Raw genomic sequence first — 113,641 nt, 5'->3', positions numbered from 1 at the left:
CGAGTCTGCCCGACCGCGCGGGGGTTAACGGGCCGAACTCGATCTTCGGCGTGGCGTTTCGGGGCATCGACGCCGTGACGCGCCATGCCTCACGCCCCGACAACCGCTGTCACACACGGTAATTATCCGAAATGCGTTCTTTGTCAGCCTATGTGAATCTGGTCGCGGCCCTGGCCCCTAGATCCCCCACAGGAGGCATCACCATGGCCAAGAAACAGAAGCAGGACCGAAAGCAGCCGCAGTCCGAGCGTGGTCAGCAGCAGGCCCAGCAGTCCTCGATGGAGACGCAGGCCGAGCAGCGCGCCACGCAGGTGACCCCGGGCGACATGGCCCGCAAGGGCCGGCAGAAGCGCTTCGGTCACAACTGACATCTGCATATCGGGTTGTTGAGACCCAGGCACATGAAGAGGGGCGCACCCCGCACGGGGTGCGCCCCTCTCACGCTGTGCCCGGCAGGTCAGCCGACCGGGCGGGACATCGGGTCAGCCCGCCAGGCAGGACGGCCCGAGCAGTACCTTCAGGTCACCGAACAGCGCCGGATCCGGCTTCACCCGGTGCCGGTCGAGGCGCAGCACCGTGGTCTTGGTCGGGCCCTGGAGCTTGATGCGGACCTCGCTCTCGCCCCTGTGGTGGCTGAGGATCTCGCCGAGGCGGCTGACCATCGGCGGGGTGACCCGGGTGGCCGGAATCGTGAGGATCACCGGCGCGTTGGTGCCGGCGTTCGACAGGTCGGGGACCTGGAGCTCCATCGCGACCAGCCGCGGCACGTCCTCACGCTTGTCGAGGCGGCCCTTGACGAACACCACGGCGTCCTCGACGAGTTGGGTCGAGACGAGCTGGTACGTCGCCGGGAAGAACATGCACTCGATGGAACCGGCGAGGTCCTCGACCGTGGCGATCGCCCAGGCGTTGCCCTGCTTGGTCATCTTGCGCTGGAGGCCCGAGATGATGCCGCCGATGGTCACCACGGCACCGTCCGCGTGCTCACCGCCGGTGAGCTGGGCGATGCCCGCGTCGGCCTTGTCGGTCAGCACGTGCTCCAGACCGAAGAGCGGGTGGTCGGAGACGTACAGACCGAGCATTTCCCGCTCCTGGGCGAGCAGATAGGTCTTCTCCCACTCCTCGGTGGTGAACTCGACATCGAGGCCGAACCCGGGCTCGCTGGAGTCCTCCTCGCCCATGCCGCCGAAGAGGTCGAACTGGCCCTCGGCCTCCTTGCGCTTGACCGCGACCACGTTGTCGATCATCGAGTCGAAGTGCGCGGTGAGGCCCTTGCGGGTGTGGCCCAGGGAGTCGAAGGCGCCTGCCTTGATCAGCGATTCCGTGGTGCGCTTGTTGCACGCGACCGCCTCGACCTTGTCAAGGTAGTCGGGGAAGGAGGCGTACTTGCCCTTGGCCTTACGGCTCTTGATGATCGACTCGACCACGTTCGTACCGACGTTGCGTACGGCCTCCAGGCCGAAGAGGATCACGTCGTCGCCCTGGGCGGCGAAGTTGTGCACCGACTCGTTGACGTTCGGCGGGAGCACCCTGATGCCCATGCGGCGGCACTCGTTGAGGTAGACGGCCGACTTGTCCTTGTCGTCCTTGACGGACGTGAGCAGCGCCGCCATGTACTCGGCCGGATAGTTCGCCTTGAGGTAGGCGGTCCAGTAGGTGACCAGGCCGTACGCCGAGGAGTGCGCCTTGTTGAACGCGTATCCGGCGAAGGGGACCAGGACGTCCCACAGGGCCTGGATCGCCTGGTCGCTGAAGCCGTTCTTGCGGGCGCCCTCCTGGAAGATGGTGAAGTTCTTCGCCAGTTCCTCGGGCTTCTTCTTGCCCATCACGCGGCGCAGGATGTCGGCCTCGCCGAGCGAGTAACCGGCGACGATCTGGGCGGCCTTCTGCACCTGCTCCTGGTACACGATGAGGCCGTAGGTCAGACCCAGCGTCTCCTTCAGGGGCTCTTCGAGCTCCGGGTGGATCGGCGTGATCTCCTGGCGGCCGTTCTTGCGCTCGGCGTAGTTCGTGTGCGAGTTCATGCCCATCGGGCCCGGCCGGTACAGGGCCGAAACGGCGGAGATGTCCTCGAAGTTGTCGGGCTGCATCTGGCGGAGCAGCGAGCGCATCGGGCCGCCGTCGAACTGGAACACGCCGAGCGTGTCACCGCGGCAGAGCAGTTCGAAGGTCTTCGGGTCGTCCAGCGGGAGCGAGAGCATCTCCAGGTCGATGCCCTTGTTGGACCGCACCATCTTCACGGCGTCGTCCATGATGGTGAGGTTGCGCAGGCCCAGGAAGTCCATCTTGATCAGGCCGAGGGACTCGCACTGCGGGTAGTCCCACTGCGTGATCGTCACGCCGTCCGTGTGCCGCACCCAGATCGGGGCGTGCTCGATGATCGGCTCGCTGGACATGATCACGCCGGCGGCGTGCACGCCCATCTGCCGGACCAGGCCCTCGACGCCCTTGGCGGTGTCGATGACCTTCTTGACGTCCGGCTCGTTCTCGTACATCCCGCGGATCTCGCCCGCCTCGTTGTAGCGCGGGTGCGAGGGGTTGGTGATGCCGTCGAGGTCGATGCCCTTGCCGAGGACGTCGGCGGGCATGGCCTTGGTGAGGCGGTCGCCCATCGCGTACGGGTAGCCCAGCACGCGCGCGGAGTCCTTGATCGCGTTCTTGGCCTTGATCTTGCCGTAGGTGCCGATCATGGCGACCTTGTCGGCGCCGTACTTCTCGGTCACGTACCTGATGACCTCGACGCGCCTGCGCTCGTCGAAGTCGATGTCGACGTCGGGCATGGAGACGCGCTCGGGGTTGAGGAACCGCTCGAAGATCAGTCCGTGCTCGATCGGGTCGAGGTCGGTGATGCCCATCGCGTAGGCCACGATCGAACCGGCGGCGGAGCCTCGGCCCGGGCCCACCGCGATGCCGTTGTTCTTGGCCCACATGATGAAGTCGGCGACGACGAGGAAGTACCCCGGGAACCCCATCTGGATGATGATGTCCATCTCGTAGTCCGCCTGCTTCTGGCGGTCCTCCGGGATCCCGTTCGGGAAGCGGCGGTGCATGCCGCGCCGCACTTCCTCCTTGAACCAGGTGACGTTGGTGTAGCCCTCTTCCGGGATGTCGAACTTGGGCATGAGGTCGCGCTTCTCGAACATGCCGTCGGTGTCGACCATCTCGGCGACCAGGAGCGTGTTGGCGCAGCCCTGCTGCCAGGCGTCCGAGGAGTCGATGGCGTACATCTCGTCCGTGGACTTCAGGTAGTAGCCCGTGCCGTCGAACCGGAAGCGGTCCGGGTCGGAGAGGTTCTTACCGGTCTGGATGCACAGCAGGGCGTCGTGGGCGGTCGCCTCGTGCGCGTACGTGTAGTGCGAGTCGTTGGTGACCAGCGGCGGGATGCCGAGCTTCTTGCCGATCTCCAGGAGGCCGTCACGGACCCGGTGCTCGATGTCGATGCCGTGGTCCATCAGCTCCAGGAAGTAGCGGTCCTTGCCGAAGATGTCCTGGTAGTCGGCCGCCGCCTTGAGGGCCTCGTCGTACTGGCCGAGGCGCAGGCGGGTCTGGAGCTCACCGGAGGGGCAGCCGGTGGAGGCGACGATGCCCTCGGACCACTGGGAGATCGTCTCCTTGTCCATCCGGGGCCACTTCTGCAGCCAGCCCTCGGCGTACGCGTCCGAGGAGAGCCGGAAGAGGTTGTGCAGGCCCGTCTTGTTGACGGCCCACATCGTCTTGTGGGTGTAACCACCGGAACCGGAGACGTCGTCGCGCTTCTGGTGCGGCTGGCCCCACTGGATCTTGCGCTTGTTGCGCCGGGACTCGGGGGCGACATACGCCTCGATGCCGATGATCGGGGTGACCCCGGCCTTCTTCGCCGTATGGAAGAAGTCGTACGCCCCGTGGAGGTTGCCGTGGTCGGACATGGCGATATGGGTCATGCCCATCTCGTTGCACGCGTTGAACATGTCCTTCAGCCGCGCGGCACCGTCCAGCAGTGAGTACTGGGTGTGGACGTGCAGGTGCGTGAACGGCGGCTTTGACACGGCGTGGCCTCCAGGGAAAACGCTTGGCAACAGGCTGGCGGACAGTTCGGGGGACAGCGTCGAAGTCTATGCCTCGGCACTGACACTCGGCGGGCTGCCCCGCGTACCTTCACAGCGAGGACGCCGGGCACTTTCGTCGGCCCTCACCCGTTCAAGACGACAGAAACGCTGTCGTACACGTTCATGCACCAGGAGGCACCCAGCGATGTCGGTCCCCCAGCTCAACGACGAGCAGCGCGGCGACGAGATCCTCGCCGTCTTCGACACCGCCTTCGGCGAGCTCCTGGCCGCCGACCCGGCCGCGTTCCGCGTGAAGTTCCGGAAGATGGCGGCCTCGGCATTCGCGTTCTACCGCGGCACGGCGTGCCTCTTCTACCACGACCTCGACGCCGAGAGCGCCTCACGAGACGGCGGGAAGACATACCGCGGGCCCTACCTGGACGAGCGCACCTCGCGCGTGTGGATCCACGGCGACCTGCACGCGGAGAACTTCGGCACGTACATGGACGCCAACGGCCGGCTGATCTTCAACGTCAACGACTTCGACGAGGCGTACGTCGGCCCCTTCACCTGGGACCTCAAGCGCTTCGCCGCCTCGATCGCCCTCATCGGCTACGCCAAGGCGCTGGGCGACGAGCAGATCAGCGAGCTGGTGCGGATCTACGCGGACGCGTACCGCGAGCGTGTGCACGCGCTGGCGACCGGCGCCAAGAGCGACGAGGTGCCGCCGTTCACGCTGGACACCGCCCAGGGCTCGCTCCTGGACGCCCTCAGGGACGCCCGCGCGCTGACCCGCTTCGGGCTGCTGGACTCGATGACCGAGATCCGCGACTTCGAGCGCCGCTTCGCCGCGGGCGGCGGCTCCATCGAGCTGGACGCGGCCACCCGCTACAAGGTGCTCGCGGCCTTCGACGGCTACCTGGAGACGCTGCCGGACGCGTCCCTGGCCCGCCCCGACTCGTACCGGGTGAAGGACGTGGTCGGCCGCCGCGGCATCGGCATCGGATCGGCGGGGCTGCCGTCGTACAACATCCTCCTGGAGGGCCACACCGACGCCCTGGAGAACGACGTCGTGATCTACATCAAGCAGGCCCAGACCCCGGCCGTCTCCCGGCACATCACGGACCAGGCGCTGCGCGACTACTTCCAGCACGAGGGCCACCGCACGGTGATCTCCCAGCGCGCCCTCCAGGCGAACGCCGACCCGTGGCTGGGCTGGACCGAGCTGGACGGCGCGGGCCAGCTGGTCGCCGAGGTCTCGCCGTACGCCGTGGACCTGGACTGGAGCGACATAGACGACCCGGAGGAGATCGCGGCGGTCGTCGCCGACCTCGGCCGGGCCACGGCCACGATGCACGCGGCGGCGGACGACACCTCCGGCGAGTCCCTGGTGCCGTTCTCCACCGAGCGGGCCATCGACGCGGCGATCGCGGGGGACTCCGACGGGGGCGCCGGCTTCGCGGAGCTCCTGGTCGACTTCGCGCACGACTACGGCGCACGCGCGCGTGCCGACCACCAGATCTTCGTGGACCTGTTCCGCAACGGCCGCATTCCGGGTCTGTGACGGAACGGCCGCTCACGAGCACTCTTTAAGGGTCTCTTACAGGACCACGTGCCACACTCTTCTCCGCCATGGACATATCCGGGACCCACCTGCGAGCCGTACGCGCGGCGCTGTTCACGTCACTCGTCGTGACGCTCAGCACCGCGTCGCACGTGCTGCTGTCCCGGGCGCCGCTGCCGCTGAACACGGTGGCCCTGCTGACTGCGGCCGTGTTCGTGCTCGCGTACGCCCTGGCCGGCCGCGAGCGGAGCTACGGGCGGATCGCGGTTCTGCTGATCCCGCTGGAACTGGCCGCCGACACGATTCTCACGGCCGGCCAGCACGTCTGCTACGGCCGGGCGGGCGGCCCGGTCACGGGCCCCCTGCGGTCCGTCGGCTTCGACGTACTGTGCGGCGACAACACCGCCCTGGGTACGTCTCTGGCCGGCATGACGGGCACCGACACCCGCCACCTGGCCACCCTCCTCACCACCCAGGCCGACCCGGCGACGCCCTGGCTCCTGCTCGGCGCGCACATCGGTGTCGGCCTCCTCGCCGCCGCCTGGCTGCGACGCGGCGAGCGGGCCCTGGCCCAGCTGCTGCGCGCGGTGGGGGCGACGACGTTCCGCCCCCTGCTGCTGGCGGTCGCCGCGGTGACGGTGCGCCGCACCGCGCCGGTCCGCCGCCTGCCGCGCCCCGCCCGCCGGCCGGCCGGCGCCCGCAGCAGCCTCCTCGTGCACTCCCTGGGACGACGTGGACCACCGTGCTCGCTCGCCCGCGCCTTCGCGTGAACGGCATCTGAGCACCACAGTCCACCCCTACGTATTCCGCACACGATGTGTGCGCGTCCCCATGGAGATCACCAAAATGAGCAAGCGGAACACCCAGGCGGCGAAGACGGCGGCCCGCGAGCGTCTGCGCGCCGAGCGTGAGCGCGAGGCGAAGCGCGCGAAGGTCAAGCGGCAGATCGTCGTCGCCTGCTCGATCGTCGGCGTTCTGGCGGCGGCGGGCGGCATCGGCTACGCCATCGTCCAGGCCAACAAGCCCAGCTACTGGGAGGCGATGAAGGACGACAAGGTCGTCGCACCGGCCAACACCACGGGCACGAACGGCACGACCGTCGTCATCGGCAAGGACAGCGCCAAGAAGACCCTCAAGATCTACGAGGACCCGCGCTGCCCGGTCTGTGCGTCGTTCGAGCAGGCTGTCGGCACGACCGTCGACAAGGACGTCGAGGACGGCAAGTACAAGCTCCAGTACATCGGCGGCACGTTCCTCGACGGCGACGGCTTGAAGGACGGCAAGATCGGTTCCAACGGCGAGGGTTCCAAGAACGCGATGAGCGCCATGGGCGCCGCGCTGAACGTGAGCCCGGAGGCGTTCCTCGCGTACAAGAACGCGCTCTACTCGGCGAAGTACCACCCGGCGGAGTCCGACGACAAGTTCAAGGACGACTCCTACCTGATCGAGGTCGCGGACACCGTCCCCGCCCTGAAGAACAACACCAAGTTCCAGAACGCCGTGAAGAAGGGCACGTACGACGCCTGGGCGCTGGCGATGTCGAAGACCTTCGACACCAACAAGGACGGTGTGACGGGCACCCCCAGCTTCGTCATGGACGGCAAGATCCTGAAGACCTCGGAGGACCGCCAGCCGATGACGGTGGCCGAGTACAACCAGGTGGTCGGCGCGGCACTCAAGGGCTGACCGACCTTCGGCAGAAGAACCGAACCTTCAGTGGAAGAGCGGGCGAACTTTCGGAAGTTCGCCCGCTCTTGTTCATACCGATCAGTAACCTGATCGGCTGTGACCAGTCGATACAGATCATCCGAGCAGCTCAATTCCCTTGCCCCTCGCCGCCGTACGGTCGTCAAGGCCGCGGCGGCGACGGCTGTGCTGGCCGGCCCGCTGGCCGCCGCCCTGCCCGCCGGCGCCGCCGACGCGGTCCCCGCCTTCCTGCACGGCGTCGCCTCCGGTGACCCGCTGCCCGACGGCGTCCTGCTGTGGACCCGGGTGACGCCCACCCCGGAGGCCACCCCCGGCTCCGGGCTCGGCCCGGACACCGAGGTCAGCTGGATCGTCGCCCGGGACAAGGCGCTGACGACCATCGTCGCCAAGGGCTCGACCACCGCGAGGGCCGCCTCCGACCACACCGTCAAGGCGGACATACGGGGCCTGGAGCCGGCCACCGACTACTGGTTCCGCTTCTCTGCGGGCGGCACGGACTCCCCGGTGGCGCGCACCCGCACAGCGCCGGCGGCGAACGCGTCCGTCGCCGGCCTCCGCTTCGGCGTGGCCTCCTGCGCCAACTGGGAGGGCGGCTACTTCTCCGCGTACCGCCACCTCGCGGCCCGCGGCGACCTGGACGCCTGGCTGCATCTTGGCGACTACATCTACGAGTACGGCACCGGCGAGTACGGCACGCGCGGCACCGTCGTACGGCAGACCACGCCCACCCACGAGATCCTCACGCTCGCCGACTACCGCATCCGGCACGGCAAGTACAAGACGGACCCGGATCTGCAGGCGCTGCACGCGAAGGCGCCCGTCATCGCGATCTGGGACGACCACGAGATCGCCAACGACGCCTGGTCGGGCGGCGCCGAGAACCACACCGAGGGCACCGAGGGCGCATGGGCCGCACGCCAGGCCGCCGCCAAGCAGGCCTACTTCGAGTGGATGCCGGTGCGCCCGGCGATCGCCGGCACCACCTACCGCCGACTGCGCTTCGGCAAGCTCGCCGACCTCTCCCTGCTCGATCTGCGCTCCTTCCGCTCGCAGCAGGTCTCCGTCGGCAACGGCGAGGTCGACGACCCGGACCGCACACTCACCGGCCGGGCCCAACTGGACTGGCTGAAGGCGGGGTTGAAGTCCTCCGACACCACCTGGCGGCTGGTCGGCAACTCGGTGATGATCTCGCCGTTCGCGATCGGCTCCCTCACCGCGGACCTGCTGGGGCCGCTCGCCAAGCTGCTGGGCCTGCCGCAGGAGGGGCTCGCCCTCAACCCCGACCAGTGGGACGGCTACACGGACGACCGCCGGGAGCTGCTGGCCCACCTGCGCGCGAACGCGATCCGCAACACCGTCTTCCTGACCGGCGACATCCACATGGCGTGGGCCAACGACGTGCCGGTGGACGCCGGCACCTACCCGCTGTCCGCCTCCGCCGCCACGGAGTTCGTCGTCACCTCGGTCACCTCCGACAACCTCGACGACATCGTCAAGGTCCCCGAGGGCACGGTCTCCCCCATCGCCTCGCCGATCATCAAAGCCGCCAACCGGCACGTCCACTGGGTCGACACCGACCGCCACGGCTACGGCGTCCTGGACATCACGGCCGACCGCGCGCAGATGGACTACTACGTCCTGTCCGACAAGACGAAGCAGAACGCGACCGCGTCGTGGGCCCGTTCGTACCGCACCCGCAGCGGGACGCAGAAGGTGGAGCGGACGTACGACCCCGTCTGACGCGGACGTACGGCCTCGCCGAAAGCCCTCTAGAGGGTCTCGAGGAAGCCGAGTGCCACCCGCCAGGTGGCCTCGGCGGCCTCCTCGTCGTAGTCCGGCAGGTCGGGGTCGGTGTAGAGGTGGCCGGCGCCCGTGTATCTGTACACCTCCACGTCGGCGCCCGCTCTGCCCAGCTGCAGATACCAGGCGCTCAGCCAGTCGTCCGTCTCGAACGGGTCCGGCTCGGCCACATGCAGTTGCACCGGCAGATCGTCCACCGAGGCGTTCGGCGCGATGTCCGACGTGCCGTGCAGAAGCAGCAGGCCGCGGGCCTTGTCGTCGCCCAGCGCGAGGGTCTGCGCGACGGAGGCGCCGAGCGAGAACCCGGCGTAGACCAGCCCGCGATCCGAGTAGGGCGCGGCGGCCAGCACGGCCCGCTTCAGCACCTCGTCCTTGCCGATCCGCTCGTTGAACTCCATGCCCTCCTCGACCGTCTCGAACGTACGCCCCTCGAAGAGGTCCGGCGTCCACACCTCGTGTCCGGCGGCGCGCAGCCGGTCCGCTGCCTGGCGCACCGCGGGCCTGAGGCCATAGGTCGAGTGGAAGAGCATGATGTTCATGAGGCCATGGTGCCAGCCGGGTCCGACAACGCCGTGACCACCGCCTCATGGACGCACATGTTCAGGACCCCCCTAGGGTGGTTACGTTCGGAGGCATGGAGAACATACTCCGCCCGCTGATCGTCATCGGCGGCTCGGTCCTGCTCACCCTGGTCATCGGGTGGGCCACCGACCGTCTGATGCGCAAGGCCGACGAACGGCACACCGAGACACCCCTGTGGGGTCAGCTGCGCCGCGCCCGCGTCCCCTACCAGCTCGTGCTGTGCGCGGCCCTGCTGAGAGGGTCGTACGACGAGGCCGGGCTGCTGCTGGAACAGCGGGTCGCCGTCGGCCGGGTGCTGACGCTGGTGCTGATCGGGGCGGCGGCCTGGCTGGCGATCCGGATCGCGGCGGCGGTCGTGGAGACGACGTACACCCGCTATGCCCGGGTCCACCGCGATCCGGCCCGGGTCCGGCGGGTGCGCACCCAGGTGACGTTGATCATGCGGGTGGTGGCGGCGGTCGTCGGCGTCGTGGCGGTGGCGGCGATGCTGCTGACGTTCCCGGCGTTCCGCGCGGCCGGCGCCTCGCTGCTGGCCTCGGCCGGCATCCTCGGCATCGTGGCCGGTGTCGCCGCCCAGTCCACGCTGAGCAACATGTTCGCCGGGTTCCAGATCGCCTTCGGGGACATGGTGCGCCTGGGGGACACGGTCGTGGTGGACGGCGAGTGGGGCACCGTCGAGGAGATCACCCTGACGTTCCTGACCGTGCGGACCTGGGACGAGCGCCGGATCACGATGCCGGTGTCGTACTTCACCTCGAAGGCCTTCGAGAACTGGTCGCGCGGCGGCGCCCAGATGACCGGCACCGTCTTCCTCCACGTCGACCACTCGGCGCCCATGGAGGCGATGCGCGAGCAACTCCGCGACATCCTGCGCGCGTGCCCGGCGTGGGACGGCCGCGACTACGGCCTGGTCGTCACCGACTCCACACCCAGCACCATGGAGGTGCGGGCCCTGGTCACGGCGAAGGACGCGGACGACCTGTGGACGGTGCGGGTCGCGGTGCGCGAGCAGCTGATCCGCTGGCTGGCCGACGAGCACCCGTACGCGCTGCCGCGCGTGAACGCGACGGACGCGGTCCTGCCACCCGGCTTTCCCGCGCCGGGCGCCGTCCCCGGCCGTATCCCGGGCCGCCGCACCCACCAGCACGACCACCAGCCGACCGCGCGTCCGGAGCGGCCCTGACCGGCTCAGTGGCCGCGCTCGGCACCGCCGTTGACCTGGAGGATCTGCGAGGTGATGTGCCCGGCGACATGGGAGGCCAGCCAGTGCAGGGTCGCGGCGACGTCCCCGGGCGAAGCTGCCCGCCCGGTCGAGGTCTCCGCGACGAGTTGCTCGCGCCGCCCGCCGTCCATCGTGTCGCCGAAGAACTCGGTGTCCTCCACATACCCGGGCGCGACCACGTTCACGGTGATCCCGCGCGGCCCCATCTGCCGGGCCAGATCATGGGCGTACGGATGCAGCGCGGCCTTGGACGCCGCGTACGCCCCGCTGCCTGACCCCCGGAAGGCGGCGATGGAGCTGAGGAACAGCACCCGCCCGCCGGGGTCGGCGAGCCGGTCCTTCAGGGCCTCGGTGAGCAGGGCGGCGGTCAGGGTGTTGAGCCCGAAGTTGAGGGTCCAGTTGTGCAGGACCACGTCGAGGGGCTCGTCGCTGTCCACCTTCGGCTCCAGATAGCCGCTGCCCCCGGCGCTGTGGATCAGTACGTCCACGGTGCCGAACTCCGACGCCACGAACCGCTCCACGCCCCGCACACCGCGCGGCTTGCTCAGATCCGCCGCGTAGGTGAGGGCCCCGGGCACACCGGCCCGCTCCAGCACCTCGGCGCGCCGCCCGACCAGCAGCACCCGATCCCCGTCCGCCGCGAACAGCTGGGCCGCCGCGTGCCCGATTCCCGTACCGCCACCACTGATGACAACGTTGCGAGCCATGATCCGAGCGTACAAAGGGACGCGGGACATGCCGCGTCCGTTCACACGACTGCCATGAAGATCACCGCAGACTGCGCACGTCCAGATGCCGCAGCACCCGGTCCACCACCTCCGGATCGGCCCCCGGCTCGCTGCGCGCCGCCAGCACCTCGTGCCGCGCCGCGCTCAGCAGCTCCCCCTGGATCCGCCGCACCCGCTTCAGCCGCCGCACCCGCTGCTGATGCGCCTCCCGGCGCTCCTCCTCCCCCATGTCCGGGCTGATCCGCACCCCGATCTCGAACGCCCGCCGCAGCATCTGCTCGGACAGCTCCTCCGGCAGGTCCTCGACGGCCTCGATCTCCCTGAGCCTGCGCTTGGCCGCCTTCGCCGCCCGCACCGCCAGCTGTTTCTCGAACTCCTTCTCCCGCTCGCTGTCGGCGCGCACCCCGAGCCGTTTCACCAGCCACGGCAGGGTCAGGCCCTGCAGCACGAGGGTCGCCATGATCACCCCGAACGCGATGAACACGATCTCGTCCCGGTCGGGAAAGGGGGCGCCCGAGTCCGTCTCCAGCGGCACGGCCAGCGCCAGCGCGACCGAGGCGACGCCGCGCATCCCCGACCACCACATCACGACGGTCTCGCGCCAGCTCATCGGGATCTCCTCGTCGTAGTCCCGCTTCGCGTGCAGCCGCTTGGTGAGCCAGGTGGCCGGCAGCAGGTACAGCAGCCGCACGAGGACGACGACGCCGACCACCAGGGCCGCCCAGCCGAGCATCTCGCTCCACCGCCCGGACGCCGTCCGCACCGCGTTGTGCAGTTCCAGCCCGATCAGCCCGAACGCGACGCCGGTGACCAACGTGTCGACGATGTCCCAGAAGGTGTGTCCGGCGAGCCGGGTCATCACGTCGTCGGCGTCGGTGGCGTACTCGGCGAGGAAAAGGGCGGTGACGAGTACGGCGAGCACGCCGGAACCGTGGAGTTCCTCGGCCAGCACGTAGGAGGCGTACGGCACGAGCAGCGTGAGCCCGATCTGCAGGGTCGGGTCCCCCAGCAGGTCCATCAGCTTGTTGGCGCCCCAGCCGAGGGCGAGCCCGACGGCCAGCGCCACCACGGCGGAGAGCACCAGATCGAGTCCGGCGCCCCAGGGGGAGAAGGTGCCGCTCACGGCGGCGGCGATCGCCACGTGGTAGAGCACGATGGCCGTCACGTCGTTGAAGAGCCCCTCGCCCTCCAGGATCGACACCAGCCGTCGCGGCAGCCCGAGCTGGCCTGCGACGGCGGTCGCCGCCACCGGATCGGGCGGCGCGACGAGCGCACCCAGCGCCACGGCGGCGGCGAGCGGCAGCCCCGGCACGATCGCGTGGGCGACCGCGGCCACGCACACCGTCGTGACGAACACCAGCGCCACGGCCAGCAGAAAGATGGGCCGCACATTCGCCGCGAACTGCCGCCAAGAGGTCCGCCGCACCGCGGCATAGAGCAGTGGCGGCAGCAACAGCGGCAGGATCAGATCGGGCGGGATCTCGACGTTCGGCACGAATTCGAGCAACGCGAGCACGACCCCGAGCAGGGTCATCAACACCGGCGCCGGCACCCCGAACCGGTCCCCCAGCGGGACACTCACCAGGGCCCCGAGCAACAGCGCGAAAAGCAGGGCCAGCTGATCCACGGTCAGCGCTCCGGTGAGATCGGCGTCCACAGGGCAGACCTCAAGCCTGCCACGGCGCCTGTCTCACCAGCGCTTACGGGCTCCTCGGCTACAGAGCGCGCCGCATCGCCCGGTGCGGTATCCCCGCGTCCGGGAACTCCAGCCCGTAGACCACGTACCCCAACCGCTCGTAGAACCCCAGCGCATGCGTCTGCGCGTGCAGATCCACGGCCGCGAGCCCACGCGCGCGTGCCGCCTCCTCGATCGCCCGCACCAGGGCCGCCCCGACACCGAGCCCACGCGCCGCCCGCGTCACCGCGAGCCGCCCCAGCGACCCCACCGACGGATCGCCGTCGACCTTCGCCGCGGCCGCCTCGCCGTACAGCAGCCGGCCGGTCCCGAGCGGCACGCCGTCCTCCCGGATCGCCAGCACATGCACGGCGGTGGCGTCGTAGGCGTCGTACTCGATGTCCTCGGCAACCCCCTGCTCCCCGACGAAGACCTCCTTGCGCACCGCGAAGCACGCCTCACGGTCGGCGGGGTCCTCGGCGACGCGGACGGCATACGACGGGACGGCAGACGGCGAGCTCATGCCCAGGTCTCCTCACGGACCTGGTCCAGAGCCTTCTGCAGGTCGGCCGGGTAGTCGCTGGCGAACTCCACCCACTGCCCGTCCCCGGGGTGCTCGAAGCCGAGCCGGACGGCGTGCAGCCACTGGCGGGTCAGGTGGAGCCGCTTGGCGAGGGTCGGGTCGGCGCCGTAGGTGAGGTCGCCGACACAGGGGTGGCGATGGGCCGCCATGTGGACGCGGATCTGGTGGGTACGGCCGGTCTCCAGCTTCACGTCGAGCAGCGAGGCGGCGCGGAAGGCCTCGATGAGGTCGTAGTGCGTGACGGACGGCTTGCCCTCGGCCGTGACCGCCCACTTGTAGTCGTGGTTGGGGTGGCGGCCGATGGGCGCGTCGATGGTGCCGCTGGTCGGGTCGGGGTGGCCCTGGACGAGCGTGTGGTACCGCTTGTCGACCGTGCGCTCCTTGAACTGGCGCTTGAGCGACGTGTACGCGTACTCGGACTTGGCGACGGCCATCAGCCCCGACGTGCCCACGTCGAGCCGGTGCACGATGCCCTGGCGCTCGGCCGCGCCGGAGGTGGAGATCCGGTAGCCGGCCGCGGCAAGCCCGCCGATGACGGTCGGCCCGGTCCAGCCGGGACTGGGGTGTGCGGCGACGCCGACCGGCTTGACGATCACCACCACGTCATCGTCGTCGTGCACGATCTCCATGCCCTCGACCGGCTCGGCGACGATCTGCACCGGCGCGGGCGCCTGTGGCATCTCGACCTCGAGCCAGGCCCCGCCGTGCACCCGCTCGGACTTCCCGACCACCGACCCGTCGACCGTGACCTTCCCCGCGGCGGCGAGCTCCGCCGCCTTCGTACGGGAGAAGCCGAACATGCGGGAGATGGCGGCGTCGACGCGCTCGCCCTCCAGGCCGTCCGGCACGGGCAGGGTACGGATCTCGGGAATCGTGCTCACCCGACGAGTATGCCGGACGGGTGAGTCCCGCCCGTACGGAGCCTGTGGATAACTCCGGGCGGCCCTCAGTCCTTGTGGACGGTCCCGTCCGGGTCCAGCCCCTTGAACGACAGCAGCACGATCAGGATGCCGCCGCACACGATCGCCGAGTCGGCCAGGTTGAACACGGCGAAGTGCTTGGGCGCGATGAAGTCCACGACCGCGCCCTCGAAGACGCCCGGTGAGCGGAAGATCCGGTCGGTGAGGTTGCCGAGCGCACCGCCGAGCAGCATGCCGAGCGCGATCGCCCAGGGCAGGCTGTACAGCTTGCGGGCGAGCCGGGCGATCACCACGATCACGGCCGCCGCGATCACCGTGAAGATGATGGTGAAGGCCTCGCCGAAGCCGAAGGCGGCGCCCGCGTTGCGGATCGCCTCGAACTTCAGCCAGTCACCGATGATCTCGATCGGCGGGTGGTGCTCCAGCTTGGCGACCACGATCATCTTGCTGATCAGGTCGAGGGCGTACGCGAACGCGGCGACCCCGAACAGCACGGCGATCCGGCGCCTGCCCCGGGGCCGCTCGGCCTCAGCGGCCTGCGACGCGTCAGCCTTCGCGTCCGCGTCGGACCGCTCCGACTCGGCTCCCGCCGCCTCTGGGGTATCCGGCGTACCGATGATGCGCTCCGCCTCTGCCACGTGAGTCCCTCAACCTAGGTACCTGACTGAGCACGAGAGTACGGCACATCCAGGGGCACCCGCCTACTGGTCAGTACCGCCGTTCCTGCTTCTGTTTGCACTCGACGCAGAGGGTCGCGCGCGGGAAGGCCTGCATCCGTGCCTTGCCGATCGGGTTGCCGCAGTTCTCGCACAGGCCGTACGTGCCGGCGTCGAGCCGCTCCAGGGCACGCTCGGTCTGTTCGAGCATCTCGCGCGCGTTGGCGGCGAGCGCCAGCTCGTGCTCGCGCGTGATGTTCTTCGCGCCGGTGTCGGCCTGGTCGTCGCCCGCGCCGTCCCCGGAGTCCCGCATCAGGCCGACGAGTGACTGCTCGGACGACGTGAGCTCGTCGCGCAGCCGCATCACCTCGGCCATGAGCTCGGCCCGCGCCTCCTCGACCTCCTCCGGGGTCCAGGGGTCCTCACCGGGGCGCACCGCGAGCTCGCCGGGCTCCACCGCCGCGGCGAGGCGTGCCTTGGGAACGGCGGTCTTCGCCGCCGCGGCCGTGCCAGGAGTCTTCTTCGCAACCACCGTCGTGGCTCCCGTCTGCTCCGCGGCCTGCGCCGCGCCGACCTTCTTGACCCTGCTCTCGGCGACCGCGCGTTTCCCGGCCGCTCCCCGCGCGCCCACGCTCCCCTTGGCCGCCCTCTTGCTGGAGGCGCTCTTCTTGGCTGCGTCCTTCTTGGCTGCGCTCTTCTTGGCGACGCCCTTCTTGGAGGCACTCCTCCCGGAGGTGCCCTTCTCGACAGCGCCCCCTTCCACGACGGCTTCATCCACGACGGCTTCTTCCACGACAGCCCCTTCCACGGCGCCCGCCACCCCACCGGCACCCTGCCCACCGGAGGCCCGCTTACCTGCCGTCTCGCTCCCGGCACCTGCCTTCCCGGCCACCTTCGCGGCCGTCTCCTTTCCGGCCCCCGCCTTCCCGGCCACCTTCTTCGCAGCAGCGTTCTTGGCAGCGGTCACCTTCTTCGCCGCGGCCTTCTCGACGCCACCCTCCTTGGCGCCGCCCTCCTTGGCGGCGATCTTCGACACCGCAGCCTTCTTGCCGACCGCCTCAGGAGCCTCCGCCTTCTTCCCCACCGCTGTCCCGCCGGACTTCGCAGCCCCTTTCGCGGCCGACTTCACCGACTTCACCGACTTCCCGCCCCGCGCACCCGCCCCCGCGGTACCCCCCTGGGCAGCCTTCTTCCCACCCACGTTCTTGGCCGCACCGCCGGCCGCATCCGCATGTGTGGATCTGCTCGACGCCGACTGCTGTACGGCGGTCTTCTTCGCCACCATGCCGCGGCCCCTTCACATATTGTGATCTTGCTCGCGAATCGTGCTGGGACGATAAATCGACTTGAGTCCCGCGGCAACGGGGCACACCGCCAGATTCGCCCGCCTCGCACATGTCGCGCGGCCGACCTGCATGCGTTGTGCCCAGCTCCCCGCCGGGTATGCCGCCGAGCCGAACGTCCCAGATTCCGAACACACGTACCGCGCCATTCGGGTCAGCCCGGCCCGCACCGAGTCCCCACGCCCACGGCCCGGAAATCCGGTCGGCCGCTGTCCGTGCGGCGCCGTACACTGGGCGGAGCGAAAAGCTTGGATGGGGACGAGTAGCGGCGTACGCAGCCCAGAGCGACCCGGGGACGGTGGAAGCCCGGGGGCGAGCGCGACGCGAAGATCACCCCGGAGCCGCCGGAAGAAAGCCTCTCGAAGGCGAGTAGAACCGGCATCGCGACCCCAATGAGGGGGCTCGCCGACGCACACCCCGCGTCGGAGGGCCAAGGAGGGTGGTACCGCGGGAGCGCGCCGAAACCGGCGTACGGAAAGACACGGCTCTCGTCCCTCCGGACGGAAGGCAGCAAGTCCGCCGGAGGAAGCCCGCTGATGACAACGCCGACGTACCGCCAGGTGCCCGCCCAGGTCGACCTGCCCGCCCTCGAGCACGCCGTGCTCGACTTCTGGCGCGAGCAGAAGATCTTCGCCAAGAGCCTGGAGCAGTCCGAGGGTCGCCCCGAGTGGGTGTTCTACGAGGGCCCGCCCACCGCCAACGGCATGCCCGGCGCCCACCACATCGAGGCCCGCGTCTTCAAGGACGTCTTCCCCCGGTTCCGCACCATGCGCGGCTACCACGTGGCCCGCAAGGCCGGCTGGGACTGCCACGGCCTCCCGGTCGAGCTGACCGTGGAGAAGGAGCTCGGCTTCAGCGGCAAGAAGGACATCGAGGCGTTCGGCATCGCCGAGTTCAACGCCAAGTGCCGCGAGTCCGTGCTGCGCCACACCGACGCCTTCGAAGAGCTCACTAACCGCATGGGCTACTGGGTCGACCTCAACGACGCCTACGTCACGATGGAGCCCGAGTACATCGAGTCCGTCTGGTGGTCGCTCAAGGAGATCTTCAACAAGGGCCTGCTCGTCCAGGACCACCGCGTCGCCCCCTGGTGCCCGCGCTGCGGCACCGGCCTGTCCGACCACGAGCTGGCCCAGGGCTACGAGACGGTCGTCGACCCCTCGGTGTACGTCCGTTTCCCGCTCACCTCCGGTCCGCTCGCCGGCGAGGCCGCGCTCCTGGTGTGGACGACCACGCCCTGGACCCTCGTCTCCAACACGGCCGTGGCCGCGCACCCCGAGGTCACCTACGTCGTCGCGACCGACGGCGAGGAGAAGCTCGTCGTCGCCGAGCCGCTGGTCGCGAAGGCCCTCGGGGAAGGCTGGGAGACCACCGGCCAGTCCTTCACCGGCGCCGAGATGGAGCGCTGGACGTATCAACGTCCGTTCGAGCTGGTCGAGTTCCCGGCCGAGGCCCACTACGTCGTCAACGCCGAGTACGTCACGACCGAGGACGGTACGGGTCTGGTCCACCAGTCCCCCGCCTTCGGTGAGGACGACCTCAAGGTCTGCCGCGCGTACGGCCTGCCCGTCGTGAACCCCGTCCGCCCGGACGGCACCTTCGACGAGGACGTCCCCCTGGTCGGCGGCGTCTTCTTCAAGAAGGCGGACGAAAAGCTCACCGAGGACCTCCAGCAGCGCGGCCTGCTCTTCCGGCACATCCCGTACGAGCACAGCTACCCGCACTGCTGGCGCTGCCACACCGCGCTCCTCTACTACGCGCAGCCGTCCTGGTACATCCGCACCACCGCCGTCAAGGACCGTCTCCTCCAGGAGAACGAGAAGACCAACTGGTTCCCGGACACGGTCAAGCACGGCCGGTACGGCGACTGGCTGAACAACAACATCGACTGGGCGCTGTCCCGCAACCGCTACTGGGGCACCCCGCTGCCGATCTGGCGCTGCGAGGACGACCACCTCACCTGCGTCGGCTCCCGCGCGGAGCTCACCGAGCTGACCGGCACCGACCAGTCCGAGCTGGACCCGCACCGCCCGTTCATCGACGACGTCACCTTCGCCTGCCCGAAGGACGGCTGCGGGAAGACGGCCACGCGCGTGCCGGAGGTCATCGACGCCTGGTACGACTCGGGTTCGATGCCGTTCGCGCAGTGGGGCTACCCGTACAAGAACAAGGAACTCTTCGAGAGCCGCTACCCGGCGCAGTTCATCAGCGAGGCCATCGACCAGACCCGGGGCTGGTTCTACACGCTGATGGCCGTCGGCACCCTGGTCTTCGACAAGTCGTCGTACGAGAACGTCGTCTGCCTCGGCCACATCCTCGCCGAGGACGGCCGCAAGATGTCCAAGCACCTGGGCAACATCCTGCAGCCGATCCCGCTGATGGACCAGCACGGCGCGGACGCGGTGCGCTGGTTCATGGCGGCCGGCGGCTCCCCTTGGGCGGCACGCCGCGTGGGTCACGGCACGATCCAGGAGGTCGTCCGCAAGACGCTCCTGACGTACTGGAACACGGTCGCCTTCCAGGCCCTGTACGCCCGCACGTCCAACTGGGCGCCGTCCGCGGCCGACCCGGCCCCGGCCGACCGCCCGGTCGTGGACCGCTGGCTGCTGTCCGAACTGCACGCGCTGGTCGACCAGATGACCCAGTCCCTGGAGGCGTACGACACCCAGCGCGCCGGCAAGCTCCTCTCGGCGTTCGTCGACGACCTGTCCAACTGGTACGTCCGCCGCTCGCGTCGCCGCTTCTGGCAGGGCGACAAGGCGGCGCTGCGCACCCTGCACGAGGTCGTCGAGACGGTCACCAAGCTGATGGCCCCGCTGACCCCGTTCATCACCGAGCGGGTCTGGCAGGACCTGATCGTGCCGGTCACCCCGGGCGCCCCGGAGTCGGTCCACCTCTCCTCCTGGCCGGAGGCGGACCTGTCGGCGATCGACCCCGAGCTGTCGAAGCAGATGGTCCTGGTCCGCCGGCTGGTCGAGCTGGGCCGCGCCACGCGCGCGGAGTCGGGTGTGAAGACCCGCCAGCCGCTGTCCCGTGCCCTCGTGGCGGTCGCGGGCTTCGACACTCTCGACCCCGAGCTGCACACGCAGATCACCGAGGAGCTGAACGTCTCGTCGCTGGCGTCCCTCTCCGAGGTGGGCGGCAGCCTGGTCGACACCACCGCCAAGGCCAACTTCCGCGCCCTGGGCAAGCGGTTCGGCAAGCGCGTCCAGGACGTGGCGAAGGCCGTCGCGAACGCGGACGCCGCCGCCCTGTCACTGGCCCTGCGGGAAGGCACCGCGTCGGTGGAGGTCGACGGCGAGACGGTCACCCTGGCCCCGGACGAGGTGATCATCACGGAGACCCCGCGCGAGGGCTGGTCGGTGGCGTCCGACTCGGGCGCGACGGTCGCCCTGGACCTGGAGATCACCGAGGAGCTGCGCCGCGCGGGCCTGGCCCGTGACGCGATCCGCCTGATCCAGGAGGCCCGCAAGAACAGCGGCCTGGACGTGGCCGACCGTATCGCCCTGTGCTGGACGGCGACGGACCCGGCGACGATCTCGGCCCTGAGCGAGCACGCCGAGTTGATCGCCGACGAGGTTCTGGCAACGGACTTCGCACAGGGCGAGGCGAACGACACATACGGCACCCCGTTCACGGACGAGGGTCTGACCCTGACGTTCCGCCTGCGCAAGCAGTAGCGAGGCTCAGCCGCACGACCGAAGGCCCGGGACCACCAAAGAATCTTGGTGGTCCCGGGCCTTCGGCGTTGCGTGCGTCGGACACCCCGCCCACGCCCGAACAAACACCGCAAGCCCCTGGGCACGCACGGCAAAGGGCGAGGCCCCGGATCGAAATCCGGGGCCTCGCCCTGAACGCTGCCGACGCCTACGGCGTACTACCAACCGTCAGTTGTCGTCCTCGTCGATGAGGAACCCGCGCATCGGAGACGGAGCCTGGCCCATCGGGGACGGACCCTGCGGCCGGACCGGAGCCATGGGCTGGGTCATCGCCGGGGACATCTGCTGCTGACCGCCGTAGGACGGAGCAGCCGGAGACGGGGCGCCGCCCATCGTCTGGTTGCCGCCGTACGACGGGGCGCTCGCGCCGGCCGGTGCCATGGAAGGCGCCGGGGACGGCGGGAGGGACGCCGTGGCCGGGGTGCGCGGCGGGGCGAGCGAGTCGTCCGACTGGGTCTCCAGCTGGCGCAGCTGGGACTCGAGGTAGGACTTCAGCCGCGTGCGGTACTCGCGCTCGAAGCCGCGCAGGTCCTCGACCTTGCGCTCCAGCGTGGCGCGGGCGGACTCCAGGGAGCCCATCGCGACGCGGTGCTTCTCCTGCGCGTCCCGCTCCAGGGCGTCAGCCTTGGCACGGGCGTCCCGCTCGAGACCCTCGGCACGCGAACGCGCCTCGCCGACGATCTTGTTGGCCTCGGAACGGGCCTCCGCGATCGCCTGGTCGGCGGTCTGCTGGGCGAGCGACAGAACGCGCGCGGCGCTGTCGCCACCGGGGCCGCCCTGACCGGGGCCGCCCATGGGGCCACCCATCGGACCGCCCATCGGGCCACCCATTTGCTGCATAGGGGGCTGGCCCATCGGCCCCGGACCCTGGCCCATCGGACCGGGACCCTGAGGGCCACCCTGACCGCCGGGACCGGCGGGCAGCTGCGGGGCACCGCTCGGCAGCTGGGGCGGACCACCCATGGGGCCACCCATCTGCTGCTGCGGCGGGCCCGATATCCCGGCGGGTACGGGAGCGCCGGGACCGCGCATGCCCTGCTGAGGCATGCCGCCCTGCTGAGGCATACCGCCCTGCTGGGGCATACCGCCCTGCTGCATGCCGCCCTGCTGCTGATCCTGCGGCGGCTCCGGCGGCTTGCGCATGTTCTGCTGGTTCTGGGCAGCAGCACGCGTGGCCGCGGCCAGCTTGGCGCGCAGATCCTCGTTCTCGCGGAGCAGGCGCGTCAGTTCGGCTTCGACCTCATCGAGGAAGGCATCGACCTCGTCCTCGTCATAGCCTTCTCGGAGGCGGACGGTCGTGAACTGCTTGTTCCGCACGTCCTCGGGGGTCAACGGCATCTCTTCACCTCAACGTTGTCGTCGGCAGTCGGCAAGACCGTATCTGTCACATCGTTCACATCGCGCTCCGCACGAGAGTGATCAGGATGTAGACGATGATCATCAGTACGAAGAAGGACAGGTCGAGCGCCACGCCCCCGAGACGCAGCGGCGGGATAACCCGCCGCAAAAGCTTCAGCGGTGGATCAGTGACAGTGTAGGTGGCCTCCAGAACGACCACCATCGCCTTGCCGGGTTGCCATGAGCGGGCGAACTGGAAGACGTAGTCCATGACCAACCGGAAGATGAGCACGATGAGGAAGACCATCAGCGCGATGTAGAGAACCTGCAAGACCACGCTCATGACTGGTGCTTCCCTCTCCCCTGTTCCCTGTTCCGTGCGTTTCTTTCCGGTGGTGCGTCTCAGCTCTGGTTGAAGAACCCGCCCTCTGCGATGCGGGCCTTGTCCTCCGCCGTGACATCGACGTTAGCAGGAGACAACAGGAACACCTTCTGGGTCACCCGCTCGATGCTTCCGTGAAGACCAAACACCAAACCCGCCGCAAAGTCGACAAGTCGCTTCGCGTCTGTGTCATCCATCTCAGTCAAGTTCATGATCACCGGGGTGCCTTCACGGAAGTGTTCCCCGATGGTACGGGCCTCGTTGTAGGTCCGCGGGTGAAGTGTGGTGATCCGGTACGGCTCTCGTTCCGACACAACCTTGGGCATGATCACCGGTGCGTTCTTCTCCAGGCTTGCGCGTTCTTGTGTGATGGACGCCACGGGCGCGATGCGCGCCGGACGGCTGGATTCCGCGGGTAGCGAAGTCGACCGGGCCACCGGTTCACGCGGCGCGGGTGGCTGAACGATTCGCACCTCTTCGTCCCTTTGGGACTGATGTGCACTGTGCGACTGGTGTGACGGCTCGTGCCGTCGGTGGTCCCGCTCGGGCTCCGGGTCCAGTTCGGGCTCGAAGTCGTCATCGGGGTCGAACCCCCGGCCGTCGTACCCGTCGTCCTCCACGAGGCCGAGGTAGACCGCCATCTTGCGCATCGCGCCGGCCATGCTCTGAGTCCTCCGCTCTGTGGTGGATCGGCGACTGCCAAGTGCCCGCGATCCACGCGGTCATTACGTTCGCCTTTCGGCGACATTGACCATATTTTCTGCTGTGGTCCGACTTCCTGGCGACGTTACCCGAGCCTGGGGCGGACTCCGAGTACCGCAGTGCCGACGCGCACATGTGTCGCACCGGCCGCCACCGCCTCTTCGAGATCCGCACTCATCCCTGCCGACACCATGTTCGCAGTCGGATGAGCCCGGCGCAGGTCGGTCGACAAATCCATCAACCGCTCGAACGCCGCCTGTTGGCGCCCCGCGTACTCCCCGGTGAGCGGAGCGACGGTCATGAGTCCGTCCAGTCGCAGCCCCGGAGACTTCGCGACGAGATCCGCCAACTCGTCGATTCCGCCCGGCGCCACGCCACCCCGCTCGCCTCTCAGGTTCTCTCCCGCATCCAGCGCCACCTGGATGAGACAGCCCACCTCGCGCTCCTGCCGTACGGCCTCCTTGGACATCGCCGTCACGAGCCTGGAACGATCGACGGACTGCACGAGATCCGCGTAACCGACCACGGATCGCACCTTGTTGGTCTGCAACTGACCGACAAAATGCCACTCAAGGGGCAGATCCGAGCATTCGGCAGCTTTGGGTGCCGCGTCCTGATCGCGGTTCTCGGCGACGTGGCGCACACCGAGTGCCGACAGGATCCGCACATCGCTCGCGGGATAGGTCTTGGTGACCACGATGAGCGTCACCTCCTCGCGCTTACGCCCGGCGGCGGTGCACGCGGCAGCGATGCGCTCCTCCACCTTCGCCAGGTTTGCGGCGAGTTCGCCCTTACGGTCCGTCATGCTCCCTCAGTCCAACCAGACATATCCCGCGAGTCGCCCCGTGGTGCGGTCGCGGCGGTACGAGAAGTGGTCGCCCGACTCCCGGGTGCACACCGGCGACTGCTCCCGGTCGCGCACGCCGAGTCGCGCGAGCTGCGCCTGCACTCCGGCGGCCACGTCCACCGAGGGAGTGCCCCAACTCGTCTCGGTGTGCGCCGTCGGCTCCACGGCTGCCACCTCGGCGCGCATCGCCTCCGGCACCTCGTAGCACCGGCCGCAGACTGCGGGGCCGGTGCGGGCGACGATCCGGGCCGGGTCGGCACCCAGTTCGATCATCGCGCGTAGCGTGGCCGGGACGACCCCGGCTACCATCCCGGGGCGCCCCGCGTGGGCCGCGGCGGCGATCCCGGCGACCGGATCGGCCAGCAGGACCGGCACGCAGTCGGCGGTGAGGACGGCGAGGGCGAGACCCCGCCGGGCCGTGACGATCGCGTCGACATCGGGCACCGGACGATCACGCCCCGGCCCGTAGACCACGGCGACATCCGTCCCGTGCACCTGGTTCATCCACACGACCTCACCCGGATCGAGCCCGAGCGACTTGGCGGCGAGCTCGCGATTCTTCGCTACGGCGTCGACGTCGTCGCCGACCGCCCCGCCGAGGTTGAGCTCCTCATACGGAGCGGCGCTCACCCCGCCCCACCGGTCGGTGAAGGCGAAGTGCGCGCCGCTCACGGTGTCGCGCTGTCCTATCACGTCTGAAGGATCACTTAAGGAAGTCCGGGACGTCCAGTTCCTCCGCCGCGCTGTCGGCGTAGGTCCTCGACGGCGGGACCGGCGGGGCGACCGGAATGTCGGCCACCGGCTCGGGTGCGGGCTCCGGCTCCTCCTTCGGCGTGACGCTGCCGAGCGAGCCGAAGGACGGGCGGCTCTCGGTCTGCCGTACCGGAGTGGGCTCGTCGCGGCGGGCCGAGGACGACGTCGAGCCGAGAACGTTGTCCCGGCGGGCCGGCGGCTGGCCCCCGTCGAAGCCGGCGGCGATCACGGTGACCCGGACCTCGTCGCCCAGGGCGTCGTCGATGACCGCGCCGAAGATGATGTTGGCCTCGGGGTGGGCGGCCTCGCTGACCAGCTGGGCGGCCTCGTTGATCTCGAACAGACCAAGGTCCGAGCCGCCGGAGATGGAGAGCAGCACACCGCGGGCGCCGTCGATGGACGCCTCCAGCAGCGGCGAGGAAATCGCCATCTCGGCCGCGGCCACCGCGCGGTCGTCGCCGCGGGCCGAGCCGATGCCCATGAGGGCCGAACCGGCCTCGGACATGACCGACTTGACGTCGGCGAAGTCGAGGTTGATGAGGCCAGGGGTGGTGATGAGGTCGGTGATGCCCTGGACACCGGAGAGCAGGACCTGGTCGGCGGACTTGAAGGCGTCGAGCACCGAGACCTGGCGGTCCGAGATGGACAGCAGCCGGTCGTTCGGGATGACGATGAGGGTGTCGACCTCTTCGCGGAGCTCGGCGATGCCGTCCTCGGCCTGGTTGGCGCGGCGCCGTCCCTCGAAGGTGAACGGGCGCGTGACCACACCGATGGTGAGGGCACCCAGGGAGCGGGCGATGTTGGCCACGACGGGCGCGCCGCCGGTGCCGGTGCCGCCGCCTTCACCGGCCGTCACGAAGACCATGTCGGCCCCCTTGAGGACCTCTTCGATCTCCTCGCGGTGGTCCTCGGCGGCCTTGCGGCCGACGGCCGGGTTGGCTCCGGCGCCGAGTCCGCGGGTGAGTTCGCGGCCGACGTCGAGCTTGACGTCGGCGTCGCTCATCAACAGAGCTTGCGCGTCAGTGTTGATGGCGATGAACTCGACGCCCTTGAGACCGACCTCGATCATCCGGTTGATGGCATTGACACCACCGCCGCCGACACCGATGACTTTGATGACTGCGAGGTAGTTCTGCGGTGCTGCCACGTCGAAGGCCTCTCGCCTCGAGTTACGGGTCGTCCGGTGCGGAGAAGCCCTGGGCTTTCGCGAACCGGCGACTGATGCCGAATGGGACGGTCCGTAGCGCCGACCCGAACCCTAACCCTGAAGTTTAGGGTTACCAGTGTGTCTGTTCCATGAAGTCTTCTGAACAGGACACTAAGTCGACAAGTGGCGCACGTTCAACGAACACGCCGAACCTCCCGTTTTTCTTTTCACCCTATGTGATCAGCCATGTCGCTGCCCAACCAGGGTGCTGGCCTGCGCAGATGTGCGTCAACTCCCCGCTGACGCAGGGGCGGTGGGAACGCTGACGTCGAAGTACCGCGCGTCCGGCGAGGCTTTCATGAGAGCGGTGAGTGTACGAGCCTTCGCTGCGCCCTTCTCGCCACTCCCCCAGAAGACGGTCCGGCCGTCGCCCAACTCCAGCGAGATGTCGTCGTAGGAACGGACCTTGACTACCTGGGTGGAGCGCGCGACGGCGGCCGGAATGGCGCGGGCGACCCGCACCGCCTCCCGCACCAGACGGTCCTCGCCGAAGCGGCGCAGGCTCGCGGCGGCGGAGCCCGACCGGGACACCGTCAATTCCAGTGCGGGAACACCTTTCGGCGGCTCGGAAACCGTGGCGAAACGGACACCTTCGTCGTCCACTTCGATGAAGTTTCCGCCCTTTTCGACAATCAGAACCGGAGTACGCTCCGCCACTTTCAGGCCGATTCCATGCGGCCAGGCACGAACCACGTCAACTTCGTCAATTCGGGGCAATTTCCGGCGCAGCCGTGCCTCAATCGCACCGCTCTCGACGGAAATCAGCGGCGCCCCGACGGGGACGTCGGCCGCTTCGAGGACCTGTGCGGGCGTCAGGACCCGGGTCCCGGAGACGGATACCCGCTCGACGCGCAGCCATTGGGAGCCGTACAACGCCCAGACCGCGCCCGCGCCGAGGAGCGCGAGCACCACTGTAAGGATGATGATCGTACGAGGGCGCGGGAGCCTCAACCGCCGCCGGGCGAGGGGCGGGTCGGACGACTCCTGCTCACGTTCACCGCGCTCGGCGGTCGTCGGTCCGGCCACGCTCCCTGCCCTCCGTCACACGGTCACTGGCGGCGGTACGAGGCGATCGCCTCGTACACCATGCCGACGAGCAGGTCGTCGGCGTCCCGGCGGCCGAACTCGCTTGCGGCGCGGGACATCTCGTACAGCCGGTGCGGGTCGGCGAGCACGGGCAGGACGTTCTGCTGCACCCACTCGGGCGTCAGTTCCGCGTCGTCGACCAGCAGTCCGCCGCCGGCCTTGACCACCGGCTGGGCGTTGAGCCGCTGTTCGCCGTTGCCGATGGGCAGCGGGACATAGGCGGCCGGGAGTCCGACGGCGGAGAGTTCGGCGACGGTCATCGCGCCCGCGCGGCAGAGCATCAGGTCGGCCGCGGCGTACGCGAGGTCCATACGATCAAGGTAACTTACCGGGATGTAGGGGGGCATTCCCGGCATCTGCTGTACATGCGGCAGTTCGTTCTTCGGGCCGACCGCGTGCAGGATCTGGATACCGGCCTGCTGCAGCCAGGGCGCGACCTGCTGGACGACCTCGTTGAGGCGGCGGGCGCCCTGCGAGCCGCCGGAGACCAGCAGCGTCGGCAGGTTCGGGTCGAGCCCGAACGCGGCGCGGGCCTCGGGGCGGACGGCGGCCCGGTCGAGGGTGGCGATGGTCCGGCGCAGCGGGATGCCGATGTAGCGGGAGTTGCGCAGCTTGCTGTCGGGAGTGGAGACGGCGACCTGGGCGGCGTACCGCGAACCGATCTTGTTGGCGAGGCCCGGGCGGGCGTTGGCCTCGTGGATGATGATCGGCACGCCGAGGCGCTTGGCGGCGAGGTAGCCGGGCAGGGCGACATAGCCGCCGAAGCCGACGACGGCGTCCGCCTTGGTGCGCTCCAGGATCTGCTCGGTCGCCTTGATCGTGCCGCGCAGCCGGCCCGGGACGGTGATCAGTTCGGGCGTGGGCTTACGGGGCAGCGGCACGGCGGGGATGAGCGCGAGCTCGTAGCCCCGCTGCGGAACGAGTTTGGTCTCCAGGCCACGCTCCGTGCCCAGGGCCGTGATGCCCACGGTCGGGTCCTGCCTGCGCAGGGCGTCCGCGAGGGCGAGCGCGGGCTCGATGTGGCCGGCGGTCCCCCCACCGGCGAGTACGACATGCACCGAAATTCACCGCTCTCCGGACGAACGCGCCGCCGAGGCACGCCGTCGCATCGTGTTCCATCTCCGAGGCTCCCGGCCGGAACCGGAACCTCCCGCACGCTTTCTACCAAAGCGGGGTTGCCGCAGGGAAAGCGCTGCCCGCGCAGCGGGCTCGTCGCGTGCGAAGGCGATCAGCAGCCCGATGGCGAACATGGTCGGCAGCAAGGCGGAGCCCCCGTAGGAGAACAGCGGGAGGGGAACACCGGCGATCGGCAGCAGACCGAGCACCGCACCGATGTTGATCACGGCTTGCGCGGTGATCCAGGTGGTCACGCCTCCCGCGGCGTACCTCACGAAGGGGTCCTCCGTGCGTCCGGCCACGCGGATACCCGCATAGCCTAGAGCCGCGAAGAGTGCGAGCACCGACAGCGTCCCCGCCAGGCCCAGTTCCTCACCGGTGACGGCGAAGATGAAGTCGGTGTGGGCTTCGGGGAGTTGGCCCCATTTCTCCACACTCGCCCCCAGGCCGGAACCAAAAATTCCGCCGGAAGCGAGCGCGTAGATGCCGTGCACGGCCTGCCAGCAGTCGACGGTCCCGCTGCGCGGTTCGGTGGCGCCCAGGCACTGCAGACGGGCCATCCGGTTCGCGCTGCTCTTGATCAGCAGCAGGCCGATCAGGCCGGCGACCGACAGCACCCCCACGAACAGCCGGGTCGGCGCGCCCGCCAGCCACAGCAGGCCGAACAGGATCGCCGACAGGATGATCGCGGTGCCCATGTCGCCGCCGAGCATGATCAGTCCGAGCAGCATGAAGGCGACCGGCACGAGCGGCACCAGCATGTGCTTCCACTGCGTGAGCAGCTTCTTGTCCTGCTTGCGGGCGATCAGGTCGGCGCCCCACAGCACCAGCGCGAGCTTGCCGAACTCGCTGGGCTGGATCTGGAACGAGCCGCCGAGGGCGATCCAGTTCTGGTTGCCGTTGACCGCGACTCCTATCCCGGGCACCTGCACCAACGCCATCAGGAAGACGGCGCCGGCGAGGATCGGGTAGGCGAGCGCGCGGTGCAGCTTCACGGGCATCCGGGAGGCGGCGAGCAGCAGCCCGGTGCCGATCGCCGCGGCCAGGAGCTGCTTGCGGAAGAAGTACGACCCCGGCAGCGACATCTGCAGCGCGGTGATCTGGGAGGCCGAGTAGACCATCACCAGACCGAGCACGGTGATCAGCAGACTGCCGCCGAGGATGAGGTAGTACGCGGTCAGCGGCCGGTCCCACGCTCTGTGCACGCGCGTGTACAGCCGTCGTACGGCGTTGTCGGGCGGCGGCGGGGAAGGTGCGGGGCGGCGCCGGACGGCCCGCTGCACGGGAGGCCGTCCCGTACGGCTATCGGGCATCGGCGCCCACCGCCTCGCCGTGCGTGTACGTACTGGCCGGCCACATCCGAGTCACGCGTCCCTCCAAGGGTCCCGAAGCAACCCGCAGTGGCCGAGACCCGGCGTCAGGCGCTCGTGCCGAGTTCGCGAACCGCCTCCGCGAACACGTCACCGCGCTGGTTGTAGTTGGCGAACATGTCCATGGAGGCACAGGCCGGGGCAAGGAGCACGGTGTCGCCGGGCTGTGCGAGCCGCTGCGCCTCCTGGACCGCCGCGAGCATCGCCCCAGTGTCGGTCCGGTCGAGGTCGACGACGGGTACTTCCGGCGCGTGTCGCGCGAGGGCTTCACGGATCAGGCCACGATCGGCGCCGATGAGCACGGCCGCGCGAAGCCGCTGCGCCGACTTGGCGACCAGCTCCTCGAAGACGGCGCCCTTGGCGAGTCCGCCCGCGATCCACACGATGGACTCGTAGGCCGCCAACGAGGCCTCGGCCGCATGGGTGTTGGTCGCCTTGGAGTCGTCGACGTACGCGACCCCGGCCACGTCCGCCACGTGCGCGATGCGGTGGGCGTCCGGGGTGAAGGCCCGCAGCCCGTCCCGTACGGCCCTGGGGGGCACCCCGTAGGCCCGGGCGAGGGCCGCCGCGGCGAGCGCGTTGGCGATGTTGTGCGGTGCCGGCGGGTTGACGTCGGCGACCTCGGCGAGCTCCTGGGCGTTCTTCTGCCGGTCCTCGACGAAGGCGCGGTCGACCAGGATGCCCTCGACGACGCCGAGTTGGGACGGGCCCGGGGTGCCGAGGGTGAAGCCGATGGCCCGGCAGCCCTCCTCGACGTCGGCCGCGCGCACCAGGTCCTCGGTGGCCTTGTCGGCGACGTTGTAGACACAGGCGACGCGGTTGCCCTCGTAGATACGGCCCTTGTCGCGCGCGTACGCCTCCATGGAGCCGTGCCAGTCGAGGTGGTCGGGGGCGAGGTTGAGGACGGCGGCGGAGTGGGCGCGCAGGGAGGGCGCCCAGTGGAGCTGGTAGCTGGACAACTCCACGGCCAGGACGTCGTACTGCTCCTCGCCGAGCACCGCGTCCAGGAGCGAGACGCCGATGTTGCCGACGGCCGCCGTACGCAGACCCGCCGCCTTGAGGATCGCGGCGAGCATCTGGACGGTCGTGGTCTTGCCGTTGGTGCCGGTGACCGCGAGCCAGGGGGCGGCGTCGGGGCCGCGCAGCCGCCAGGCCAGCTCCACGTCGCCCCATACCGGGACGCCCGCTGCGTGAGCCGCCGCGAACAGCGGCTTGTCCGGCTTCCAGCCGGGCGCGGTGACGATGAGTTCGGTGCCTTCGGGCAGGGTGGCTCCGTCGCCGAGGCGGACGGTGATGCCGAGCGCCTCCAGTTCGGCGGCCTGGGCACGCGCGCGCGCGTCGTCGCCGTCGTTGACGACGGTGATCTTCGCGCCGAGGCCGTGCAGCACCTTGGCCGCCGGGATCCCGGAGACACCGAGTCCCGCGACGGTGACGTTCTTCCCCTGCCAGTCGGTCACTTGTCCGCTGCCCATCCCGCGTAGAAGAGGCCCAGTCCGACGATCACACAGATGCCCTGAATGATCCAGAAGCGGACCACGACCAGTACTTCGGACCAGCCTTTGAGTTCGAAGTGGTGATGGAGTGGTGCCATCCGGAAGACGCGCTTGCCGGTGAGGCGGAAGGAGCCGATCTGGATGACGATCGACATGGTGATCAGCACGAACAGGCCGCCGAGAATGGCGAGCAGCAGCTCGGTGCGGGAGCAGATCGCCAGACCCGCGAGCGCGCCACCGAGGGCCAGCGAACCGGTGTCGCCCATGAAGATCTTGGCGGGCGAGGTGTTCCACCACAGGAAGCCGAGGCAGGCGCCCATCAACGCGGAGGAGACGACGGCGAGATCGAGCGGATCTCGCACCTCGTAACAGGCGCCCGGGTTGCTGAGCGTCTGCGCGTTGGCGCAGGACTCCTGGAACTGCCAGACGCCGATGAACGTGTACGCGCCGAAGACGAGCACGGAGGCGCCGGTGGCGAGGCCGTCCAGACCGTCGGTCAGGTTCACGCCGTTGGACATGGCGAGGATCATGAACAGCGCCCAGACCACGAACAGCACCGGGCCGATCGACCAGCCGAAGTCCTGCACGAAGGAGAGCTTCGTGGAGGCCGGGGTGTTGCCGCGGTTGTCCGCGAACTGCAGCGAGAGCACCGCGAAGGCGATACCCCCGAGCAGCTGGCCGGCCATCTTGGCCTTGGCCCGCAGACCCAGCGAACGCCGCTTGACGATCTTGATGTAGTCGTCCAGGAAGCCGACCAGGCCCATGCCGGCCATCAGGCCGATGACCAGGACGCCGGAGAACGTCGGCGGCTTGCCGGTGATCAGCTTGGACAGGAAGTACGCGGCGATCGTCGCCAGGATGAAGGCGATACCGCCCATGGTCGGCGTACCGCGCTTGGCGTGGTGCTCGCGCGGGCCGTCGTCACGGATGTACTGGCCGTAGCCCTTGCGGGCCAGCAGCTTGATCAGCAGCGGGGTGCCGACCAGGGTCAGGAAGAGACCAATGACTCCTGAGAACAGGATCTGATTCATCATCGGGCGGCAACCTCACCCTCGGCGCCGCCCGCGAGCAGCGCCTCGGCGACGCTCTCCAGACCGACCGAACGGGACGCCTTCACGAGTACGACGTCCCCCGGGCGCAACTCGCTGCGCAACAGGTCGACCGCCGCCTGTGCGTCGGACACGTGCACCGACTCCTCACCCCACGAACCCTCGTTATATGCGCCCAGTTGCAGCCAGGACGCTTCCCTGCCCCCGACCGCGACGAGCTTGCCGACATTGAGCCGGACGGCGAGCCGTCCGACCGCGTCGTGCTCGGCGAGCGCCTCGTCCCCGAGCTCGGCCATCTTGCCGAGCACCGCCCACGTACGACCCCCCTTTGCCCGTGAGGCGCCGCCCATGGCAGCCAGGGCGCGCAGGGCGGCCCGCATGGACTCGGGGTTCGCGTTGTAGGCGTCGTTGACGACCGTCACGCCGTCCGGGCGCTCGGTGACCTCCATACGCCAGCGGGAGAGGGAGCCCGCCTCGGAGAGCGCGGTGGCGATCTCGTCTGCGGACATGCCCAGCTCATGGGCGACGGCGGCCGCGGCGAGCGCGTTCGACACGTGGTGCTCACCGTACAGGCGCATGGTCACATCGCTTGCACCGGAGGGTGTGTGGAGAGTGAAAGCAGGCTGTCCGCTGTCCGTGAGTCTCACGTTCTCGGCGCGTACGTCCGCTTCGCCTGACTCTCCGAAAAGGATCACCTTCGCCTTCGTACGGGACGCCATGGCCCGTACGAGGGGATCGTCGGCGTTGAGGACCGCGGCGCCGCCGTCCTCAGCCGACGGGAGGCTTTCCACGAGCTCGCCCTTGGCCTGCGCGATCTGCTCACGGCCGCCGAACTCGCCGATGTGGGCGGTGCCGACGTTGAGCACGAGGCCGATCTTCGGGGGCGTCAGATCGGCGAGGTAGCGGATGTGGCCGATGCCGCGGGCGCCCATCTCCAGGACGAGGAACCTCGTCTCCTCGGTGGCGCTGAGCGCGGTGAGCGGCAGCCCGATCTCGTTGTTGAGCGAACCCGGCGTGAACACGGTGGGCGCCTTGCACTGGAGCACCTGGGCGATCAGGTCCTTGGTGCTGGTCTTGCCCGCCGAGCCGGTCAGGGCGACGAGGGTCGCGCCGAGCCGTCGTACGACATGACGGGCGAGGGCGCCGAGGGCCTTCTGGACGTCGGCCACGACGATGGCGGGTACGCCGACGGGGCGGGACGCCAGGACGGCGACCGCACCCGCTCCGACCACCGCGGCCGCGTAGTCGTGGCCGTCCACACGCTCGCCGACGAAGGCGACGAAGAGGCTGCCGGGCTCCACTTCACGGGAGTCCCGGACGACGGGTCCGGTGACCTGGACGGCCGGATCCGGTATGTCGTGCGTCTGCCCGCCGACGACTTCTGCGATCTCGGCGAGAGAGAGGGCGATCACAAGTTCATCCCTGGGTCTTCTGGATAGCTTCGCGAAGCACCTGGCGGTCGTCGAAGGGACGGACCACTCCGGCGATGTCCTGGCCCTGCTCATGGCCCTTGCCCGCGACCAGCACGGTGTCGCCGGGCTCGGCGCGGGCGACGGCCGCGGCGATCGCGGCGGCCCGGTCCTCGAAGACCTGGACCTCGCCACGCTCGTGTACCGGCACGGACGCCGCGCCCTGGAGCATGGTTGCGAGAATCGCCAGGGGATCCTCCGAGCGGGGGTTGTCGGAGGTCAGTACGGCGGTGTCGGCGAACCGGGCCGCTGCGGCGCCCATCGGCACGCGCTTGGTCTTGTCGCGGTCCCCGCCGCAGCCGAGCACGACGTGCACCCGTCCCTCGGTGACCTTGCGCAGCGCCTTGAGCACCGATTCGACGGCGTCGGTCTTGTGGGCGTAGTCCACGACCGCGAGATACGGCTGCCCGGCGTCCACGCGCTCCAGCCGGCCCGGCACGCCCGGCACGGCGGCGATGCCGTCGGCGGCGGCCTGGGCGTCGAGGCCGGCGGCGGCCAGGGCGGTGATGGCGGCGAGGGTGTTCGCCACGTTGAAGGGGCCCGGCAGCGGGGACTTGGCACTGATGCGCTCGCCCTTGGGGCCGATGACGGTGAACGTGGAGTCCAGTTGCCCGACCTCGACGTCCTCGGCGCGCCAGTCGGCGTCGGGGTGCCCCTCGGCGGAGTAGGTGACGACCGGGACGGTGGCCTCCTTGGCGAGGCGGCGGCCGTACTCGTCGTCGACGTTGACCACGCCGAGTTTGCTGCGTTTCGGCGTGAACAGCTGTGCCTTGGCCCGGAAGTAGTCCTCCATGTCGGAGTGGAACTCCATGTGTTCCGGGCTGAGGTTGGTGTAGGCGGCGATGTCGAAGACACAGCCGTCGACACGGCCGAGGACCAGCGCGTGGCTGGAGACCTCCATGGCGACCGCCTCGACGCCGCGTTCGCGCATGACGGCGAACAGGGCCTGCAGGTCGGTGGCCTCCGGGGTGGTGCGCTCGGACTTGATGCGCTCGTCGCCGACACGCATCTCGACCGTGCCGATGAGGCCGGTGGTCCGGGCGCTCCTGAGGCCGCCCTCGACGAGGTACGCGGTGGTGGTCTTGCCGGAGGTGCCGGTGATGCCGATCTGCAGCAGGTCGTGGCCGGGGTGGCCGTAGATGGTGGCCGCGAGTTCGCCCATCCGGCCGCGCGGATCCTCGACGACCAGGACCGGCAGGCCCGTCGCGGCGGCGCGTTCGGCGCCGGTCGGGTCGGTCAGCACGGCGGCCGCGCCCAGGCCGGCGGCCTGCGTGACGAAGTCGGCGCCGTGCAGGCGGGCGCCCGGGAGGGCGGCGTACAGGTCGCCGGGGCGGACGGCGCGCGAGTCATGGGTGATGCCCGTGACCTCGGCGGCGTCCGTCTGTTCCGGTGCTGGGACACCCAGCTGATCGGCGAGTTCCGCGAGGGGTGTGGCGGAGACCTGCGCCGGCCTGGGCGGTCCCGGATACGTCACGGGATGCCCCTTCTGGGTGGTTTGGGACTGATCAGCGTGTGGCACGGCGGTGAGCGTACCCGGCGCACCCGCCTGGGGGCGAAGTGAGGGGCGGGGGGTGCCCTGGTTTCCGGAGTCGGAAGTGATCGTTGTCACGAGGTGGTTCCTGGCTGCTCGGTGCTGATCGGTGGGTCAGTTGTAGGCGACCGGGAGCTTCGCCGGCTTGGCCCCGGTCGGCGGGACCTGGAGGGTCTTCAGCGCGAACTCCATGACCTTCTTGTAGATGGGCCCGCAGATCTGGCCGCCGAAGTAGTTGCCCGCGGTGGCGTTCTGGATCGCGCAGTAGACGGTGACACGGGGCTTGTCGGCTGGCGCGAAGCCGGCGAACGACGATGTGTAGCCGCGGTACCTGCCGGTGGCCGGATCCACGCGGTTCGCCGTACCCGTCTTGCCCGCGACGCGGTAGCCGGGGATGCGCGCCTTGTTGCCGGTGCCCTCCTTGTCGTCCACGACCGACTCCAGCATCTGGGCGAGGGTCCTCGCCGTCTTGGCGCTGATGACCCTGGTCTTCTTGGGCTTCGCGGCGGCGGTGAACTGCCCGTCGGGTCCGGTGGTGCCACGCACCAGCTTGGGCTCGATACGGACGCCGCCGTTGGCGATCGTCGAGTAGACGGAGGCCGCCTGCATCGCGTTGATGGATACACCCTGGCCGAAAGGAATCGTGTACTGCTGCGAGGTCGACCAGGTGCGCGGGGCGGCGAGGATGCCCGGGGTCTCGCCCGGGTAGCCGAGCCCGGTGTAACGGCCGAAGCCGAACTTGCGCAGGTAGTCATAGAGGATCTGGTTGGACCGCTTCTGCGTCTTGCCCAGCTGGCCGGTGGCCAGGATGGTGCCGATGTTGCTGGACTTGGCGAGCACGCCGTTCAGCGTCAGGTACCAGGTCTCGTGGTCGATGTCGTCCTTGAAGAGCCGGTCGCCGCGGTGCAGCCGGTTGGGCACGACGACATGCGTGCCGGGCGTGGCCACCCCCTCCTCCAGTACGGCGGCCATCGAGATGACCTTCGCGGTGGAGCCGGGCTCGTAGGCGTCCTGGACCGCCGCGTTGCCCAGGTTCGCGGCGCTGGCCTCGGAGAGGTTGTTCGGGTCGAAGCCGGGCGAGTTGGCCATCGCGAGGATCTCGCCGGTTTGGGTGTCCTGGACGATCACATAGCCGCGGTCGGCCTTGGACTTCGCCACCTGCTCGCTGATCGCGTTCTGCGCGGCCCACTGGATGTCGCGGTCGATGGTGAGCTCGACGTCGCTGCCGGGCACGGCGGGCGTCTCGGTGGAGCCGACGGTGGGCACCTGACGGCCGCCGGACTGGGCGTAGCGGATCTCGCCGTCCTTGCCGGACAGCTCCTTGTTCAGCTGCTGCTCGACACCGCCGCCGCCCTTGCCGTCGGCGTTGACCCAGCCCAGTATCCCGGCGGCGAGGTCGCCGTTCGGGTACACGCGCTTGCTGCTGGCGACCGAGAGGACGCCCGCGAGGACGTTGACCGTGCTCTTGTCCTGCTCCGACTTGGTGGCCAGCGCGTTCTTCAGGTCCTTGATCTGCTTCCAGACCTGCGGGGTCTGCCGGCTGGCCAGCAGGGTGTAGCGCAGGTTCTTGTTCTCCGGCCGGAGCTTCCTGACGATCGCGGCCTGGTCCTGGTTGAGGATCGGCGCGAGGAGGGCGGCCGCCTGTTCGGGGCCGTCGTCGATCTTCAGCTGCTCGCGGCTGAACAGGGTGGGGTCGGCCGTGATGTCGTACGCGTCCACGCTGGTCGCCAGTGCCACGCCGTCGCGGTCGGTGATGCCCCCGCGCACGGCGGCCAGGGTGTAGCCGACGTACCGGTTCTTCTCGGCCTTGGCGGCGTACGTGCTCGCGTCGACGCCCTGCACCTGGAGCAGCCGTACGACGAAGGCGAGCAGGACGAGGGTCAGGGCCAGGCTGACCATGCGCAGCCGGGGGCGGGGGCTGCCGAGCCGGATGAGGCGGACGGCCCCGGCGCGGGGCGGTGCCGGGCGGCGGGCCGGGCGGGCGCCGGAGCCCGGGCGCCGCTGGGCGCCGCCGGAACGGGCGGGCTTCGCGGGTCCGGGCACGCGACGGCGCGGCGCTTCCCTGTCGGACACTTCCGTCACCTGCCGGGGGTCGGATACGCGGACAACTGGGGGGACTGGACGAACGGGTTGGTCTGCTGCGTCGGGGGCACGTACTGCGGCGTGGCGGGCGGGGCCTCGGGGGACGCGTACGAGGGCGTGGTGGGGGTGGCCCCGGGGAGAGGCGTCGCGTCGGCCGCCGGGGGCACCGTGGGCTCGCTGACGAGGGGCTCGGGGGCCAGCACGAGAGGCATGTACGCGGAGGTCTGGCCGGCGGGCGCGGGGCTGGGGACGCCCTTCACCGTGCCGTCGGGGTCGAGGAAGGCGGGGTCGCCACCGGGGACCATGCCGAGTTCGTTGGCGCGGCGTTGGAGGGCGTCGGGGGCGGAGTAGGCGTCGATGTCGCGCTGGAGGGACTGCTCCTCGTCGGTGAGGGCCTTCGTCTCCTTCTTCAGGTCGTCGAGCCTGAACGCGCCTTCGCTGAGCGCGGAGTTCAGCACGAGGAGCCCGATGAGGCCGCCGCCGAGGAGGAGGACGACCAGGAGGACGAAGGGGGTGCGGGCGGCCCGCGCGCGCCCTGCGGGAATGAGGCGCGCCAGCCGGGCGGCACGCCCCCTCAGTTCGGGTTTCCTAGTCACTCACCCTCCCCCGAGTCCGGTTCTCCCACTGGTGGGTTTGAATCCTGAACTCACCGGTTTGAATCCTGGACCCGGACGCCCACCCCTGCCTCACCCACATCATTCGATGGACTCCCTGATGCGCTCGGCACCGCGCAGGCGCGCAGGTGCCGCGCGCCGGTTCTCGGCGACCTCTTCCTCGGTGGGAAGTTCGGCACCGCGCGTCAGCAGCTTGAGCCGGGGCTGGTAGCGCTCGGGGACGACGGGCAGCCCGGGCGGGGCGGTGGTGGCGGCGCCGGCCGCGAACACCTGCTTGACCAGCCGGTCCTCCAGCGAGTGGTACGACAGGACGGCGATCCGCCCGCCGACGTCCAGGGCCTGCACGGCGGCCGGGATCGCCCGCTCCAGGACGGAGAGCTCGCCGTTGACCTCGATGCGCAGCGCCTGGAAGGTGCGCTTGGCCGGATTGCCGCCGGTGCGCTTGGCGGCCTGCGGCAGGGCGTCCCGGATCAGCTCGACGAGCCGCGCGCTGTTGCTGAACGGCTCCTTGTCCCGCTCGCGCACGATCGCGCCCACGATCCGCTTGGCCTGCTTCTCCTCGCCGTACGCGCGCAGGATCCGGACCAGCTCACCGGGCGGGTAGGTGTTGAGGACCTCGGCGGCGCTGACGCCGGTCGTCTGGTCCATGCGCATGTCGAGGGGGGCGTCCTGGGCGTACGCGAAGCCGCGGTCGGCCTCGTCGAGCTGCATGGAGGAGACGCCGAGGTCGAACAGGACGCCCTGCACGCGCGCGATGCCGAGCCTTTCCAGGACGTCCGGGAGTTCGTCGTAGACGGCGTGCACGAGGTCGGCGCGCTCGCCGTAGGGCTCGAGCCGCTCGCCGGACAGGCGCAGGGCCTCCTTGTCGCGGTCGAGGGCGACGAGCCGGGCCTCGGGGAACTGCTGCAGGAGCGCCTCGCTGTGGCCGCCGAGGCCGAGCGTGCAGTCGACGACCACCGCTCCGGGCCGCTCAAGGGCGGGGGCCAACAGGTCCAGGCACCGCTGGAGCATCACCGGGACATGTCGACTCTGGCTCAAGGGGCCCTCTCAGATCCGACGGGCGCACACGCACCGCCGGGTCCCCGCCCGCTCGTGAAGGGGAGGCCTGCCGGCGCCGAGAGCGTCAGCCGACCGGGAGCGGGAGGAGGCCGAGCCGTACGTACGCGCCGCGCACGCGGGGAGATCTCCGGAAAATCGCCGGGGTCTCCGGGGAAAACAGTCCAGCAGGGAGAGCCGCCCCTCCCGCTTCGCGTCACTTTAGTCCACCGTGTCGCGCGGTCAATCAACCGGCCTGCGCGTCGCCGATTCGGGTTCGGACGAAGCCGCGAGGTGCGCGAAATCGCTCGTATGGGCGCACTCACGCCACCCCTGTGGGTTAGCTCACAACAAGGCATGATGGCGTTCTTTGTCCCCTCTCACAACGGGACCGTTTCGGCCGTGACCAGTACCGTCATGGGTATGACGACTTCTGCATCGGTTCCCGCTGGTCCGGAGAGTGCGATAGCCCATCGCGGCACGGTCACCGACCGTCTCGTCGAGGCGAACGAGAGCTACGCAGCCGCGTTCACCGACCCCGGCATGGACGCCCGCCCCGTGCTGCACGTCGCCGTCGTCGCCTGCATGGACGCCCGTCTCGACCTGCACGCGGCGCTCGGTCTGGAACTCGGCGACTGCCACACGATCCGCAACGCGGGCGGCGTCGTCACCGATGACGTGATCCGCTCGCTCACCATCAGCCAGCGCAAGCTGGGCACCCGCAGCATCGTCCTGATCCACCACACCGGCTGCGGCCTGGAGGCGATCACCGAGGACTTCCGCACCGACCTGGAGATGGAGGTCGGCCAGCGCCCCGCCTGGGCGGTGGAGGCCTTCCGGGACGTCGACCAGGACGTACGGCAGTCGATGCAACGCGTGCGCACCTCGCCGTTCCTGCTGCACACCAACGACGTGCGGGGCTTCGTCTTCGACGTGAAGACGGGTCTGCTGCGCGAGATCGACCCCGCGTGACCAGCCGCCGCACCTGTCGTTTCGCTGTCAATTCAGGCTAGGGCGTGCCCAAAAGGCCGTAAGACCCGACATATCGCAGGCAGTTGTCCACAGGCGAGTGACACGAATCGGTAACGGCAGCAAGAATGCGGGTGTGGCAACACGCGGAACGTTTCATGCGTGGTGTCCGTGTTCCAGGGGTGGGCCGGTCCGCGTCGTAGAGCGTCGGCCCGGAAAGAACGGGCCGAGGAGGGCCGGGTGACGACCTATGACGATCGAGCGAGCCTCACTGATCTGACCGCCACTGTGGAGCGTGTCCGCAGTTCGGTGGAAGGAGTGATCGAGGGCAAGCCCGAGGTCGTACGGCTTTCGCTGACCGTGCTGCTCGCCGAGGGACATCTTCTGATCGAGGATGTTCCCGGCGTGGGCAAGACGATGCTGGCCAAGGCGCTGGCGCGGTCCATCGACTGTTCGGTACGGCGTATCCAGTTCACGCCGGACCTGCTGCCGTCCGACATCACGGGTGTGTCCATCTGGGACCAGCAGCGCAAGGACTTCGAGTTCAAACCAGGCGCGATCTTCGCCCAGATCGTGATCGGCGACGAGATCAACCGCGCCTCACCGAAGACGCAGTCCGCGCTTCTGGAGTCCATGGAGGAGCGTCAGGTCACGATCGACGGGACGACCTACGAGCTGCCGAGCCCCTTCATGGTGGTGGCCACGCAGAACCCGGTCGAGATGGAGGGCACCTACCCGCTGCCCGAGGCCCAGCGCGACCGCTTCATGGCCCGTGTCTCCGTCGGCTACCCCAGCGTGGAGGCCGAGCTGCAGATGCTGGACGTGCACGGCGGTGTCTCACCGCTGGAGGACCTGCAGCCGGTGGCGCACGCGCACGACATCGTGAAGCTGATCGACGCCGTGCGCGGTGTGCATGTCGCCGAGCCGGTCCGCCGGTACGCGGTGGAGCTGGTCGCCGCCACGCGCACCCACCCCGACCTCAGACTCGGTGCGTCCCCGCGCGCGACGCTGCACCTGCTGCGCGCGGCGAAGGCGTCCGCGGCCCTCAGCGGCCGGGAGTACGCGCTGCCGGACGACGTGCAGGCCCTCGCCGTGGCCGTCCTGGCCCACCGCCTGCTGCCCACCGCGCAGGCCCAGCTGAACCGCCGTACGTCCGAGCAGGTCGTCCAGGAGATCCTGCAGCGCACGCCGGTGCCCGCCGCGCCCCAGCAGCAGAGCGGCTTCGGCGGTCTGGGCCGCGGCACTCCGGGATACGGCCAGCAGCCACCGCGGAGGCTGTGATGACCTCCGGCAGTACCGGCCAGGCCGAGGCGGACCGCGACGAGCAGAGCGGGATCCGAACGGCACTGGCCGGTCTGACCACGCGCGGCCGCTCCTTCCTGGCCGCCGGCATCGCGGCCGCGATCTGCTCCTACGTCCTCGGCCAGAGCGACCTGCTGCGCGTCGGGCTGCTGCTCGCCGTGCTGCCGCTGGTCTGCGCGACCGTGCTGTACCGCACCCGCTACCGGGTCGCGGGCAGCCGCCGGCTCTCCCCCGCGCGCGTGCCCGCGGGCAGCGAGGCCCGCGTCCATCTGCGGATGGACAACGTCTCCCGGCTGCCCACGGGCCTGCTGATGCTCCAGGACCGGGTGCCGTACGTCCTCGGGCCGCGCCCCCGCTTCGTGCTGGACCGGGTGGAGCCGGGCGGCCGCCGTGAGGTGTCCTACCGGGTCCGCTCCGACCTGCGCGGCCGCTATCCGCTGGGCCCGCTCCAGCTGCGCCTGAGCGACCCGTTCGGCATGTGCGAGCTGACCCGGTCCTTCTCGACGTACGACACCCTGACGGTCATCCCGCGCGTGGAACCGCTGCCGCCGGTCCGCTTCAGCGGGGAGGCGAAGGGGTACGGCGACGGTCGGCTGCGCTCGCTCGCGCTGGCCGGCGAGGACGACGTGATTCCGCGCGGGTACCGCTACGGCGACGACCTGCGCCGCGTGCACTGGCGCTCCACCGCACGCTACGGCGAGCTGATGGTGCGCCGCGAGGAGCAGCCGCAGCGGGCCCGCTGCACGGTGCTGCTGGACACCCGCGGCCCGGCCTTCCGGGGCGCGGGCCCCGACTCGGCCTTCGAGTGGGCCGTCTCGGGCACGGCGTCCGTGCTGGTCCACATGCTGGAGCGGGGCTTCTCCGTACGACTGCTGACCGACACCGGCGACTCGGTGCCCGGCGAGGGCGCCGACGGGTTCGCGGGCGCCAGCCAGGAGTCGGCGGACGCGGCCGGGCTGATGATGGACACCCTCGCGGTGATCGACCACTCCGACGGTACGGGGCTGTCGCGGGCGTACGACCTGCTGCGCGGCGGCAACGAGGGGCTGCTGGTCGCCTTCTTCGGCGACCTCGACGAGGAGCAGGCGGCGGTGGCCGCCAAGATGCGGCAGCGCAGCGGGGGCGCGGTGGCCTTCGTGCTGGACAGCGGGGCCTGGGTGCGGGAACCGACCGATGTGCCCGGCGCGTTGGACAGGGGCGAGGAGCGGCTGCGGATGCTGCGGGAGGCGGGCTGGACGGCCCTGAGCGTGCCGCGGGGCGCTTCGCTGAACGAGCTGTGGCGCCAGGCGGACCGAGCGCGTACGGACGCCGCCGCGACCAGCGGTGCGTGGGGCGAGGGGGGACGGGCATGAGCGGGCGGACACGGATGGCGCTGAGCGCCGCGGCGGCCACACTGCTGGCGTCGTGCGCCCTGCTGCCCCTGGTCTCCCCGATCAGCTGGCTCATCCAGGCGATCTTCCTGCTGGCGATCCAGACCGGCGTGGGCATGGCGACCCGGCGGGTGCCCCTGGCGCGGCCCCTCACGGTGGCGGCGCAGGCCCTCGTCGCGCTGATGCTGCTGACCCTGACCTTCGCCAACCAGCAGGCGATCCTCGGAGTGATCCCCGGTCCGGAGGCCTTCGGTCACTTCGCCGACCTGTTGCGGGCCGGCGCGGACGACGTCAGCCGGTACTCGATCCCGGCGCCGTTGTCCGACGGCATCCGGCTGATGCTCATCGGTGGTGTCCTGATCATCGGCCTGGCGGTGGACATCCTCGCGGTGACCTTCCGCAGCGCCGCCCCGGCCGGGCTGCCGCTGCTGGCGCTGTACTCCGTGGCCGCGGGGCTGTCCGACGGCGCCGGGGGCTGGCTGTGGTTCCTGGCCGCCGCCGCGGGCTATCTGATGCTGCTGCTGGCCGAGGGACGCGACCGGCTCTCGCAGTGGGGCCGGGTCTTCGGCGGGGCACCCCGGATGCCGGGCGGGGAACCGAGCGACGCGGTGGCGCCGGTCCGCACCGGACGGCGCATCGGCATGGTCGCGCTGGGCATCGCCCTGGTGGTGCCGCTCGCCCTGCCCGCCATGAACGGCGGCCTGCTGGAAGCGGCCGGGGCGGGCGTGGGCTCGGGCAGCGGGGGCGGGGGCACGATCTCCGCGGTGAACCCCCTGGTGTCGCTGCGCGACAGCCTGAACGTGGACGAGGACCGCGAGGTCCTGTCCCTGAAGACCAACACGGACGATCTGTCGAACCTGTACCTGCGGATCGTCTCCCTGGACGACTTCGACGGCACCACCTGGCAGCCGTCGAAGCGCAGCATCCAGTCCGTGCCGGGCGAGTTCCCCACGCCCATCGGCCTCGGCCCCGACGTCCGGCGCGCGGAGATCGAGACGACGATCTCGGCCGCGGACTGGTACGCCCAAAACTGGCTGCCGATGCCGTATCCGCCGAGCGGCGTGGACATCAACGGCAACTGGCGGTACGAGCCGCTGGGCATGACGGTCGTCGGCGACCGGCGCCAGACCACACGCGGGGCGACGTACACCGTGCGCAGCCTCGATGTGCAGCCGACGGCGGAGCAGCTGGCGAACGCCGGGGAGCCGCCCGCCGCGCTGCAGCGCGAGTTCACCGAGCTGCCCGACTCGCTGCCCGCGGTGGTCGCCAAGACCGCGCGCCAGGTCACCGAAGGCGCGACCAGCCATTACGAGCAGGCGGTCAAGCTGCAGGAGTACTTCGCCGTGACGGGCGGCTTCCAGTACGACACCAACGTCAAGGTCGGCAGCGGCCGGCAGGCGATCGCCCGCTTCCTGAAGGACAAGCAGGGCTTCTGCGTCCACTTCTCCTTCGCGATGGCGGCGATGGCCCGCTCGCTGGACATACCGGCCCGGGTCGCGGTGGGCTTCGCGCCCGGAACCCCGCAGGGCGCCAGCTCGGTCTCGGTGGGGCTGAAGGACGCGCACGCCTGGCCCGAGCTGTACTTCGAGGGCGTGGGCTGGACCCGCTTCGAGCCGACGCCGACCCGCGGATCGGTTCCGTCGTACACGGTGTCGGACACGCCCGGCTCCACGCTGCCGGACGTGACACGACCCTCGCAGTCGGCCAGCACGGGGCCCTCCGCCTCGCCGTCGACGAGCGAGAGCTGCGCCGGCCAGAACCCGCAGCTGTGCGCCAGCGAGTCCCCGGAGGCGGCGGTGGCCGTCGGCGGTGACGGCCCGAGGTGGTACGTCGTCCTCGCGTGGGTGCTGGGTGGGGCGGCGGTACTGCTCATCCCGTTGGCACCCATGCTGTGGCGGTTGCGAACACGGGCGGTGCGGCTGGGAGGGCACGGCCGCACGGAGGCGGACATAGCGCCGCACACACTGGCGGTCTGGCAGGAACTAACAGACACGGCCTGGGACTTCGGCATCCCACCCGACGAATCCCAGACCCCCCGCAAGAGCGCCGCCCGCATCGTCCGTCTGGGCCATCTCGACCCAACGGCCGCGGCCTCGGTCCATCGGGTCGCCGACGCGGTGGAACAGGTCCTCTACGCCCCCACTCCCCGCCCCGTGGCCGGCCTCGCGGAGGACGTCCGTCGCGTGCTGTCCGACCTCGAGTCCAAGGCCGGCTGGACGACAAGCCTGCGCGCCCGGCTGGCCCCGCGCTCCAGCGTGCGGGTGATCTGGGCCCTGTCGGACTGGTGGCTCAGCGTGAAGCGACGCGCCGCCGCGGCTCGACCGACGTGGCGAAGGCCGTCGACGCCCGGGCAGCGAGGGTGAGGGCTCGCTGCGGGCGGGGGGCTTGAGCTTGAGGGCGTTGAGGGCGGGCCCTGGGCGAGAGTAGCTGGAGTAGCTCCCGCGGGGTGCCGGACGGCAGGGCAGAGGGGCGAGGGCACCCGGCAGGGCGAGGGCACCCGGCGCGGGCGTGCGCGGGTCTGAGGGATGGCCCACTCGCTCGGGCCTCGGCCTCGGACGAGGTGGAGGAATTGGCCGAGTCCGTTCGCTCGGAACGCCCGCCGCCCGGGGCAGTCAGGGGGGCGGGCATACATCAGGGGGTGACCACCCGTCCGGTGGTCACCCCCTGATGTATGCCCAGGAGCCGCTCGTAGAGCTAATGGCCGCCCTGTTCGTCTCGGCGGCGCTGCCAGCGTTCTTCGATGCGGTCCATCATGGAACGCTTCTGACGTGACTGACGCCGGGCCTGCTGGCCACCGGCAGCGGGCTGCTCGCCCGGCTTGGGGGCCTTGCGCCAACCGGTCACAGCGAGAACCGCGCAGCCCAGCATGACGAGGAAGCCCACCACACTGAGCCAGACCTGCTTGGCGACCATTCCAGCCATGAGGAGCGCGATACCCACGAGGAAGCCCGCGACCGCCTGGTAGACCCGTCGCCGGGTGTACGTGCGCAGCCCGCTTCCCTCAAGCGCTGTCGCGAACTTGGGATCTTCGGCGTACAGCGCTCGCTCCATCTGCTCGAGCATTCGCTGCTCGTGCTCCGAGAGCGGCACGGAGTCCTCCTCATCGTGCAGTCGCCGGGGCGACCCGGGGGGTCCCTTCAGGATAGGCAGGGAATCGCCCCCGTGAAACCCGCCCCTCTACGCCAATTGGCCAACCGGGCTCCGGCATGGACATCCCGGCTTGCTGAGATCTTCATTCCCCAGCAGCCGATCCGTCATGCCGGAACGGTCTCCCTCGATCATACGGCGACGAGCGCCCGATCGGGGGGCCTGTGGCGTACTCCATGTGCAGCCAAGTCCCTGATCAAGGCGCACACCTGCGGTCCGCTCACCCGTGGGCGGCTCAGGTCCCCGCGGTCTCCCGCGTCTCACCGAGCACATGGAGCTGCGTGGCCACCGAGTGGAAGGCGGGCAGCTCGGCCGCCGCCTCCTCCAGCTTCAGCAGCGCCTCCAGCGCCCCGGGCTCGGTGTCCACCAGCACTCCCGGGACCAGGTCGGCGAAGACCCGCACCCCGTGCACCGCACCGACCCGGAGGCCGGCCCCCTCGACCAGCGCGGTGAGCTGCTCGGTGGTGAACCGGCGCGGCACCGGGTCGCCCTGCCCCCAGCGGCCGTCCGGGTCCTCCAGGGCCTGCTTGGCCTCCGTGAAGTGACCCGCGAGGGCGCGTGCCAGCACCGCGCCGCCCAGGCCGGCGGCGAGCAGGCTGAGCACACCCTCGGCGCGCAGGGCGGCGACCGCGTTGCGGACGCCCTCGGCGGGGTCGTCGACGTACTCCAGGACGCCATGGCACAGCACGACGTCGTACCCGCCACGCTCGACCACGTCGAAGAGGCCGTGGGCGTCGCCCTGGACGCCCTGCACCCGGTCGGCGACGTCGGCCTCGGCGGCCCGGCGCTCCAGGGCGAAGAGCGCGTTCGGGCTGGGGTCCACGACGGTGACGCGGTGGCCGAGGCGGGCGAGCGGCACGGCGAATTTGCCGCTGCCGCCGCCCGTGTCGAGGACGTCCAGCGCCTGACGCCCCGTGGCCTTGACCCGGCGGTCCAGGGCGTCCTGGAGGACCTCCCAGACCACGGCGGTACGGAGGGAGGCGCGGGGACGAGAGGGGTCGGAGCGCAGCGACGCCGTTTGCGGGTGGTGATGGGAGACGGGCGGGCGCATCGGGTCCGACACGGCAGTTGACTCCTCGGCACGGGCGCCGCCACTTGCACGGCGGAGCGAACGGGCTGCCTCCCCGGCGCCCGGGTCACGGAAGCGGGAAGGCTTCAGGCGCCCTCCACCCTATTGCCTACGGCACCCCACCCGGCCCGCACGTGTCCCGCGACGCGGCCTGTCCCGCCTGGAGGACGGCAGGACCGGCAGGACCGGCAGAGGGCGGTTCGCTTACGGCGAGCGGGGGGGCACAGGGCCTCGGTCCGCTCACAGCGAGCGGAAGGGCTAAGGGCCTCGACTCGCTCACGGTGAGCGGACAGGACCGACGGCTCGATCCGCTCACGGCGAACGGGAGGACGTAGGGCCTGGGTGCGCTCGCCGCAAGCGGAAGGATGAAGGGCTTCGACTCGCGCACTGCGAGCAGCAGGACGAATGCCTCGGCTCGCTCACGGCGACGCGGCAGAACCGACGGCCTCGATCCACTCACGGCAAGCGGAAGGGCTAAGGGCCTCGACTCGCTCACGATGAGCGGACAGGACCGACGGCCTCGGCGCGCTCACGGACACGGCGCCGGGACGCATGGCCGGATATGGGCGGCAGACACGAACGGCGGCCAGGTCCGACCGCCGGCCAGAGGCATCGGGCGGACCCCAGCCCCGCGCCGCCGCCCCCTGTCACCCCGCGTTCGGCATGTCCTCCCGCCCACGTCTCGAACCGCCCTCGCCAGCCCCGCCCCCCTCATCCTCCCCGTCCACGTCCGATCGCGGCTGCGGCAGGACCGGCTGGAGCACCAGCATCCGTTCGACGAGGCGCAGGAACATCGCCACGTCGCGTATCAGGTCGTCGGCGTCCCGGCGGCTGGCCGCGCCCTGGATGCCCGCCTCGGCCCGGGCGCGGCGCCGGGCGCCGGAGGCGAACAGCGCGCTCCATTCGGCGAGTTCGGGCGCTATCTCGGGGAGCACTTCCCAAGCGCTCCTGATCCGGGCGCGGCGCCTGGTCACAGGCTCCGGGCGCCCCCGCGCGGCGAGTACGGCGGCTGCGGTGCGCAGGGCCGCGAGATGGGCCGTGGCATAGCGCTCGTTCGGCGTTTCCAGAACGGCGGCCTCGTCCAGTCCGGCACGGGCCTGGGCGAGCAGCTCGAGGGCGGCGGGTGGGGCCGTGGCCCGGCGGAGCACGGGGTGCACGTCGCTCGCCGGGCCGGTCAGTGAGGGGGCAGGGCCGGTGGCGCGGCGCCGGCGGGCGGCGGCTGCGTGGTAGCTGGCCATGACGAACCTCCTGTCGTCTGTGTGACGGCATGCCCGATACGGGATGCCGTATGTGCCCATCGTGAGGTATGCCACTGACAATCCGTTCTGACCTGCGCCTTTGCTTCGATCGAGAGTTCGGGCTAACTTTTGCACTGACCAGTCAGTTCAAAAAGAGGGGGCAGGGATGGGGGGAACCGTGACCGGAGTCGGCGTCACGGCCCAGGGCCTCGGGCTCGAAGGGCCCCGCGGATGGGCGTTCCGCGGGGTCTCCTTCGAGGCCGGGCCCGGCTCGCTGATCACGATCGAAGGGCCGTCAGGCAGTGGCCGTACGTGCCTGCTGCTCGCGCTCACCGGGCGGATGAAGCCCACCGAGGGAACCGCCGACATCGGCGGGACCGCGCTGCCCAAGCGCATGGCGGCGGTACGGCGCGTCAGCGCCCTGGCCCATGTCCCGGGTGTGACCGACCTGGAGCCGGCCCTGACCGTCGCCGAGCATCTCCACGAACGGGCGCTGCTGCAGCGGCGGTTCGGCGACTCGTTGCGCGGGCTGCTGCGGCCACGTGCCGAGCGGAAGAGCGAGCAGCGGGTGCGGATCGACACCGCGCTCACGGCCGCGGGCCTCGACCTGGAGACCCTGCCCAAGGGCTCGCGTACGGCCGTAAGGGATCTGGAGCGTCCGGAGGCGCTGCGGCTGTCCATCGCGCTGGCCCTGCTCGCGCGCCCGCGCCTGCTCGGCGTGGACGACACCGACCTCAAGCTCTCGGACGCCGAACGGGCCCAGGTCTGGGCGCTGTTGAGGTCGATCGCCGAGGCCGGGACGACGGTCGTGGCGGTGTGCAGCGAGGCTCCCGACGGCACGGTCAAGGCGACCACCCACGCAACGGACGGAAAGGAGGCCGCCGATGCGCTCGCCGAGGCTGGCCGCGCTTGAGCTCCGGCGCTTCGGACGGGGGAAGCTGCCGCGTGCCGCCCTGGTCGCGCTGCTGGTGCTGCCCCTGCTCTACGGCGCCCTGTACCTGTGGTCGTTCTGGGACCCGTACGGCCGTCTCGACCGCATCCCCGTGGCCCTCGTGAACGACGACAAGGGGGCGGCCGTCGAGGGGAAGAAGCTCACGGCCGGCGACGACATCACCGAAGGGCTGCGGGAGAGCGACGTCTTCGACTGGCACGAGGTGAGTGCCGCCGAGGCCGAGAAGGGTGTCGAGAACGGCACCTACTACCTGTCGCTGAGCATGCCGGCCGACTTCAGTGAGCGGATCGCGTCCAGCGCGGGCGACTCGCCGGAGACGGGCGCCCTTCAGGTACGTACGAACGACGCGAACAACTACATCGTCGGGCAGATCTCGCGGACGGTCTTCAGCGAGGTGCGCGAGGCGGCGTCGACCAAGGCGTCGCGGTCGTTCCTGGACCGGATCTTCGTGTCGTTCTCCGACATCCACGGCGCGACGGTGAAGGCCGCTGACGGCGCCGACCAGCTCGAAGGCGGCATCGGCGAGGCGGAGAAGGGCTCCAAGGACCTCGCCGACGGGCTGACGGACGCCAAGGAGGGAAGTGTCGAGCTGTCGACGGGCCTGACCACGCTCAACCAACGCGCGGGCGACCTGGCGGACGGCTTCCGGCGGGTCGCGCAGGGCACGCAGACGCTGGCCGACAGGGTCAACGGCGTGGAGCGGAAGGTCGGTCCGTTCCTTGCGGACAACGAGAAGACCATCGAGGACTCCGCTCAGTTGGTCGCCGACGGGTCGGGGGCGATCCGGAACAACCTCGACGACCTCGTGGAGCGGGCACCGGGCGCCGCCAAGGGGGCCCATACGGCTTCCGACGCCCTGGACGCCATCTACAAGGTGCGCTGCGAGGACGCCGTACTGCCCGACCCGGCCTGCTCCGACCTGAAGAAGGCGAGGCAGTCGGCCGCGGACGTGGCGATGATCGCCGACGACCTCAACACGCTGATCGCCGACCAGGACGGCGATCTGAAGAGGCTCGACCAGCATCTCGCGACCCTCCAGAAGCAGTCCCAGGCCCTGGCCGACCGCGCGCCCCGCCTCTCCGAGGACCTCGACGACGCCGTCAGCAGGATCAACCAGCTGAACGACGGGGCCGCCAAGGCCGCCGCGGGCGCCAAGGCGCTGCACGCGGGGATCGGCTCGGCCAAGACCGGCGCGGTGGATCTGGACTCCGGCGTAGGCGATCTGAAGACGGGCGCGTACGACCTCAACGGCGGCATCTACCAGCTCGTCGACGGCTCCGGGAAGCTCTCCGACGGGCTGCACGACGGCGCGAAGCAGATCCCCGACTACGACAAGCAAGCTCGCGACCAGCGCACCGAGATCATGGCCGACCCGGTTCAGCTCGTCTCCCGGGACATGCACAAGGCGCCCAACTACGGCACCGGTTTCGCGCCGTACTTCATCCCGCTGTCCCTGTGGGTGGGCGCGATGGTGGCGTACATGCTGATCTCGCCGATGAACCGGCGCGCGCTCGCCGCGGGTGCCTCGGCCTGGCGGATCGCGCTGGCCGGCTGGCTGCCCGTGGTGGCGATCGGGGTGCTGCAGACGGTCGCACTGATGTCGGTGCTGCACTGGGCGGTCGGGCTCCAGATGGCGCGGGCGGCCGGGACCGTGGGCTTCCTGTTCCTGGTGACGGCGTGCTTCGCGGCGATCGTGCAGTGGCTGAACGCACGCTTCGGAGCGGCGGGCCGGATCCTCGTACTGGCCCTGCTGATGCTGCAGTTGACGTCGGCGGGCGGCACCTACCCGGTGCAGACCAGCCCGGGCTTCTTCAACGCGCTGCACCCCTTCCTGCCGATGAGCTACGTCGTGGAGGCGCTCAGGAGGCTCATCACGGGCGGCGATCTGGTTCCGGTGTGGCACGCGTGCGTGGTGCTCATCGCCTTCACCGCGGGCGCCGTCGCACTGACCGCGCTGTCGGCCCGTCGCCGGCAGGTGTGGACGCTCGACCGGCTGCACCCGGAGCTGAGCCTGTGACCGCGCGCGGGACAATCAGTGCCATGGAAAGCAGCAGCGCCCCGTCGGGCGGCAGCACGCGCCGCGAGGCCACCCGGCAGAAGCTCTACGAGGCGGCCGTCACGCTCATCGCCGAACAGGGCTTCTCCGCCACCACGGTGGACGAGATCGCCGAACGGGCCGGGGTGGCGAAGGGCACGGTCTACTACAACTTCGCGAGCAAGTCCGTCCTCTTCGAGGAGCTGCTGCGGCACGGGGTCGAACTCCTCACCGCCTCCCTGCGGGAGGCGGCGGAGCAGACCGCCCGGGACGGCGGCAGCAAGGTGGACGCACTGGACGCGATGATCCGCGCGGGGCTGGTCTTCATCGACCGCTATCCGTCCTTCACCCAGCTGTACGTCGCCGAGCTGTGGCGGACGAACCGGGCCTGGCAGTCCACCCTGATGGTGGTCCGGCAGCAGGCCGTGGCGGTCGTCGAGGGCGTGCTGCGCGAGGGCGTCGAGAAGGGCGAGTTCAGCGAGGAGATCGACGTCCCGCTGACCGCCTCCGCACTGGTCGGCATGGTCCTGGTGGCCGCCCTTGACTGGAAGTCCTTCCAGCCGGAGCGCTCCCTGGACGACGTGCACGCGGCGCTGTCCCGGCTGCTGCAGGGCCGGGTGAGCGGGCGCGGCTAAGCGGCCGGGCGCACATGCGAAAGCGCCGGTCCGCAGTGGCCGCGTCCCCCGCGGGCCACTGTCGAACCGGCGCCTTCTCCTGCTCCCCCGTACTCCCCCGTGTCCCCCGTCGGACCCCCGTTCGGTCGTTCCCCCGGGTCCCCCGGTCTCGCTCCCGCCGACGCCTGGTCGGCGGAAGGAGCGGATCCGGGGTCGCTCCGTTCCGGCGCCCCGTGTCGCCGGTGCCGGAGCCGATCCCCTTCTCCGTGCCTCCACTCTCTCGTTCACGCAGGTCGGGCCCCATCCGCGCGCGTACTCAACTCACCGACTAGGTACGCGTACTCAGACCTGCGCACTCAGGCCCAGGACCGCCCGTTGCCGAGTGGTTACGATCGCGTCCGTGTCGATACTCCCTTTGGTCTTCACGAGCGGCTGGGCCAGCGGCGTCAACGCGTACGCCGTGGTGCTGCTGCTCGGCGTCTTCGGCGCCACGGGCATGAGCGACGACGTGCCCGAGGCGCTGCAACGGCCCGATGTCCTGATAGCCGCCGGCGTGCTGTTCCTGTGCGAGGCCGTCGCCGACAAGATCCCGTACGCGGACTCGGCCTGGGACGCGGTGCACACCGTGATCCGGCCGGTCTCCGGCGCGGTCGTCGCGGCGCTGCTCGCCGGGCAGAGCGGGTCGCTCCCCGAGGTGGCCGCCGGCGCGGTCGGCGGTTCCACGGCGTTGCTGAGCCACCTGGTCAAGGCCGGGACGCGGATGGCGGTCAACACCTCGCCAGAGCCGTTCAGCAACATCGTGGTGAGCATCGCCGAGGACCTCGGGGTAGCCGCGATCATCACCTTCGCGATCTTCCACCCCGTGGGCGCGGCCGTGATCGCGGGCGGCCTGCTGTTCGCCGGTCTGTTCCTGCTTCTATTCCTCGCCTCACGGATCCGTCGCTTCCTGCGGCGCAGGGCCCAGCGACGCGAAGAGAAACGGCTCGCGCAGCCGGTGGGGCAACGGCCCGGCTGAGCTCCCGCCCGAGGCCCGCGGGCCGTTGTCAGTGGCGGCCGATAAAGTCCCTGACATGGCAAGGATTGTGGTGATCGGCGCCGGGATGGGCGCGATGGCGGCCGCTGCCCGGCTCGCCGTCGCGGGCCACCGGGTGGCGGTGTACGAGCGTACGGAGACGTACGGCGGAGCGGTGCGCCGCCTCGAACGCGACGGCTTCGGCTTCGACACGGGACCGGGGCTGCTCCCGCTTCCCGCCGTGTACCGCGACCTGTTCATCAAGACCGGCAAAGAGCCGCTGGAGGCGTGCGTCGAGCTGGTCCAGGTCGACCCGTCCGCTCGGCACGTCTTCGCGGACGGCACCGAGGTGTCCCTGCCGAACGCCTCGCGCGCAGGTGTGGTGACCGCCCTGGACGAGGCGCTGGGTGCCGGCACCGGCGACCGCTGGGGCGACTTCCTGGTCCGCGCCCGCGAGGCCTGGGACCGGACGCGCAGGCCGCTGCTGGAGGAGCCCCTGTGGCCGAACTGGCAGGAGCTGGCCGAGCGCGAGCCCTATCCGTCGGTCCCCCACAAGCGGTTCCTGCGCACCCGCCGAGCGGGCACGCTCGCCGAGGTCGGCGCCTGGGAACTGCGCGACCCCCGGCTCGTCGCCCTGCTGGAGAGCCACGCCCTCGCATACGGCCTGGACCCGGCCGTGACCCCGGCGAGCGCGGCGGTGCTGCCGTACCTGGAGCACGCCTTCGGGACCTGGTATGTGCGGGGCGGCATACGGGAGTTGGCGCGGGCGGTGTACGAGCGGTGCGTGGCCCGCAAGGTCGAGTTCCACTTCGGTGCGGAGGTCACCGGGGTCGTGGAGAAGGACGGCCGGGCGGTGGGGGTGGAGCTGGCTGGGGACGCCTCCCAGGCTTTCGGCTCTGGGGGAGGGACGGTGGTGGAGGCTGACACGGTCGTCGGCGGCGGACCGTGGCGGCTGAGCGACCTGGTGCACGGCCGTGAGCTGTACCGGGCGGAGGAGGTCGAACCGAGCGCCGAGGGCATGTCCCGAGGCCGGGTCGTGGTCTGCCTGGCGCTGCGCGGGGCGCGAGAAGTGGGCGCCGCGCACCGTACGGTCGTGCACTCCCCGGACCGGCAGGCCGAGTCGGACGCCCTCGAAGTCGGAGAGCCGCCCGCGCAGCCGACGGTCCGGATCGACCGGCCGGACGACCCGGCCCTGCGCCCCGACGACGCGCACGAGTCCTTGGTGCTCACGGCCACGGTGCCGTCACAGGCGCTGTACGACTGGACCGCGGCCGGCGCCGCCGACGCCTTCGCGGACCGGATGGTCGCCGTAGCGGAGCGGGCGATGCCCGGACTGCGCGAGCGGATCCTGTGGCGCGAGGTCCGCACACCCGTGGACACCCTGCGGGAGACGGGAGCCGAGGGCGGCGGTGTGCCCGCCCCCGCGCTGGCCGCGGCTCACGGGACCCTCCTGCACCCGTCCAACAGCACGCGGATACCGGGCCTGTTCACGGTCGGCGGCTGGTCCCACCCCGGCGGCGGTCTCGCTCACGCCGGTATGTCGGGCGCGCTGGTGGCCGGGCTGATCGTGGAGGGTCCGGAGTTCAGGGGCTCGCGGTGATGCGCAGTGCTGTGGCGGGGCTCGCGGTGATACCCGCGTAGACCTGCTGGTTTCCGGCGTCGGGCTCAGGCGTCAGAAACGGTACTGCTCGTCGTACCCCTGGCCCTGCCCCTGCTGCTGGCCGTCGCCCTGGTACGGGTACTGCTGCTCCGGCGGGAGTTCGCCGCCGTACGTCTCGTCGGTGCGCTGCTGTGGGACCCAGACACCGCCGGGCGGGGTCTCGCCGTAGGTGCCGGTGGCGTACTGCTGCTGGCCGGTCGCGTCGTAGCCGTACTGCTGCTGGCCGTAGGCGTCGTACGAGGTGCCGTCGTAGGTCTGGGTGCCGATGTACGGGTCGGAGTAGGCGGCGTACTGCTGCTGGCCGGTCGCGTCGTAGCCGTACTGCTGCTGGTCGTAGCCGGAGTAGCCGTCGTACGAGTAGCTCTGGTCGGCCGTCGCGTATTGGTCCTGGGGCTGGCCCGCGGCCTGGTAGTTCTGGTTGGCGGCGTAGGCGGGGTCGCTGTATATGCCGTACGAGCCGGTGTCCTCCGGCAGGGGCTGCGGCTCGTAGACCGAGGTCGTCTCCGCTGCCGTGGGCTGGGCCTGGCGCGAGGGCGTGAAGACGTCGTCGCGGTCGTAGTCATCGTGACCGTAACCGACGTTGTCCTGGCCGTACTTGGCGTTGTCGGGACCGTACGAACCGTCGCCGCCGCCGAAGCCTGCCTCGCTCGCCTGGAGATCGGAGACCTCCAGCGTCGGCTCCTGGCGCTCGGGCTCGCCGCGGCGGCGCTTGGCGGCGGCCAGCGGGCCCAGGGCCGGGGCGGAGACCGCCCAGCCGGCCGAGAAGCCGCGGCGGAACGACAACGTGACGTAGGTCTGGCCGACCGCGAACGCGGCCGCGCCCAGCCCGATGACGATGACGGACGGGATCAGCACCCCGACCACGACGCCGAGGAAGCCGACGAAGGCGAGCAGCCGCCAGCGCAGACGTGCCTTGTACTGCAGCAGCACCTCGCCCAACAGCCACAGCGCGACGATGCCGAACGCGATGTAGAGGACCGTCCAGCCCATGTACGCCCCTCTCCCAGTGGCCGCCTACGCAGTGTGACGTATGTCAGGACGGCCGGTCTAGGCCTGCGATGGGTGGTGCAGGCCCAGGTTCTCGTAGATTTCCAGTGTCGCCGTGGAGTTGTTGAGCGTGATGAAGTGCAGTCCTGGCACTCCTTCGGCCAGCAGCCGCGCGCAGAACTCCGTGGCGAACTCGATCCCGATCGAGCGTACAGCCGCCGGATCGTCCTTGGCTGTGAGGATCCGCTCTTTCAGAGCGGCCGGGAAGGCGGCGTTGGTGAGGGACGGGATCCGTTCCAGGGTCCGTGCGCTGGCGATCGGCATGATCTCGGGGATGATCGGGGTGTCACAGCCCGCGGCCGATACGCGGTCGCGCAGCCGCAGGTAGTCCTCCGGTTCGAAGAACATCTGGGTGATCGCGTAGTCCGCGCCGGCCCGGCATTTGTCGACGAAGTGACGGACGTCCGCGTCCCAGTCGGCGGAGCGCGGGTGCATCGCGGGGAAGGCCGCGACGCCCACGCAGAAATCTCCGGACGCCTTGATCAGTTCGACGAGTTCGGCGGCGTAGGTGAGGCCCTGCGGATGCCGCACCCAGTCGCCCAGCGGGTCGCCGGGCGGGTCGCCGCGCAGGGCCAGCATGTTGCGGATCCCGGCGTCGGCGTACTGGCCGATGATGTTGCGCAGGTCAGCCACCGAGTGGTCGACCGCGGTGAGGTGGGCGATCGGGGTGAGCGTGGTGTCCGAGGCGATCGCCTCGGTCGCCTTGACCGTGCCCGCGCGGGTGGAACCGCCCGCGCCGTAGGTCACGGAGACGAAGTCGGGTCCCACCGCCTCGACCCGGCGCAGCGCGTTCCACAGGTTCCGCTCGCCCTTCGGGGTTTTGGGCGCGTAGAACTCGAAGGAATACGTCGTCCTGCCGGTCGCGAGCATCTCGCGCACGGTACGAGCGTGGTCCGACCTGATGGATGCGGTGCCTAGGGCCATACCCGCAGGTTAGCCAGGGGGCCCCGGTCCCCCAACCAAGAACCGGAAATTTGCCCGATTTGTCAGGGCGTTGTCCACCCCTTGGACAAACCCGTGGACAACAGGGGTCATAAATGGGCCCTGCGGTGGGTCGGCGGAGTCCCGAAACCAGGGAACGCGGCCGGAGGCTGACCACTGGCTGAGAATGGGCGGTCCTGAATCTGAGACGCGGGCGCCCGCTACATCTGCCGCAGCCGCTTCGCGAACTCCGTCGCCGCCGCGCCCGGGTCGTCCGCCTCCGTGATCGCCCGTACGACGACGACACGGCGGGCACCCGCCTCCAGCACCTGATCGAGGTTGGCGAGGTCGATGCCGCCGATGGCGAACCAGGGGCGGTCCGTGCCGAGGGCGGCCGTGTGGCGGACCAGGTCGAGGCCGGGGGCGTGGCGACCGGGCTTGGTGGGGGTGGGCCAGCAGGGGCCGGTGCAGAAGTAGTCCACACCCTCCTGAACGGCGGCCGCGTCGGCCTCGGACTCGGCGTGCGTGGAGCGGCCGATGAGGACGTCGTCCCCGAGGATCGCGCGGGCGGCGGGGACCGGGAGGTCGCCCTGGCCCAGGTGCAGGACGTCGGCGCCGGCGGCATGGGCCACGTCGGCGCGGTCGTTGACCGAGAAGAGCTTGCCGTGCCGGGCGCAGGCCTCGGCGAAGACCTCCAGGTGCTCCAGTTCCTCGGCCGCCTCCATGCCCTTGTCGCGCAGCTGCACGATGTCCACACCACCGGCCAGGACGGCGTCCAGGAACTCCGCGAGGTCGCCCTGCCGCTTACGGGCGTCGGTGCAGAGGTAGAGCCGCGCGTCGGCGAGCTGGGTGCGGGCGGTGGCTGCGGCGGTGGTGTCGGACATGCGGTTCCCTCTGTGGTCGGGTGGCCGGGCGGGGCGTCGGGCCGGTGGTGTCAGGCGGGTGGCGTCAGGCGGGGGCAGCGGCTCGTGCCGGACGGTGGCACGGTAGCCGCAGCCGGGCGCGCGGGCAGGGCAGGTGCCGAGCATGGCGGCGCACCCACCGGGGCGCGTGGACCTGGCCGCCCGTGCCGGGCCGACGCCCCGTACCCCGAGCGCGAAGAGCACATACCGTCCCTGCGGCGGCCTCACTTCCGGCGCCGCGGCGAGGGAGCCTACGTATCGATATGTCGATGGGCGTATGGGCCGGGCGGCCGCAGTCAACCATGACCGTGGCCCGCAGGAGCGGTCCCGGCCCATACGCCGAACGGTGTTCAGATGCGGTTGTTCAGATCAGACGGCGAGCGCCTGGGCGCGACGCTTCACCTCCGTGCCGCGATTCTCACTGAGCGCCTGCGCGGGCGTGCCGGGCAGGCTGTCATCGGGGGTGAAGAGCCACTCCAGCATCTCCTCGTCCGTGAAGCCGTCGTCCCGCAGGAGCGTCAGGGTCCCGGACAGGCCCTTGACGACCTTGTCCCCGTCGATGAAGGCGGCAGGGACGTGCAGCGCGCGGTTCTCACCACGGCGTACGGCGATGAGCTGGCCCTCCTTGACCAGCTGCCGCACACGCGTCACCTCGACGTCCAGCATCTCTGCGATGTCGGGGAGGGTGAGCCAGGCGGGGACGAGAGCATCGATCTTTGCGTCAATCTCGGTCACGGTTACAAGCCTGCCATCTGCCACTGACAGTCGGAAGTCAGGACGGTCCACCGGGGAGGACCTGTTGGAGTGACACGCCGGGTCACCGCCCGTACGACACCGCCCGCGCGACACCGCCCGTACGGCACGCCCCCCCACACGCCACCGCCGCTACGCCACCGCCGCCTTCATCGGCCGCGCCGGATCCGCCAGCAGCTCCGGGTCCATCGGCGTGCCCGCCTCGATCAGTCGCCGCCCCTGCGCCAGGTCCCTCGGCCGGCCCACCGCCAGCAGGGCGACCAGTCTGTCGCCCTTCAGCCAGCAGACCGTCCACGCCGGGCCCGACGGGTCGCCGCGCCACAGGGTCGTGTCGGCTGCGGCATGGTGCCCGGCGTACTGGACGAAGCGGCCGAACTGCTCGGACCAGAAGTACGGGACCGGGTCGTAGACCGCGGCGGTCTCGCCGAGGATGTTCGCGGCGACCGTGCGCGGGCCCTGGAGGGCGTTGTCCCAGTGGTGGACCAGCAGGCGCTCGCCATACCTTCCCGAAGGAAAGGAGGCGCAGTCGCCGACCGCGTAGATGTCCGGTACGGAGGTGCGCAGGTGGTCGTCGGCCACGACGTCGCCGTGCGCGCCGAGCTCGATGCCCGAGCCGGCCAGCCAGGCCGTGGCGGGCCGGGCTCCGATGCCGACCACGACGGCGTCCGCCGACAGGAGCGAGCCGTCGTCGAGGATCACCATGCCGGGCTCGACGCGCTCCACGCGCGCGTGCGTGCGCAGCGCGGTCCCGCTGTCCGCGTACCAGGAGGTCATCGGCGCGGCCACCTCCGCGGGCAGCGCACCCGCGAGCGGCCGGTCGGCGGCCTCCACGACCGTCACAGCGCAGCCCGCCTCGCGCGCGGCCGTGGCGAACTCCGCGCCGATCCAGCCCGCACCGACGACCACGATCGCGTGCTGCCGGGCGAGCACCGGCCGCAGCCGCTCGGCGTCGTCCAGGGTGCGCAGCAGATGCACGCCGGGCACGCCCTCCGCGCCCGGCAGCCGGATCGGTTCGGCGCCGGTGGCGAGCACGAGGACGTCGTACGGGACCGGCCCGCCCTCGGTGTCCAGTTCATGGTCGGCCGGGCGCACGCCCAGCACCTCGCGCCCCAGCCGGAGCTCGATCCCGAGTGCCTCGAAGTCGACGTCGAAGGCGGAGCCCTCGGCCTTGCCGAGCAGCACTGCTTTGGACAGGGGCGGCCGGTCGTACGGCTGGTGGGGTTCGGCGCCGATCAGCGTGACCGGGCCCGTGAAGCCCTGTTCCCGAAGGGCGACCGCCGTCTGGACACCGGCCATACCGGCGCCCGCGACGACCACCCTGCGCTGCGACTGCGTCGTCTGCTCGCTCACCTGATCACCATAGACAACTGACAATTCGTCAGTCAGGAGTCGTGCGCCGTGACCTGCTCCACAGCCCTGTCCGGCATCCGCTCCACAACCTCGTCCGGGACCTGCTCCACCACACTGGTGCCGCTGCCCGGCTGCGACTCCCACTCCCAGTTCTCCTCCAGCCGCACCCGCCCGTCGGCCAGCTCGACCACGGTCGACACACAGTGCCCCGACGACGTGGTCCCGTCCCGCTTCAGCTGGACGTACCGGAAGTCCAGCCGGTCGCCTTCCCTGATGCCCACGAGATGCCCGCGTACGACGTCTCCGCCCGCGTACTCGGCCCAGATCTCGCCGTCCTTCTCGCGGTAGGTGAACCGGGTGCGGGTACCCACCTGACCTGGGGCTTGGTCCGCTACGGGGGCGAGGACGAGACCGTCGAGCGAGCGGGCCATGGGGCGAGGCTCCCTTACTGAGGCATACGGCGGCGGGCTAGGGTGGCCAACGTAAAGCACTCGCGGGAGCCCGGACGCACCGGGCTGAGAGGGAGGCTGGCGGCCTCCGACCGTACGAACCTGATCCGGGTCATGCCGGCGAAGGGAGGGGCTGGACGCCCATGTCGCGTATGCGAACGTCAGACGTCCTTGTCATCGGGGGCGGAATCATCGGCCTGGTCACGGCGTGGCGGGCCGCACAGCGCGGGTTCACGACGACCGTCGTGGACCCCGAGCCGGGCGGCGGCGCCGCCCAGGTGGCCGCCGGAATGCTGGCCGCCGTCACAGAACTGCACTACGGCGAGCAGACCCTGCTGGGCCTGAACCTCGCCTCGGCCCGCCGCTACCCGGACTTCGCGGCCGAACTCACCGACCTCACGGGCCACGACCTCGGCTACCGCCGCTGCGGCACGCTCGCCGTCGCGCTGGACTCCGACGACCGCGCCCATCTGCGGGAACTGCACACCTTGCAGCGCCAGTCAGGCCTGGAGTCCGAGTGGCTGTCGGGGCGTGACTGCCGGCGCCTGGAGCCGATGCTCGCGCCGGGCGTGCGCGGGGGGCTCAGGGTGGACGGCGACCACCAGATCGACCCGCGGCGGCTGGCCGCGGCACTGGTGGTCGCGTGCGAGCGGGCCGGCGTGGTCTTCCACCGGGCCTGGGCCGAGCGCCTCGACGTCGTACGGGAGCGGGCCGCGGGTGTCACCGCATCCGACGGCACCGCGCTGGGCGCGGGCCAGGTGGTCCTCGCGGCCGGCAGCCTGAGCGGGCGGCTCTCCGGGGTCCCGGACGCCGTACTGCCTCCCGTACGCCCGGTGAAGGGCCAGGTGCTGCGGCTGACCGTGCCGAAGCGGTACGCGCCGTTCCTGAGCCGGACCGTGCGGGCCGTGGTGCGCGGCAGCCAGGTGTATCTGGTGCCGCGCGAGAGCGGGGAGCTGGTCGTGGGGGCGACGAGCGAGGAGCTGGGCTGGGACACGACGGTGACCGCGGGCGGGGTGTACGAGCTGCTGCGCGACGCCCATGAGTTGGTGCCGGGCATCACGGAACTGCCGCTCACCGAGACGCGGGCCGGTCTGCGCCCCGGCTCTCCCGACAACGCGCCGCTGCTCGGCCCGACCGAGCTGGACGGGCTGTTGCTGGCCACCGGGCACTACCGCAACGGCGTGCTGCTGACGCCGGTCACCGGGGACGCCATGGCGCACGTCCTGGCCACCGGTGAACTCCCGGACGAGGCCCGTCCGTTCACGCCAAGGCGGTTCGGCGCCGCGGCCCTCACGGAGCAGCTCGCATGAACTCCCCGGTCACCATCTCGGTCAATGGCGAGCGTCGGCAGATCGAGCCGGGCACGGCTCTCGACACGCTCGTGAAGTCCCTCAGCGCGGCGCCCTCCGGAGTGGCCGCCGCCCTCAACGAAACCGTCGTCCCGCGCGCGCAGTGGGCGTCGACGTCCCTCTCCGAAGGGGATCGCGTCGAGGTCCTCACCGCCGTCCAAGGAGGCTGAACCATGGCCGACGATCCCTTTGTCATCGGCGGTACGTCCTTCACGTCCCGTCTGATCATGGGCACGGGCGGAGCGCCCAGCCTGGAGGTTCTGGAACGGGCGCTGGTGACGTCCGGGACGGAGCTGACGACGGTCGCGATGCGGCGCGTGAACCCGTCGGTGCACGGGTCCGTACTGTCCGTGCTGGAGAAGCTCGGGATCCAGGTGCTGCCGAACACGGCCGGGTGCTTCACGGCGGGCGAGGCCGTGCTGACGGCCCGCCTCGCGCGCGAGGCGCTCGGTACGGATCTGATCAAGCTGGAGGTCATCGCCGACGAGCGGACCCTGCTGCCGGACCCGATCGAACTGCTGGACGCGGCGGAGACGCTGGTGGACGACGGGTTCACCGTGCTGCCGTACACGAACGACGACCCGGTGCTGGCGCGGAAGCTGGAGGACGTCGGCTGTGCGGCGATCATGCCGCTGGGGTCGCCGATCGGCTCGGGACTCGGCATCCGCAACCCCCACAACTTCCAGCTGATCGTGGAGCACGCGCGCGTGCCGGTGATCCTGGACGCGGGGGCCGGTACGGCGTCGGACGCGGCGCTCGCGATGGAGCTGGGCTGCGCGGGTGTGATGCTCGCCTCGGCCGTGACGCGGGCGCAGGAGCCGGTGCTGATGGCCGACGCGATGCGGCACGCGGTGGAGGCGGGGCGGTTGGCGTACCGGGCGGGGCGGATTCCTCGGCGGCATTTCGCGGAGGCGTCGTCTCCCGCGGAGGGCCTGGCGAGGCTGGACCCCGAGCGACCCGCATTTTGAACGCACGTTCGATGAAGGTCGTCGAGCTGTGAGGCGTCCGTCACAGGTCAGCTTCAGTCCCGCCCCGATCCCGGCCGCAGCGGCGGGTGTGTCAGTGACGGCTCGTACACTCGCCTGCGTGGATACGACCCTTCAGGACCCTCTGGTCGGGCAGGTGCTCGACGGCCGGTATCGCGTGGACGCGCGGATCGCGGTCGGCGGGATGGCCACGGTCTACCGGGCCGTGGACACCCGCCTCGACCGCGTCCTCGCGCTCAAGGTGATGCATCCCGCACTGGCGGTCGACGGGGTGTTCGTCGAGCGGTTCATCCGCGAGGCGAAGTCCGTCGCCCGGCTCGCTCACCCCAACGTCGTGCAGGTCTTCGACCAGGGCACCGACGGGTCGTACGTCTATCTCGCCATGGAGTACGTCGCGGGCTGCACCCTGCGTGACGTCCTGCGTGAGCGCGGGGCGCTCCAGCCCCGGGCCGCCCTGGACATCCTGGAGCCGGTGCTCGCCGCCCTCGGCGCCGCACACCGCGCCGGGTTCGTGCACCGGGACATGAAGCCCGAGAACGTCCTCATAGGGGATGACGGCCGGGTCAAGGTCGCCGACTTCGGACTCGTGCGGTCTGTGGACACCGTGACCAGCACCACCGGTGCCGTGCTCGGCACCGTCTCCTATCTCGCGCCCGAGCAGATCGAGCAGCCCGGCGCCGCCGACGCCCGTGTCGACGTGTACGCGTGCGGTGTCGTCTTCTACGAGATGCTCACCGGCGACAAGCCGCACGACGGGGACTCCCCCGCCGTGGTGCTCTACAAGCACCTGCACGAGGACGTTCCGCCGCCCTCGGCGATCGCGCCGGGCCTGGCGTACGAGCTCGACGAGCTGGTCGCGTCGGCCACCGCGCGCACCCCGGACCTCCGCCCGTACGACGCCGTCGCACTGCTCGCGCAGGCCCGCGAGGTCCGCGCCGCGCTGACCGCCGAGCAGCTGGACGCGGTGCCGCCGCAGGCGCTCACGGCGGAGCACAGCAACGCCGACGACCGTACGAGCGTGATCCCGCGCGCGCTCAACATCCAGCGGCCGCTGCCGGTGAACGAGGACGAGCCGGATCGCGAGGCCCTTTTCAACCGGACCAGCCGGCTGCAGACGCCGCCTCCGCCGCCACCCGGGCGCCGGTCACAGACCTCGCGTGGCCCGCGCGGCCCGCTCCTCATCGTCGCAGCCGTCCTGCTGGCCCTCGGCCTCGGTGTCGGCGTCTGGTACATCAACTCCGGCCAGTTCACCAAGGTCCCGCCGCTGCTCTCCAAGACCGAGACGCAGGCCAAGGACCGGCTGGAGGACGCCGGGCTCGACGTCGGAAAGGTCGAGCGCGCCTACAGCGACACGGTCGAGCGGGGCACCGTCATCAGCACGGATCCGGGGACGGGCGCCCGCATACGGCACAACGACTCCGTGAACCTGGTCATCTCGCAGGGACCGGAGACGGTGAAGGTGCCCGACCTCCAGGGCTACCCGCTGGCCAAGGCGAGGACCGAGCTGAAGGAGAGCGGACTCCAGCCGGGCATGGTGACCCGGGAGTTCAACGACGACGTCACCAGAGGCTCCGTGATCTCCTCGGACCCCGGGGACGGCACCAAGGTCCGCTCCGGCGCCGCCGTCGCGCTCACCGTCAGCAAGGGCAGCCCGGTGGACATCCCGGACGTCACCGGCGGGAGCCTGGCGGACGCGCGGGCCGAGCTGCAGGAGGCCGGCCTGAAGGTCAAGGTCGCCTCCGCGCGGGTCAACTCCGAGTTCGACGCGGGCCAGGTCGCCCGGCAGTCACCGGCCGACGGCGGCCAGGCAGCCGAGGGCGACACGGTGACGCTGACGCTGTCCAAGGGCCCGGAAATGATCGAGGTCCCGGACGTGGTCGGCGACAGCGTCGACGACGCCAAGGCCGAGCTGGAGGCCGCCGGCTTCCAGGTCGACGAGGACCGCGGCCTGCTCGGGCTGTTCGGCGACACGGTCAAGAAGCAGTCCGTGGACAGCGGCGAGACGGCACCCAAGGGGTCGACGATCACCATCACCATCCGGTGACCGGGCGGTCCGGACCGCATGACACCCTGAGCGGGTGAGAAGTCAGCAGTCCGGCACCGCCCTCACGGGCCCCTCCCGCAACCCCGTCGGCGGCCACGTCCCCGTGGCCGGCGGCCTCAGCTCCGTCGGGCTCACCTACGCCCACGACCTCAAGGCCGAGACGGTCCAGGTCTTCGTCGCCAACCCCCGCGGCTGGGCCACGCCCACCGGGAACCCGCGCCAGGACGAGGAGTTCCGCGCGGTGTGCGAGGCTGAGTCGATCCCGGCGTATGTGCACGCGCCGTACCTGATCAACTTCGGCTCGCACACCGAGGCGACCGTCGAGAAGTCGGTGGAGTCGCTGCGGCACTCGCTGCGCCGCGGGCGGGAGATAGGCGCGCTCGGCGTCGTCGTCCACACCGGCAGCGCGACCGGCGGCCGTGAGCGCTCGGTCGCCCTGAAGCAGGTACGGGAGCACCTGTTGCCGCTGCTCGACGAGCTGACCCACGACGACGACCCGTATCTGCTGCTGGAGTCGACGGCCGGACAGGGGGCCTCGCTCTGTTCACGGACCTGGGACTTCGGGCCCTACTTCGAGGCGCTGGACGCGCATCCCAAGCTGGGCGTCTGCCTGGACACCTGCCACATCTTCGCCGCCGGCCACGACCTGACCGGCCCGTCCGGTATGCACCAGACGCTCGACCTGCTGGTGGACACCGTCGGCGAGGGCCGGCTGAAGCTGATCCACGCCAATGACTCCAAGGACGTCGTCGGCGCCCACAAGGACCGGCACGAGAACATCGGCGCAGGTCACATCGGTGAGGACCCGTTCCGCGCGCTGATGACCCACCCGGCGACGGAGGGCGTACCGCTGATCATCGAGACGCCCGGCGGGAAGGAAGGGCACGCGGCGGACGTGGAGCGGTTGAAGAAGCTCCGGGACGCATAGCCTGTTACGGAATACCCCAGGGGGGTACACGGTTCCTGCTCGGTACAGGAACCGTGACCTGGCATTGGGGGCCTTCATGCAGAACGAAGCGCACGCGGTACACGCTCACCACCACGAGGCGGCTGCCACCAGCACCTGGGCGATGGCCGTCCGGGCGACGCTGCACTGCCTCACCGGCTGTGCCATCGGCGAGGTGCTGGGCATGGTGATCGGCACCGCGCTCGGCTGGAGCACCGTGCCGACGCTCATCCTGGCGATCATCCTGGCCTTCTTCTTCGGTTACGCGCTCACCCTGCGCGGAGTCCTGAAGGCCGGCCTCGGCCTGCGGGCCGCGCTCAAGGTGGCGCTGGCCGCGGACACCCTGTCCATCGCCGTGATGGAACTGGTCGACAACGGCGTGATCGTGCTGTGGCCGGGCGCCATGGACGCCGAGCTCGCCGACCCGCTGTTCTGGTGGGTGCTGGCCATCGCACTGGCCGTCGCATTCGTCCTGACGACGCCGGTCAACAAGTGGATGATCGGCCGGGGCAAAGGGCATGCGGTGGTGCACCAGTACCACTGAGAGCCGGCGAGAGAGCAGGAGTCAGAGCTCGGGCCCGTCCCCGGGCTCCTCCTGGTACGAGTAGCGCTGCTCCGTCCACGGGTCGCCGATGTTGTGATAGCCGCGCTCCTCCCAGAAGCCGCGGCGATCGGCGGTCATGTACTCCACGCCGCGGACCCACTTGGGCCCCTTCCAGGCGTACAGATGGGGGACGACCAGACGGAGGGGGAAACCGTGCTCCGCCGTGAGCAGTTCGCCGTCCTTGTGGGTGGCGAAGATCGTGCGCTCGGAGGCGAAGTCGGCGAGGCGGAGGTTGGAGCTGAAGCCGTACTCGGCCCAGACCATCACATGAGTGACGGAAGGGGCGGGCGGGGCGATCTCAAGGATCGTGCGGGCCGGGATGCCGCCCCACTCCGCACCGAGCATGCTGAACTTCGTGACGCAGTGCAGATCGGCGACGACGGTCGTGTACGGCAGAGCCGCGAACTCCTCGTGGGTCCAGCAGCGCTTCTCGCCGTCGGCGGTGGCCCCGAACACCCTGAACTCCCAGCGTTCGGGCCGGAACTTCGGGACGGGGCCGTAGTGCGTGACCGGCCAGCCACGCTGAATTCGCTGTCCCGGCGGAAGCTCGGAGTGTGCTGCTGCTCCACTTTCGCGCTCCACCGGCTGACCCATGACTCCATCCTGACAGACCCGAAGCAGTGCACCTGACCCCACCTCCCTCAATTCGCCACAAACTGGACTAAGCATGCACTTACTTACTAAGTGAAGACTTACTGGACGATCTTTGTCACCGGTGCAATCATGCGGCGCAACCTGCCAGTTCCCCCGCTTGGAAGGAGCCTCTGCGATGCAGGGCGACCCCGAGGTCCTCGAATTCCTGAACGAGCAGCTGACCGGCGAGCTCACCGCGATCAACCAGTACTGGCTGCACTACCGGATCCAGGACAACAAAGGCTGGACCAAGCTCGCCAAGTACACGCGTGAAGAGTCCATCGATGAGATGAAGCACGCGGACAAGCTCACCGAGCGCATCCTCATGCTGGACGGCCTGCCCAACTACCAGCGGCTGTTCCACGTGCGGGTCGGGCAGACGGTCACCGAGATGTTCCAGGCCGACCGCCAGGTCGAGGTCGAGGCGATCGACCGCCTCAAGCGCGGGATCGAGGTGATGCGCACCAAGGGCGACATCACGTCCGCGAATCTCTTCGAGTCGATCCTCGAGGACGAGGAGCACCACATCGACTACCTGGACACCCAGCTGGAGCTGATCGACAAGCTCGGTGAGGCGCTCTACATCGCGCAGCAGATCGAGCAGCCGAGCTAGGCGGCGTCCTCAAGGTCGGAGAGCAAGGGCTGACCCCGGTCGGCCAGCTCCCGGCGTGGGCAGGCACCCCTGCCCAGGAGCGCCTGGATACGGCGCACACACGACCCGCAGTCCGTGCCGGCCTTGCAGGCCGAAGCTATCTGGCGGGGGGTGCAGGCACCGTCCTCCGCGTGCTTCTTGACCTGCTGCTCGGTGATGCCGAAGCAACTGCAGACGTACACGCGGTTCACCTCCCGGCGGGATCGATGTGCCATCCCCTTGATCGGTGAGGCTAACCTAACCTTACCCGTCACACAGGAACCGTAAAAGTGGAGTGGGGCGCGGATCGTATGTGATCCGCACCCCACTACACATGCCGGTAACAACCGAACTGGTTACTGGTCCCTGTACATCTCCGCGACGAGGAAGGCCAGGTCAAGCGACTGGCTGCGGTTGAGCCGAGGGTCGCAGGCCGTCTCGTAGCGCTGGTGCAGGTCGTCGACGAAGATCTCGTCGCCGCCGCCCACGCACTCGGTGACGTCGTCACCGGTGAGCTCCACGTGGATGCCGCCCGGGTGGGTGCCGAGGCCCTTGTGGACCTCGAAGAAGCCCTTGACCTCGTCGAGCACGTCGTCGAAGCGGCGGGTCTTGTGGCCGGAGGCCGCCTCGAAGGTGTTGCCGTGCATCGGGTCGGTCACCCAGGCGACCGTGGCACCGGAGGCGGTGACCTTCTCGACCAGCTCGGGGAGCTTGTCGCGGACCTTGTCGGCGCCCATGCGGACGATGAAGGTCAGCCGGCCCGGCTCACGCTCCGGGTCCAGGCGCTCGATGTACTGGAGCGCGTCCTCGGCCGTCGTCGTCGGGCCGAGCTTGATGCCGATCGGGTTGCGGATCTTCGAGGCGAACTCGATGTGCGCGTGGTCCAGCTGCCGGGTGCGCTCACCGATCCACACCATGTGCGCGGAGACGTCGTACAGCTGCCCGGTGCGGGAGTCGACCCTGGTCAGCGCGGACTCGTAGTCGAGCAGCAGCGCCTCGTGCGAGGAGTAGAACTCGACGGTCTTGAACTCCTCCGGGTCCGCCCCGCAGGCGTGCATGAAGTTCAGCGCCTGGTCGATCTCGCGGGCGAGCTGCTCGTAGCGCTGGCCGGAGGGGGACGACTTCACGAAGTCCTGGTTCCAGGCGTGCACCTGGCGCAGGTCGGCGTAGCCGCCGGTGGTGAAGGCGCGCACCAGGTTGAGCGTGGACGCGGAGGCGTTGTACATCCGCTTCAGGCGCTCGGGGTCCGGGATGCGGGCGGCCTCGTTGAAGTCGAAGCCGTTGACCGAGTCGCCGCGGTACGTCGGCAGGGTCACGCCGTCGCGGGTCTCGGTGCCCTTGGAACGCGGCTTGGAGTACTGGCCGGCGATGCGGCCGACCTTCACGACCGGCACCGAGGCGGCGTACGTCAGCACGGCGCCCATCTGAAGCAGGGTCTTGAGCTTGTTGCGGATCTGGTCCGCGGACACCGCGTCGAAGGCCTCGGCGCAGTCGCCGCCCTGGAGGAGGAACGCCTCTCCCTTGGCGACGGCCGCCATCCGGGCGCGCAGCTGATCGCACTCGCCCGCGAAGACGAGCGGCGGATACGACTCCAGCTCCGCAACAACTGCGCGCAGAGCCTCGGTGTCGGGGTACTCGGGCTGCTGCGCCGCGGGCAGGTCTCGCCAGGTGTTGCCAGCACTCGTGCTGGTCTTAGCGTTCACGGTCACGTCTCAACATTACGGGGTCGTGTCGGGCGTCCTGCCCCATGCCCAGCAATTGAGACACGAGGTACACGACTCGGACATGGGGTAGGGTGCCTCGCATGTTCGCGCACTCGACCCAGAACTGGTGGTGGACCGCTCATCCGGCGGCCCACTGACTGCGCGTACGCAAGACTTCGCGAAGGCCGCCTGAGGGCGGCCTTCGGCGTTTCCGGGGTCGTTCCTCACCGGCATCGAATCGACATCGATACCGACGTCGATACGGACATCGACGGAAGAGGATCCATGGACCTGACCCAGCTCCTGCACGACCCACGCCCCTTCGCCCTGCTCCGTCGCCGCACCCCGGGCCACGATCACGAACTGATCGAGGTCCTCATCGGCCCGGTCAGCACATACGACCGCCTGGCCGACCTCCCCGACGAGGGTCTGGCCCTCGTCCCCTTCCGCCAGATCCGCGAGCGCGGCTTCGACGTCCGCGACGACGGCACGCCCCTGGCGGTGCTCACCCCCGAGGAGTCGTACGGCATCCCGCTGGCCGAAGCCCTGGAGCAGCTCCCGTCCCACGACGTGCGCGTCGAGGGCGGTGGCTTCGACGTCGGCGACGAGGAGTACGCGGAGATCGTCGGGCGGGTGCTGCGGGAGGAGATCGGACAGGGCGAGGGCGCGAACTTCGTGATCCGGCGGACGTACGAGGGTGAGATCGCCGGGTTCGGACGTGCCGATGCCCTGAGTCTGTTCCGGCGGCTGCTGGAGGGCGAGCGGGGCGCTTACTGGACGTTCGTCGTGCACACCGGGGAGCGCACGCTGGTCGGGGCGAGCCCTGAGGTGCATGTGCGGATGTCCGGCGGGACCGTGATCATGAACCCGATCAGCGGGACGTACCGCTACCCCGCCGAGGGGCCGACGCCCGAGCATCTGCTCGACTTCCTCGCCGACGGCAAGGAGATCGAGGAGCTGTCGATGGTCGTCGACGAGGAGCTCAAGATGATGTGCACCGTCGGCGACATGGGCGGGGTCGTCGTCGGACCCCGCCTCAAGGAGATGGCGCACCTCGCGCACACCGAGTACGAGCTGCGCGGCAAGTCCTCGCTCGATGTGCGGGACGTGCTGAAGGAGACCATGTTCGCGGCCACCGTCACCGGGTCGCCCGTGCAGAACGCCTGCCGGGTCATCGAGCGGCACGAGGTCGGCGGGCGTGGCTACTACGCGGGGGCGCTGGCCCTGATCGGCCGGTACGCGGGCGGCGGGCGGGAAGGTTCTGTCGGGGCCCAGACCCTCGACTCCCCCATCCTCATCCGCACCGCCGACATCGACGCGGACGGCGGGCTGCGGGTGCCGGTCGGCGCCACGCTCGTGCGCGGGTCGGACCCCGAGAGCGAGGTCGCGGAGACCCACGCGAAGGCCGCGGGAGTGCTGGCGGCCTTGGGCGTACGTCCGTCACGGCCGCGTGGGGAGCACGCGCGCGTGCATCTCGCCGACGATCCACGCGTGCGTGCCGCGCTCGATGGGCGCCGGGCGTCGCTCGCCCCGTTCTGGCTGCGGATGCAGGAGCGGTCCGAGGAGCTGGCCGGACATGCCCTGGTCGTCGACGGGGAGGACACCTTCACGGCGATGCTGGCGCACGTCCTGCGGGCGAGCGGCCTGGAGGTGACCGTCCGGCGCTACGACGAAGCCGGGCTGCGGGAAGCGGTGGTCGCACATGAGGGGCCGGTCGTGCTCGGCCCCGGGCCGGGTGACCCGTCCGACCTCACCGACCCGAAGATGCGGTTCCTGCGCGACCTCACCGCCGAGGTGATCGGGAACAACCGGCACGGCGTCCTCGGCGTCTGCCTCGGGCACGAGCTGATCGCGGCCGAGCTGGGGCTGGAGATCGTACGGAAGGAAGTGCCCTACCAGGGCGCGCAGACGACGATCGACCTGTTCGGGCGGCCGGAGACGGTCGGCTTCTACAACAGCTTCGTGGCGCGCTGCGACGAAGAGGCCCTGCAGGAGCTCACGGCGCACGGCGTCGAGATCAGCCGGGCCGGCAACGGGGAGGTGCACGCGATGCGCGGGCCCGGCTTCGCGGGGGTGCAGTTCCACCCCGAGTCGATCCTCACCCTGAACGGGACTGCCGTCGTAGGGGAGTTGGTGGGCCGGCTGCGCGGCACGTTCCCCGAGCGGCAGCCGGCCTCGTAGCGGCGGATTTCCGGCGACCGGCGTCGAAATGGTGGACGCCGGTCGCCGCGCGTTCCCGCGAACGCGGGCGGGTCAGCCGAAGAAGACCCCGACCTCCTCGTACAGCTTCGGATCCACCGTCTTCAGCTTGGCCGTGGCGTCCGCGATCGGGACGCGGACGATGTCCGTGCCGCGCAGGGCGACCATCTTGCCGAAGTCGCGGTCGCGGACGGCCTCGATGGCGTGCAGTCCGAAGCGGGTGGCGAGCCAGCGGTCGAAGGCGCTGGGGGTGCCGCCGCGCTGGATGTGCCCGAGGACCGTCGTACGGGCCTCCTTGCCCGTGCGCTTCTCGATCTCCTTGGCCAGCCATTCGCCGACCCCGGACAGCCGGACGTGCCCGAAGGAGTCCAGCGACTCGTCCTTCAGCACCATGTCGCCGTCCTGCGGCATGGCACCCTCGGCGACGACCACGATCGGGGCGTACGAGGCCTTGAAACGGGAGGTGATCCAGGCGCACACCTTGTCGACGTCGAAGCGCTGCTCGGGGATGAGGATGACGTTGGCGCCGCCGGCCAGCCCGGAGTGGATGGCGATCCAGCCGGCGTGACGGCCCATCACCTCGCAGACCAGGACGCGCATATGGGACTCGGCGGTGGTGTGCAGCCGGTCGATGGCCTCCGTAGCGATGCCGACGGCGGTGTCGAAGCCGAAGGTGTAGTCGGTGGCGGACAGGTCGTTGTCGATCGTCTTCGGCACGCCGACGCAGGGCACGCCGTACTCGTCGGACAGGCGGGTGGCGACGCCGAGGGTGTCCTCGCCGCCGATGGCGATGAGCGCCTCCACCTCCTGCTTGGCGAGGTTCTCCTTGATCCGGCGGATGCCGTTCTCCTGCTTCAGGGGGTTGGTGCGCGAGGAGCCGAGGATGGTGCCGCCACGGGGCAGAATGCCGCGCACCGCGGGGATGTCGAGACGGACGGTGTCGTTCTCGAGCGGACCTCGCCAGCCGTCCCGGAAGCCGACGAACTCATAGCCGTACTCCTGCACGCCCTTGCGGACGACGGCCCGGATGACGGCGTTGAGACCGGGGCAGTCGCCGCCTCCGGTCAGTACTCCGACCCGCATGGAAATGTCCCTTCGCCGCGGTTGCCTGGTGAGGCCACGCTAATGGTGATCCAGGTCACAGCGGGATGGGTCGGTACGGCAATTCCGGTGAACTATCGGGTGTTTGATTTACGCGTCGTCAAGCCCGCGCTCTATCGCGTACCTCACCAGCTCCACCCGGTTGTGCAGCTGGAGCTTGCCGAGGGTGTTCTGGACGTGGTTCTGGACCGTGCGGTGGGAGATGACCAGGCGTTCGGCGATCTGCTTGTAGCTCAGGCCCTTGGCGACGAGCCGCAGCACCTCGGTCTCGCGCTCGGTGAGCTGCGGGGCCCCCGGCTGGTCGGCGTCGGAGGCGGCGGGCGTGGGGTCGGAGGCGAGGCGGCGGTACTCGCCGAGGACCAGTCCGGCCAGGCCCGGCGTGAACACCGGGTCGCCGACGGCGGTACGGCGCACCGCGTCCAGCAGTTCCTCCGTGGACGCCGACTTCAGCAGATAGCCGGTGGCGCCGGACTTCACGGCCTCCAGGACGTCGGCGTGCTCGCCACTGGCGGACAGGACGAGGACGCGCAGCGCCGGGTTGTGGCCGACGAGCTCCTTGCAGACCTGGACGCCGGGCTTGGCGGGCAGGTTGAGGTCGAGCACGAGGACATCGGGGGTCGCGGCCTTGGCACGGCGTACGGCCTGGTCGCCGTCGCCCGCGGTGGCGACCACGTCGAAGCCGGACTCGGCCAGGTCGCGGGCGACCGCGTCGCGCCACATGGGGTGGTCGTCGACCACCATGACCCTGATCGTGCCCGGCCGGCCGTCCGTTCCGTTCGCGGTGTCCGTCATCGGTGCTCCGCCTTCCCCCGTGAAGCGCTGCTGTCCTTCGGTACCTTCAGTTCCACTTCGGTGCCCTGCCCCGGCACCGAGATCAGCTCGGCGCTGCCGCCGAGGTCCCGCAGCCGCCCCCGGATCGACAGGGCGACCCCGAGCCGCCCCTCACCCTCGGCCTGCGCGAGCCGGCCCTCGGGGATGCCGGGTCCGTCGTCCCGCACGGTGACGATCACCTCCTCGGGCTCGTCCTCGACGAGGATCCACGCGCGCGCGTGCTCCCCCGCGTGCTTGCGCACGTTGTCCAGGGCGGCCCCCACGGCCGCGGCCAGCTCCCGCGCGGCGAGCGGCGCCAGCGGCACGGGCGCGCCGGGCTCGGCGAGGTTCACCTTGGCGCCCGCGTACGGGGCGAGCAGCGCGCGGAGATCGACGGGACCGGTGGCGTCGTCCGGCTCTTCCACGGTCCGTACGACCGCACCGTGCGCGGCGTCCTCGGACACCCGCGGCACGGGCACCAGCCCGCCCGAGACCAGGGTGCGCAGCGCCACCTCCTGCTCGCCGGCCATGCGGCCCAGCTCGGCCGCCTCGCCGCCGATGACGGCGCCGCGCCGCTGCACCATCGCCAGCACCTGGAGCACGCTGTCGTGGATGTCCCGGGCGAGCCGCTCCCGTTCACGCGTGGCCGCCTCGATCTCCAGGGCGCGGGCGAGGGTGCGCTCGGAGGCGCGGGCGACCTCGACGACGTAGCCGATGGCGATGGAGGCGATCCAGACGAGCAGCACCATGTGGACGGTGTCGCGGGTCGGCACGCCGGAGCGGTGGATCAGGTTGGCGGCAGCGACCAGCGTCGAGGCGAAGGCGGCCCAGCGCCAGCCGCCCTTGATGGCGAAGGCCAGCACGGCGCCCGCGGTCCAGATCGACGGCAGGGTCGGAGCTCCGGCGTCGATCCGCGCGGGCGTCTCGGCGAGCCGGGTGAGCAGGATGCCGGCCAGGGCGATGGTGAGGTCCACGGCGAGGAAGCGCCGGGTGCAGTTCGCGGCGTTCGCGACCCTGGGCAGGGTGGCCAGCGTCCAGACGGTCAGTACGGCGAAGTAGGCGATGGCCACCCAGGGCCGGGCCACCTCGTCGTACGCGCTGATGAACAGCCCGATCGCGTACACCAGGGTCAGCACCCGGTAGCCGGTGAGCGCACGCCACAGCGGCTGCTCGACCGACATCCTCATGACCCGCTCACGCTCGGCCACTTGCCCCCACCCCTTTGCCCCCTCGGCGCTGCTGCGGCCGACTCTATTCGGGCTGTTCCTTCTTCTTGCGCGCTTGTTCCTTCTCCGCCTTCGCCGCGTCCGCGATCTGCCGCTTGGCGGCGGTCGCGTAGATGTCGACGTACTCCTGGCCGGAGAGCTTCATGATCTCGTACATGACCTCGTCGGTCACCGCGCGGAGCACGAACCGGTCGTGCTCCATGCCCTGGTACCGGCTGAAGTCCAGGGGCTCGCCGATCCGGATGCCCGGGCGCATCAGCTTGGGCATGACCTTGCCGGGCGGCTGGATCTTCTCCGTGTCGATCATGGCGACCGGGATGACCGGCGCTCCGGTGGCGAGCGCCACGCGCGCGAGGCCGCCGGGCTTGCCCCGGTAGAGGCGGCCGTCGGGCGAGCGGGTGCCCTCCGGGTAGATGCCGAACAGCTCGCCGCGCTCCAGGACGTCCATGCCGCTCTTGACGGCCGCCTCGCCCGCCCCGCGCGCGCCGGAGCGGTCCACGGGCAGCTGGCCGACGCCCTTGAAGAACGCTGCCGTCAGCCGGCCCTTGACGCCCGGGGTGGTGAAGTACTCGGCCTTCGCGATGAACGTGACCTTGCGGTCGAGGACCGCGGGCAGGAAGAACGAGTCGGAGAAGGACAGATGGTTGCTCGCGAGGATCGCGGGGCCCTCGGCGGGAATGTTCTCCAGGCCTTCCACCCAGGGCCTGAAGGCGACCTTCAGCGGTCCCCCGATGGTCACCTTCATCGCGCCGTACAACAACCGAGTGCCTCCTGTGTCTGTCGATCAGACCTTAACCCGGAGCACTGTCAAAGAGTCCGACGGCCCTGGTCGGTGTCAGTACGGTCGCGTACGGTGAAGCACACCGTCCCTCTTCACGAACAGGAGACCGTAAGGTGCCGGTCCTTCCTGGAGCCGAGCCGTACCGCTTCGAGGGCGGGGAGGTCGGGGTCCTCCTCTGCCATGGCTTCACCGGTTCCCCCCAGTCGCTGCGCCCGTGGGCGGAGCATCTCGCCGAGCGCGGGCTCACCGTCTCGCTGCCGCTGCTGCCGGGGCACGGCACACGCTGGGAGGACATGGCACTCACCGGCTGGCAGGACTGGTACGCCGAGGTGGACCGGGCCCTGCGCACCCTGCGCGACCGCTGCGAGCGGGTCTTCGTGGCCGGTCTGTCCATGGGCGGCGCCCTCGCGCTGCGGCTCGCCGCGAAGCACGGGGAGGACGTCGCCGGCGTGGTCGTCGTCAACCCGGCGAACAAGGTGCACGGCCTGTCGGCGTACACCCTTCCGGTGTCCCGCCACTTCGTCCGTACGACGAAGGGGATCGCCAGTGACATCGCGAAGGAGGGCGGCGCCGAGATCGGGTACGACCGGGTGCCGTTGCACGCGGCCCACTCCCTGCGGACCTTCTTCCGGCTGGTCGACAGGGAGTTGCCGCAGGTCACCCAGCCGCTGCTGCTCCTGCGCAGTGCCCAGGACCACATCGTGCCGGCGGCGGACTCGGTCCGGATCCTGAGCAGGGTGTCGTCCACGGACGTAACGGAGGTCGTGCTGGAACAGAGCTTTCATGTCGCGACGTTGGACCATGACGCGGACCGGATCTTCGAGGAGAGCCTCGGCTTCATCGGCCGGCTCGCAACCGACGTGGGCAAGGAAGGGACGACCGCACGTGGCTGAGCACGACTCCGACCGTGAGAGGCGCGAGGACCGCGACGATCGCGAACCGGAAGAGCAGCACGTCCCGTTCGACGAGGACGCCGCCTGGGCCGCCATCGTCTCCGGATACGGCCAGGAGCCGCCGGACCCGCCGGGCGCGAAGCCGTTCAAGTCGGTGGAGGACCTGGCGCTGCTGGAATCCGACGCGAACGACGACTCGGACGACGAGGCGGACGACCGGGCTAAAGGCGCCAAGGGCGGGCAGGACGAGCCGGGCGACAAGGGCGGGGAGCCCAAGGAGGACGAGCCGGCCAGGCCGCTCGGCAGCTCCGTCTCCTTCGCGCCCGGCGTCGGCGGCGGACCGCGCGACTACAGCGCGCCCGAGCCGACCGAGGACGACTTCGACACCGACGACGAGGGCCACTTCGTACCGCCCGAGCCGCCGCCGCTGCCCGCCGCCGACGCGACCGCGAAGTTCGCCTGGCTCGGGGTGGTCGGCGGGCCGATCCTGCTGCTGCTCGCCGTCCTGCTCGGCTGGGACATGACGTGGTGGCTGGCCACGCTGGGCATCGGCGGGTTCCTGGGCGGGTTCGCCACGCTGGTGATGCGGATGAAGACGGACGACGACGAGGACGACGACCCGGGACGCGGCGCGGTCGTCTGACACACCCGGGTGAGGGCCCGTCCGGAGATGCTCCGGACGGGCCCTCACGCGTCTTGGCACGGCCCCGCGCAGAAAAGGGAACTCGATTCCGGCGACCGGCGAAGGACAGGTGAACAACCCGAACAAGCCCAAGCCTTCGAGGCGTTCAGACGAACGAAAGGAGCCCCGATGACCGTCGGACCACCGGGCGTCGGCACCCGCGACGAGGATCGCGAGGAGAGTGATGCCCGTGTGATCGCACGGTCCCGGGACGAGCCCGAGCAGTTCGCCGCGCTCTACGACCGCTACGCCGACGCCGTGCACCGTTACGCGGCCCGGCGGCTCGGTCCCGAGGCGGCGGAGGATCTGATGGCGGAGACCTTCATCACCGCCTTCCAGCGCCGCCACACCTACGACCTGGGGCGGGACGACGCCCGCCCCTGGTTGTTCGGCATCGCGACGAACCTCGTGGGCCGGCACCGCCGGGCCGAGGCGCGCCGGTTCAAGGCGCTCGCGCGGCTGCCGGAGCCGGTGGTGCACGAGGAGCCGGTCGCGGACCGGGCGGTTTCCAGGGCCGGTGCCACGGGGGTGCGCCGGGAACTGGCAACCGCGCTGGCCGGGCTGTCCGCCCGGCACCGCGATGTGGTGCTGCTGGTGGCCTGGGCCGGCCTCGACTACGAGGAGGCGGCCCAGGCCCTCGGCGTGCCCGTCGGCACGGTCAGATCCAGGCTGCACCGGGCTCGCAGCAGATTGCGCGAAGCACTGGGCGGATCCGATCCGACGGCATTCCGAGAGGCAGACGCCCATGCGTGACATCGACGAACTGCGAGAACTGAGGGACTTCGACCCAGGGGCTCCGCCCCTCGACCACGCCACTCGGCAGCGGGCGCGCAACCGCCTGCTCGCCGCGATGGACCGGCCCGCTCCGGCGGTACGGCAGCGCCGCCCGGTCCTGCGCATCGCCCTGACCGGCGCGCTCACCGCGGCCGTCGCCGCCGGGGTCCTCGTCGCCGTACGCGACGACGGCGGGGCGGGCCGGGTCCGGACTGCGAACCCGCCGGCGACCAGCGCGCCCGACATGCGCAACGTGAGCGCGCAGACCGTGCTCAACGGGGCCGCCGCCTACGAGCGCAGGCACGGGCGGACGGTCACCCCGCGTGACGACCAGTTCATCTACACCAAGGAGATCATCGAGGAGACCAATCAGAAGACCGGTGAGAAGAAGAGCTACGTCGACGAGAACTGGCGTTCCGTCGACGGCTCGAAGCCGTCCTGGATCATGGAGATCGGCAAGGGATGGTGGTCGCCGCCGCTGAAGAAGGGCGAGAGCGTGTGGCCGCCTCAGGACTGGGGCACGCTGCGGAAGCTGCCGACCGATCCGAAGAAGCTGATTCTGGAGATCAACGGCGCCTGGGGCATGGGCGGGAAGACCGACTCGCTGGAGGAGATCACCGACGAGGAGTGGTCACAGATCCACTTCAGCCTCGCCGGGCTGCTCAAGCTGGTCCCGGTGATGCCGGAGGGGCTGCGCCCGGCGGCGTACGAGGCGCTCGGGATGGTGCCCGGGGTGAAGACGGTGCCGAACCAGCAGGACGCGAAGGGACGCACCGGCGTGGCCATCACGTACGACGACCCGACGAGCCCGGGGGGCGGAGGCTTCGGCGGCTACTTCATCTTCGACCCGAGGACGTACGAGTTCCTCGGCTTCCGTGACGAACGCACCTCCGGCGACGGTGCGGCCATGAAGAGCTACACCCAGCTCTCGTACCTCGACAGCTGGGCCGTCGTCGACAAGGTCAAGCAGCGGCCGTAACTACACGGCGGCGGGCACTCTGAGGGCGGCCAGGACCGGAAGGTGGTCCGTGGCCGCCCTCAGGTCTGCCTGCGTCACGCCGGGGTGGCCGACGGGGACGCCGCAGCCGAGTACCTCGATGCCCTTGGTGGCGAAGATCGCGTCGATGCGTTGATGGGGGTCGAGCGGGGTCGAGCTGTACTCACTGCCCCAGGGGGCGGTGGCCCAGCAGTCCTGGAGGCTGTCGGCGAGGCGGCGGAAGGTGCGGCCGGTGGGGCGGTCGTTGAGGTCGCCGCCCGCGATCGCGTGCTCCACGCCGAGGCCGGCGAGGCGGTCCAGGAGCATGCCGCCCTGTGCGTAGCGCTCGTCCTTCTGCAGGGAGAGGTGGCAGCAGAGCACGCCGAGGCGGGCGCCGCCGAAGCGGACCACTGCCGTGGCGAGGCCGCGCCTGTGGAGTCCGGGTGTGAGCGGGAGGAGGACGTCCTCCGTCCGCTCCACGGTGGCCCTCAGGTCGCACAGGATCGCGGGGCCTGTGGTGGTGGCGCCGCCGGTGAGGACGACGAGGTTCGCCGCGCGGGCCAGGCGGGCGAGTTTCTTGCGCCAGCGGAAGAAGCGGGGGGCTTCCTGGATGAGGACCAGGTCGGGTGCGCAGGCGCTGATGACGCGGGCGAGGGCGTCGGTGTCGTCGCGCATCGAGCGGATGTTGTAGCTGAGGACGCGGACGACTGCGGAACCGTCGGGTTCGGTGCGGGAGTTGGGGAGCAGTGGGGGCGTCGGCATGCGGGTCAATTTACGCCGGAAGCGGCATTGAGTGCGGCCCACGCCGCCCAATGACTCGGGGCGCGAGGAGCGTGTGCGACTGCCGGTCCGTCGTGGCTTGTCGCGCAGTTCCCCGCGCCCCTTAGGGCGTCACAGTGGCCGCAGCTCAAGAAGCGGACGTCACATGATCGGGTCCGGCTCCCGCGCCAGGTCCGCCGCGCCCACCCAGGGGCGCGAGGAGCCTGTGCGACAGCCGGTCCGTCGTGGCTTGTCGCGCCCACGCGGCGGAGCCGCATGTTTTATACAGCCCCGCGCCCCTTAGGGCGTCACAGTAGCCGCAGCACAAGAAGCGGACGTCACATGATCGGGTCCGGCTCCCGCGCCAGGTCCGCCGCGCCCACCAGGCCCGCCTTGTTGCCCAGCTGGGCCGCGATGACGTCGGCCACCGGGCGCCAGTTGCCGCCTACCAGCCAGCGCTTGTAGGACTTGCGGATCGGGTCGAGGACCAGTTCGCCCTCGTCGGAGAGGCCGCCGCCGACGATGAAGGCGGACGGGTCGAAGAGGGAGGCGAGGTCGGCGAGGCCGGCGCCGGCCCAGCGGGCGAGTTCGCGGTAGGAGTCGACGGCGACCGGGTCGCCCTGGCGGGCGGCCATGGAGATGTGCTTGCCTTCGATGCCCTCGGGGGTGCCGTCCCCCATGTCCAGCAGGATCTCGGCGTTCTCGGGGGTGGCGTTGGCGCGCTGCTTGGCGTATCTGACGAGGGCGCGCCCGGAGGCGTACTGCTCCCAGCAGCCCTGGGAGCCGCAGCCGCACAGCAGGCCGTCCGGCACCATGCGGATGTGGCCGAACTCGGCGGCGACGCCGTAGTGCCCGCGGCGCAGCTTGTTGCCGATGATGATGCCGCCGCCGAGGCCGGTGCCGAGGGTGATGCAGATGACGTTGCGGTGGCCCTTGCCCGCGCCGAACTTGTACTCGCCCCAGGCGGCCGCGTTGGCGTCGTTCTCGACGACGACCGGGAGGCCGACGCGGGTCTCGACCTTCTCCTTCAGCGGCTCGTTGCGCCAGTCGATGTTGGGGGCGAAGTAGACCTCCGAGCGCTGACGGTTGACGTAACCGGCCGCGCCGATGCCCACGCCGACGATCTCGTGCCCGGCGCGCGCGCCCTCCACCGCGGAGGCGATGGCGTCCACGATCCCGTCGGGCGTGCCCGGGGTCGGCACCTTGTGGGTCGAGAGGATGTTGCCTTCCTCGTCGACCACACCGGCCGCGATCTTGGTACCGCCGATGTCGACGCCGATGGTGAGTCCCATGAATCCCTCAGTTCGGTCGAGCCCCGCTATGGCCAACCGTACCCGAGGGCCCGGTCAGTCCAAGTCGATGCGCTGGCCGGGGCCGGTGCCCTCGCCGGGGTCGCGCTTGTCGTCGTCGAGCTCGTCCGGTTCGGGGGAGTCGTCGCCGCCGCTCGTCCAGCGCCGTTCCTGGTTCTGGACGGCGGAGCGGTAGGCGGCGAGGAGTTCGTTGCCGGCGGCGGCCAGGTGGTCGAAGACGTCCGGGTTGCGCTCGATGACGGGCTCGACGGCGGCCTTGGCCTGCTCCACGACCTGCTTGACGACCTGCTGGGCGGCGGGCCCGGCGACCGCGCCGAGCAGCGGGGACTGGAGGGTGGACAGCTTGTCCGCGACGGCGTCGACGAGCTTGCGCAGCTCCTCGGCGGCCGAGCCGGCCGGCGCACCGTGCTCGGCACGACGGCGGGCCTTCTCCGCCGCGAGGTCCTCGGCGCACGCCGTCGCCCAGGCGTCGGCGTCGGTCGCCCGTACCTCGTCGACGGCCTCGCGTTCTTCGGCGCCGGACGGGGGGAGCTCTTCGCTCATGACGGACTCCTGACTACGGTTCGTCTCTCCGACGTTACCCGAACGGCCGCACCGGCTTCACCGTGTCCGCGGCCAGAGATCCGGGTCCGGCGCGAACCGGATCCGCAGCTCGCCGTCCCGCAGCGCGGCCCCGTCCACTCCGCAGCGGCGCAGGGCGGACGGCAGGGGCACGATACGCCGGAACTGTCCGGCGGTGACGACGAGTTCGTCGCCGCGCCGGACGAGGTCGAGTTCGTCCCGTACGGCGCCGGGCAGCGGGATGGTCCAGACGAGAACGCCGTCGTCGGCGAGCCGGTCGGTGACGGGCCACTCGACGGTGGACGAGGTGCCGTCGACGGCGGGCACGGCGAGGGTGGCGAGGTCGTCGATGCCACGGGGGTCCTGCCCGAGATGGGCGATGTCGTGGACCCGGTGGTCCTCCTCGCGCCACTCCTCCAGGACCTTGCGCTGCTGGGCGACCGGCCCGGCGAGCCAGCTGCCGGCCGCCGCCTCGGCCTCCGGCAGCACCCGGTTGGCGATCAGCACGTCGGGGCGCAGGCCGCGCAGGGCGAGGGCGAGGCCGGCGGCGCGCACGGCGTCGGCACCGCCCGGACCGGGTTCGGCGACCAGCCGTACGACGGTGTCGCGATCGGCGACGACGGCCTCCACGGCGGCGAGTTCGACATCCCAGCGGGCGGCGGTCTCGTACAGCCACTCCGCGGGCATCGGCACGCCGGCCAGCCTGCCCAGCACCGGCCGCAGGCCACGGGCCGCCTGCCGCTCGGCCGGGAGCAGTCGGCGCAGATAGCGGCGCAGCTCCTCGGGGAGCGCGAGCAGGGCGAGGGCCTGCGGGGTGGCCGGCAGGTCGACGACGAGCAGGTCATGGGCCTCGGCGAGCGCGGCGTCCCGGAGGGCGCGCAGCAGCGCGAGTTCCTCGGCGCCGGGCAGGGGGGTGACCTCTTCCGGGTCGAGGCGGGACGCGCCGAGGAGGTCGAGGGCGGAGGCGGCGCGCTCCTGGAAGGCGGCGAGGTCGTCCCGGAAACCGGTGGCGGCGTCGGGGCGCCAGGCGGTGAGGGTGTCGGTGACCCGGACCGGGGCCCCGCCCGTGGTCACGCCGAGTGCCGCGCCCAGGGTGTCGGTGCGGTCGGCGCTGAGGACGAGGGTGCGGGTGCCGTTGCTCGCCGCGGACAGCGCGGTGGCGGCGGCGACGGTGGTACGGCCGCTGCCGCCGGGGCCCGTGATCAGGATCGTGCGCATGGGGCTGAACCGTAGCCCAGGCAGGGGTACGGCCACGCCCGAGGGGTGCTCGGCGCCGCAGGCCGCGCCGGTCCCTACTTCGCGCCCGACTCCACCCGCTTCTTCAACCCGGCCAGCGCCCGGTCGATGATGACCTTCTCGGCCTTGCGCTTGATCATCCCCAGCATCGGGATCTTGACGTCGACCGTCAGCCGGTACGTGACCTCGGTTGAACCCGCCCCCGCCGATTTCAGGATGTACGAGCCGTCGAGCGACCGCAGCATCTGGGACTTCACCAGCGTCCAGGACACCTCGTTCTCGCCGGTCCAGGTGTATCCGAGCACCTGGTCGTCCTTGATCGCGCCGGCGTCCATGACGAGGCGGACCTGCTCGGCGCGGCCCTGGTCGTCGGTCTTGAGGACCTCCGCCTCCTTCACCTCGCCGGTCCAGTCCGGGTAGCGGGCGAAGTCGGCGATCACCCCCATGACATCGGCCGGTGCCGCCTCGATCGTGATGCTCGAGCTGGTGTGTTCCGCCATCGCCGTGGCTCCTCCAGATGCGGGCCGGTATGAATTGGTGGTGCGCTCGCGTGTGCAGCGTGAAGGCTACCGCGCGTCCGACCAGCCGACTTCACCCCCACCTGCGCCCCACGCCGGAAAGCGCCCCCGGTGCCGGAATTCGCTCACCATTCCAGCGCCCACGGCTTCCCCGACCCCGCGAAGTGCCCCACGTTCACGCACTCCGTCGCCCCGATCCGCATCCGGCGGGCCAGCGGCTGATGCACATGGCCGAAAAGGGAGTAGCGGGGGCGAGTACGGCGAATCGCCTCCAGCAGCGCCCGGCTCCCCCGCTCGAAGCGCCGCGCCACCGTGTCGTACACCAACTCCGGGACCTCCGGCGGAATGTGCGTGCACAGCACGTCCACCTCCCCCACGGCCTCGATCTTCGCGGCGTACTCCTCGTCGCCGATCTCGTAGGGGGTCCGCATCGGGGTCCGCAGGCCGCCGCCCACGAAGCCGAAGACCCACCCCCCGATCTCCACCCGCTCCCCGTCCAGCACCGTCACACCGGGCCCGGCGTACTCCGGCCACAGAGGCGGCATGTCGACATTGCCGTAGGTGGCGTACGTCGGCGTCGGGAACGCCGCGAACATCTCGGCGTACTGCTTGCGGACCGCCTTCTCGATCAACGCCCGCCGGTCCCCGCCGATCCCGGCCCACAGCCGCGTCCCGAGCTCCCGCGCCTCCTCGAAGCGCCGGGCGGTGCGCAGTTCCACGATGCGGTCGGCGTTCGCCACCCCGAACAGGTCGGGGAAGATGCCGCGCGAGTGGTCGGCGTAGTCCAAAAACAGCACCAGGTCGCCCAGGCAGATCAGGGCGTCCGCGCCCTCGCCGGCCCTGGCCAGGTCGCGGGCGTTGCCGTGCACGTCGCTGACCACATGGACGCGCGTCCTGCGGTTTCCCGTCGATGTCGGTGCCATGACGATCAAGGGTAGGCGTGTGCGGCATACGTGAACAGTGCCGGGTGGATCGATGGTTACTGGCCAGTCGTCAGACAGCTCGACTACTGTGCGCGCAGGAATACAAGCAGAAACACCAATCCGTGTGACGCAGCGAACATCTCGCCGGGCCCCCTGTCGAAGAAGCCATACCGGCGGGTAACGTCCGGTCGGTCCAGTCGTGCTCTGGATTTCAACTTGTGAATCCCAGAGCACCTGCCCGAGCCTTGGACCGCACCGTCGCATCACACAACGTCGTGGCGCCGGCGCCCTATGAGGAGCAGCAGTCTTGCGCGAGTTCAGCCTTCCGGCTTTGTACGAGGTCCCTGCGGACGGCAATCTGACCGACATCGTCCGCAGAAACGCCGCGCAGCACCCTGACGTCGCCGTCATCGCCCGCAAGGTGGGCGGTGCCTGGCAGGACGTGACGGCCACCGCCTTCCTCGCCGAGGTGCACGCGGCCGCGAAGGGGCTCATCGCCGCCGGGGTCCAGCCCGGCGACCGGGTGGGCCTGATGTCCCGGACCCGCTACGAGTGGACCCTGCTCGACTTCGCGATCTGGTCGGCGGGCGCGGTCACCGTGCCGGTGTACGAGACGAGCTCGCCGGAGCAGGTGCAGTGGATCCTCGGTGACTCGGGCGCGACCGCCATGATCACGGAGCTGGACGGCCACGCGGCCGCCGTCGAGTCGGTGCGCGACCGGCTGCCCGCCCTCAAGCACGTCTGGCAGATCGACGCCGGCGGGGTCGAGGAGCTGGTGCGGCTCGGGCAGGACATCAGCGACGCCAGCGTCGAGGAGCGCAGCTCGCAGGCGAAGGCCGACGATCCGGCGACCATCGTGTACACCTCCGGCACCACCGGCCGCCCCAAGGGCTGTGTGCTCACCCACCGCAGCTTCTTCGCGGAGTGCGGCAACATCGTGGAGCGGCTGCGCCCGCTGTTCCGCACCGGCGAGTGCTCCGTACTGCTCTTCCTGCCCCTCGCGCACGTCTTCGGCCGGCTGGTCCAGATCGCGCCGATGATGGCGCCGATCAAGCTGGGCACGGTCCCGGACATCAAGGACCTCACCGACGAGCTGGCGGCCTTCCGCCCGACGCTGATCCTGGGCGTACCGCGCGTCTTCGAGAAGGTCTACAACTCGGCCCGCGCCAAGGCCCAGGCCGACGGCAAGGGCAAGATCTTCGACAAGGCCGCGGACACCGCGATCGCCTACAGCAAGGCGCTGGACACCCCGTCCGGTCCGGCCGTCGGCCTGAAGATCAAGCACAAGGTCTTCGACAAGCTCGTCTACAGCAAGCTGCGCGCGGTGCTCGGCGGCAAGGGCGAGTACGCCATCTCCGGCGGCGCCCCGCTGGGCGAGCGGCTCGGGCACTTCTTCCGCGGCATCGGCTTCACGGTCCTGGAGGGCTACGGCCTGACCGAGTCCTGTGCCGCCACCGCCTTCAACCCCTGGGACCGCCAGAAGATCGGCACGGTCGGCCAGCCGCTGCCGGGCTCGGTCGTGCGGATCGCGGACGACGGTGAGGTGCTGCTGCACGGCGAGCACCTGTTCAAGGAGTACTGGAACAACCCGGGCGCGACCGAGGAGGCGCTGGCCGACGGCTGGTTCCACACCGGCGACATCGGCACCCTCGACGAGGACGGCTACCTCCGGATCACCGGCCGCAAGAAGGAGATCATCGTCACCGCGGGCGGCAAGAACGTCGCCCCGGCCGTGATCGAGGACCGTATCCGCGCGCACGCGCTGGTCGCGGAGTGCATGGTGGTCGGCGACGGGCGCCCGTTCGTGGGCGCGCTGGTCACCATCGACGAGGAGTTCCTGGGCCGCTGGGCCGCCGAGCACGGCAAGCCCGCGGGCTCCACCGCGGCGTCGCTGAGCGCGGACGCCGACCTGAACGCGGCCGTCCAGGCCGCGATCGACGACGGCAACGCCGCGGTGTCGAAGGCGGAATCGGTGCGGAAGTTCCGCATTCTGCCCTCCCAGTTCACGGAGGAGTCGGGCCATCTGACGCCGTCGCTGAAGCTCAAGCGCAACGTCGTGGCGAAGGACTACGCGGACGAGATCGAGGCGATCTACCAGAAGTAGTCACTGGTACGACGCTTTCACGCGTACGACGGCTATGGCGCGGTGTCCTCCACGAGGACCCGCGCCATCGTGCGTTCGGCGAGCGCGGTGATCGTCACGAACGGGTTCACCCCGATCGACCCGGGCACGAGTGAGCCGTCGGTGACGTAGAGCTTCGAATACCCCTTGACCCTCCCGTAGTTGTCGGTCGCCTTCCCCAGCACACAGCCGCCCAGCGGGTGGTAGGTGAAGTCGTCGGCGAAGACCTTGCCGGCCGAGCCGAACAGGTCGTACCGGTAGATCGTCGCGTTCGCCGAGTTGATCCGGTCGAACAGCTTCTTGGCCATGCCCACCGACACCGCGCTCTGGGCGGCACTCCAGCCGAGTTTCACGGCTCCCGTACCGCTGTCGTACGAGAACGACGCCCGCGACGGGTTCTTGGTGATCGCCAGATAGAGGCTGACCCAGTGCTCAAGTCCCGTGGGCAGGGGCGCGATCTCGGCGAAGACCGGGTTGGCGGCGTTGGCCCAGTCGTCGATGCCCATGACCGGCATGGTCGACTGGTTCGCCCCGACCGTGTCCCAGAGGTGGTTGGCCCGGCCGAGCATCACGTTGCCGTTGGTCCCCCACCCGGTGCCGACGTTCGTGTCCAGGGCGGGCAGCATGCCCGACTCACGGGCGCGGACGAGGAGTTCGGTGGTGCCGATGCTGCCGCCGCCGAGGAAGAGGTACGTACAGCCGTACTCCTTGGTCTCCACGACGGTGCCGGTGTCGTCGATCCGGTCGGCGGTCAGGACGTACGTCCCGTCGGCCGCCCTGCGAACCGACGTCACCTTCTCCTGGGTGTGGATGGTGACGTTCCCGGTGCCGAGCGCGGAGGCCAGATACGTCTTGTCGAGGGTGCGCTTGCCGTGGTTGTTGCCGTAGATGACCTCGCCGGCCAGGGCGGACTTGGTCGCCGTGCCGGCCGCCTCGCGCTGCATGTACCCGAAGTCGTAGACGTTGGGCACGAAGGTGGTCTTGAGGCCGGTGTTGGTCGCGTGTTTGCGGGAGATCCGGGTGAAGCGGTACCACTCCGTGGACTCGAACCAGGCGGGGTCGACGGTGTTGACGCCGAGCATGGAGCGGGCCCGTGGGAAGTACGTGCCGTACATCTCCGCGGTGTCCACGGTGGGGAACTGCTCGGCGAAGTAGGACTGGAGCGGGGTGACGGCCATACCGCCGTTGACCAGGGAGCCGCCGCCGACGCCTCGGCCCACGTACACGGACATGTGGTCGTAGTGGACGCGGTCCAGGACTCCGGGGTAGGCGCTGATGTCCTTGTTGACGACGTCCAGCCACAGGAAGGTGGCGAGCGGGGCCTCGGTGCGGGTGCGGAACCACATGGAGCGCTGGTCGGGGGCGCTGGTGGAGCAGAAGATCTTGCCGTCTGGGCCGGGGGTGTTCCAGAGGCGGCCCATTTCGAGGACGAGGGTGCGGATGCCGGCCTGGCCGAGGCGGAGGGCGGCGACGGCGGCGCCGTAGCCGGAGCCGACGACTATCGCCGGGGCGGATTCGACTGCGTCGGGCTCGGCGGATTGGGCCGACTGGAGGGCGATGCGGGTGAAGCCGAGGGTGGCTGCGGTCTGTAGCGCCGCCATTCCGAGGATCTGGCGTCTTGTCAGCTGACGCTGCATCAGTTTTGCTGTCATGTGCGGAGCATGCGCGGATTTTCCGGTTCCGCCTAGTGGTGTGCCACTTATTCGCCGTTGGCGGGTGCGGGTTGTTTGTGGCTGGTCGCGCAGTTCCCCGCGCCCCTAAAAGCCTTTGCCCGCGCCCCCAATAGAAGGCGGCGTTGCCCTACTAGAAGGTGCGTTGCCCTACAGCAGCGTTTGCAGCCTCTCCGCCAGTAGGTCCCAGCGCCACCTCTCCTCGACCCATTCCCTACCCCGCTCCCCCATCCGCTGGCGGAGTTCGGCGTCTCCCAGAAGCGCGACGATGCGGTCGGCCGCCTCCTCGGGGGAGCCGCCTCTCACCACCCAGCCCGTCTCGCCGTCCAGTACCGCGTCCGGTGCGCCGCCCGAGTCGCCCGCGACCACCGGCAGGCCCGTCGCCGAGGCCTCCAGGTAGACGATGCCGAGACCCTCCACGTCGAGGCCGCCCCTGCGGGTCCGGCACGGCATCGCGAAGACGTCGCCGGCGCCGTAGTGGGCGGGGAGTTCGGACCAGGGCACCGGGCCGGTGAAGCGGACCGAGTCGGCGACGCCCGTCTCGTGCGCCAGGCGTCGCAGGTCCTTCTCGTAGGGGCCGCCGCCGACGATCAGCAGCACGGCGTCCGGCTCGGTGGCCAGGATGCGGGGCATGGCGAGGATCAGGGTGTCCTGGCCCTTGCGGCGCACCAGGCGGGAGACACAGACCACCACCGGGCGGTCGGTCAGGCCTAGCCGGGCCCGGATCTCGTCGCCGCCCGACCCCGGGTGAAAGGTCTTCTCATCCACCCCCGGCGGCAGCTGCACCATCCGCGAGGCCGCCTGCGGCGTCAGCGCGGTCGCGATGCGCGAGCGCGTGTACTCGCCGAGGTAGGTGATCGTGTCGGTCGACTCCCCGATCCGGCCGAGCAGCTGCCGGGCCGCGGGCAGCTGGGCCCAGCCCGCCTCATGACCGTGGGTCGTGGCCACGAGGCGCTCGGCGCCCGCCCTGCGCAGAGCCGGTGCCATCAGGCCGAGCGGTGCCGCCGCCCCGAACCACACCGACGTGCACCCGTGCTCGCGCAGCAGGCCGACCGCCCGCCGGGTCGCCGCGGGCGTGGGCAGCAGCATCGTCGTACGGTCCCGTACGACCGTGAAGGGCTGCTCGGCGTCGAAGGCGGCCGTGGCCTCGATGCCCTCGCGGCTCCGCTTCCAGGTGGAGGCGTAGACGACCAGCCGCTCCGGGTCGAGCCGCAGCGCCATGTTGTGCAGGAACGCCTGGATGCCGCCGGGGCGGGGCGGGAAGTCGTTGGTCACGATCAGGGTCTTGTGCATCGCCGCCGACCTTACCGAAGCCGCTGTTCACGACCGAAGCCCCTGTGCACAGCCGGGGCTCGGCCACGCTTATGGCCCGCTCACAGCTGGAGGGGACATCATGTTCCCCTCAAGGCGGGCAGCGCACGGCAGGGAACGGCAGGGGATCCGGTGGAGACGAAGGGCACGCGGCGGTCCCTGGCGTGGCTTCTGGGGAGCTGGGCCGTGACCAGGGTGATCCTGCTGCTGTTCGTGTTCAAGGTGTACGTCTTCCCGGGTCCCGATGTCACCAGCGACGTGTCGGTGATCTACCAGGGCTGGTACGAGGTGCTGCGCACCGGAACCTTCCCGCTGGACGACGTCACCTGGCAGTACCCGCCCGCCGCGGCCCTCGCGATCCTCTCCCCCGGGCTGGTGTTCTGGCTGGACTACCCGTCGGCCTTCTTCGTCCTCGCCTTCGCCGCCGACCTCGCCGCGCTGCTGCTCCTGCTGTACGCGGGCCTGCGCCCGGGCCGGACGCTGCGCGGGGCCTGGGTGTGGGTGGCGGGCGTACCGCTGCTCGGACCGACCGTGTACGCGCGCTACGACGTCATGGTCACCGCCGTCGCCGTGGCCGCCCTGCTCGCGGGCGCCCGGCATCCCCGGCTGATGGGCGCGCTGACGGCCTTCGCGGCGATGCTGAAGGTGTGGCCGGTGCTGCTGCTGGTCGCGGCCCGCGGGCGCCTCGCCTGGGGCTGGGCCGCGCTGACCGCAGGCGCCCTCGCGGCGGCGTTCGCCCTCGCCATGCCCGGCGCCTTCGCCTTCCTGACCTTCCAGCGCGACCGGGGCACCGAGGTGGAGTCACTGGGCTCGCTGGTCTTCCATGTGGCCCGGCAGTACGGCTGGGACGGCCAGGTGCTGCTGAACTACGGCTCGGTGGAGTTCCTCGGCCCGTACGTCGACGTCGTCAGCAGGGCCGCCCTCGCCCTCAGCGTGCTCGCCTTCGGCTGGCTGCTGCTGTGGCGGCTGCGGGCGCGGCGGTTCCACTCCCACACGCTCGCGGACGCGGCCTTCGTGGCGGTGCTGATGTTCGTGACGACCAGCCGGGTGATCAGCCCGCAGTACATGGTGTGGCTAGTGGGCCTGGCGGCCGTGTGCCTGTGCTTCCGCGGCAGCCGGATGGGGCTCCCCGCCGGCCTGGTCCTGGCGGCGTGCCTCGTGACGGTCCTGGAGTTCCCGGTCTGGTTCGCGAACGTCGTCGCCAGCGACGCCCGCGGAACCACCTTGCTGTTCCTCCGCAACGGCCTGCTGGTCCTGGCCACGCTCCTCGCGGCCCGCGTGCTCTGGCGCTCGACCGTCACCCGGACCGCCCTGCTCCCCGTACCGCCTCAGGCCACCCGCACCAAGGAGACGTCCCCGCCCTCCTGACGCCGGGCCCGCCGCAGCAGCACCAGCACCGCCGCGCACTGCGCCGCCATGGCGAGCGCCAGCGCCAGGCACACGCCGGGCAGGCCGAGACCGGACAACGCGAAGGCGAGCGGCAGCTGCACGGCCGTACCGAGCAGGGTCACCCGCAGCAGCACCGGCGCTCCCCCGCTGCCCTCGAAGACCCCGCCGAGCGCGATGAAGCAGGCCATCAGGACGAGATACGGCCCGACACAGCGCAGGAACAGCACACCGTCGTGGGCCACGGCGGGCCCAGCGCCGAAGGCGGCCATCACCCACCGGGCGGTGACACCCAGGGCAACGGCCGCCACCAGCCCCACGCTCCCCGACACCAGCACCGCCTGCCGCCCGATCGCCCACCGCACTCCCCCACTCTCGACTTCGCTCGAGCGGGTGGACCCCCATCGACCGGCGCCGAGCAGGTGCGCGGTGTGGATGGCGGCGGCCTGGCGTACGGCGTAGAAGGCCATGGTGGCGACGTACATGACCTTGTACGCGATCGAGTACGCCGCCACCGCCGTCACCCCGAGCCGCGCCACGATCGCCACCAGCACCAGCGCACCCGCCTGCCGCACGGTGAAGTCGGCCGACATCGGCAGCCCGGTCCGCAGGGTGCGCCGCGTCGCGTCGGCGAGCGACTCGGCCGGCCGCACCTCGGCCGCTGACCGCAGCAGCCGGTTCCGCCGCAGGGCGAGCAGGCCCACCCCCAGCGCCACGCTCCGGCACAGCACGGTCGCGGCGGCGGCGCCCTGGACGCCGTAGAGGTGGATCAGGAACGGATCGCAGAGCAGGATCAGCCCATTGGCGAGCAGCGCCAGCCGCATCGGTGTCCTGGTGTCGCCGGCGCCCTTGAGGATGCCGTCGACCAGCGTCTGCGCGAAGAACACCGCGACACCCGGCAGCGAGATCGCGAAGTAGCCCACCGCGAGCGCCACCGCCGTGCCGTCACCCCCGCCGAGCACCAGCCGCGCCAAGGGCTCCCGCAGCAGGAACCCGCCCACCACGACCACCGGCGTGACAAGCGCCCACACCACCCAGCCCCCGCGCACCGCCGCCCGCACCGCTCCCGCGTCCCGCGCACCCCTGGCGTGCGCGACCAGCACGGTCGTACCGGAGCCGAAGACGAGCGCCACACCGAGCAGGACGTTCTCGGTGTTGGTCGCGACCGCCACCGCGGCCACGGCCGGGCCGCCGAGCCGGGAGACCCAGACCGTGTTGATGATCCCGGCGGCGACGGAGGCGAGGAGCGAGAAGTAGACGGGGTGGGCGAGCGAGATGAGCTGTTTGCGATGCGCGTTCACGACCTGGCCCCCTGAATCCCGACGGTACCTCGATTAGAGGTAGCTCGATAAGAGGTACCATCGACCCAGTCACGCCCGCAAGGAGGACCATGCTGGAGCTGTCGATCCTGGGCTTCCTGGCCGAAGAGCCGCTGCACGGCTATGAGTTGAAGGAACGCATCAAGGCACTGAGCGGCCATGTCCGCCCGGTCAGCGACGGCGCGCTCTATCCGGCGATCACCCGGCTCATCAAGGCGGGGAAGCTCGACGAGCACGCGGAGCTGGGCGCGAGCGCCGCCCCGCGCCGGGTCCTCTCGCTCACCGACCGCGGCCGCGAGGACCTGCTGGAGCGCCTGCGCCGACCCAAGCAGGTCGAGATCACCGACCAGGTGCGCTTCAACACGGTCCTGTCCTTCCTACGGCACCTGCCGGACCGCCGGGAGCAGGCCGAAGTGCTGCGCCGACGGCTGGAGTTCCTCACCGCGCCCACGAGCTTCTTCTACGAGGGTGGTGAGCCGGTACGGGCGGAGGAGGCCGGCGACCTGTTCCGGCAGGGCATGCTGCGGGTCGCCCGGGCGACCGGCGAGGCGGAACGCGCGTGGCTCACGGAGGCCATCGCGCAGCTCGATCAGCCGAGCTGAGCCCGCAGATACTCCCGCCACTCCCCCGTGAACTCCTCCAGCGATGTGCCGAGTACGTCCTTCAGCGCGCCCTCGACCGCCCCCGCCCGCCCTTCGTGCGCACCCACGGCCCGGTAGAACTCGACGAGTCTGACCTCGCCCCAGCGCTCCGCGATCAGCCGGCAGGCCAGCCACCCGCTCTCGTAGGCCCGCGCCAGCCTGCCCGAGTCGCCGGTGAAGCCGAAGTCCGCGTCGGCGGGGAGCACCTGCGGCACCCGGCCCTCGGTCACCGCACCCCACAGTTCGGGCGCGGCCTGGGACGGGGAGCGCCCGCTGCCGAGGTAGCCGACCCAGTCGGCGTAGCCCTCGGAGAGCCACAGCGGGGTGGCCGCGGTGGTGTGGGCGCGGGTGGCGACATGGGTGGTCTCGTGGGTCAGGACGACCTGCTTGCCGGTGGCGCCGAGCACGCCGTACGCGTCGGGGTTGACGATGATCCGGTCAGCGGGCGCCTTCGCCGGGGCGCCGGTCTCGCCGGTGGTGACCGCGGCGATCCCTCGGTAGGAGGATTCGGGCGAGCCGAGGAGCCCCGCCATGCCGCCGAGCGAAGCCGGTACCAGGACCACGATCCGCCGGGCCCAGTCCGTGCCCCACGCCTGTGACACGGCCGGTACCGCCTCGTCCGCCAGCTCCGCGTACTCCCGCAGCGCCTCGGCGGACTGCCCGACGCCCATGACGAGGCTGTGGTCACCCCGTACGACGCTCACCGCGCCCTGGTCCCACAGCTGCTCGGCGGAGCCCTTCGCGGGCCGCTCGGCCTCGACATACCAGTGGCCCCCCGCGTCCAGACTGAGGCTGAGTGTGCGGCCGGCGCTGACGGGGGCGCGGTCGTAGCCCCGGACGGAAAAGCGCAGTTCGGCCTCGGCGGTGGCGGTGTCGCCGGTGCGGTGCAGACGGGTCAGGCGGTACGACCAGTCGGCGAGGGGCAGGGCTCGCACGTTGCCGAACCAGTCCGGGGCGCCCGTGCGCAGGAACGCCGCCCGGTCGCGGTCGAGGATCGCCGCCGCCCGCCCGTCCAGGACGCGCTGCACCTCGGCCCGCGCGCTGTCGGTGGCGGGCCGCCCGCCGCAGCCCACCAGGGAGACGAGCAGCAGACAGAGCGCCACGACGACCCGCGTTCCCGACGCCCGCCTTCGACCAGCCACTTCCCGATCGTACGGCGGCGCGGGCGCGGAGGTCAGACCCGCGTCGGACCCTGGTGACCGCCGTCAGACCCGGGTGACCGTCGCGCCCGGCATCATGCCGACCGGGTCGTAGCGCACGGGTGCGCCCGGGTAGGGCGCGTGGATCACCTGGCCGTTGCCGACGTACATCCCGACATGGCTGGCGTCGCCGCGGTAGGTGACCACGTCGCCGGGCTGGGCCTCGGCGAGCGGGACCTGCCGGCCGGCGTGCCGCTGGCCCTGCGAGGTGCGCGGCATGGCGACGCCGGCCTGGGCGTAGGACCACTGGATCAGGCCCGAACAGTCGAACCCGGAGGGGCCGTTGGCGCCCCAGACGTACGGCTTGCCCACAGCGGAGTGGGCGGCGGCCAGGGCGGCGGCCGCGCGGCCCGAGGGTGCGCCACCGCCGAGGAAGCCGGGCATGATGTCGCGGCCGGAGCGGGTGGCGCGGTCGTAGGCGGCGCGGTCGCTCGCCGTGAGGGTGTTGAGGAGCCTGCGGGCCTGGGCGAGTTTGCGCTCGACGGTCCGCTTGTGGGCGGCGACGGCCTTGCGGCTCTTCTCCAGGTCGGTGAGCTTCTTCGCCGCCTCGGCGCGCTCCTGGGCGAGGAGGCGCATGGCGTCCTGGAGTTCCTCCAGCTCGCCGGCCTGGTGGGCGCTGATCCGGGCGATCCGGGCGGCCTTGTCGAGGTAGTCGGCCGGGTCGTCGGAGAGCAGCAGGGCCAGGGAGGGGTCGATGCCACCGGACCGGTACTGGGCGCCGGCCAGCGAACCGAGGGCGTCCCGCATGGAGTTGATGCTGTCCTGCTTGCGGGCGATCCGGTCCTGTGCCCGGCTCACCTGGTCGCGGAGCCCGTCGGCACGCTCGTCGGCCTTGTTGTAGGCCTCGGTGGCCTTCTCGGCCTCCTCGTAGAGGCGGTCCACCTTGGCCCGGGTGTCGTCGTGCGGCGTGGCCGTGGCGGGTACGACCCCGAGGGCCGTGGCGGCGGCTGACATGACGCAGAGGGCTGTACCGGCGCCCCGGTCGAACCCGGACGATGCAAGACGGCGATGGGACCCCACGGGAAGCCGCTCTCCTTCCGCTCGCGGACAAGGACCGTTCCCCCGGCAGCGGGGGAAACGCGGCAGACAGTAGCTCCGTGTCGGGCCGGCGACCAACGACCTCGCCGGGCACACAAAGTGACGCCCCGCCTCTGACGCAGGTCATCGGCGGGGCGCGGGGTCAGCGAGTGTCGTCGCGATTCGCCCGTTCGGGCGGCAACGCGTGTTGATCTTGGAGGCGTACGGCCGGGGTCAGATCCGGACGCCGAACTGGAACGGCATGTTGTTGATCGACTCGTAGCGCACGACCGTGCCGCTGCGCGGGGCGTGCAGCACCTGGCCGTTGCCGGCGTAGAAACCGACGTGGTGCAGGTCGTCGTAGAAGATGACCAGGTCACCGACCTTGAGCTGGCTCTGCGAGTAGATCCGGGTGCCGGCGTTGGCCTGGGCCTGCGAGGTGCGCGGGATGGAGACGCCGGCCTGGGCGTAGGCCCAGGAGGTGAGGCCGGAGCAGTCGTAGGAGGCGGTGCCGGTGGCGCCGTAGACGTACGGCTTGCCGATCTGGCTCTGGGCGGCCTGGAAGGCGGCCTGGGCCCGGCCGGAGGCGGAGCCGACGTTGCCGAGGTCCACGCGGTCGGCGGCGGAGCGGCTGGCGCGGGCTTCCTCGGCGGCCATGGCGGCCTTCTCGGCGGCCGTCAGGGTGTTGAGCAGCTTCTGCGCCTCGGCGAGCTTGCCCTGGACTTCCTTCTTCTTCTTGCCCAGCTCGGTGCGGGTGGAGGCGAGGTCCTTGAGCTTGTCGGAGGCCTCGGCGCGCTGCTGGGAGAGCTCGCGCTGCTTCTCCTGGATCTTCTTCAGCGAGTCGACCTGCTGGGCGCTCAGCTGGTCGGCGGTGGACGCCTTGTCCAGGTAGTCGTCCGGGTTGGACGACAGGAACAGCTGGAGGGAGGAGTCGATGCTGCCCGTGCGGTACTGGGCGGCGGCGGCCAGGCCCATCGCATCGCGCAGCTCGTTGAGCTCTTCCTGGCCGCGGGCGACGTTGTCCTGGATGGTGGAGATCTCCTTCTGGAGCTTCTCCTGCTTCTCCTTGGCGCCGTTGAACTTCTCGGTGGCCTGCTCGGCCTGCTCGTAGAGCTTGTCGACCTTGGCCTTGACCTCGTCCTTGCTCGGCTTCTCGCTGGGGGCCGCGTTGGCCGCCTGCGAACTGATGGCCACGGCAGCAGCGGCGGCGGTGGTCAGCACGGTCACGCGTGCTCGGCTCGGCTGCTTGGGTCGACGGTGGGACGCCACTGAGGTGAAACCCTTCTTGTGAGTGATCACCCGCTCGGAGGTTCGAGGCCAGACCCTAGTGACCCTCTTGTGATCAGATCAAATCCTCACACGAAAAATCTCGTCACACCCATCATTCTTTACACACAACTCACATGCGGTAACGCGCGCTTGACGCTACGTTGCGTGACGGCCCGGCCAATTCGGGCATTGAGCCCGCACGTTGGCCTAAATCAGGACAGTCGCTTCAGAAGCACCGCAGAAGCCACCGGCCGCGCTCCGGCCCGGGCCACCCCGTCGGCCACCTCGCGGTCGGTCGAGGCGACGATGACCGGACGGCCCGGCGGCTCGGCGCGCACCAGCTGGCGAATCAACTCGTCGGCGGTCACACCCGGCTTGGAGAACAGCACTCGCACCCCGCGCGGCGGCGCGAGGAGCACCGGCGCGGCCAGCTCGGCCCCGTCGAAGACACAGGTCACTTCTGCCCCGGTTTGGGCGGCGAGCTGCGAGAGCTGGCCGAGGAGTCTCAACCGCTGCTTCTCCAGCGGCATCTGGGGGTAGCCGGTCTTGGTGACGTTGTAGCCGTCGACCACCAAGTGCGCCTGGGGCAGGGCGAGGAGCTGGTCGAGGATCGCGGGGTCGTTCTCGGACAGGGCCCGGGCGGCGATGTCCTTCGGGGTCATTCGTCCCGGTTCGACCGCGTCCACGGTCTCGGCGGGCCGCACGGACACCGGCGGCAACGCCAGCTCCCGGCGCAGCCCTTGGGTGGCGTCCAGCAGGGTGTCGAGCAGCAGCCGTACGCGCATGTCCTCGACGCTGCGCCCCTCGCGTGCCGCCCGGCGCATGGCCTCCAGGGCGGCCTCGGCCTCCCCGAGCCGCGCCTTGAGCCGCCGGGTCTCGCTCTCGGCCGCGGAGACCTGGGTGTGCCCCTCGGCGCGCACGGTCTCCATCTCGCCCTGGACCTTGCGCAGGGCGGCCTCGCCGCGCTTGACGTCACTGAGGGCGGAGCGCAGCTTCCGGTGAAGCGATTCGGCTTCCTTCTTCGCCGCGTCCAGCTCGGTGCGCAGCCGCTCGGTCTCGTGCCGGGTGTGCTCGCGGGCGTGGGCGAGCTCCTCGCGCAGCCGCTCCAGCTCGGCGCGGCTCTCCTCGTCGGCGCGCTCGGCGTCGGCCCGCTGGGCCTCCTCGCCGGCCGCGGTGACCAGCTTGACCCAGCCGGTGGGCCGCAGAACATAGGCCGCGGCCGCCACGTCGAGCGGGTCCGCGGCCGCAGGCGCCGAGCCGGAGTCGAGAGCGCCGGAGAGCTCCGGCTGGGCCTCTCTGAACTTCTCCCCGATGCGCTGCCGGAACAGCGGATCGGTCTCCAGCGCCGCGGCCATCGCGTTGCCGGCGAACTTGGCCCGGCGATTCGGGGCGAACCGGGCGTACTGCCGCAGCTGTGCGGGCAGTTCGCCGACGGTCAGCCCGCCGAAGCCGTCGGACACGATCTGTACGACCCTGCGCCGCACACCGTCGGGCAGCGGACGGTCGAGCACCTCAGCGGCGCCGTCGCCCGGCCCCCCGCCTTGTGTCTCCACCATCCGTCAACACCCCAATTGCCTGTGCGGGGCCGCGCTCCCGTCAGGAGTCGGCGCCCGGCCTGTCCACGAGTTCCACCTTGTCCACGGCGTTGCACCAGCGGCAGCGCACCGTCTCGATCGTCTCACTGAGCACCTCGCGCTCCTCGACCTTCGGCGCACCGGCCAGATCGAGGTGGACGTACTCCACGACCTTGGACGAGCGCGTCACGTCGAAGCGCGTGAGGTTGCCGCAGAGGGTGCAGCGCCACCGCGTCGTGTCGGTCGGCAGGGGAACCGTCATCGTGAGCGTGCTCTTTCCTTCTAGGCTTTCTATTGTCAGTGACGCTTCGGGACTCCCCGGTGCGTGTGGCTCGTAACCCTACGGCCTGGCGGGTACTCGCCGCCTGTCCGTCTCGGGCGGCGAGGCGGTCTGTGCGCCTGCGTCCCGTTACGTCATGCTCTGTGTTCATGATCGGCAACTGGAGCGTGGCGCATTTCGGGACGCGGTTCGGCAGGGCGGGCCGATCGGCCCTGCGGTCGCCGGCACCGGTCACGTACGGGCTGATCGCGCTGTGCTCGCTGCTCTTCCTGATCGGCCCGGCGGCGGGGTTCAATCCGACGTACGGCTCCGGTGAGGGGCTGCTCGCCGCGCAGCGGGCCTATTTCCACCGCTGGGGCGTGGTCCCCGCGGAGCTGTTCGAGGGGACGCCCCGGGCCGCCCTCACGCCTGCCACGGCCCTCTTCGTGCACGGCAGCTGGGTGCACCTGCTCGGCAACATGCTCTTCCTCTACGTCTTCGGCGCGATGACCGAGGAACGGATGGGCCGCGTCCAGTTCACGCTCTTCTACCTCGGCTGCGGCTACCTGGCCCTGCTGGGCTACGCGGCCGCCAACGACGACTCCACCCAGTCCCTGGTCGGCGCGTCCGGGGCGATCTCGGCCGTCCTCGGCGCGTTCCTGTTCCTCTTCCCCGGGGCGCGCGTGACAAGCCTGCTCCCGTTCCTGCTCTTCCTGCCGCTGCGCTTCCCGGCCTGGGTGGTGCTGCCCTTCTGGGTGGCCCTGCAGTGGGTGGCGGCGGGGCGGGCGGACCAGGGGCCCGGGGTGGCGTACCTGGCGCACCTGGTGGGCTTCGCACTGGGCTTCGGCTTCGCGTGGGCCAGATTCGGACGGCCTACTAGAGTGAGGCCCGCCCCAGCTCCGGCCCCCGAGGGAGAGAACCAACCGTGATCACCGCGATCGTCCTCATCAAGACCAGCGTGGACCGGATCCCCGAGATCGCGGAGCGGATCGCTTCGCTGGAGAGTGTGACGGAGGTCTTCTCGGTCACCGGTACGTACGACCTGATCGCCATGGTGCGCGTGAAGCAGCACGAGGATCTCGCCGAGGTCATCCCCGGCCGGATCAGCAAGATCCCCGGCGTCGAGGGGACGGACACCCACGTGGCGTTCCGTACCTACTCCCAGCACGACATCGAGGCCGCGTTCGCCATCGGCCTGGACAGCTGAGCCGTGCCCCAGGATGAAGAGTTCTTCATCCTGGGCTCATCCTCACGGCCGGGCGCCGGGGGCAGGCTCGGTCGCATGGTCTTCTCGCATCGGATCGCGGCCCTGGCCGCCGTAGTGGCGATTCCGCTCGGCATCGCCGCGACCAGCTTCGCCCTCACCGACAGTCCGGAGTCTCCCAAGGTCCCGGCCAAGGTGGAGCTGGAGAGCGGCTCCCCCACGCCGACGCCCACCCGCCCCGTCCCGACGCCGAGCGACGAGGTCGTGTCCCGGCCCCCCGTGACCGACAGCCCCGCGAGTGACGACGATGACGACGCCCCCGACCGGGAGACCGGAGACGACGACCGTGGCGAGCCCGGGGGCGACGGCTGACCCCATGCGGCGCCGTATCTCGGCCCGGGTCCGCATCCTGCTCTGGCTGTTGCTGGTGATGGCCGTGGGACTCGTGTCCGTGGCGACGACCACGCGCTCGATCCTGCTGCGGGACGTCGACCACCGGGTGAACGGGCTGCTCGCGCAGGAGGCCGGTGAGTTCGCCAACTTCGAGGAGCGGGGTGTCGACCCCGAGACCGGCCGTCCGTTCACGGACCCGGCGCGGCTGCTGCGGGAGTTCCTGGTACGGCAGTACGCCGACCCGGACGAGGAGCTGATCGGCCTGGTGGGCAGGCCGGACCACACCCCGGCGCAGATCATCCAGCCGCGCGACATCCCCGTCGCCCTGCCCCTGCACAAGGACGCCGACGCCCGTCGCCGTATCTTCGACTCCCCCGACTCCACGGGCACGCTGCAGCGCGCGTCGGGCGAGATCCGCTGGGCGAAGGTGGCCGTCGCCCGGGCCGGCGGCGCGACGGAGGCCGCGTTCGTGGTCGCCTTCCACCCGGGGCGCGAACAGGCCGCCGTGAACGACGAGTTCAGGATCCTGCTGGCCATCTCCGGGGTCGCCCTGCTGATGATGACCGGCATCGGCTGGGCGGTCTCCGGGCGCATCCTCAAGCCCGTACGGCTGGTGCGCACCGCGGCGGCGCAGCTCACCGAGCAGGACCTCACCCGCCGTATCCCGGTGCACGGACGCGACGACATCGCCGCGCTCGCGGAGACCTTCAACGCCATGCTCGACCGGCTGGAGCGCGCCTTCGCGGCCCAGCGCCAGTTCGTCGACGACGCGGGCCACGAGCTGCGCACGCCGATCACCATCGTGCGCGGCCATCTGGAGCTGATGGGCGACGACCCGGCCGAGCGCGAGGAGACCATACGGCTGGTCACCGACGAGCTGGACCGGATGAGCCGCATCGTCGAGGACCTGCTGCTGCTCGCCAAGGCCGAGCGCCCCGACTTCGTCACCCCGGAGCCGGTCCAGCTGGCCGAGCTCACCGCCGACGTCTACGTCAAGGCCCGCACCCTCGGCGAGCGGGACTGGCAGCTCGCCGAGGTCGCCGACATCGAGGCCGAGCTGGACCCGCAGCGGATCACCCAGGCGATGGTCCAGCTCGCCCAGAACGCCGTACAGCACACCGCACCCGGGCAGACCGTGCGGATCGGCTCCCGCGCCGACGGGCCGGGCGTCGAGCTGTACGTCGCCGACTCCGGGTGCGGCGTCCAGCCCCAGGACGCCGAGGTGATCTTCGAACGGTTCCGGCGCGGCACGTCCCGCCGCGGTGCCCGGGGCTCCGGCGCCGGGCTCGGCCTGTCGATCGTCCGGGCGATCGCGGAGGCCCACGGCGGCCGGATCGGACTGCGCGACACCGAGGGCGGCGGCGCCACCTTCGTCCTGACTCTGGAAGAGGCCCGTGCATGAGCGTGAACGAAGAGGTGCGCCCGTGAACCGCATTCTGATCGTCGAGGACGAGGAACGCATCGCGTCCTTCGTCGAGAAGGGCCTGCGCGCCAACGGCTTCACCACGACCGTCGTCGGCGACGGCGACGCCGCATACGAGTACGCCGTCACCGGCGGCTTCGACCTGGTCGTCCTGGACATCGGCCTGCCCGGCCGGGACGGCTTCACGGTGCTGCGCGAACTGCGCGAGGCCCGGGTGTCGGTCCCGGTGATCGTGCTGACCGCCCGGGACTCCGTACGGGACACGGTGGCCGGTCTGGAGGGCGGCGCCGACGACTGGATGACCAAGCCGTTCCGCTTCGAGGAACTCCTCGCCCGGGTGCGTCTACGGCTGCGTACGGCGGCCCGGGCGCCCGAGGTGACGGTGCTGCGGTCCGGCTCGCTCACCCTGGACCTGCGCACCCGGCGGGCGCGCGCCGACGAGCGGACGGTGGATCTGACGGCCCGTGAGTTCGTGCTGCTGGAGCTGTTCCTGAGGCATCCGGGGCAGGTACTCTCCCGCGAGCAGATCCTGTCGCATGTGTGGGGGTACGACTTCGACCCCGGCTCCAACATCGTGGATGTGTACGTGTGGGCGCTGCGCAAGAAGCTCGGGGCCGAACGGGTCCAGACGGTGCGCGGCGTGGGGTACCGCCTGTCCGCCTGAAGCCCCCTGGCGCCCGTGTGAAGTCTCCTTCATGTAGGGCTCATCGAAGGCTCACCCCCCAGGTGAACCCTCGATGACGTGACCCTGAACCTCCGTCTGAGCGCGGCCCTCTGCGCGGCGCTCTCCCTGTGCGCGCTGCTCGCTGTGCCCGGCAACTTCCCGGGACTCGGCGCCGACGCCCGTCTCACCCTCGCCGTCTTCGCCCTGGCGACCTGCGCCTGGGTCGCCACTCCGGTCGACGACACCTACATCGCGCTGGGCGCCGGACTGGCCCTGACGGTGACCGGGGTGATCAGCAGCGACACGCTCTTCGGCACCCTCGGCGACTCCACGGTGTGGCTGCTGATCTGCGCCTTCGTGCTGGCGGCCGCGGTGACCCGGACCGGGCTCGCGGGGCGGGCGGCGGCGTTCCTGGTCGGCGGGGCGCGCACCGTACGCCAGCTCGTGCACCTGACCACGGCCGCCCTCGTCGTCACGGCGTTCGCGGTGCCGGCCACCTCGGGGCGGGCCGCCCTCGCGCTGCCGGTGTTCCTGGCGCTCGCCAAGGCGCTGGCCGACCGGCGGCGGCTGGTCGTGATGCTGGCGCTGCTGTTCCCGACCGTGATCCTGCTGTCGGCGGTGGCGACCCTGATCGGGGCGGGCGCGCATCTGATCACCGTGTCGGTGCTGTGGCAGGCCACCGGCGACCGGATCGGCTTCACCGAGTGGCTGCTGCTCGGCCTGCCGCTGGCCGTGGCGTCGTCCCACCTGGCCGCCGAGGCCGTCCTGCTGACGGCCACCCGGCGCGCGGACCGCAAGGGCCCCGTGCGCATCACCGCCGAGCAGATCCAGGAGCACAGCGACCACCCGGTCACCGGCCCCTGGTCACAGGCCGAGAAGCGCTGCGCGCTGCTGCTCGGCACGGTCGTCGTGCTGTGGTGCAGCGAGCCGCTGCACCGGGTGCCGCCCGCGGTGGTGGCGCTGATCGGCGCGGTGGTGGCGGCCTCACCGGCCCTCGGCACCGTGCATCTGAAGGACGCGCTGAAGACGGTCCCCTGGTCGCTGCTGCTGTTCATGGCCGCGACGATGGCGATGGGCGTCGCGCTCGCCGACTCGGGAGCGGCGAAATGGCTGGTCGACGGGCTGCCCGGTGGAGTCAGCCCGGTGTTGTTCCTGATCGTCGTGATCGCGATCAGTACGGCAGCCCACCTGGTCCTTCAGTCCCGCTCGGCCCGCTCGTCGGTCCTGGTGCCGCTGGTGGTCGCGGCGGCCGTGGGCGCCGGCGTCAACCCGGTCGCCGCGGCACTGGCGTCCACTGCGGCCGCCGGTTTCTGCCACACGCTCCCGGCCTCCGCCAAGCCGGTCACGCTCTTCTCCGACCTTCCCGGAACGCCCACCTATACCCCGCGTGACCTGCTGCGCCTGTCCGCGGTGCTGGCTCCGCTGACCGCCGCGGTCGTCCTGTTGTTCACCGTGGCGGTGTGGCCGTTGCTCGGCGTGCCTGTGACCCGATGAGAGTGCCGCGATGTGTCGTCGGTTGTCTGCTGCGCCGTCGTGGCTGGTCGCGCAGTTCCCCGCGCCCCTTTAGGGCGTTGCCGAACCCCAGACCTGCTTAGGAGACCCCATGCTGACCCGAGTCGTCGTAGCCCCCAGTGGCTTCAAAGAGTCCCTGTCCGCCCAAGCCGCCGCCGACGCCATCGCGGACGGTGTCCGCCGGGTTCTCCCGGACGCCGTGCTCGACCTGATCCCCCTGGTGGACGGCGGCGAGGGCACGGCCGCGGCCCTCGCCGCCGCGACCGGCGGACGCCTCGTCGCGCTGCCCGCCACGGGCCCGGTCGGCGAACGGATCGGCACGCACTTCGCCCTGCTGGGCTCCCAGGACACGGCGGTCGTGGAGATGGCCGCGGTCGCCGGGCTGTCCCTCGTCCCCCGCTCCCTGCGCGACCCGGGTGCCACGACGACGTACGGCGTCGGCGAACTCATCGGCGCCGCGCTCGACACGGGCGTACGGCGCATCCTGATCGGCTGCGGCGATTCGGGTACCTCCGACGGGGGCGCCGGCGCGCTCCAGGCCCTCGGCGCCCGGCTACTGGACGCCGACGGCTTCGAACTCCCGCACGGCGGACGGGAGTTGACCCGGCTCGCCCGGATCGACCCGTCCGGCCTTGACCCGAGGCTGCGGGACGTGGAGCTGCTCGTCGCCTGCAACCCGTTCAACGTGCTGTGCGGAGCGCGCGGCGTGGCCCGCGTCTTCGGCCCGCAGAAGGGGGCGACGCCCGCTCAGGTGGAGGACCTGTCGGCGGGGCTGGAGAACTGGGCCGACGTCCTCACCCGCGATCTCGCCGTCCACGCCACCGACCTGCGCCACGGCGACGGCACCGGAGCCTCCGGCGGTCTGGGCGCGGGCCTCGCCGCCCTGGGCGCCCGGCTCCTCCCCCGCTTCGACGTGCTGCTTGATCACCTCGACCTGGACGCCCGCCTCGCCCGCGCCGACCTGGTCGTCACCGCCGAGGGCGCCCTGGACCACCAGACGCCCAGGGGCAAGGTCCCGGCCGAGGTGGCCCGCCGGGCCAAGCTGTACGGCCGCCCGGTGCTGGCGCTGGCGGGCACCCTCGGCGAGGGCGCGCACGAAGTGCCGGGCGTGGACGCGTACAGCGGGATCCTGCCGGCGCCGATGGCCCTGGCGGAGGCCCTGGTGCGGGCCTCCGAACTCCTCACGGACGCGACCGAGCGCGCCCTGCGGATGATCCTGCTGGGCGCCCGGCTACCGGCTCACGCGGAGGTGTCCGGGACGCAACGACCGTCCTCCGTGCGGTAGTTCCACTGCGCGCCGACCTGGACGAGCTCCTTCACGGCGCCCACGAACCGCTCGACGTGCTCGTCCGGCGTACCGGCCCCGAAGCTCACCCGGATGGCGTTGAGGGACTTCTCGCCGGGCGCGGCCTCCGGGGCGCCGCACTCGCCCTGCGTCTGCGGGTCGCTGCCCAGCAGGGTCCGGACGAGGGGGTGGGCGCAGAACAGCCCGTCCCGCACCCCGATGCCGTACTCGGCGGAGAGCGCGGCGGCGAAGTGGGAGCTGTTCCAGCCCTCGACGACGAAGGAGAGGACACCGACGCGCGGGGCGTCGTCCCCGAAGAGGGAGAGGATCCGCACCTCGGGAACCTCGGCGAGCCCGGCGCGCACCTTCTCGATCAGGTACTCCTCGCGCGCGACCAGGCTGTCGAACCCGGCCTCGGTGAGCGCCTTGCAGGCCGAGGCGATGGAGTAGGCGCCGATGACGTTGGGCGACCCGGCCTCGTGCCGTGCGGCGCTCTCGTGCCACTCGACGTCCACTCCCCCGTCCTCACGCCGGGTGACCTTGCGGCTGGCACCGCCGCCCGCGAGGTACGGCTCCGCCTCGCGCAGCCAGTCGGCCCGCCCGGCCAGGACGCCCGAGCCGAAGGGGGCGTACAGCTTGTGCCCGGAGAAGGCGACCCAGTCGACGTCGAGGTCCTGGACGCTCACCGGGTGGTGCGGGGCCAGCTGGGCGGCGTCCAGGACGATCCGGGCGCCGTGCGCGTGGGCGGCGGCGGCCAGCTCGCGGACCGGCCACAGCTCGCCGGTGACGTTCGAGGCGCCGGTGACGCAGACCAGGGCCGGGCCGTAGGGGTCACGGTCGGCGAGGGCGCGCTCCAGCGTCTCGACGGCCTGGCGGTGGGTGCGGGGCGCGTTGAGGTAGGTGACGCGGGCCTCCCGCCAGGGCAGCAGCGAGGCGTGGTGCTCGGTCTCGAAGACGAAGACCTGGCAGTCGGCCGGGAGGGCGGCGGCGAGCAGGTTGAGCGAGTCGGTGGTGGACCGGGTGAAGACGACCTGGTCGCCGTCCCGGCAGCCGAGGAACTCGGCGACCGTCCTGCGGGCGTTCTCGAACAGGTCGGTGGAGAGCTGGGAGAGGTAGCCGGCGCCGCGGTGGACGCTGCCGTAGTACGGCGCGTAGGCGGCGACGTCGTCCCAGACGCGCTGGAGGGCGGGGGCACTGGCGGCGTAGTCGAGCGCGGCGTAGGTGACCTCGCCGCCGGTGACCAGCGGAACGGTGACATCTCGACCCAGAACGGGCAGCGGGGCACAAATGGTCTGGGCGGCGGCAGCGGTGGAGACAGACATGGGGAACTCCCGTGAGAGGCATGCCGATTGAAGGCATGCAGGAAAAGAGAAAAGGGTGCGCGGAGGCGGGGCTCAGCAGCCCTATCGCATTCGCTTGCTCACGGAAGACTCCCTCGAACGACCAGGACCCCTGGTTTCGAGAGGGGCCCGCGCTTGCCGCAGACCTCGCTGCCTACGGCCTGGTCTTCACCCGGGGCACCCCGCCACGGACGGAGGGTTGCCGGACAGTCGGCCGGGGCCTCATGACTGTCACTCATGACCTGGTCCAATATCCTGCCACACGATCATCAGCACGCAAGGCGCAGTCCAGAATTCGGACTGCGCCTTGCGTCACATCACGGGGAACTCAGGCGTTGCTGGCCGCCACCCAACGCTCCAGCGTCCGCTTGGCCGTCCCCGAGTCGATCGACTCCGCCGCCCTCGCCATACCGAGCCGGATCTGCTCGGTGAGCGGAGCGGCCGTCGGCTCCAACGCCACCAGCGCCGCGGCCGAGTTGAGCAGTACGGCGTCCCGTACGGGCCCCGTCTCGCCGTCCAGCAGCCGTCGCGCGACCTCCGCGTTGTACGAGGCGTCCGCGCCCCGCAGCGCCTCCACCGGCACGAGGTCGATGCCGACGTCGCGCGGGTCGAAGCCCTCCTCGGCCACCTTGCCGTCCCGGACGACCCACACGCGCGAAGTGGCCGTCGTCGTCAGCTCGTCGAGGCCGTCGTCGCCGCGGAACACCAGCGCGGACGAGCCGCGCTCGGCCAGTACGCCGGCGATGAGGCCCGCCATCCGGGTGTCGAAGCAGCCGACGGCCGAGGCGGTGACGCGGGCGGGGTTGGTCAGCGGGCCGAGGAGGTTGAACGAGGTCGGGATGCCCAGGTCCCGCCGTACGCCGCCGACGAACCGCATCGAGGGGTGGAACTTGGCCGCGAAGCAGAAGGTGATGCCGGCCTCGTCCACCACCCGCGCCACGCCCTCGGGCGACAGGTCGAGGTTGATGCCGAGCTTCTCCAGCACGTCGGACGAGCCGCTCGCCGAGGACGACGCCCGGTTGCCGTGCTTGACGACCTTCGCCCCGGCGCCCGCGATCACGATGGCGGACATCGTGGAGATGTTGACCGTCTTGGCCCGGTCGCCGCCGGTGCCGACGATGTCGACGGCCGGTCCGGGAATGTCCAGCGGCTGGGCGTGGGCGTACATCGCCTCGACGAGACCGTTGATCTCCTCGACCGTCTCGCCCTTGGCCCGCAGCGCCACCATGAATCCGGCGATCTGGGCGTCCGAGGCCTCGCCGCTCATGAAGCGGTCCATCGCCCATGCCGTGTCCGCGGCGCTCAGGTCTTCTCCGGCGAGCAGGGCACTCAGCACCTCGGGCCAGGAGCGGGCCGCCGCGGTGTCGCCTCCAGCGGGGGTCACAGCGCTCATAAGCCGCTCCAGGTGTCAGGCGTCCCGCAGTACGGGACGAGAGTCTCAACGAGGTCCACCCTATCCAGCCCCGGGACCCGGAGAAGGGCCCCGTCCGAAGACCGGACGGGGCCCTGACCCCGGGCACGGCCGAGGGCCCCACCCGTTCAACCGGATGGGGCCCTCGGCCGTGGCGTGGCGAAACGCAGCGATCAGTGGTGGCCGTGGCCGCTCGTGATCTCCTTGTACTCCTCGACCGTCGGCTTGGGGATCTGGCCGTTCTCGTCGAAGTAGGACTTGCTGAGCTTGGCGCGCAGCTTCTCGGAGCCCTTCACCTTGCGCTCGACGCCGTTCTCGTCGACCGTCGGGCCGATCTCCAGCGGCTGGTACTGCTCGTGCGCGGTGAGGGTGTGCAGCGCGTCCTGGCTGAGCGGCTCGTGCACCTCGATGAACTCACCGTGCGGCAGGCGCTTGATGATGCCCGACTCGCGTCCGTGCAGCACCTTGTCCTTGTCCCGGCGCTGCAGGCCCAGGCAGATCCGCTTGGTGACGATGAACGCGATGACCGGTCCGGCGAAGAACCCGATCCGGACGAACCAGGTGACCGCGTTGATCGACAGGTGGAAGTGGGTGGCCCACAGGTCGTTGCCACCGCCGACCAGGCCGATCATGTACACCGTGATCCAGGCGACGCCGAACGCGGTACGCGTCGGGGCGTTGCGCGGGCGGTCCAGGATGTGGTGCTCGCGCTTGTCGCCGGTGACCCAGGACTCGATGAACGGGTAGACCGCGATCGCGCCCAGCACCAGGCCGAAGAGGACCAGCGGGATGAACACGCCCAGGACGAGCGTGTGACCCCAGAAGTTGATCTCCCAGCCCGGCATGTAGCGGACCAGACCCTCGGCGAAGCCCATGTACCAGTCGGGCTGGGCGCCCGTGGACACCTGATCCGGACGGTAGGGACCCATGGCCCAGATCGGGTTGATCTGCGCCACCGCCGCGATGATCGCGATGACACCGAAGACCAGGAAGAAGAAGCCTCCGGCCTTGGCCATGTAGACCGGCAGCAGCGGCATGCCGACGACGTTCTTGTTGTTCTTTCCGGGGCCCGCGAACTGCGTGTGCTTGTGGTAGAAGACCAGGATCAGGTGGCCGACCACCAGACCGAGCATGATGCCCGGCAGCAGCAGGATGTGGATCGAGTAGAAGCGGGCCACGAAGTCGACGCCCGGGAACTCGCCGCCGAAGAGGAAGAACGAGATGTACGTGCCGACGATCGGCATGGACAGGATCGCGCCCTGGGTGAAGCGGACACCGGTGCCGGAGAGCAGGTCGTCCGGGAGCGAGTAGCCGGTGAAACCGGTGAACATGCCCAGGACGAACAGCAGGAAGCCGAACAGCCAGTTGATCTCACGCGGCTTGCGGAACGCGCCCGTGAAGAACACGCGCATCATGTGCACGAACATGCCGGCGAGGAAGATCAGCGCCGCCCAGTGGTGGATCTGCCGGATGAGCAGACCACCGCGGATGTCGAAGGAGATGTGCAGCGTCGAGCTGAACGCCTCCGACATGAGCTGACCCTGCAGCGGGACGTAACTGCCGTGGTACTCCACCTCGTTCATCGACGGGTGGAAGAACAGCGTCAGGTACACACCCGTGAGGATGATGATGATGAAGCTGTAGAGGCAGACCTCACCCAACATGAACGACCAGTGGTCGGGGAAGATCTTGCGCATGTTGGCCTTGGCCAGGGAGTAGATCCCCAGCCTGCCGTCGGCCCAGTCGGCGACGCGCTCGCCGGCCGGTGCCTTCCCGCGTTCGCGGGACTCGGTCTTCTCTGTCGTGCTCATCCGCGCTCCCAGAATGCAGGACCGACGGGCTCTTCGAAGTCGCCGAGCGCCTCGAGGTAGCCCTCGTCGTTCACGCCGATGCGCAGCTGCGGCAGGGCGTGGCCGGCGGGGCCGAAGATCACTCGGGCACCGTCGGAGAGGTCGAAGGTGGACTGGTGGCAGGGGCAGAGCACGTGGTGCGTCTGCTGCTCGTACAGGGAGATCGGGCAACCGACGTGGGTGCAGATCTTCGAGTACGCGACGATGCCCTCGTGCGACCACTCGAGCTCGCGCTTGTCCTTGATGTCATCGGGCTGGAGCCGGATGATCATCAGGGCGGCCTTGGCGATCTCGTTCTGGAAGTCGTGGTCGTGCTCCTCCAGGCCCTCCGGCTTGGCGAAGGTGAGGGAGCCGACCGCGACGTCCGAGGGACGCAGCGGCTCGTCGGTGTTCATGTTGACGAGCAGCTTGCCCTTGGACCACAGGGTGTGGCGCAGCTTGGTGCCGGGCAGCGGACCGAGGTCACGCAGCAGGACGACACCGGAGAGCGGGAACAGGGCCAGCGCACCGAACATGGTGTTGCGGATCAGCTTGCGGCGACCCAGCGCGGACTCCTTGGCGCCCTGCTTGAAGTCGGCCATGACCTTGGCCTTGACCTCGGGCTCCGCCGCGATCGCGTGCCGGTCGTCCGCGACTTCCTCGTCGGACATCAGGGTGCGGGCCCAGTGGACCGCGCCCGCGCCGATGCAGAACAGCGCCGCACCGAGGGTCAGCCCCAGCGCGAAGTTCAGCGCGTTGAGGTGCCCGATCGGGAAGACGAAGACCGACTTGTCGTGCGGGATCGTGACGTACGAGGCGATGAAGGCGACGGTGGCCAGCATCGACACCGTGAACAGCAGGGCGACCGTGCGCTCGGACCGCTTGGCGGCCCGCTCGTCGATGTCCTGGATCCGGTGCTCGTGGGGCGGCAGGCCGGGGTCGGCGAAGGGGTTCTTCTCGTCCGCTACCGCGACGGTGGCGTCCTGCTCAGCGGGCAGGTTCTCTTCTGGAATGTCTTGGCTACTCATGACTTCTTGGCCTTTGCGGTCCGAGCGGCGACCCAGACGGCGACCGCGATCAGTGCGCCGAGACCGAAGATCCAGGAGAAGAGGCCTTCGGTGACCGGCCCGAGGCCGCCCAGCTCCAGACCACCCGGATTCACCGTCTCATCGCTGTTGACCGCGTGCAGGTACGCGATGATGTCCTTCTTGTTCTGCTCCGACAGGGTGGTGTCGGGGAACGAAGGCATGTTCTGCGGGCCGGTCTGCATGGCCTCGTAGATGTGCTTCGGGTCGACGCCCTCAAGGCTCGGCGCGTACTTGCCCTTGGTCAGCGCGCCGCCCTTGCCGGTGAAGTTGTGGCACTGGGCGCAGTTGTTGCGGAAGAGCTCGCCGCCCTTGGCGATGTCCGCGCCCTCGGGGCCGTACTGCTCCTCGGACGGGACGTTCGGGCCGGCGCCCAGCGAGGCGATGTACGCCGCGAGCTGGTCGATCTCGGCCTGCGAGTAGATGTTCTTCTTCTTCGGGACCTGGGCGCCCTGGGAGGTGGCGGCAGGCATACGTCCCGTCGAGACCTGGAAGTCGACGGCGGCGGCGCCGACGCCCACCAGGCTAGGACCGTCGGAGGTGCCCTGACCGCCGGTTCCGTGGCAGCTGGCGCAGCCGACGGCGTAGAGCTTCTTGCCCTCTTCGATGGTGAGGGACTGGGCGGTTTCCTCGGCCTGCGCCTTGTCCGCGGGCGCGAACACGGCGTACAGCCCCCCCGTGCACGCCAGCGCGAGGAGTAGTACGACGACCGCCGCCAGCGGATGGCGTCGTCGTGCGGAGAGCTTTTTCACGGATTACCCCGGTGTCAGGATCTTCTGCGTCGATGCTTCTGGAAGGTGCGTTGTGGAACGCGCGCGGGATCGGGCCCGACTACTTGATCATGTAGATCGTGGCGAAGAGGCCGATCCAGACGACATCGACGAAGTGCCAGTAGTAGGACACGACGATCGCGGCGGTCGCCTGCTCGTGCGTGAACCTCTTGGCCATGTACGTGCGGCCGAGGACCAGCAGGAAGGCGATGAGACCGCCCGTCACGTGCAGGCCGTGGAAGCCGGTGGTCAGGTAGAAGACCGAGCCGTACGGGTCGGACGAGAGCGAGAGGCCCTCGTGCTTGACCAGCTCGGTGTACTCGTACACCTGGCCGCCGATGAAGATCGCACCCATGACGAAGGTGACGATGAACCAGCCTCGGAGCTTCTTGACGTCACCGCGCTCGGCGGCGAAGACGCCGAGCTGGCAGGTGAGCGAGGAGAGCACCAGGATCGTGGTGTTCGTCGCCGAGAACGGGAAGTTCAGGGCCGCGGCCTTCTCATGCCAGAAATCGGGCCCGGTCACCGATCGAAGGGTGAAGTACATCGCGAAGAGGGCCGCGAAGAACATCAGCTCGGAACTCAACCAGATGATGGTTCCGACGCTGGTGAGGTTCGGTCGATTGACCGACGGGTGCGCGTGACCCTTGTCTACTGTCGTTGCTGTCGCCACGACCGACATTATGTCGGTCGCTTATCCCGCCCTCACTCCGGGGGGTGCCGTTCGGAGTGTCTTGGGTGTCCGTACCGGTGTTGACGTGGTGTTCAAGGGAGTAGCATCCGGCCCAACGGGCCTGTCCTTACGACGCTGACGTCACGGAGGAACAATGCAGCCGACCGCCACGGTGCTGGTCTACAGCGACGACTCCAACACCCGGGAGCAGGTGCGGGTTGCCTCCGGCCGGCGACCGGCTCCCGACGTGCCCTTGGTCAAGTTCGTGGAGTGCGCTACGCCCGCCGCGGTGCTGCGCGAGCTGGACAAGGGGGGCATCGACGTCTGCGTGCTGGACGGTGAGGCGGTGCCCATGGGGGGCATGGGGATGTGCCGGCAGATCAAGGACGAGGTGTTCAACTGCCCGCCGGTGCTGTTGCTCATCGGGCGGCCGCAGGATGCGTGGCTGGCCACGTGGAGTCGGGCTGAGGCGGCCGTGACGTTGCCTGTGGAGCCGGTGGAGTTCGCCGGGGCGCTGGCTTCTCTGTTGCGGACGCAGCGGCTGCAGAGCGCCTAGGAGCTCGGTTCTGAGGGTTGTGGGGCGACTGCGGGTCCGGCTGGGCTGGTCGCGCAGTTCCCCGCGCCCCTGAGGGCGTTGCCCCGCTGCCCTCTCAAATGCTCTGGGGCCTCAGTCTTGCCCGTTCCGACGGGCTCGGGCCCTCCGGGATGCCGGCCACCAGGGCGCTGCCGTTGCGCCAGTTGCTCCACGGCAGGTTCCAGTCGCCGAAGCCGTTGCCGAATGGCTCCATGGTGTTGCCGTACGAGTTGATGACCTTGACGATGTCGCCCTCGCGGACGTTGTCGAAGAACCACGAGGCGTTGGCGGTGCTCATGCCCGTGCAGCCGTGGCTGACGTTGGCGTAACCCTGGGAGCCGACCGACCAGGGGGCCGCGTGCACGTACTCGCCGCTCCAGGTCACGCGGGTGGCGTAGTAGACGGGTAGGTCGTACGACTCCGAGGAGCCCTCCGCTATCCCTATGCTCGTGCCGCGCATGCGTACGAAGTACTCCTTGGCCAGTACGACCTTGACGCCGTTGCGGGTGGCGAAGCCCGGCTTGCCGGTGGTGACGGGCATCGACCTGACGGCCTCGCCGTTGCGGTAGAGCGTCAGCTGGTGCGATGCGGCGTCCGTGACGGCGATGACCTGGTCGCCGATGGTTATTCGCAGGGGCTTGACCTTGCCGCCCCATATTCGGTCGCCGATCTTGACGCCTTCGAGGTTGCTGCGGGCCTGGATCGTGGCGCCGGTGGGCCAGTACTCCTTGGGGCGGTAGTGGAGTTCCTTGTCGTCCACCCAGTGCCAGGTGCCCTCCACGGCGGGCGTGGAGTCGACCTTCAGGGCCCGCTCGACGATGGCGCGCTGCTTCTTGTCCTTGACCGGCTCGTTCAGTGTGGCCGTGATGGGCTGGCCCACGCCGTAGGTGCCCGCCTTCGGGCCGAACTCCACCGTCAGGTGCTTCTGGGTGGTCGGCCGGCTGGTGTCGAAGGTGAGGACCTTGCGGCCGGGGGCGCCGTCCTCGTCCTCGGTGCTCACCCGCACCGTGTAGCGGGCGTTTGCGGCCAGCGGGGAGGTGCTGTGCCAGCGGGTGCCGTCGGCGGAGAGTTCGCCCGCGACGTAGCGTCCTGCGGCGTCCCTGGCGGTGACGTCCGTGATACGGCCGTCGGAGTCCTCCGCGGTGACTTCCAGGGGCTTGTCGGGGTCGGCCTTCTCGCCGTCGCCCGAGGGGCCGTTGAAGGCGATCTGGTCGGCCGCGTCGTAGGGATCGGCGGCCAGCGGGTTGCCGTCACTACTGCAGGCGGCGGCACTCGCGCCGAGTGCTATCAGTAGGAGCGTGCAGCCTATGACGGTCTTCTCGCGCTGTGCTCTGTTGCTCATGGCTTCACGCTAGGAAGCGGCGTCAGTGGCGGCGCGCCGGGTGACTCGTACGGGTGATTTCGATTGCTGCAAAAGCGGGAGCCCGGACGCTCCTGACGGAGTGTCCGGGCTCCCGATGAGCTCGGTTCGTGTTACTGGGTGCGGTTCTCACCGCGGTAGTACTCGAAGACCCAGCCCCACAGGCCGATCAGCAGCAGCGGCGCCGAGAAGTACAGCAGCCACCAGCCGATCGCGATCGCCAGGAAGGCGAAGGCGCCACCGATCGCGAGGGAGAGCGGCTGCCAGCTGTGCGGGCTGAAGAACCCGACCTCGCCGGCGTCGTCCGCGACGTCCGCTTCCTTGTTGTCCTGCGCACCGGTGTCGACCCGCCGGGCGGTGAAGCCCAGGTAGAAGCCGATCATGATGGACAGGCCGAAGGCCAGGAAGAGGGCCGTGGTGCCGGCCGGCTCCTTCGACCACACGCCATAGACGACCGCCATGGCGAGGATGAAGACGCTCAGCCAGATGAACATCTTGCCCTGAACCTTCACTTGCCGGCCTCCTTGCCACCAGCCAGAGCCTTTTCACCGTGAGGTGCGTTCTCGAGCTGGTCGAGGGCGGCGATCTCAGGGTGATGCAGGTCGAACGCCGGGGATTCGGAACGGATCCGCGGCAGGGTGAGGAAGTTGTGCCGCGGCGGCGGGCAGGACGTGGCCCACTCCAGCGAGCGGCCGTAGCCCCACGGGTCGTCGACGCCGACCGGCTTGCCGTACTTGGCCGTCTTCCACACGTTGTAGAAGAAGGGCAGCAGCGACGCGCCGAGCACGAACGAGCTGATCGTCGAGATCGTGTTCAGGGCGGTGAAGCCGTCGGCCGCGAGGTAGTCGGCGTAACGACGCGGCATGCCCTCGGCGCCCAGCCAGTGCTGGACGAGGAAGGTGCCGTGGAAGCCGACGAACAGCGTCCAGAAGGTCATCTTGCCGAGGCGCTCGTCGAGCATCTTGCCGGTCATCTTCGGCCACCAGAAGTGGAAGCCGGAGAACATCGCGAAGACGACGGTGCCGAACACGACGTAGTGGAAGTGCGCCACCACGAAGTACGAGTCGGAGACGTGGAAGTCCATCGGCGGCGAGGCCAGGATGACACCCGTCAGACCACCGAAGGTGAAGGTGATCAGGAAGCCGGTCGCCCAGAGCATCGGTGTCTCGAAGGACAACGAGCCCTTCCACATCGTGCCGATCCAGTTGAAGAACTTCACGCCGGTCGGTACGGCGATGAGGAACGTCATGAAGGCGAAGAACGGCAACAGCACACCGCCGGTGACGTACATGTGGTGCGCCCACACCGTCACGGACAG

103 protein-coding genes and 2 riboswitches are annotated in these 113,641 nt (G+C 70.4%); of the genes, 40 read left to right on the top strand and 63 right to left on the bottom strand.

Features of this window, described 5'->3' with window-relative positions; translation table 11 throughout:
• The first annotated feature begins 203 nt into the window (after window positions 1-203).
• Entirely contained in the window at window positions 204-368 is a 165-nt protein-coding gene (locus tag ACIA8X_RS18175) for a hypothetical protein (RefSeq protein ID WP_393442504.1), read from the top strand.
• Window positions 369-482: 114 nt separating this feature from the next.
• On the opposite strand, the gene dnaE is transcribed toward ACIA8X_RS18175, so the two are convergent.
• Entirely contained in the window at window positions 483-4,025 is a 3,543-nt protein-coding gene (dnaE, locus tag ACIA8X_RS18170; RefSeq protein WP_393442502.1) for a DNA polymerase III subunit alpha, read from the bottom strand.
• 205 nt (window positions 4,026-4,230) lie between these two features.
• On the opposite strand from dnaE, the gene ACIA8X_RS18165 reads away from it, so the two are divergent.
• The 4 genes from ACIA8X_RS18165 (at window position 4,231) to ACIA8X_RS18150 (ending at window position 9,036) form a co-directional block, all read left to right on the top strand.
• Window positions 4,231-5,589, top strand: coding sequence for a DUF2252 domain-containing protein (locus ACIA8X_RS18165; RefSeq protein WP_399458668.1), 1,359 nt, complete (start codon window positions 4,231-4,233; stop codon window positions 5,587-5,589).
• Between the two features lie 68 nt (window positions 5,590-5,657).
• Window positions 5,658-6,359 carry a hypothetical protein gene (locus tag ACIA8X_RS18160; protein WP_399458667.1) on the top strand — a complete coding sequence of 234 codons (702 nt, stop codon included), beginning with the start codon at window positions 5,658-5,660 and terminating at the stop codon, window positions 6,357-6,359.
• Between the two features lie 76 nt (window positions 6,360-6,435).
• The gene (locus ACIA8X_RS18155; RefSeq protein WP_393442496.1) at window positions 6,436-7,275 is read left to right on the top strand and encodes a thioredoxin domain-containing protein; all 840 of its coding nucleotides are present in this window, start codon (window positions 6,436-6,438) and stop codon (window positions 7,273-7,275) included.
• A 99-nt stretch (window positions 7,276-7,374) separates the two neighbouring features.
• On the top strand, window positions 7,375-9,036 hold the full coding sequence (locus tag ACIA8X_RS18150) for an alkaline phosphatase D family protein (RefSeq protein ID WP_393442494.1): 1,662 nt from the start codon (window positions 7,375-7,377) through the stop codon (window positions 9,034-9,036).
• Window positions 9,037-9,065: 29 nt separating this feature from the next.
• Here the strand turns inward: ACIA8X_RS18150 and ACIA8X_RS18145 are convergent, their stop codons facing one another.
• Entirely contained in the window at window positions 9,066-9,635 is a 570-nt protein-coding gene (locus ACIA8X_RS18145) for a dienelactone hydrolase family protein (protein WP_393442492.1), read from the bottom strand.
• A 95-nt stretch (window positions 9,636-9,730) separates the two neighbouring features.
• Here ACIA8X_RS18145 and ACIA8X_RS18140 point away from each other — a divergent pair, with 95 nt between their 5' ends.
• Entirely contained in the window at window positions 9,731-10,861 is a 1,131-nt protein-coding gene (locus tag ACIA8X_RS18140; protein WP_393442490.1) for a mechanosensitive ion channel family protein, read from the top strand.
• Window positions 10,862-10,866: 5 nt separating this feature from the next.
• On the opposite strand, the gene ACIA8X_RS18135 is transcribed toward ACIA8X_RS18140, so the two are convergent.
• The 6 genes from ACIA8X_RS18135 to ACIA8X_RS18110 all read right to left on the bottom strand — a co-directional run bounded on the left by ACIA8X_RS18135 (window position 10,867) and on the right by ACIA8X_RS18110 (window position 16,747).
• The gene (locus ACIA8X_RS18135) at window positions 10,867-11,607 is read right to left on the bottom strand and encodes an SDR family NAD(P)-dependent oxidoreductase (protein WP_399458666.1); all 741 of its coding nucleotides are present in this window, start codon (window positions 11,605-11,607) and stop codon (window positions 10,867-10,869) included.
• 61 nt (window positions 11,608-11,668) lie between these two features.
• Window positions 11,669-13,255 carry a Na+/H+ antiporter gene (locus tag ACIA8X_RS18130; RefSeq protein WP_399458767.1) on the bottom strand — a complete coding sequence of 529 codons (1,587 nt, stop codon included), beginning with the start codon at window positions 13,253-13,255 and terminating at the stop codon, window positions 11,669-11,671.
• 88 nt (window positions 13,256-13,343) lie between these two features.
• Complete coding sequence (locus ACIA8X_RS18125) at window positions 13,344-13,826, bottom strand: GNAT family N-acetyltransferase (RefSeq protein ID WP_393442486.1); 483 nt, start codon at window positions 13,824-13,826, stop codon at window positions 13,344-13,346.
• The gene (locus ACIA8X_RS18120; protein ID WP_393442484.1) at window positions 13,823-14,767 is read right to left on the bottom strand and encodes an RluA family pseudouridine synthase; all 945 of its coding nucleotides are present in this window, start codon (window positions 14,765-14,767) and stop codon (window positions 13,823-13,825) included. Before ACIA8X_RS18120 ends, ACIA8X_RS18125 begins: the two co-directional genes overlap by 4 nt.
• 65 nt (window positions 14,768-14,832) lie before the next feature.
• A complete protein-coding gene (lspA, locus tag ACIA8X_RS18115; protein WP_393442482.1) occupies window positions 14,833-15,444 on the bottom strand; it encodes a signal peptidase II in 612 nt (203 codons plus the stop codon).
• 70 nt (window positions 15,445-15,514) lie between these two features.
• The gene (locus tag ACIA8X_RS18110) at window positions 15,515-16,747 is read right to left on the bottom strand and encodes a TraR/DksA family transcriptional regulator (RefSeq protein ID WP_399458665.1); all 1,233 of its coding nucleotides are present in this window, start codon (window positions 16,745-16,747) and stop codon (window positions 15,515-15,517) included.
• Between the two features lie 594 nt (window positions 16,748-17,341).
• On the opposite strand from ACIA8X_RS18110, the gene ileS reads away from it, so the two are divergent.
• On the top strand, window positions 17,342-20,485 hold the full coding sequence (gene ileS / locus ACIA8X_RS18105) for an isoleucine--tRNA ligase (RefSeq protein ID WP_399458664.1): 3,144 nt from the start codon (window positions 17,342-17,344) through the stop codon (window positions 20,483-20,485).
• A gap of 207 nt (window positions 20,486-20,692) precedes the next feature.
• Here ileS and ACIA8X_RS18100 read toward each other — a convergent pair whose 3' ends face one another.
• The 16 genes from ACIA8X_RS18100 to rsmH form a co-directional block, all read right to left on the bottom strand.
• Window positions 20,693-21,862, bottom strand: a complete 1,170-nt coding sequence (locus tag ACIA8X_RS18100) for a DivIVA domain-containing protein (protein ID WP_393442476.1) — start codon at window positions 21,860-21,862, stop codon at window positions 20,693-20,695.
• Window positions 21,863-21,917: 55 nt separating this feature from the next.
• On the bottom strand, window positions 21,918-22,205 hold the full coding sequence (locus ACIA8X_RS18095; protein WP_004001943.1) for a YggT family protein: 288 nt from the start codon (window positions 22,203-22,205) through the stop codon (window positions 21,918-21,920).
• Window positions 22,206-22,264: 59 nt separating this feature from the next.
• Window positions 22,265-22,906, bottom strand: a complete 642-nt coding sequence (locus ACIA8X_RS18090) for a cell division protein SepF (RefSeq protein WP_031483359.1) — start codon at window positions 22,904-22,906, stop codon at window positions 22,265-22,267.
• A gap of 125 nt (window positions 22,907-23,031) precedes the next feature.
• On the bottom strand, window positions 23,032-23,751 hold the full coding sequence (locus tag ACIA8X_RS18085; RefSeq protein WP_399458663.1) for a YggS family pyridoxal phosphate-dependent enzyme: 720 nt from the start codon (window positions 23,749-23,751) through the stop codon (window positions 23,032-23,034).
• A 6-nt stretch (window positions 23,752-23,757) separates the two neighbouring features.
• The gene (gene pgeF, locus ACIA8X_RS18080; protein ID WP_393442472.1) at window positions 23,758-24,486 is read right to left on the bottom strand and encodes a peptidoglycan editing factor PgeF; all 729 of its coding nucleotides are present in this window, start codon (window positions 24,484-24,486) and stop codon (window positions 23,758-23,760) included.
• Between the two features lie 10 nt (window positions 24,487-24,496).
• Entirely contained in the window at window positions 24,497-25,693 is a 1,197-nt protein-coding gene (gene ftsZ / locus ACIA8X_RS18075; protein ID WP_393442470.1) for a cell division protein FtsZ, read from the bottom strand.
• Between the two features lie 288 nt (window positions 25,694-25,981).
• A complete protein-coding gene (locus ACIA8X_RS18070) occupies window positions 25,982-26,779 on the bottom strand; it encodes a cell division protein FtsQ/DivIB (protein ID WP_393442468.1) in 798 nt (265 codons plus the stop codon).
• 23 nt (window positions 26,780-26,802) lie between these two features.
• Window positions 26,803-27,897: an undecaprenyldiphospho-muramoylpentapeptide beta-N-acetylglucosaminyltransferase gene (gene murG / locus ACIA8X_RS18065; protein ID WP_093907025.1), complete on the bottom strand. Its 1,095-nt coding sequence runs from the start codon at window positions 27,895-27,897 to the stop codon at window positions 26,803-26,805.
• 6 nt (window positions 27,898-27,903) lie between these two features.
• A complete protein-coding gene (gene ftsW, locus ACIA8X_RS18060; protein WP_393442466.1) occupies window positions 27,904-29,268 on the bottom strand; it encodes a putative lipid II flippase FtsW in 1,365 nt (454 codons plus the stop codon).
• A 104-nt stretch (window positions 29,269-29,372) separates the two neighbouring features.
• Window positions 29,373-30,797: a UDP-N-acetylmuramoyl-L-alanine--D-glutamate ligase gene (gene murD, locus ACIA8X_RS18055; protein ID WP_393442464.1), complete on the bottom strand. Its 1,425-nt coding sequence runs from the start codon at window positions 30,795-30,797 to the stop codon at window positions 29,373-29,375.
• Entirely contained in the window at window positions 30,779-31,852 is a 1,074-nt protein-coding gene (gene mraY / locus ACIA8X_RS18050) for a phospho-N-acetylmuramoyl-pentapeptide-transferase (RefSeq protein ID WP_393442462.1), read from the bottom strand. The genes murD and mraY overlap by 19 nt, the downstream gene beginning before the upstream one ends.
• On the bottom strand, window positions 31,849-33,279 hold the full coding sequence (gene murF / locus ACIA8X_RS18045) for a UDP-N-acetylmuramoyl-tripeptide--D-alanyl-D-alanine ligase (RefSeq protein WP_393442460.1): 1,431 nt from the start codon (window positions 33,277-33,279) through the stop codon (window positions 31,849-31,851). Before murF ends, mraY begins: the two co-directional genes overlap by 4 nt.
• Before the next feature lie 4 nt (window positions 33,280-33,283).
• A complete protein-coding gene (locus ACIA8X_RS18040) occupies window positions 33,284-34,810 on the bottom strand; it encodes a UDP-N-acetylmuramoyl-L-alanyl-D-glutamate--2,6-diaminopimelate ligase (protein WP_393442458.1) in 1,527 nt (508 codons plus the stop codon).
• 171 nt (window positions 34,811-34,981) lie between these two features.
• A complete protein-coding gene (locus ACIA8X_RS18035; RefSeq protein ID WP_393442456.1) occupies window positions 34,982-36,940 on the bottom strand; it encodes a peptidoglycan D,D-transpeptidase FtsI family protein in 1,959 nt (652 codons plus the stop codon).
• Between the two features lie 5 nt (window positions 36,941-36,945).
• The gene (locus tag ACIA8X_RS18030) at window positions 36,946-37,545 is read right to left on the bottom strand and encodes a hypothetical protein (protein WP_399458662.1); all 600 of its coding nucleotides are present in this window, start codon (window positions 37,543-37,545) and stop codon (window positions 36,946-36,948) included.
• 99 nt (window positions 37,546-37,644) lie between these two features.
• The gene (rsmH, locus tag ACIA8X_RS18025; RefSeq protein WP_393442452.1) at window positions 37,645-38,601 is read right to left on the bottom strand and encodes a 16S rRNA (cytosine(1402)-N(4))-methyltransferase RsmH; all 957 of its coding nucleotides are present in this window, start codon (window positions 38,599-38,601) and stop codon (window positions 37,645-37,647) included.
• Window positions 38,602-39,021: 420 nt separating this feature from the next.
• On the opposite strand from rsmH, the gene ACIA8X_RS18020 reads away from it, so the two are divergent.
• The 4 genes from ACIA8X_RS18020 (at window position 39,022) to ACIA8X_RS18005 (ending at window position 44,602) form a co-directional block, all read left to right on the top strand.
• Window positions 39,022-39,570 carry a beta-class carbonic anhydrase gene (locus ACIA8X_RS18020; RefSeq protein WP_393442450.1) on the top strand — a complete coding sequence of 183 codons (549 nt, stop codon included), beginning with the start codon at window positions 39,022-39,024 and terminating at the stop codon, window positions 39,568-39,570.
• A gap of 237 nt (window positions 39,571-39,807) precedes the next feature.
• The gene (locus ACIA8X_RS18015) at window positions 39,808-40,848 is read left to right on the top strand and encodes an AAA family ATPase (protein WP_393442448.1); all 1,041 of its coding nucleotides are present in this window, start codon (window positions 39,808-39,810) and stop codon (window positions 40,846-40,848) included.
• Window positions 40,848-42,221: a DUF58 domain-containing protein gene (locus tag ACIA8X_RS18010; protein ID WP_399458661.1), complete on the top strand. Its 1,374-nt coding sequence runs from the start codon at window positions 40,848-40,850 to the stop codon at window positions 42,219-42,221. The genes ACIA8X_RS18015 and ACIA8X_RS18010 overlap by 1 nt, the downstream gene beginning before the upstream one ends.
• The gene (locus ACIA8X_RS18005) at window positions 42,218-44,602 is read left to right on the top strand and encodes a DUF3488 and DUF4129 domain-containing transglutaminase family protein (protein ID WP_399458660.1); all 2,385 of its coding nucleotides are present in this window, start codon (window positions 42,218-42,220) and stop codon (window positions 44,600-44,602) included. The genes ACIA8X_RS18010 and ACIA8X_RS18005 overlap by 4 nt, the downstream gene beginning before the upstream one ends.
• Window positions 44,603-44,933: 331 nt before the next feature.
• On the opposite strand, the gene ACIA8X_RS18000 is transcribed toward ACIA8X_RS18005, so the two are convergent.
• The 3 genes from ACIA8X_RS18000 to ACIA8X_RS17990 all read right to left on the bottom strand — a co-directional run bounded on the left by ACIA8X_RS18000 (window position 44,934) and on the right by ACIA8X_RS17990 (window position 47,693).
• The gene (locus tag ACIA8X_RS18000) at window positions 44,934-45,329 is read right to left on the bottom strand and encodes a DUF3040 domain-containing protein (protein WP_393442442.1); all 396 of its coding nucleotides are present in this window, start codon (window positions 45,327-45,329) and stop codon (window positions 44,934-44,936) included.
• Between the two features lie 292 nt (window positions 45,330-45,621).
• Window positions 45,622-46,449, bottom strand: a complete 828-nt coding sequence (locus ACIA8X_RS17995; RefSeq protein ID WP_393442440.1) for a class I SAM-dependent methyltransferase — start codon at window positions 46,447-46,449, stop codon at window positions 45,622-45,624.
• 653 nt (window positions 46,450-47,102) lie between these two features.
• A complete protein-coding gene (locus tag ACIA8X_RS17990; protein ID WP_393442438.1) occupies window positions 47,103-47,693 on the bottom strand; it encodes an SAV_6107 family HEPN domain-containing protein in 591 nt (196 codons plus the stop codon).
• Between the two features lie 166 nt (window positions 47,694-47,859).
• On the opposite strand from ACIA8X_RS17990, the gene ACIA8X_RS17985 reads away from it, so the two are divergent.
• The 5 genes from ACIA8X_RS17985 (at window position 47,860) to ACIA8X_RS17965 (ending at window position 53,906) form a co-directional block, all read left to right on the top strand.
• The gene (locus ACIA8X_RS17985; protein ID WP_393442436.1) at window positions 47,860-48,606 is read left to right on the top strand and encodes an ATP-binding cassette domain-containing protein; all 747 of its coding nucleotides are present in this window, start codon (window positions 47,860-47,862) and stop codon (window positions 48,604-48,606) included.
• Window positions 48,578-50,662: a YhgE/Pip family protein gene (locus ACIA8X_RS17980; protein WP_399458658.1), complete on the top strand. Its 2,085-nt coding sequence runs from the start codon at window positions 48,578-48,580 to the stop codon at window positions 50,660-50,662. Before ACIA8X_RS17985 ends, ACIA8X_RS17980 begins: the two co-directional genes overlap by 29 nt.
• A 23-nt stretch (window positions 50,663-50,685) precedes the next feature.
• Window positions 50,686-51,315 (top strand): TetR/AcrR family transcriptional regulator, encoded by a 630-nt coding sequence (locus ACIA8X_RS17975; RefSeq protein WP_393442432.1) that lies wholly within the window; start codon window positions 50,686-50,688, stop codon window positions 51,313-51,315.
• A 379-nt stretch (window positions 51,316-51,694) separates the two neighbouring features.
• Window positions 51,695-52,309, top strand: coding sequence for a DUF4126 domain-containing protein (locus ACIA8X_RS17970; RefSeq protein ID WP_399458657.1), 615 nt, complete (start codon window positions 51,695-51,697; stop codon window positions 52,307-52,309).
• Window positions 52,310-52,364: 55 nt separating this feature from the next.
• Window positions 52,365-53,906 (top strand): phytoene desaturase family protein, encoded by a 1,542-nt coding sequence (locus ACIA8X_RS17965; RefSeq protein WP_399458656.1) that lies wholly within the window; start codon window positions 52,365-52,367, stop codon window positions 53,904-53,906.
• Window positions 53,907-53,978: 72 nt separating this feature from the next.
• Here ACIA8X_RS17965 and ACIA8X_RS17960 read toward each other — a convergent pair whose 3' ends face one another.
• The 6 genes from ACIA8X_RS17960 to ACIA8X_RS17935 form a co-directional block, all read right to left on the bottom strand.
• On the bottom strand, window positions 53,979-54,956 hold the full coding sequence (locus tag ACIA8X_RS17960) for a hypothetical protein (RefSeq protein ID WP_399458655.1): 978 nt from the start codon (window positions 54,954-54,956) through the stop codon (window positions 53,979-53,981).
• A gap of 57 nt (window positions 54,957-55,013) precedes the next feature.
• Window positions 55,014-55,937, bottom strand: coding sequence for a methylenetetrahydrofolate reductase [NAD(P)H] (metF, locus tag ACIA8X_RS17955; protein ID WP_393442424.1), 924 nt, complete (start codon window positions 55,935-55,937; stop codon window positions 55,014-55,016).
• Window positions 55,938-56,155: 218 nt separating this feature from the next.
• Window positions 56,156-56,818: a thiamine phosphate synthase gene (thiE, locus tag ACIA8X_RS17950; protein ID WP_393442422.1), complete on the bottom strand. Its 663-nt coding sequence runs from the start codon at window positions 56,816-56,818 to the stop codon at window positions 56,156-56,158.
• A 387-nt stretch (window positions 56,819-57,205) separates the two neighbouring features.
• Window positions 57,206-57,571, bottom strand: coding sequence for an Rv2175c family DNA-binding protein (locus ACIA8X_RS17945; protein WP_093907004.1), 366 nt, complete (start codon window positions 57,569-57,571; stop codon window positions 57,206-57,208).
• 150 nt (window positions 57,572-57,721) lie between these two features.
• The gene (locus ACIA8X_RS17940; protein WP_393442420.1) at window positions 57,722-58,939 is read right to left on the bottom strand and encodes an NAD(P)/FAD-dependent oxidoreductase; all 1,218 of its coding nucleotides are present in this window, start codon (window positions 58,937-58,939) and stop codon (window positions 57,722-57,724) included.
• A 32-nt stretch (window positions 58,940-58,971) separates the two neighbouring features.
• Window positions 58,972-59,370: a hypothetical protein gene (locus tag ACIA8X_RS17935; RefSeq protein ID WP_393442418.1), complete on the bottom strand. Its 399-nt coding sequence runs from the start codon at window positions 59,368-59,370 to the stop codon at window positions 58,972-58,974.
• A 52-nt stretch (window positions 59,371-59,422) separates the two neighbouring features.
• A riboswitch (TPP riboswitch) is annotated at window positions 59,423-59,534 on the top strand.
• On the opposite strand from ACIA8X_RS17935, the gene thiO reads away from it, so the two are divergent.
• From thiO to ACIA8X_RS17905, 6 genes are all read left to right on the top strand, one after another.
• Window positions 59,532-60,698 carry a glycine oxidase ThiO gene (thiO, locus tag ACIA8X_RS17930; protein ID WP_393442416.1) on the top strand — a complete coding sequence of 389 codons (1,167 nt, stop codon included), beginning with the start codon at window positions 59,532-59,534 and terminating at the stop codon, window positions 60,696-60,698. It overlaps the preceding riboswitch by 3 nt.
• Entirely contained in the window at window positions 60,695-60,907 is a 213-nt protein-coding gene (thiS, locus tag ACIA8X_RS17925; protein WP_393442414.1) for a sulfur carrier protein ThiS, read from the top strand. Before thiO ends, thiS begins: the two co-directional genes overlap by 4 nt.
• Window positions 60,908-60,910: 3 nt before the next feature.
• A complete protein-coding gene (locus ACIA8X_RS17920) occupies window positions 60,911-61,705 on the top strand; it encodes a thiazole synthase (RefSeq protein WP_393442412.1) in 795 nt (264 codons plus the stop codon).
• A gap of 118 nt (window positions 61,706-61,823) precedes the next feature.
• Window positions 61,824-63,767 (top strand): Stk1 family PASTA domain-containing Ser/Thr kinase, encoded by a 1,944-nt coding sequence (gene pknB, locus ACIA8X_RS17915; RefSeq protein ID WP_393442410.1) that lies wholly within the window; start codon window positions 61,824-61,826, stop codon window positions 63,765-63,767.
• Window positions 63,768-63,801: 34 nt separating this feature from the next.
• Window positions 63,802-64,695, top strand: coding sequence for a deoxyribonuclease IV (locus ACIA8X_RS17910; RefSeq protein ID WP_393442408.1), 894 nt, complete (start codon window positions 63,802-63,804; stop codon window positions 64,693-64,695).
• A 76-nt stretch (window positions 64,696-64,771) separates the two neighbouring features.
• Complete coding sequence (locus tag ACIA8X_RS17905) at window positions 64,772-65,257, top strand: DUF4396 domain-containing protein (RefSeq protein WP_393442406.1); 486 nt, start codon at window positions 64,772-64,774, stop codon at window positions 65,255-65,257.
• Between the two features lie 21 nt (window positions 65,258-65,278).
• On the opposite strand, the gene ACIA8X_RS17900 is transcribed toward ACIA8X_RS17905, so the two are convergent.
• Window positions 65,279-65,911, bottom strand: coding sequence for a sulfite oxidase-like oxidoreductase (locus ACIA8X_RS17900; protein ID WP_393442404.1), 633 nt, complete (start codon window positions 65,909-65,911; stop codon window positions 65,279-65,281).
• A 175-nt stretch (window positions 65,912-66,086) separates the two neighbouring features.
• Between ACIA8X_RS17900 and bfr the strand changes: the two genes are divergently transcribed.
• Window positions 66,087-66,563 carry a bacterioferritin gene (bfr, locus tag ACIA8X_RS17895; protein ID WP_031483318.1) on the top strand — a complete coding sequence of 159 codons (477 nt, stop codon included), beginning with the start codon at window positions 66,087-66,089 and terminating at the stop codon, window positions 66,561-66,563.
• On the opposite strand, the gene ACIA8X_RS17890 is transcribed toward bfr, so the two are convergent.
• Both ACIA8X_RS17890 and ACIA8X_RS17885 read right to left on the bottom strand, forming a co-directional pair.
• Window positions 66,560-66,793: a bacterioferritin-associated ferredoxin gene (locus ACIA8X_RS17890; protein ID WP_393443241.1), complete on the bottom strand. Its 234-nt coding sequence runs from the start codon at window positions 66,791-66,793 to the stop codon at window positions 66,560-66,562. The genes bfr and ACIA8X_RS17890 overlap by 4 nt on opposite strands.
• Window positions 66,794-66,937: 144 nt before the next feature.
• Complete coding sequence (locus tag ACIA8X_RS17885) at window positions 66,938-68,290, bottom strand: class II 3-deoxy-7-phosphoheptulonate synthase (protein ID WP_393442402.1); 1,353 nt, start codon at window positions 68,288-68,290, stop codon at window positions 66,938-66,940.
• A 95-nt stretch (window positions 68,291-68,385) separates the two neighbouring features.
• On the opposite strand from ACIA8X_RS17885, the gene ACIA8X_RS17880 reads away from it, so the two are divergent.
• Both ACIA8X_RS17880 and ACIA8X_RS17875 read left to right on the top strand, forming a co-directional pair.
• Window positions 68,386-68,442, top strand: a complete 57-nt coding sequence (locus tag ACIA8X_RS17880) for a trp operon leader peptide (protein WP_071528813.1) — start codon at window positions 68,386-68,388, stop codon at window positions 68,440-68,442.
• Window positions 68,443-68,569: 127 nt separating this feature from the next.
• Window positions 68,570-70,465: an anthranilate synthase family protein gene (locus ACIA8X_RS17875; protein ID WP_393442400.1), complete on the top strand. Its 1,896-nt coding sequence runs from the start codon at window positions 68,570-68,572 to the stop codon at window positions 70,463-70,465.
• Between the two features lie 72 nt (window positions 70,466-70,537).
• On the opposite strand, the gene ACIA8X_RS17870 is transcribed toward ACIA8X_RS17875, so the two are convergent.
• The 4 genes from ACIA8X_RS17870 to ACIA8X_RS17855 all read right to left on the bottom strand — a co-directional run bounded on the left by ACIA8X_RS17870 (window position 70,538) and on the right by ACIA8X_RS17855 (window position 74,380).
• Entirely contained in the window at window positions 70,538-71,566 is a 1,029-nt protein-coding gene (locus tag ACIA8X_RS17870; RefSeq protein WP_393442398.1) for a 6-phosphofructokinase, read from the bottom strand.
• Window positions 71,567-71,674: 108 nt separating this feature from the next.
• Window positions 71,675-72,376 (bottom strand): response regulator, encoded by a 702-nt coding sequence (locus ACIA8X_RS17865; protein WP_393442396.1) that lies wholly within the window; start codon window positions 72,374-72,376, stop codon window positions 71,675-71,677.
• A complete protein-coding gene (gene macS, locus ACIA8X_RS17860) occupies window positions 72,373-73,602 on the bottom strand; it encodes a MacS family sensor histidine kinase (RefSeq protein WP_393442394.1) in 1,230 nt (409 codons plus the stop codon). The genes ACIA8X_RS17865 and macS overlap by 4 nt, the downstream gene beginning before the upstream one ends.
• A gap of 43 nt (window positions 73,603-73,645) precedes the next feature.
• Complete coding sequence (locus tag ACIA8X_RS17855) at window positions 73,646-74,380, bottom strand: lysophospholipid acyltransferase family protein (protein WP_393442392.1); 735 nt, start codon at window positions 74,378-74,380, stop codon at window positions 73,646-73,648.
• A gap of 134 nt (window positions 74,381-74,514) precedes the next feature.
• On the opposite strand from ACIA8X_RS17855, the gene ACIA8X_RS17850 reads away from it, so the two are divergent.
• The 4 genes from ACIA8X_RS17850 (at window position 74,515) to ACIA8X_RS17835 (ending at window position 77,729) form a co-directional block, all read left to right on the top strand.
• Window positions 74,515-75,294 carry an alpha/beta hydrolase gene (locus ACIA8X_RS17850; RefSeq protein ID WP_393442390.1) on the top strand — a complete coding sequence of 260 codons (780 nt, stop codon included), beginning with the start codon at window positions 74,515-74,517 and terminating at the stop codon, window positions 75,292-75,294.
• Window positions 75,287-75,937, top strand: a complete 651-nt coding sequence (locus ACIA8X_RS17845) for a hypothetical protein (protein ID WP_393442388.1) — start codon at window positions 75,287-75,289, stop codon at window positions 75,935-75,937. The genes ACIA8X_RS17850 and ACIA8X_RS17845 overlap by 8 nt, the downstream gene beginning before the upstream one ends.
• A 168-nt stretch (window positions 75,938-76,105) precedes the next feature.
• Window positions 76,106-76,729, top strand: coding sequence for an RNA polymerase sigma factor (locus tag ACIA8X_RS17840; RefSeq protein ID WP_393442386.1), 624 nt, complete (start codon window positions 76,106-76,108; stop codon window positions 76,727-76,729).
• Window positions 76,722-77,729 (top strand): CU044_5270 family protein, encoded by a 1,008-nt coding sequence (locus tag ACIA8X_RS17835; RefSeq protein WP_393442385.1) that lies wholly within the window; start codon window positions 76,722-76,724, stop codon window positions 77,727-77,729. Before ACIA8X_RS17840 ends, ACIA8X_RS17835 begins: the two co-directional genes overlap by 8 nt.
• On the opposite strand, the gene ACIA8X_RS17830 is transcribed toward ACIA8X_RS17835, so the two are convergent.
• The 6 genes from ACIA8X_RS17830 to ACIA8X_RS17805 all read right to left on the bottom strand — a co-directional run bounded on the left by ACIA8X_RS17830 (window position 77,730) and on the right by ACIA8X_RS17805 (window position 82,991).
• Window positions 77,730-78,488 (bottom strand): endonuclease/exonuclease/phosphatase family protein, encoded by a 759-nt coding sequence (locus ACIA8X_RS17830; protein WP_393442383.1) that lies wholly within the window; start codon window positions 78,486-78,488, stop codon window positions 77,730-77,732.
• Between the two features lie 335 nt (window positions 78,489-78,823).
• The gene (locus ACIA8X_RS17825; protein WP_393442381.1) at window positions 78,824-79,777 is read right to left on the bottom strand and encodes an ROK family glucokinase; all 954 of its coding nucleotides are present in this window, start codon (window positions 79,775-79,777) and stop codon (window positions 78,824-78,826) included.
• A gap of 54 nt (window positions 79,778-79,831) precedes the next feature.
• A complete protein-coding gene (locus ACIA8X_RS17820) occupies window positions 79,832-80,338 on the bottom strand; it encodes a DUF5304 domain-containing protein (protein WP_393442379.1) in 507 nt (168 codons plus the stop codon).
• A gap of 57 nt (window positions 80,339-80,395) precedes the next feature.
• Complete coding sequence (locus tag ACIA8X_RS17815) at window positions 80,396-81,574, bottom strand: ArsA family ATPase (RefSeq protein ID WP_393442377.1); 1,179 nt, start codon at window positions 81,572-81,574, stop codon at window positions 80,396-80,398.
• A 74-nt stretch (window positions 81,575-81,648) separates the two neighbouring features.
• On the bottom strand, window positions 81,649-82,092 hold the full coding sequence (locus ACIA8X_RS17810; RefSeq protein ID WP_393442375.1) for an SRPBCC family protein: 444 nt from the start codon (window positions 82,090-82,092) through the stop codon (window positions 81,649-81,651).
• A 143-nt stretch (window positions 82,093-82,235) separates the two neighbouring features.
• Entirely contained in the window at window positions 82,236-82,991 is a 756-nt protein-coding gene (locus tag ACIA8X_RS17805) for a metallophosphoesterase (protein ID WP_393443239.1), read from the bottom strand.
• A 349-nt stretch (window positions 82,992-83,340) separates the two neighbouring features.
• Here ACIA8X_RS17805 and ACIA8X_RS17800 point away from each other — a divergent pair, with 349 nt between their 5' ends.
• Window positions 83,341-85,137, top strand: a complete 1,797-nt coding sequence (locus ACIA8X_RS17800) for an AMP-dependent synthetase/ligase (RefSeq protein ID WP_393442373.1) — start codon at window positions 83,341-83,343, stop codon at window positions 85,135-85,137.
• A 32-nt stretch (window positions 85,138-85,169) separates the two neighbouring features.
• Here the strand turns inward: ACIA8X_RS17800 and ACIA8X_RS17795 are convergent, their stop codons facing one another.
• Both ACIA8X_RS17795 and ACIA8X_RS17790 read right to left on the bottom strand, forming a co-directional pair.
• Window positions 85,170-86,756, bottom strand: coding sequence for a GMC oxidoreductase (locus ACIA8X_RS17795; RefSeq protein WP_393443237.1), 1,587 nt, complete (start codon window positions 86,754-86,756; stop codon window positions 85,170-85,172).
• Between the two features lie 219 nt (window positions 86,757-86,975).
• Complete coding sequence (locus ACIA8X_RS17790; protein ID WP_393442371.1) at window positions 86,976-88,118, bottom strand: glycosyltransferase family 4 protein; 1,143 nt, start codon at window positions 88,116-88,118, stop codon at window positions 86,976-86,978.
• Between the two features lie 150 nt (window positions 88,119-88,268).
• Here ACIA8X_RS17790 and ACIA8X_RS17785 point away from each other — a divergent pair, with 150 nt between their 5' ends.
• Window positions 88,269-89,504: a glycosyltransferase 87 family protein gene (locus tag ACIA8X_RS17785; RefSeq protein WP_393442369.1), complete on the top strand. Its 1,236-nt coding sequence runs from the start codon at window positions 88,269-88,271 to the stop codon at window positions 89,502-89,504.
• On the opposite strand, the gene ACIA8X_RS17780 is transcribed toward ACIA8X_RS17785, so the two are convergent.
• Window positions 89,465-90,823, bottom strand: a complete 1,359-nt coding sequence (locus ACIA8X_RS17780) for an MATE family efflux transporter (protein ID WP_393442367.1) — start codon at window positions 90,821-90,823, stop codon at window positions 89,465-89,467. The genes ACIA8X_RS17785 and ACIA8X_RS17780 overlap by 40 nt on opposite strands.
• A gap of 89 nt (window positions 90,824-90,912) precedes the next feature.
• Between ACIA8X_RS17780 and ACIA8X_RS17775 the strand changes: the two genes are divergently transcribed.
• Window positions 90,913-91,443, top strand: a complete 531-nt coding sequence (locus ACIA8X_RS17775; RefSeq protein WP_393442365.1) for a PadR family transcriptional regulator — start codon at window positions 90,913-90,915, stop codon at window positions 91,441-91,443.
• Here ACIA8X_RS17775 and ACIA8X_RS17770 read toward each other — a convergent pair.
• The 5 genes from ACIA8X_RS17770 to ACIA8X_RS17750 form a co-directional block, all read right to left on the bottom strand.
• Window positions 91,431-92,624, bottom strand: a complete 1,194-nt coding sequence (locus ACIA8X_RS17770) for a hypothetical protein (protein ID WP_393442363.1) — start codon at window positions 92,622-92,624, stop codon at window positions 91,431-91,433. The genes ACIA8X_RS17775 and ACIA8X_RS17770 overlap by 13 nt on opposite strands.
• A 63-nt stretch (window positions 92,625-92,687) precedes the next feature.
• Entirely contained in the window at window positions 92,688-93,701 is a 1,014-nt protein-coding gene (locus ACIA8X_RS17765) for an NlpC/P60 family protein (protein WP_393442361.1), read from the bottom strand.
• A gap of 231 nt (window positions 93,702-93,932) precedes the next feature.
• Window positions 93,933-94,967 (bottom strand): NlpC/P60 family protein, encoded by a 1,035-nt coding sequence (locus ACIA8X_RS17760; protein WP_393442359.1) that lies wholly within the window; start codon window positions 94,965-94,967, stop codon window positions 93,933-93,935.
• Window positions 94,968-95,179: 212 nt separating this feature from the next.
• The gene (locus tag ACIA8X_RS17755; protein WP_393442357.1) at window positions 95,180-96,523 is read right to left on the bottom strand and encodes an NYN domain-containing protein; all 1,344 of its coding nucleotides are present in this window, start codon (window positions 96,521-96,523) and stop codon (window positions 95,180-95,182) included.
• Window positions 96,524-96,563: 40 nt separating this feature from the next.
• Window positions 96,564-96,803: a hypothetical protein gene (locus ACIA8X_RS17750; RefSeq protein ID WP_393442356.1), complete on the bottom strand. Its 240-nt coding sequence runs from the start codon at window positions 96,801-96,803 to the stop codon at window positions 96,564-96,566.
• Window positions 96,804-96,970: 167 nt separating this feature from the next.
• On the opposite strand from ACIA8X_RS17750, the gene ACIA8X_RS17745 reads away from it, so the two are divergent.
• The 7 genes from ACIA8X_RS17745 (at window position 96,971) to ACIA8X_RS17715 (ending at window position 103,281) form a co-directional block, all read left to right on the top strand.
• Window positions 96,971-97,729 carry a rhomboid family intramembrane serine protease gene (locus ACIA8X_RS17745; protein WP_393442354.1) on the top strand — a complete coding sequence of 253 codons (759 nt, stop codon included), beginning with the start codon at window positions 96,971-96,973 and terminating at the stop codon, window positions 97,727-97,729.
• Window positions 97,726-98,007 carry an Lrp/AsnC family transcriptional regulator gene (locus tag ACIA8X_RS17740; RefSeq protein WP_048585175.1) on the top strand — a complete coding sequence of 94 codons (282 nt, stop codon included), beginning with the start codon at window positions 97,726-97,728 and terminating at the stop codon, window positions 98,005-98,007. The genes ACIA8X_RS17745 and ACIA8X_RS17740 overlap by 4 nt, the downstream gene beginning before the upstream one ends.
• Window positions 98,008-98,082: 75 nt before the next feature.
• Window positions 98,083-98,376, top strand: a complete 294-nt coding sequence (locus tag ACIA8X_RS17735; protein WP_393442352.1) for a small secreted hydrophilic protein — start codon at window positions 98,083-98,085, stop codon at window positions 98,374-98,376.
• Complete coding sequence (locus tag ACIA8X_RS17730) at window positions 98,312-99,799, top strand: ATP-binding protein (RefSeq protein WP_393442350.1); 1,488 nt, start codon at window positions 98,312-98,314, stop codon at window positions 99,797-99,799. Before ACIA8X_RS17735 ends, ACIA8X_RS17730 begins: the two co-directional genes overlap by 65 nt.
• A 22-nt stretch (window positions 99,800-99,821) precedes the next feature.
• Window positions 99,822-100,484: a response regulator transcription factor gene (locus tag ACIA8X_RS17725; protein ID WP_393442348.1), complete on the top strand. Its 663-nt coding sequence runs from the start codon at window positions 99,822-99,824 to the stop codon at window positions 100,482-100,484.
• A gap of 78 nt (window positions 100,485-100,562) precedes the next feature.
• On the top strand, window positions 100,563-101,978 hold the full coding sequence (locus tag ACIA8X_RS17720; RefSeq protein WP_399458654.1) for an SLC13 family permease: 1,416 nt from the start codon (window positions 100,563-100,565) through the stop codon (window positions 101,976-101,978).
• Window positions 101,979-102,087: 109 nt separating this feature from the next.
• Window positions 102,088-103,281, top strand: a complete 1,194-nt coding sequence (locus ACIA8X_RS17715; RefSeq protein WP_393442344.1) for a glycerate kinase — start codon at window positions 102,088-102,090, stop codon at window positions 103,279-103,281.
• Here the strand turns inward: ACIA8X_RS17715 and ACIA8X_RS17710 are convergent.
• The 6 genes from ACIA8X_RS17710 to ACIA8X_RS17685 form a co-directional block, all read right to left on the bottom strand.
• A complete protein-coding gene (locus ACIA8X_RS17710) occupies window positions 103,236-104,603 on the bottom strand; it encodes an aminotransferase class V-fold PLP-dependent enzyme (RefSeq protein ID WP_399458653.1) in 1,368 nt (455 codons plus the stop codon). The genes ACIA8X_RS17715 and ACIA8X_RS17710 overlap by 46 nt on opposite strands.
• A 144-nt stretch (window positions 104,604-104,747) precedes the next feature.
• Window positions 104,748-104,864: riboswitch (SAM riboswitch) on the bottom strand.
• An 85-nt stretch (window positions 104,865-104,949) separates the two neighbouring features.
• Entirely contained in the window at window positions 104,950-106,014 is a 1,065-nt protein-coding gene (gene trpD / locus ACIA8X_RS17705; protein WP_399458652.1) for an anthranilate phosphoribosyltransferase, read from the bottom strand.
• Between the two features lie 191 nt (window positions 106,015-106,205).
• The gene (locus ACIA8X_RS17700) at window positions 106,206-107,843 is read right to left on the bottom strand and encodes a cytochrome bc complex cytochrome b subunit (protein ID WP_399458651.1); all 1,638 of its coding nucleotides are present in this window, start codon (window positions 107,841-107,843) and stop codon (window positions 106,206-106,208) included.
• Window positions 107,840-108,889: a Rieske 2Fe-2S domain-containing protein gene (locus ACIA8X_RS17695; RefSeq protein ID WP_393442336.1), complete on the bottom strand. Its 1,050-nt coding sequence runs from the start codon at window positions 108,887-108,889 to the stop codon at window positions 107,840-107,842. Before ACIA8X_RS17695 ends, ACIA8X_RS17700 begins: the two co-directional genes overlap by 4 nt.
• Window positions 108,886-109,698 (bottom strand): c-type cytochrome, encoded by an 813-nt coding sequence (locus ACIA8X_RS17690; protein ID WP_393442334.1) that lies wholly within the window; start codon window positions 109,696-109,698, stop codon window positions 108,886-108,888. Before ACIA8X_RS17690 ends, ACIA8X_RS17695 begins: the two co-directional genes overlap by 4 nt.
• A gap of 79 nt (window positions 109,699-109,777) precedes the next feature.
• Window positions 109,778-110,398, bottom strand: a complete 621-nt coding sequence (locus tag ACIA8X_RS17685; RefSeq protein WP_393442332.1) for a heme-copper oxidase subunit III — start codon at window positions 110,396-110,398, stop codon at window positions 109,778-109,780.
• Window positions 110,399-110,543: 145 nt separating this feature from the next.
• Here ACIA8X_RS17685 and ACIA8X_RS17680 point away from each other — a divergent pair, with 145 nt between their 5' ends.
• Window positions 110,544-110,945 (top strand): hypothetical protein, encoded by a 402-nt coding sequence (locus tag ACIA8X_RS17680; protein ID WP_393442330.1) that lies wholly within the window; start codon window positions 110,544-110,546, stop codon window positions 110,943-110,945.
• A 94-nt stretch (window positions 110,946-111,039) separates the two neighbouring features.
• Here ACIA8X_RS17680 and ACIA8X_RS17675 read toward each other — a convergent pair whose 3' ends face one another.
• The 3 genes from ACIA8X_RS17675 to ACIA8X_RS17665 all read right to left on the bottom strand — a co-directional run.
• On the bottom strand, window positions 111,040-112,305 hold the full coding sequence (locus ACIA8X_RS17675) for an Ig-like domain-containing protein (protein ID WP_399458650.1): 1,266 nt from the start codon (window positions 112,303-112,305) through the stop codon (window positions 111,040-111,042).
• Window positions 112,306-112,436: 131 nt separating this feature from the next.
• A complete protein-coding gene (locus ACIA8X_RS17670) occupies window positions 112,437-112,835 on the bottom strand; it encodes a cytochrome c oxidase subunit 4 (RefSeq protein ID WP_393442326.1) in 399 nt (132 codons plus the stop codon).
• On the bottom strand, window positions 112,832-113,641 hold an 810-nt coding region (locus ACIA8X_RS17665; protein WP_399458649.1), incomplete at its 5' end, for a cbb3-type cytochrome c oxidase subunit I. The genes ACIA8X_RS17665 and ACIA8X_RS17670, both read right to left, overlap by 4 nt.

This window comes from Streptomyces sp. NPDC051738 (assembly GCF_044453205.1).
Classification (GTDB): Bacteria; Actinomycetota; Actinomycetes; order Streptomycetales; family Streptomycetaceae; genus Streptomyces.
Note: the sequence above shows the minus strand (reverse complement) of the source record. Positions and strands in the feature narration are given on the sequence as shown.

What these genes read in the sequence shown, in the direction of transcription:
- ACIA8X_RS18175 (WP_393442504.1), top strand. Translation starts at nt 204, where the DNA reads ATGGCCAAGAAACAGAAGCAGGACCGAAAGCAGCCGCAGTCCGAGCGT.
- ACIA8X_RS18165 (WP_399458668.1), top strand. Translation starts at nt 4,231, where the DNA reads ATGTCGGTCCCCCAGCTCAACGACGAGCAGCGCGGCGACGAGATCCTC.
- ACIA8X_RS18160 (WP_399458667.1), top strand. Translation starts at nt 5,658, where the DNA reads ATGGACATATCCGGGACCCACCTGCGAGCCGTACGCGCGGCGCTGTTC.
- ACIA8X_RS18155 (WP_393442496.1), top strand. Translation starts at nt 6,436, where the DNA reads ATGAGCAAGCGGAACACCCAGGCGGCGAAGACGGCGGCCCGCGAGCGT.
- ACIA8X_RS18145 (WP_393442492.1), bottom strand. Translation starts at nt 9,635, where the DNA reads ATGAACATCATGCTCTTCCACTCGACCTATGGCCTCAGGCCCGCGGTG.
- ACIA8X_RS18140 (WP_393442490.1), top strand. Translation starts at nt 9,731, where the DNA reads ATGGAGAACATACTCCGCCCGCTGATCGTCATCGGCGGCTCGGTCCTG.
- ACIA8X_RS18135 (WP_399458666.1), bottom strand. Translation starts at nt 11,607, where the DNA reads ATGGCTCGCAACGTTGTCATCAGTGGTGGCGGTACGGGAATCGGGCAC.
- ACIA8X_RS18125 (WP_393442486.1), bottom strand. Translation starts at nt 13,826, where the DNA reads ATGAGCTCGCCGTCTGCCGTCCCGTCGTATGCCGTCCGCGTCGCCGAG.
- ACIA8X_RS18110 (WP_399458665.1), bottom strand. Translation starts at nt 16,747, where the DNA reads ATGGTGGCGAAGAAGACCGCCGTACAGCAGTCGGCGTCGAGCAGATCC.
- ileS (WP_399458664.1), top strand. Translation starts at nt 17,342, where the DNA reads ATGACAACGCCGACGTACCGCCAGGTGCCCGCCCAGGTCGACCTGCCC.
- ACIA8X_RS18100 (WP_393442476.1), bottom strand. Translation starts at nt 21,862, where the DNA reads ATGCCGTTGACCCCCGAGGACGTGCGGAACAAGCAGTTCACGACCGTC.
- ACIA8X_RS18095 (WP_004001943.1), bottom strand. Translation starts at nt 22,205, where the DNA reads ATGAGCGTGGTCTTGCAGGTTCTCTACATCGCGCTGATGGTCTTCCTC.
- ACIA8X_RS18090 (WP_031483359.1), bottom strand. Translation starts at nt 22,906, where the DNA reads ATGGCCGGCGCGATGCGCAAGATGGCGGTCTACCTCGGCCTCGTGGAG.
- ACIA8X_RS18085 (WP_399458663.1), bottom strand. Translation starts at nt 23,751, where the DNA reads ATGACGGACCGTAAGGGCGAACTCGCCGCAAACCTGGCGAAGGTGGAG.
- ftsW (WP_393442466.1), bottom strand. Translation starts at nt 29,268, where the DNA reads ATGCCCGATAGCCGTACGGGACGGCCTCCCGTGCAGCGGGCCGTCCGG.
- murD (WP_393442464.1), bottom strand. Translation starts at nt 30,797, where the DNA reads ATGGGCAGCGGACAAGTGACCGACTGGCAGGGGAAGAACGTCACCGTC.
- mraY (WP_393442462.1), bottom strand. Translation starts at nt 31,852, where the DNA reads ATGATGAATCAGATCCTGTTCTCAGGAGTCATTGGTCTCTTCCTGACC.
- ACIA8X_RS18020 (WP_393442450.1), top strand. Translation starts at nt 39,022, where the DNA reads ATGACGACTTCTGCATCGGTTCCCGCTGGTCCGGAGAGTGCGATAGCC.
- ACIA8X_RS18010 (WP_399458661.1), top strand. Translation starts at nt 40,848, where the DNA reads ATGACCTCCGGCAGTACCGGCCAGGCCGAGGCGGACCGCGACGAGCAG.
- ACIA8X_RS18005 (WP_399458660.1), top strand. Translation starts at nt 42,218, where the DNA reads ATGAGCGGGCGGACACGGATGGCGCTGAGCGCCGCGGCGGCCACACTG.
- ACIA8X_RS17990 (WP_393442438.1), bottom strand. Translation starts at nt 47,693, where the DNA reads ATGGCCAGCTACCACGCAGCCGCCGCCCGCCGGCGCCGCGCCACCGGC.
- ACIA8X_RS17985 (WP_393442436.1), top strand. Translation starts at nt 47,860, where the DNA reads ATGGGGGGAACCGTGACCGGAGTCGGCGTCACGGCCCAGGGCCTCGGG.
- ACIA8X_RS17980 (WP_399458658.1), top strand. Translation starts at nt 48,578, where the DNA reads ATGCGCTCGCCGAGGCTGGCCGCGCTTGAGCTCCGGCGCTTCGGACGG.
- ACIA8X_RS17975 (WP_393442432.1), top strand. Translation starts at nt 50,686, where the DNA reads ATGGAAAGCAGCAGCGCCCCGTCGGGCGGCAGCACGCGCCGCGAGGCC.
- ACIA8X_RS17965 (WP_399458656.1), top strand. Translation starts at nt 52,365, where the DNA reads ATGGCAAGGATTGTGGTGATCGGCGCCGGGATGGGCGCGATGGCGGCC.
- ACIA8X_RS17960 (WP_399458655.1), bottom strand. Translation starts at nt 54,956, where the DNA reads ATGGGCTGGACGGTCCTCTACATCGCGTTCGGCATCGTCGCGCTGTGG.
- metF (WP_393442424.1), bottom strand. Translation starts at nt 55,937, where the DNA reads ATGGCCCTAGGCACCGCATCCATCAGGTCGGACCACGCTCGTACCGTG.
- thiE (WP_393442422.1), bottom strand. Translation starts at nt 56,818, where the DNA reads ATGTCCGACACCACCGCCGCAGCCACCGCCCGCACCCAGCTCGCCGAC.
- ACIA8X_RS17935 (WP_393442418.1), bottom strand. Translation starts at nt 59,370, where the DNA reads ATGGCCCGCTCGCTCGACGGTCTCGTCCTCGCCCCCGTAGCGGACCAA.
- thiO (WP_393442416.1), top strand. Translation starts at nt 59,532, where the DNA reads ATGTCGCGTATGCGAACGTCAGACGTCCTTGTCATCGGGGGCGGAATC.
- thiS (WP_393442414.1), top strand. Translation starts at nt 60,695, where the DNA reads ATGAACTCCCCGGTCACCATCTCGGTCAATGGCGAGCGTCGGCAGATC.
- ACIA8X_RS17920 (WP_393442412.1), top strand. Translation starts at nt 60,911, where the DNA reads ATGGCCGACGATCCCTTTGTCATCGGCGGTACGTCCTTCACGTCCCGT.
- ACIA8X_RS17905 (WP_393442406.1), top strand. Translation starts at nt 64,772, where the DNA reads ATGCAGAACGAAGCGCACGCGGTACACGCTCACCACCACGAGGCGGCT.
- ACIA8X_RS17900 (WP_393442404.1), bottom strand. Translation starts at nt 65,911, where the DNA reads ATGGGTCAGCCGGTGGAGCGCGAAAGTGGAGCAGCAGCACACTCCGAG.
- bfr (WP_031483318.1), top strand. Translation starts at nt 66,087, where the DNA reads ATGCAGGGCGACCCCGAGGTCCTCGAATTCCTGAACGAGCAGCTGACC.
- ACIA8X_RS17875 (WP_393442400.1), top strand. Translation starts at nt 68,570, where the DNA reads ATGGACCTGACCCAGCTCCTGCACGACCCACGCCCCTTCGCCCTGCTC.
- ACIA8X_RS17870 (WP_393442398.1), bottom strand. Translation starts at nt 71,566, where the DNA reads ATGCGGGTCGGAGTACTGACCGGAGGCGGCGACTGCCCCGGTCTCAAC.
- ACIA8X_RS17865 (WP_393442396.1), bottom strand. Translation starts at nt 72,376, where the DNA reads ATGACGGACACCGCGAACGGAACGGACGGCCGGCCGGGCACGATCAGG.
- ACIA8X_RS17840 (WP_393442386.1), top strand. Translation starts at nt 76,106, where the DNA reads ATGACCGTCGGACCACCGGGCGTCGGCACCCGCGACGAGGATCGCGAG.
- ACIA8X_RS17835 (WP_393442385.1), top strand. Translation starts at nt 76,722, where the DNA reads ATGCGTGACATCGACGAACTGCGAGAACTGAGGGACTTCGACCCAGGG.
- ACIA8X_RS17830 (WP_393442383.1), bottom strand. Translation starts at nt 78,488, where the DNA reads ATGCCGACGCCCCCACTGCTCCCCAACTCCCGCACCGAACCCGACGGT.
- ACIA8X_RS17825 (WP_393442381.1), bottom strand. Translation starts at nt 79,777, where the DNA reads ATGGGACTCACCATCGGCGTCGACATCGGCGGTACCAAGATCGCGGCC.
- ACIA8X_RS17820 (WP_393442379.1), bottom strand. Translation starts at nt 80,338, where the DNA reads ATGAGCGAAGAGCTCCCCCCGTCCGGCGCCGAAGAACGCGAGGCCGTC.
- ACIA8X_RS17815 (WP_393442377.1), bottom strand. Translation starts at nt 81,574, where the DNA reads ATGCGCACGATCCTGATCACGGGCCCCGGCGGCAGCGGCCGTACCACC.
- ACIA8X_RS17810 (WP_393442375.1), bottom strand. Translation starts at nt 82,092, where the DNA reads ATGGCGGAACACACCAGCTCGAGCATCACGATCGAGGCGGCACCGGCC.
- ACIA8X_RS17795 (WP_393443237.1), bottom strand. Translation starts at nt 86,756, where the DNA reads ATGGCGGCGCTACAGACCGCAGCCACCCTCGGCTTCACCCGCATCGCC.
- ACIA8X_RS17790 (WP_393442371.1), bottom strand. Translation starts at nt 88,118, where the DNA reads ATGCACAAGACCCTGATCGTGACCAACGACTTCCCGCCCCGCCCCGGC.
- ACIA8X_RS17775 (WP_393442365.1), top strand. Translation starts at nt 90,913, where the DNA reads ATGCTGGAGCTGTCGATCCTGGGCTTCCTGGCCGAAGAGCCGCTGCAC.
- ACIA8X_RS17755 (WP_393442357.1), bottom strand. Translation starts at nt 96,523, where the DNA reads ATGGTGGAGACACAAGGCGGGGGGCCGGGCGACGGCGCCGCTGAGGTG.
- ACIA8X_RS17750 (WP_393442356.1), bottom strand. Translation starts at nt 96,803, where the DNA reads ATGACGGTTCCCCTGCCGACCGACACGACGCGGTGGCGCTGCACCCTC.
- ACIA8X_RS17745 (WP_393442354.1), top strand. Translation starts at nt 96,971, where the DNA reads ATGATCGGCAACTGGAGCGTGGCGCATTTCGGGACGCGGTTCGGCAGG.
- ACIA8X_RS17735 (WP_393442352.1), top strand. Translation starts at nt 98,083, where the DNA reads ATGGTCTTCTCGCATCGGATCGCGGCCCTGGCCGCCGTAGTGGCGATT.
- ACIA8X_RS17730 (WP_393442350.1), top strand. Translation starts at nt 98,312, where the DNA reads ATGACGACGCCCCCGACCGGGAGACCGGAGACGACGACCGTGGCGAGC.
- ACIA8X_RS17715 (WP_393442344.1), top strand. Translation starts at nt 102,088, where the DNA reads ATGCTGACCCGAGTCGTCGTAGCCCCCAGTGGCTTCAAAGAGTCCCTG.
- ACIA8X_RS17710 (WP_399458653.1), bottom strand. Translation starts at nt 104,603, where the DNA reads ATGTCTGTCTCCACCGCTGCCGCCGCCCAGACCATTTGTGCCCCGCTG.
- trpD (WP_399458652.1), bottom strand. Translation starts at nt 106,014, where the DNA reads ATGAGCGCTGTGACCCCCGCTGGAGGCGACACCGCGGCGGCCCGCTCC.
- ACIA8X_RS17700 (WP_399458651.1), bottom strand. Translation starts at nt 107,843, where the DNA reads ATGAGCACGACAGAGAAGACCGAGTCCCGCGAACGCGGGAAGGCACCG.
- ACIA8X_RS17695 (WP_393442336.1), bottom strand. Translation starts at nt 108,889, where the DNA reads ATGAGTAGCCAAGACATTCCAGAAGAGAACCTGCCCGCTGAGCAGGAC.
- ACIA8X_RS17685 (WP_393442332.1), bottom strand. Translation starts at nt 110,398, where the DNA reads ATGTCGGTCGTGGCGACAGCAACGACAGTAGACAAGGGTCACGCGCAC.
- ACIA8X_RS17680 (WP_393442330.1), top strand. Translation starts at nt 110,544, where the DNA reads ATGCAGCCGACCGCCACGGTGCTGGTCTACAGCGACGACTCCAACACC.
- ACIA8X_RS17675 (WP_399458650.1), bottom strand. Translation starts at nt 112,305, where the DNA reads ATGAGCAACAGAGCACAGCGCGAGAAGACCGTCATAGGCTGCACGCTC.